Raw genomic sequence first — 111,931 nt, 5'->3', positions numbered from 1 at the left:
TCTGGTTCGTCTTCTGGGAGGCCGTGCTGGTGCCGATGTACTTCCTCATCGGCGTCTGGGGCGGCCCGCGCCGGAAGTACGCCGCGATCAAGTTCTTCGTGTACACGAACGCGGCGTCGCTGCTGATGTTCATCGGCTTCATGTCGCTGACGTTCGCGCTCGGCGACTCCGTGAGCTCGTTCGCGCTCCCGGAGATCACGGGGGCGATCGCCGACGGCGGTCTCGGGACGTGGTTCGGCATCTCCGCGGACCGGATTGCGATGGTCGCGTTCCTCGCGATGTTCGCCGGGTTCGCGGTGAAGGTCCCGATCGTTCCGGTCCACACGTGGCTCCCGGACGCCCACGTCGAGGCGCCGACCCCGGTGTCGGTGCTGCTGGCGGGCGTCCTCCTGAAGATGGGGACGTACGCGCTGCTCCGGTTCAACTTCACGATGCTTCCCGATCAGGCGTCCGCGCTCGCGGTCCCGATCGCGGCAATCGCCGTCATCAGCGTCATCTACGGCGCGATGTTGGCGCTGGCCCAGAAGGACCTCAAGCGCATCGTCGCGTACTCCTCCGTCTCGTCGATGGGGTACGTCATCCTCGGGCTGGTCGTGTTCACCGAGTACGGCGTCGGCGGCGCGACGTTCCAGATGGTCGCGCACGGCCTCATCTCGGGGCTGATGTTCATGGCCGTCGGGGTCATCTACAACGCGACGCACACGCGGATGGTCGGCGACATGTCCGGCATGGCGGACCGGATGCCCGTCGCGGTTGGCATCCTCGTCGCCGGCGCGTTCGGGTACATGGGGCTCCCGCTGATGGCCGGCTTCGCCGGCGAGTTCTTCATCTTCGTGGGCTCCTTTGCCGCCCCGTCGCTGCCGTACGCGCCGATCTTCACGGCGCTCGCGATGTTCGGTATCGTCATCGTCGCCGGCTACCTGCTGTCGGCGATGCAGAGCACGCTGTTCGGGCCCTTCGAGCTCGAGACCGACTACGACGTGGGGCCCGCGCCGTTCCACGACGTCGCCCCGCTCGCGGTGCTTCTGGTGGCGATCATCGTGCTCGGCGTGGCGCCCGACATCTTCTTCGAGATGATCCGTGACGCTGCCGTTCCCGTGGTCGAGGGGGTGACCATCAATGGTTAACACGCTTCCGCAGGTGGCCGCGCTGTTGCCCGTCTTCCTGCTGGCGTTCACCGGGCTCGCACTGCTGCTCGTCGACACGATCAGTCCCGACGCGCGTTCGAACACCTCGATGGCGGTCGTCGGCGCGGTCGGCTCGCTCGCCGCGCTCGCGGCGAGCGTCTGGCTGGTCGTCTCCGGGACGGGTAGCCCGGACACCGGCGGCGCGATAACCCTGTTCGCCGAGGCGATCAAGGTGGACACGATGGCGCTGTTCTTCAGCGCCATCTTCGCGTCCGTGACGGCGCTCGTCGTCGTCGCGGCCCACGACTACTTCCACGATCACGCGAGCCCGGCGGCGTTCTACTCGCTGACCCTGTTCGCGGCGACCGGGATGGCGCTGCTCGCGGCCGCGAACTCGTTCGCGGTCGTCTTCGTCGCCCTGGAGATGGTGTCGCTGCCGTCGTACGTCCTGGTGGCGTACCTCAAGCGGAACCGCGGGAGCGTCGAGGCGGGGCTGAAGTACTTCCTCGTCGGCGCGCTCTCCTCCGCGATCTTCCTGTTCGGGATCTCGCTCGTGTACGCGGCGACCGGGTCGCTGCTGTTCGGCGGCGTCGCCGAGGGGATCGGCTCGCTCGACGGCCTCGCCGGAATCGCCGGCCTCGGGATCGTGATGATCGTCGGCGGCGTCGCGTACAAGACCGCCTCCGTCCCGTTCCACTTCTGGGCGCCGGAGGCCTACGAGGGCGCGCCCGCACCGGTGAGCGCGTTCCTCTCGTCCGCCTCGAAGGCGGCCGGCTTCGTGGTCGCGTTCCGCCTGTTCACCGAGGCGTTCCCGGTGGGGGCGTCGCTTGCCGCCGGCATCGACTGGGTGCTCGCGTTCGGCGTCCTCGCGGCCGTGACGATGACGCTCGGTAACTTCGCGGCGGCCGTCCAGGAGGAGGTCAAGCGCATGCTCGCGTACTCCTCCATCGGGCACGCGGGCTACGTGCTCATCGGCGTCGCGGCCCTGTCGGCCGGCGGTTCGGCCAACGGGAGCGTGATGGGCGCGGCGATGGCGCACCTGCTCGTCTACGGGTTCATGAACACCGGCGCGTTCCTCTTCGTCGCGATGGCGGAGCGGTGGGGCGTCGGTCGGACCTTCGAGGACTACGCCGGGCTCGCGAAGCGCGCGCCCGTCGCCTCGACGGCGATGGCCGTGTTCATGTTCTCGCTCGCCGGGCTCCCGCCCTTCGCCGGGTTCTTCTCGAAGTACTTCCTGTTCATGGGGGCCATCGACAACGGCTTCCTGTGGCTGGCGGCGTTCGGCGCCGTCAACAGCGTCGTCTCGCTGTACTACTACAGCCGGGTCGTGAAGGCGCTGTTCATCGACGACCCCGCGTCGTCGAGCTCGCTGGACGCGATCGACGTGCGGCCGACCGGGCTGTACGCCGCGGTCGTCTTCGCCGCGGTGGCGACGGTGCTGCTCCTGCCCGGCTTCGGGCCGGTCATCGAGACCGCCGAGGCCGCGGCGTCGGCGCTGTTCTAGCGGTCCGACGCGCCCTCGGGCGCGTTCGATCGTTTCGTTCTCCACCGGTACCCGCAGGTATTAGCGCGTCCGTCGCCTCCTGAGACCGTGAGCAGAACCCGGACCTACCGCTGTCTGAACTGCCTCGAACACACGGTGAGCCGCGAGTTCGACACCTCTCATCTGTCGGTGACGTGTCCGAACTGCGAGTCGTTCGAGCGGTTCGTCAACGAGGCCGTGTACCGGCAGTTCCGGGCGTTCGAGGAGTCGCCGCCGCCGGAACTCGACTGGGAGCGGCTCGATCGGACGGAGAAGCTCGTCGTCGCGGAGCGGATCGCTCGCTCGACGAAGACGATCGAGGACTTCGCTATTGTGGAGCGTGACGGAGAGGACGACGAGGCGGCAGACGAAGAGACGGGGGAGGTCGAAGCGGAGGACGACGAGGCGGCAGACGAAGAGACGGAGGAGGGCGAAGCGGAGGACGGACGTTCAGCCGACGACGCCGAGTCACCGACTCCCGAGTGAAGCTGTACGGAAGCGTGTGAGCCGGACGGACGGTCAGCGCGCGTACAGCTTCCCGCCGACCAGCGCCGCGAGGTCGTCGTCGTTCGGCGTCACCGCCACGTAGGGTCGGTCGACGGGACCGAAGACGTCGACGACGCGGCCGACGGTCGCGAGCGACTCGTCGACCACTGACGAGCCGATCCGCGGCGGCTCCGCGCCCGCCTCGGCCCGGGCGATGGCGAGCCCGCCGGCGGTGCGGACGACGGTGCCGACGCGACGCATCGTCACTCTCGGATGACCCCGAGGTAGGCGGCGATCGCCTGCACGAGGTCGTTTTTCGCGGTGTCCTCGGTGCCTCGGACGACCACTGCGCCTCGCGGTTCGAACTCCCGGGAGTAGGTTTTCTCGCGTTCGATCACCGCGTCGTAGCCGACCTGTTGGACCGCCTTCGCGATCTCGTCGACGGTGGGCTCCTCGATCGCGAGATCCATCGGGACGCGGCGCCCCTCCGACCGCGATCGATCGGCGTCGAAGTACGCGGGATAAACGACGTTCTCGACCATATACCGGAGAGGCGAGCGCGCGGCGTAAGGTCGTTTCGGACCCGTTCGACCCGGACGCTACGTGGTCTTGAACTCGAACCGGGCGCCGCCGGCGTCGCCGGCGAGCGCGCGCACCTCCCAGCCGTGCGCGTCGGCGATCCGCTTCGTGATCGCGAGCCCGAGGCCGGTCCCGTTCTCCTCGGTCGTGAAGCCGCTGTCGAACACCCGGTCGTGTTCGCTCTCGGGGAGTCCGCAGCCGTCGTCCTCGACGAAGAAGCCGTGTCTCGATTCCCCGTCGTCGCCGCGGAACGCCGCCGCCCCGACGCGGACGGTGAGGGGGCCATCGCACTCCTCGCCGGGTCTCTGGCCGTGCTCGACGCTGTCGTCGGGCTCCGCCCGACTGCCCGTGGAACCGTGTTCCACGCTGTTCCGGAACACGTTCTCCAGCAGCTCCCGCGTGCGGGTCGCGTTCGCGTCGATCGTCACGTCGGTCTCGAGGACGAGCTCGGCGTCGCCCGTGTCGACGCTCTCCCACGCGTCCCTCGCGAGCGCCTCGAGCGAGACCGGCTCCGTCTCCCCGACCGACTCCCCCTGTCGCGCCAGCGAGAGCAGGTCGCCGACGAGCTCGTCCATGCGGTCCAGCGCCTCCGCGGTCTTCTCTAAGTGGGCCGTCTCGTCCGTCTCCGTCGCGAGGTCCACGTACCCCTGCGCGACGCCGAGGGGGTTCCGGAGGTCGTGCGAGACGATGCTGGCGAACTCGTCGAGTCGCTCGTTCTGCCGTTCCAGCGCCGCCTCGTGCTCGCGCCGCTCCGTCACGTCGGTGTAGATGGCGTAGCCGGCGACGTTCTCGGCGTCGAGCCGGATGGGAACGACGTGGAGGATGAAGTGTTTGAGGCCCTCCGCGGTCTCGCGAGTCACCTCTCGCCTGACGTTCTCACCGCGTTGGAGCCGCTCGTTGAGCTCCGCCGCCTCGGACTCGGCCTCCTCCGTCGGCGGGACGATGTAGTCGTCGACGGACTCGCCGACCACTCGGTCGGCGTCGTAGCCGAACGTCTCCTCGAACGCGTCGTTGACCCGGTGAACGATCGGCTCGCCGTCGACGTAGTCGTAGGCGATCGCCGGGTCGGGGACGTTCGAGAACAGCGCCAGCAGGTGATCGCGTTCGGTCCGCAGCGCCTCGTCGGCGCGGATGCGGTCGAGCGTCTCCTCGACGTGGGACGCGAACAGCTCCGCGAGCCGCCGGTCGTCCGCGTCGAACCCGTCCTCGTCCGTCGCGAGCTGGAGGACCGTGTCGCCGCCCACCGGGAGCGCCAGCAGCGTCCGGTAGGGGACCGCCTCCGCGGTTCGGGGCTCGACCGCCGGCTCGCCGGTGTCGACGGCGGTCCCGACGGACCCGTCCCCGACCCGGACGCGGTCGCAGTCTCCGATCGACACCTCGGACGACGCCGCGATCGGTTCGACCCACTCTCCCTCGCGGACGCCCACGACGCAGTGGTACCGCGGGAACACCTCGTCGGCGACGGCGATCGCGGTCCGGTAAGCCTCCTCGACGGTCCTGACAGACGCGAGCCGTGTCACCTCGGCGTTGAGCTGCTCGATCCGCGACGGCGTGCGCGCCGGCTCGTCGCGGCCGAGTCCCGACTCCGATCTTGCCTCGAGCCAGCGGAGCGTCGCGTCGAGGTCCGCCGCCCCGGTCGCGATCGCGTCGACGACGGGAGCGGTCGCCGGCTCCGCGGCGGGGTCGTCGACGAGCGCGACCACGCGGAACGACCCCTCGCGACCGGAGAGCGCGGCGACCGCCTCGCGATCGAGGACGACGACCGCGTCCGCCGCCGCGAGGTCGTCGCCGAGCGCCTGCGGGGCGGCGTCGCCGACCGGCGTCGAGGAGGCGTCGACGCCGCTCAACGCGTCGGCCACGCCGGCCGCCTCGTCCGCGTCTCCGGCGAGGACGAGAACGGACTGCCGTTCCTTCGGCTCGATATCCACGCTGGCAATCAACACTACTGGAGCGCGGATAAATTTTCCTCTCGTCGTCGGTTTTTTCTGCGGATCGAGACCGATCGGTCGGACTACCGGCGGTGCGGTCCCGCCGAACGCGCCCGAAGCGGCGCGGGAGACACCCCGGAACCCTTTTGGATGAACACGGGCCACGTTTCGGTAATGAGCGATCTCGAAGCGGAGTACCGCCTCGACTACTTCGAGGAGGAGGGGTTCGAGCGGAAGGTGTGCCCTTCCTGCGGCGCGCACTTCTGGACCCGCGATCACGACCGCGAACTGTGCGGCGAGCCGCCCTGCGAGGACTACAGCTTCATCGACGACCCGGGCTTCCCCGAGGCCCGCTCCCTCTCGGAGATGCGGGAGGCGTTCCTCTCGTTCTTCGAGGAGCACGGCCACGAGCGGATCGACCCGTACCCGGTCGCGGCGAACCGCTGGCGCGACGACGTACTCTTAACCCAGGCGTCGATCTACGACTTCCAGCCGCTCGTCACCTCGGGTCAGACTCCCCCGCCGGCGAACCCGCTGACCATCTCGCAGCCCTGCATCCGGATGCAGGACATCGACAACGTCGGCAAGACGGGCCGGCACACGATGGCCTTCGAGATGATGGCCCACCACGCGTTCAACACGCGCGAGGAGGTCGACGAAGACGAGTACGCCTACCACGGCGAGGTGTACTGGAAAGACGAGACCGTCCAGTACTGCGACGAGCTGTTCGAGAGCCTCGGCGCCGACTTAGAAGAGATCACCTACATCGAGGACCCGTGGGTCGGCGGCGGCAACGCCGGTCCCGCCATCGAAGTTATTTATAAAGGAGCCGAGCTGGCGACGCTCGTCTTCATGTGCATGGAGCGGGACCCCGACGGCGACTACGAGATGAAGGACGGGCACACGTACTCGTTCATGGACACGTACATCGTCGACACCGGCTACGGGCTCGAGCGGTGGACGTGGATGAGCCAGGGGACGGCGACGGTGTACGAGGCCGTCTACCCCGACGCGATCGACTTCCTCAAGGAGAACGCCGGGATCGAACGCACGGAGGAGGAGCGGGAGCTCGTCCACCGCGCCGCGAAGCTCTCCGGGCGGCTCGACATCGACGACGTCGACGACGTGGAGGCCGCGCGCGGCGAGATCGCCGACCGGCTCGATGTCGACGTCGACCTCCTGCGCGAGCTGGTCGAGCCGCTCGAATCGATCTACGCGATCGCCGACCACTCCCGGACGCTCGCGTACATGTTCGGCGACGGGATCGTCCCCTCGAACGTCGGGACGGGCTACCTCGCGCGGATGGTCCTGCGGCGCACGAAGCGGCTCGTCGACGAGGTCGGGGTCGACGCCCCGATCGACGAGCTGGTCGACATGCAGGCCGAGCGGCTCGGCTACGAGAACCGCGACACGATCCGCGAGATCGTCCGCACCGAGGAGCGGAAGTACCGCAAGACGCTCGAACGCGGCTCCCGCAAGGTGGAGTCGCTCGCGGACGAGTACGCCGGCACGGGCGAGCCGATCCCGACGGAGGCGCTCTTGGAGCTGTACGACTCCCACGGGATCCAGCCCGACATGGTCGCCGACATCGCCGAGGAGCGCGGCGCGACCGTCGACGTGCCGGACGACTTCTACGCGCTCGTCGCCGACCGCCACGAGGAGGAGGACGGCGACGAGGCCGGCGAGGACCGCGACGACCGGTTCGGCGACCTCCCCGAGACGGAGAAGCTGTTCTACGACGACCAGGGCCGCACCGAGTTCGAGGCGGTCGTCCTCGACGTGTTCGAACGCGAGGAGGGGTACGACGTCGTCTTGGACCAGACGATGTTCTACCCCGAGGGCGGCGGCCAGCCGGCCGACAGGGGCCAGCTCACGGCCGGCGAGACGACCGTCGACGTGGTCGACGTCCAGGAGCGCGACGGCGTCGTGCTCCACCGCACCGATGCCGACCCCGGGAAGGGGGAGTTCGTCACGGGCCAGGTCGACGGCGACCGCCGCGACCGGCTCCGCGCGCACCACACCGCGACCCACCTGATCGGCCACGCGGCCCGTGAGGTGCTCGGCGACCACGTCCGACAGGCGGGCGCCCAGAAGGGGATCGACTCCTCCCGGCTCGACGTCCGTCACTTCGAGCGGATCACCCGCGAACAGGTCAAAGCGATCGAGCGCGTCGCCAACGAGCTCGTCCGCGACGACGTGGCGGTCCGCCAGGAGTGGCCCGACCGCAACGAGGCGGAGGCCGAACACGGGTTTGACCTCTATCAGGGCGGGGTCCCGCCGGGAACGAACATCCGGCTGATCCACGTCGGCGACGAGGACGTGCAGGCCTGCGCGGGCACCCACGTCGAGCGGACCGGCGAGATCGGCGCGGTGAAGGTGCTGAAGACGGAGCCCGTCCAGGACGGCGTCGAGCGGATCGTGTTCGCCGCGGGCGGCGCGGCGGTCGAGGCGACCCAGCGCACGGAGGACGCGCTGTACGACGCCGCCGACGCGCTCGACGTCGACCCGCTCGACGTGCCCGAGACGGCCGAGCGGTTCTTCGACGAGTGGAAGGCGCGGGGCAAGGAGATCGAGTCGCTCAAAGAGGAGCTCGCGGCGGCGCGCGCCTCCGGCGGCGCCGACGCCGAGGAGGTCGATATCGGCGGCGTCACCGCGGTGATCCAGCGGCTCGACGGCGACGCCGACGAGCTGCGCGCGACGGCGAACGCCCACGTCGACGACGGGAAGGTCGCGGTCGTCGGCAGCGGGGCGGGCGGCTCCGCGAGCTTCGTCGTCGGCGTTCCCGACGACGTCGACGTGAACGCCGGACAGGTGGTCTCGGAGCTCGCCGGGCGCGTCGGCGGCGGCGGCGGCGGCCCGCCGGACTTCGCGCAGGGCGGCGGTCCGGACGCCGACGCGCTCGACGACGCCCTAGAGGCGGCGCCGGACGTGCTTCGCACCCTCCAGGAGGCCTGACGACTCCCCCGCCCCATGCCCCGCGCCAACAACGCCGGCGTCGAGATCCGGTACGAGGTGGACGCTCCGGACGCCGGCGACCCCGACGAGGCGGTCGTGTTCTGCGGCGACGTGGGGCTGGGCGCGTGGCAGTTCGGCTGGCAGCACGCCGCGCTCGCCGGCCCGCACACGGTGATAACGCCCGAGACGCGGGGCGTGGGGCGGTCCGACGCGCCGCCCGGCCCGTACGCCGTCGCGGAGCTCGCGAGCGACGTGGACGCTGTGTGCGCCGCGGCGGGGGTCCGGAACGCCCACCTCGTCGGCTACGGGCTCGGCGGGATGGTCGCGCTCGCGTACGCCCTCGCCTCGTCGCGCCCGGTGAGCCTCGCGGTCGTCGGGACGCCGCCCGCGGGAGACGCCTACAACCCTGACGGCGTGTGGGCCGATCCCGCCGATCCGGCCGCGGTGAGGGGATCGCTGAACGGGTTGCTCTCCGAGTCGTTCCGGGAGGCGCATCCCGACGTGCTATCGCGGATCGTCGAGTGGCGGCTCGGCGAGGACGCCGGTCGCGAGACGTTCGAGGCCCACCGCGCCGCGGTCGAGGGGTTCGACCTCTCGGACCGGCTGTACGAGCTCACGACGCCCACCCTCGTCGTCCACGGCGCGGCGGACGCCGCGTGTCCGAAGGCGGCGGCGGAGGGGCTCGCCGAGGGGCTCCCCCGCGGAGAGCTCCACTCGGTCGCGGGCGCGCGCCACCTCGTCGGCGTGGAGGCGTCCGCCGCGGTCAACGACGCGCTCGTCGGCTGGCTCGCGGAACACGCCGCGGACCCGCTCTCGGAGTGAGGCGGTCGACGGTCGTCCGAGCACCGCCTCGTCGACGCCGGTAGGGCTTCCCGCGGTCGTGTTAACTTAAGCATCGGTTCCAGCAGACGGCGAAGGCTCGGAGCCATGATTCTGCCGCCGTCGGCTCCGCATTTCTAAACGTATTTGAAAACGAAGAGGTTCGTCGTTTTACTTCTCGAAAGACACGTTCGACGGCGTTTCGATTTCCATGACGAGTGATTTGAAATCGAAGTGAGGTTCGTGAGAGTGCAGCTGTGAGATGTCCGCCAGCATCAACGAGAAATAGCGCATCGTCAACGTGGTGTTTCTCTCTGAGATCGCGGAGAAACACCAGCGTGAATTGTTGATTTTGAACGGGGAATACATCAACGTGGAGGAATTCGTTTGTGCGAGGATCTACAGCAGCATACAGCCAGTATCTGTCCGAATCGATCTGAATCGCAGTCTCATCAACCGCAACGCGATTCGGGCTTGCACCGTCAACTGGCTGTAGATCGGCCTTTTGAATCCAGTTGTGAATTGCTGTTCGACTCCGCTCGACACCCAACCTTTCAAGATACTGTTTGGTATTCGAAAGTGATAGTCCGGCAAGGTGGAGTTGAATACCGGTTTCAATGATCTCGTGGGGTGTCCGCTCACGCTCCACAAAGTCCAAGTCGATCCATCCTGTACAGCCGTCGAGGCGGTTGGATTCGGACATAGAGCATTCGAAACACCGACCGCCTCGTTCTTAACTTAACATCGCCCACTAACACCGTTCGAGCACTTATAAACGACCGAACCGAAGTCTCGATATCCCCATTCCCGTTATCGATCAGCGGTCCGATCTGCCGTTTCGGACGAACGACGGGACCGAGGACAGCCCATACTGAACCGATCGGATCGAAGCGCGGAGCCGACACGACGACGGAAAAGGGGCAGAGGGTGGAAACCGAAGCCGAAACGGTCGCAGTCAGTTCGCCGCTTCGGCGTCCTCGCCGAGCACGTCGCGGAGCTGGCGACTCACCGGAATTAGCACCCAGAAGGTGAGCGCGCCGAGGATCATCAGCCAGAAGGACGCGTCGCCGACGACCAGGCCGATCTCGCCGTAGGCCGTGTTGACTCCTTCAGCCGGGTTGACGAGCTGGACGACGTCGTAGTACGAGGGCGTGCGGTACCAGCCGCCGAAGGTGAGCCATCCGAGACCGCCGAGCGTGAAGAGGGTGAACCCCTTGATGAACTCGTCTGCCATTATCTCAGGTTTCGCTGGAATCGCCTTGAGGCTTTCCCATCCCCTGTCCGCGGAACCGCGTGCCGAGAACGTACACCGCCGTTCCGGCGACGAGGAACCCGATTCCGGTGATCGCGAGGGCCGCGACCAACAGGTCGTCGGACGGGTAGAGCCCGGCGCTGTTGAGCAGGTAGACGATCGCCGTCCGGACGAAGCTGATCTGTAAGGTCGCCGCGTCGATCAGCGTGAAGCCGATCAGGTACGCGATCACGGCGGCGAGCGTGGAGAAGACGGTGACGGCCTTGTACAGCCGAAACGGAACGACGATCTCCCGGCCGTCGGGGCCGACGCGCGGCCCGGTGGGTTCGGTCCGCGGGTTCCGGTCGCCGTCTCCGGCGTCCCCGGCGTCCTTCGCGACGGGGTCACCCGTCTCGTCGTACGCCTGCGTGTCGTCGGCGTCGGTGTTGGATGGTGATGACATCGGTGACGGAGACCGCAAAATCGGGAACAGTTCGGCCCGTTACTTCGGGGGGCGCAGCATGTAGTACCGCCGGTTCAGGTCGTACATGTACCCTTCACGCATCGTCTTCAACACCGCGTAGGTGAGGATCCCGCCGAGCACGGGCAACACGAACGTGAGGGTGATGAGCAGGTCGAGCGAGATCGGGAAGAAGTTCTGGATCGCGAGCGCCGCAAGCGTGAACGCCAGGATGACGCCCGTCACGCCGACGGCGGCCCAGAACGGCTGCTCGACGGGTCGGCGCGCGCTGCCCTTGTTGAGGAAGGGCACGAGTCCGATGACGCCGAACACGACCCCGTGGGCCACGATGCCGAGCAGCTCGTTCGACATCACGATGTCGCCGCCGAGCACCGCCAGCTCGGGGTTGAGCGGGTTGAGCTTCAACAGCCCGAACGACCAGTAGAGGTACCAGTCGGGCAGGATGATCGCCGGCGTCGCACCGGGGTTGGCGGGCTCGCCGAAGTGCGCCGGCATCAGCGCCGCGACGAGGAGCATGATGCCGACGAAGAAGCTCGTGATCGCCAGGTTCCGGAGCGTCTCGTGGGGCCACGTCGGGAAGCCGAGCACGTCGCGCTCGACGTACGTCGACTCGGCGCGGAGGTCCTCGTCCTCGCGGCGCGAGCGCTCGAAGTACTGGTAGGTGAGCTGTGCGAGTCCCTGCGAGCGCTCCTTGCGGTCGGACCAGGTCGGCGTCTCGTCGTCCGGCGGCACGGTCGCCGGCGGACCGCCGTCCGTGCGCGCTTCCGCGTCGGTGCCTCCGTCCGTCATGGGGGTGTCGTCGTCGGTCATTGGATTAGTGCGGCTCCGCGATGCCCTGCACCCAGACGATGCCGACGTGGAGGGCGATGAGCCCCGTCACCACGAACGGCAGCACGAAGACGTGCAGGATGTACATTCTCACGAGCGTCGCCTGTCCGAGCGTGAACCCGCCGAACAGGAGCTGTGCCGCCCACTCGCCCACGAGGGGCGTCGCGAGCGCCATCTCGACGCCGATCTGTGCGGCCCAGAAGGACAGCTGCTTCCACGGGAGCACGTACCCGGAGAAGCCGAACAGCAGCGTCAGGCCAATGAGGACGATCCCGAGGATCCAGTTGACCTCGCGGGGCTCCTTGTAGGAGCCGGTGAAGTACACGCGAAGCATGTGGAGGAACACCGCGGCCACCATGAACTGGGCGGCCCAGCGGTGGATCGAACGGAGCATGTACCCGAACTGCACGTCCGTCATGATCATCACGAGCGAGTCGTACGCGGCCGTCGGGTCGCCCTGCGCCGCGGCGCCGGCGGTCGACGGCGCGTAGTAGAACCCGAGCAGCGCGCCGGAGACCGCGGCGACCAGGTACGCGACGATCGACAGGGAGCCGAGCGAGTACAGGGGGTACCAGTACCAGAACTTGTTGTCGAGGTCGTACTGTTCGGTGTGGCTCTTCGGCATCTGGAGGTTCGCGCGGTAGTACATCGTCTCCAGCAGCTCGAGGTAGTCGACGATGCGGAGCCGCTTGTCGAGCCAGATGAGCGTGGTCAGGAAGGCGGTCTCGATGACCGTCAGGTCCTGATTTTTGAGCCACGCGTTGTGGTCCATCTCGTCTTGTTTTTTGAGGCTCATTGTGTGGTCACTTCTTGTAGTACGGGTAGACCGCCCGCTTGAGCGTCTCGGTCAGGTTTCCGGTGTCGACGCCGACGCCGTCTTTGTCCTCCTCGCGGACGTAGAGGTCCTCCCACTTGCGGCGGCGCTTCTTCACGATCATCACGTCGGGCAGGAACTCCTTGCGGTACAACAGGAGGATGAAGGCGAGGTCGATGAAGATCATCGCCAGCAGGGCGCCGGCGAACATGTTCCCGAACTCCGTCGAGGCCCAGGCGGACATGAGCCCGAAGACGAACAGGGAGACGAACACGACCTCGATGACGGTGAGGAGCACGATCGCGATCGCGGCGGCGGTGCTCTCGCGGGCGGGCTCGTACCGGTGGATGTCGCCGTACGAGGAGCCGCCGGAGCTCATTGCGCACCTCCGTGCCCGGTGTGAGCCGACTCACCGTACTTCAGGAGGTAGAAGGTGAACACGAAGGTCAGCGCGATACCGAGTATCGCGGCGATGCCGACCCAGTGGGCGTGCAGCGGGACGCCGACGTGGGCGATGTTCTCCGGCCACCCGGTGTTCCCGCCGGTCTCGACGGTGGGAACGTCCTCGCCGACGGCGATGCCGGCGTGCATCCCGACAGCGTCGTGGGGAGAGCAGTGGTAGTGGGTGATACCGGCGTCCTCCTCGGTCACCTCGTACTCGTAGGTGTACCCCTCCTCGCCGACCGGGTCGCCGCTGTCGAGGGAGGCCTCACCCTCGACCGTGACGACGTTGTGGTCGCCGCCGTTCCCGGTCCACTCGAACGTGATCGTCGTGCCGGTGTCGACCCACAGCTGGGTCGGGGCGAACGCGAGCCCGTCGCTGCCGGCGCCGACCTCAACGGTGACCTCGCTCTCGCCGCGGGCGTCTTGGTACTCTCCGAGGTTTCCGCCGGTGACACCGCTCGGCCAGTCGGGCTGAACCTCCTGTGCAGCCGCCGTGCCGGTCGCCCCAGCGGAGGCGGCGACCGCCGCGCTGGCGCCCCCGGCCGTCCGCACAAATTCCCGCCTTTTCATACAGGTTCACTCGGGACGGGGTGCGCTTAAACCCACCGACTGAATCCGTCGACGCGGTGGGGTTTACAAGGCCTGTGTCCCGCGATATCGGCGGTTCACTCGTCTCGGTCCTCCTCGTTCACGACCCCGCCTTCGACCGGGACGAAGTCGGGTCGCTCCTTGGCCTGGCGGAGTGCCCGCAGCCGCTCTCGGTACTCCTCCGAACGGAACCGATCGGAGAGCCGCGCGTTCGCGACCATGACGAAGAGAAACAGGCCGATCAGCAGGAACACGATCCCCATCGCCGGCGCGACGATCGTGTTCAAGTCGGTGACGAACGAGGCGACGAGCAGCGCGCCCCCGGCGAGCACCTGCACGACCGCGATCACCTGGACCATCAGGTTGCCGAACTCGCCCGAGCCCTCCGGGACGGTGTCGGGGTGCGGCAGCGACCAGTCGTCCGGGGGCTCGGGCACGTCGTACGACTCCATCGCGGCCAGCGCGACGATCGGCTCGATGTCGCGGAGGACGGTCCCCTGCCCGGTCACCTCGCCCGTCGGCCGGACGATCGCGTACCCCTCGTCGGAGTAGACGAGGATCCGGTCTTCGCCGTCCTCGCGGACGCGCTCCAACACGCCGAACACGTCCCGGCGCGCGATCCGGGTCTTCAGCTCCGCCTCGGCGCGGTCGAGCAGGCGGTCCCCGGTGATCCACGAGTCCGGGTCGAACGCCGCGTCCCACTCCTCGGCGCTCATCCGGGCCATGTCGGCGGGGCCGAAGTCGTCGAAGTCGTACTCTTCTTCGACCCGTTCGCGGAGCGCGGCGAGATCCTCGTCGCCGTCTGACTCGTCCGGTCCTCGGTCCGGATCGTCGCCGTCGGGCCCGGCCGGCTCCCGATCCGGCCGCGACTCCGGGTCCGGTCCCGTCGAGGTGTCCTCCATTGTCCGCCGATACGTCCTCCGGACGCTAACTGTTTTCGTCTGCGGCGCCGACGGTTCGAGCCCGGGATACCGCGACACCGAGCCGCGGATCGCGGGGCTTTACGCGCCGGAGACCGAACCCCGGGTAATGGTCGACGAGTCGGTTATCGCGGCGGCGGCCGGGCTGTCGGTGACGGCGAGCCTCCCGTTCCTGCTGTACGGGGCGTGGATCATGATCGACACCGAGACCGTGACGTGGACCGTCCTCATGCGCCACCTGCGGTACATCGGCGCCGGGCTGGTGCTCACGACCGTCCCGATCGTCGGGTGGATGATCCCCCGGCTCTTCGTGAACCTGTCCGGGATCGCCGTGATCCACGCGTTCCTCGGGGTGCAGGCGTACGCGCTGCTGGCGTTCGCGCTCACCGGGATCGCCCGAATCCTGCAGGCGAAGCGCAACGCCGACGCCTACGAGGACCCCGACGTCGACATCGACGAGATCCACGAGGACATGGGCCACTGGCGGGCGCGGCTCCGAGCCGGGGTGGCCGGGTTCATGCTCCTCTGGCTGTGCGCGTGGGTGACCGGGCTCTACCGGCTCTACACCCTTCACATCGCATCGATGTTCTGACAGGGGCCCGCGGAGCGCGGAACCCGGCATCGACCGCGCCGACCGACAGGTTCAATCCCGTTTTCGCCGTAGTCCCGATATCGTGGCAGTCACCTTCGACCTGTTCGGGACCCTCGTCGACGTGGAGTACCCCTCCGACCCCGCGGAGATCGTCGCGCGCGAGCTGGAGTCGCGCGGCGTCGCGGTACCGGACGACTGGCACGTCGCGTACGGCGAGCGACACGTGGACGCCCCGGCGGGCGCCGAGGTCCCCCTCCCGGCCCACGTGGCGCACGCGCTCGACTCCCGCGGCGTCGAGGCCGCCGACAACGTCGTCCGGCACGCGGTCGTCGCGGCGTTCGACCCGGACGTGACCCGGCGCGACGGCGCCAAGGCGGCCGTCCGCGACGTGAGCGAGCGCGGGCCGGTCGGCCTCCTCTCGAACTGCGCGGTGCCGGAGTTGGTCCCCAAGACGCTGATCCGCGCCGGCCTCCGCGGCGAGTTCGACGCGGTCACGACGAGCATCGGCTGCGGCTGGCGGAAGCCCCACCCGAAGGCGTTCGAGGCGGCGGCCGAGGCGCTCGGCGTCGCGCCCGCGTCGCTGGTCCACGTGGGCGACGACCCGACCGCCGACGGCGGCGTCGAGGACGTGGGGGGCCGGTTCGTCGACGTGACGGAGACCCCGCTCGACGAGCTGGCGGCCCACCTCGAAGCGGAGCTCTGACGCGCCGGAAACAGCTATTCTTTAGGAGTTCCGTCCGCGCGCTCGCCGCCGATCCGGTCCCCCCACTCCCGGCCGATCCGTCCCTCCGCGAGCAGCGCTTCGAGGTGCGCGACGACGGTCGCCCGCGCGAGGTCCGCGACGCCGGTCAGGTCCCTCTCGTACGCGGCGTCGACCACGCTCTCCACGTCGCTCGCGCCGTCCTCGACCGCCGCGAGGACCGTCCGCTCGCGCTCCAGCCGGTGGTCGATCAGCCGGTCGCAGACACCTTCCGGATCGTCGATCACGGGGCCGTGACCGGGGTAGAGACGGTCGTACCCGGCCGCGCGGACGCGGTCGAGGCTGTCGAGGTACTCGCGGAGGTCGCCCTCGGGAGCGCCCACCACGACGCTCCCCTCGGCGACGGCGAGGTCGCCGCAGAGGAGTTCGCGGGCCGCGTCCGCCGCGACGCCTCTGTCGCCTTCGTCACTCCCTCCCGCCGACTCGACCGCGAACGCGACGTGATCGGGCGCGTGGCCCGGCGTCTCGACCGCGCGGACGCCGGTGTCGCCGACGCGGTCGCCGCCGCGGAACGTCCCGTCAGGCTCGACGCCGGTCGCCGCTGCGAACCGGTCGACGTGGTCCGCGTGCGCGAACACCGGCGCGCCCGTCAGGTCGGCGTACTCGGCGACTGCGCCGACGTGGTCGGGGTGGGCGTGGGTCACGGCGATCGCGTCGATCTCGGGGGTCCCCCCGTCTCTGTCGGAGTCCGCGTCGGCGACGCCGACTGCCGCGTCGAGCGCGTCGGTCCGGGCGGCCGGGTCGACGAGGAGGCCGCCGGCGGCGTGGGCGTTCGTCGTCCCGCCCGGCGCGCGGGTGTCGACCGGGACCTCGACGCGGGCGATCGACGGGCTCGGACCCGGGAACGGGCCCGGGTCGAAGGCTCCCATCCCTCAGTCCCCGCGGCCCACCGAGGAGCCGTCGCGCCGGTCGAGCAGCGAGCGCGCGTCCGCGCCGGGGCCCGACCCGGCGCGCTCGCGCCCCGGGATCGGCACGTCCGTGTCGCCGGCGACGGCGAACCGCGAGAGGTCGGCGACGCCGGCGTCGACCGCCTCGATCGACCCGTACGGGCGCCCGACCACGATGTCGCCCGCCTTGCTCCGGTTGATCCCGGGGATCGCCGTCAGCTCGCTCATCGACGCCGAATTGACGTCGAGTGGGTACGGGACGCCGGTCACGGAGCGGTAGCCGTGGTCCGTGATCGCCACGTCGATGGCGGTGCCGAGCTCGCGCTCGCCGGGGACGGCGACGAGGAGCGCGTAGGTGCCGAGCTGGCGCCCGAACGTCTTGCCGTCCTGGTGGTACTCCAGGTGCACGTCGGGGAGGACCGTCCCCGGCGGGACGACCCGGTCGAGCATGGGGTTGTCGACCGTCTCGCGCACCTCCTTCTTGTACGCCTGGAACTGGTCTTTGTGCTCCTGTGCGATGTCGGCGCCCGTCTCGGCCATCTCCGTGCCCGCGAACGCCATCACCTGCCGGATGTTGATCCGGCGGAGCATGAGCCCCTCGTCGTAGACGGTCTGGAGGAACTCCTTGTTGTGCTCGTACGTCTCCGGGCGCTCGCCCGCGAGCCCGTGGACGAGGTTGATCCCGGGGAGGAGCTTCGGCAGCCGGGGGCTCGCGTCGGGGCCGGTCGAGGGACCGATCACTCGGTCGTCGCCGCCGGGCGTCGACGCCGGGGCGTCGCCCGGCCGCCACCCGCCCTCCTCGTTGACGACGCGGACCGCCTCAAGACACTCCTCGGCGGTGACGAGCAGGTTGTTCTCCTCCTGAACCACGGGGTCGGCGGATTCGAGCCCGAACGCCGCGGTGTCGCCGGGCGTGTTGTGCTCGGCGATCACGCGGATCGCCTCGCGGGAGGCCTCGGGGTAGTCGGTGATCGTCACCGGGTTCATGTTGTCGAGGTGGAGCGTCCGCAGGTCGGGCGCGACCTCGCGGATCCCGCCGTACAGCTCGCGGAGCGCGTCGGGGTTCGGCGCCTCGCCGTCGCCGCCGAACGCGAGGATGTCGGCCTGCCGGCCGAGCCGGAAGTGCTTGACTCCCCGGTCCGAGAGCGCGTCGACCTCGTCGACGACCGAGCGCGCCTCCCGGAACGCCGGGCTCCCGTACAGCGGCTCCGTGCAGAACGAACACCGGTAGGCGCAGCCGCGGGAGGTCTCCATCTCGCAGATGAGGTAGTCGGGGTGGTTCGGGTGCTGCTCGACGACGAACGCCCCCTTCTCGGCCCACCGGTCGATCTCCGCGTTGTCGCGCATCCGGTTGCCGAACCCCTCTAACCCCTCGCTGACGAGGTCGTACGCGGCCGCCTCCACGTCGCCCATGGCCACGAAGTCGTAGTCGAGGTCGTCGCGCTCGGTCTCCTGTGCGCCCGCGTTCTCCTCGCCGACGCCGAACCGCACGGGCCCGCCCAGCAGGGTGACGCCGTCCGCGGTCCACCCCAGCTCGCGCACCTCGTCGGGCTCGGCGGGGGTGCCGCCGACGTACTTCCCGGGGACCGTCATCCCGCCGACGTACACCATGAGGTCCGCGTCCGCGACGTCGGCGTGCTTGCTCCGGTCGTCGCGGAGCTCGTCGATGGTGTGGTAGGTGATCTGCGACTCGGGGACGCCCGCGTCGACGAGCGCGCCGGCGGTGTACCGCGGGTACGTCGAGATGTACGGCGGCACGCCGAAGTGCGCCGGCTCGTCGACGTAGCCGTCGACGATGGTGACGGAGAGGTCGTTCGGGTCGGGCGGGAGCGAGCCCCGGCCCGACGCGGGCGAATCGGTCATGTTACCTCCCGTAGTCGGCCGAGACGGGAAAAGCGTGCGGAAGGTCCGCCGGGGACGACCGATCGCTTATGGCGGGTCGCGCGGTAACGGGACCCGTGCCCTCCCCCACGCCCACCCGACGCCAACGGGTCACACAGTACGTCGCTCTCGCCGCGGTCTGCGTCCTCGCCGCCGTGCAGTTCCTCGGCACCGACCCGCGTCCGTGGGAGATCGCGGCTGCGTGGGCGGCCGCGACCGCGCTCCTCTTCGGCCCCGTCGCGTGGGTCGCCCGAGACCGGATCCCCGAGGAACGCCGGAAGACGCTGGCGTACGTCGTCGCCAGCGGAGCGATTCTGATCGCGATCGTCTGGCTCGGCGCTGCGCTCGCGTTCGCGCCGAGACTCTACCCGTTCGGTCCGGGATCCCTCGCCGGCGTCGCGTTCGGGACGCTCGTCGTGTTGCTCGCCGAGCGCACCGTCGTTCCCGAACGGCTCCGCGGAGCCGGGATCTGACGGGACCCGCGCGATCGGTCACACGTGCCGACCGGACCGCCGCCGCCACGCCGTTTAAGCCCTCGCCGACACAACGGTTCCGTATATGCCATCGACGATGGAGGTCAAGTGCGAGAGCGACGACTGCGAGCTCGACATGTTCGAGAACCACTACACCTACGACGTGCCCGACGACCACGCGGTCGAGGACCTCTCGTGCCCGTACTGCGGCGGGAGCGAGCTCTCCGAGATCGAGGTGTAGCCCGTGAGCGACCTCGTCGAGACGGGGCGGTCGATCGTCCGCCGCACCCTCGAACGCCTCGGCCGCGGGTGGAGCAAGATGCAGGAGCGCCGGCCGCTCTCGTACGACCTCCTCGAGAGCGACGACGCCTACCTCGTCGTCTTCGACGCCCCCGGCGTCCGCGGCGAGGACCTGAACGTGACGTTCCTCGATCACACCGTCGAGGTCGAGCTCGACCGGTTCCGCGACTTCTACGACGGCTACGAGATGCTGTTCCCCGGCCGCGGCGTCTCGCTGTCCGGCAGCGCCGACCTCCCGGCGGACGCGAGCGTGACGCCGCAGGGCGCGAACGCGACGCTCACACGGAACGGGACGCTTCAGGTGGAGATCCCGAAGAAAGACGACGGGCGCGACGTGGCCGTGGTGGAGGAGGACGGTGACGAAGCGGGCGACGACGGCGACACCAGCGACGGCGACGAAGACGGCAAAGACGACAACGCCTGACCGCGGCGCTTCTCACTCCCCCGCCCGGCTCTCTACCGACATCCCCTCCGCGATCTCGAACGCCTCGTCCCCGTCGAAGCGGGCGGGATCGAACGCGTCGATCCACGGCGACTCCGGGGCTCCCGCGTCGATCCCGTCGAGCGACGCGAGCACCCCCTCGGCGACCAGCTCCCCGATCGCCGGCGCGCGCATGAACCCGTGGCCCTGCCAGCCGGCGGCGACGAACACGCGGTCGGCGGGGTCGCCGACCGGCCCGACCAGCGGGTCGCCGTCGGGGGTCGCCGTACAGAGCCCGGCCCACGCGCGCTCGACGTCCGGGCCGTCCGACCCGACTGCGTCGAGCCGCTCGCGGAGCGTCTCGGAGACAGACTCGACGAACCAGTCGTCGCCCGTCCGGTCGTAGCCGTCCGGGTCCGCGGGGACCGGCTCCGTGCCGTCGCCGGCGAGCAGCCCGGTCGGGTGGGGTCGGACGTAGGCGCCCGCGGTCGCGTCGTACACCATCGGCCCGTCGTACGCCGTCCGCCCGTCGGCGCTTTCCGGTCCGCCCCCGCCGACCCCGGCCGTCAGCGCCTGCACGCGGTACGGGACCACGGGGACCTCGATCCCCGCGTCGCCGAGGAGGGCGGCGGTGTGCGCGCCGGCGGCGACGACGACCGCGTCGAACGCTCGGGGGTCGCCGGATCGCCCCGCCACGACGGGCTCCGGTTCGGTACCGTCGCCCGCGAGCGAGACGGGAGTGTCGGTCTCGACGGCGACCCCCTCACGGCGCGCGCGTTCGCCCATCGCGGCGACGTAGCTCGCGGGGTCACACCAGCCGGCGCCCTCGGCGACCGCGGCGACCGCGAGGTCGTCGGTCACGAGGGGGAACCGCTCGGCGAGGGCCGCGGGGTCGACGACCGCCACGTCCCGATCGTGCTCGCGCATCCGGTCGACCATCGCGGGCACGGCCTCGGCGTCGGAATCGCCCTCCCGGACGGCGATGACGTAGGGACAGGGCGTGAACGAGAACCCGGGGAGCGAGCGGTCGAACGCCCGGAACCGGTCCATCGCGCGGGCGGCCAGCGCGGCGTCCACGTCCTCGGCGTACGCGTCGTACAGCACGCCCGCCGCGCGCCCGGAGCTCCCGGATCCGAGGTCGCCGCGGTCGTACAGCGTCACGTCGGCGCCGCGCGCCGCGAGGTCCGCGGCCGCGGTGACGCCGACCGCCCCGCCGCCGACGACCGCGACCGCGGGAGTCGCGCCTGCGGAGCGCTCGGCGCTGTCCGGCGATTCGTCTCGGCTCATGGGGATGCGTCGCGGTGCGTCTTGTTAAAAACCGTGGCCGACGCGGCGAGGGGGAACCGGCGCTACGCCAGAAACTCGTCGATCCCGCGTGCGGGGTAGCCGACCACGTGGTCGACGCCGGCCTCGCGGAGGTCGTCGACGCGCTCGCGGACCGTCTCGGGCGACCCGACGAGCGCGAAGTCGCGCGCGGCCGCCGAGAGCACCTCGCGGGCGCGCCCCGTCGCCGACGAGTCGGTCGGGGGCCCGTCGCCGTCGGCTCCGTCGGCTCCGTCGGCCCCGTCTCCGTCCCCGTCCGGCAGCGCGCGAGCGACGGGGCGGCGCCGGGAGACGTACGCGCCCACGGCGTCGAGGACGGCGTCCTCGTCGTCGGTCAGGACGGTCGGCGCGTAGACGGCGACCTCGCCCTCGAACCCGGCGGCGCGGAGCGCGCGCACGTCCCGGTCGGTCGACCGGGTGAGCAGCTCGAACTGGGTCCCGCCCGCCGCGAGCGCGACGCGTTCGACGCCCTCCGTGCCGACCCACGCGTCGGGGGCGTCGCGCCGCGCGGCCCCGAGCCGCGGGGCGACCGCGCGCGACGACTCCTCCTCCGAAAGGTAGGCGCCGTGGCCCGCGACGAGCACCCGGCGGGCGGCGTCCGGGATCTCGCCGACGAGCGAGTCGTCCCCGAGCGGGTCGAACCCGTCGGCCCGCACCGGGGTGGTGACGTACAGCTCCGTCGCCGCGGCCAGCCGGTCGAGCGTCGCCGCGTCCGGGAGGTGCTCGCGGCCCTCGTAGTCGATCGTCACCCGATCGACCGGGAGGTCGACCGCGCGGGAGACGTCGCACTCGGCGGGCTTCAGCGCCGCGGCGTCGATGCCGGTCCGGGCGACCGCCTCGCGGCCGGTCAGCATCGGGCGATCACCTCGGTCGACGGCGCGGTCGGCGGAGCGACGGCTCTCGGGGGCGAGTCGTCGGCTCGGCGCGTACTGTCGATACTCACGGAAGAGACCTCATCACGATCGCGGAACGCGATCCATCGCCTGTGCGGCCATGACTGGCAGTCGGTAGTCGCGTGCGTCGCATAAACCCGTCGCGACGCGGCAATATTGCCGGCGGTGCGGTCGTCTGGCGCGAGGGGCCAGCGATGAGGGCCCGGTGACGCGCGCGTCCCCGCCCACGTTATGGGGCTCGCGCCCGTACGATCGGGTATGAATCAGCTCGTCGACGGCGAGTGGCGGACCGACGCGTACGAGGCGACCGACGATGAGGGGTCGTTCCAGCGCGGCGAGACGACCTTCCGGAACTGGATCGCCGGCAGCGACGTGCCCGACCACGTCGACGCCGAGCCGGACGAGCGGTTCCAGCCCGAGGCGGGGCGGTACCACCTGTACGTCTCGTACGCCTGCCCGTGGGCGCACCGCACCTTGCTCGCGCGGTCGCTGCTCGGGTTGGAGGACGCGATCGGCGTCTCGGTCGTCGACCCGTACCGCGCCGAGGATGGCTGGCAGTTCACCCCCGAGAAGGAGGGGTGTACGCCCGACAAGCTTCACGGCAGCGACTACCTCCGCGAGCTGTACGTCGCGGCCGACCCCGACGCCACCTGTCGGGTGACCGTCCCCGTGCTGTGGGACACCGAGGAGGAGACGATCGTCAACAACGAGTCGCGCGAGGTGCTCCGCATGCTCTCGACCGCCTTCGACGAGTTCGGCAACGACGCGTCGCTGCTGCCCGGTCCCGACGACGAGGCGACCGTCGCGGCGGTCGACCAGGTGATCACCGACATCTACGAGCCCGTCAACAACGGCGTCTACCGCGCCGGGTTCGCGAAGTCGCAGGGGGCCTACGACGAGGCGATCGACGAGCTGTTCGGCGCGCTCGACCGCTGGAACGAGCACCTCGCGGACCAGCGCTACCTCGTCGGCGACTCGCTGACCGAGGCGGACATCTGCATGTTCACGACGCTGGTCCGGTTCGATCAGGTGTACCACACCCACTTCATGTGTAACAAGCAGTTCGTTCACCAGTACGAGCACCTCTGGCCGTACCTGCGCGACCTCTACCAGACCGCGGGCGTCGCCGAGACGGTGAACATGAGCCACATCAAGGAGCACTACTACACGACCCACCCGGACGTGACGCCGTCCGGGATCATCGCGCGCGGCCCGGACCTCGACTTCGAGGCCGACCACGACCGCGACCGGCTCGGCGGCGAGGCGCCGACGCCCGACGCGGCGGACTGAGGGACTGAGGCAGCAGACGGAGCGGTTTATAAGTCGACTTTTGAATCCTGTTAGTGCGGTGGCGCGTGCCTTTGAGGCCGCCCCCGCGGCCGAGAAGCACGCGCGAGGGAGTCGGCGGCGACCAACGAGAGCCGCCGACGAGGCTGGGGAGGCGTGAGGTGCGGTGCTGTGGGGGGCGGGACTCAAAGGGGCAGCCACGAGGCCGGCGCAGGCGACGCAAGCACCGGAACGAGGGAGCGAACAACGTGAGCGACCGAGTGAGGAGCGCAGCGAGCGTGCGCCGGCCTCGTGGCTGGGGCTTTGAGAGTCTTCACCGCCGATCCGACAGTAACCGTTTATAAGGCATCGTCGACCGTGACGACCGGCGCATTCCGAGATTCCGCGCGAACCCACCGATCCGGAACCGCTCCGTATCAGGCCACTGCGGCCGCGATCTCCTCGTCGGTCAGGAACACGTCCTCGCCGGTCTCGGCGTCGAACAGGTGGATGCTCTCCTCCTCGAACACCACGCCCACCTCGTCGCCGGCCTCGGGCTTGACGTCCGGGGGCGACCGCGCGAGGAAGTCGTCGTTGACCGCGAGGTGGACGTAGTTGTCGGAACCGATCGGTTCGACGACCTCGACGGTCGAGGCGAGCGTCTCGTCGCCGGTCGGCTCCTCCACGATCCGAATGTTCTCGGGGCGGATCCCGAGCGTGTACGGGGCGTTCTCCAGCGCGTGGCCCGCGACGTACTCGTCGCTGAGCTCGAAGGCGAGCCCGACATCGTCGTTGCGGATCGTCGCCGACGAGCCGTCGGTCTCGACCGTCACGTCGACGAAGTTCATCGAGGGCGAACCGATGAAGCCGGCGACGAACTCGTTGACCGGGTTCTCGTACACCTCCGTCGGCTTCCCGACCTGCTGGAGCTTCCCGTCGTTCAAGATCGCGAGGCGATCGCCCATCGTCATCGCCTCCTCCTGGTCGTGAGTGACGTACATCGCGGTGACGCCGAACTCCTTCTGGAGCTTCTGTATCTCCGCGCGCATCTCGGTGCGGAGCTTGGCGTCGAGGTTGCTGAGCGGCTCGTCGAACAGGAACACCTCGGGCTCGCGGGCGATGGCGCGGCCGAGCGCGACGCGCTGCTTCTGCCCGCCGGAGAGCTCGTCCGGCTTGTCGTCGAGCAGGTCCTCGATCCCCATCATCTCGGCCATCTCGGTCACGCGCTCGCGCCGTTCGTCCTCCGTCATGTCGGTGCTCATCTTGAGCCCGAACGCCATGTTTTCCATGACCGTCTTGTGAGGGTACAGCGCGTAGTTCTGGAACACCATCGCGACCGGGCGCTCCTTCGCGTGGACCTCCGTGACGTCCTCGTCGTCGAACCGGACGGCGCCCGAGGTGGGCTCCTCTAGCCCCGCGACCATCCGGAGCGTGGTCGTCTTCCCGCAGCCCGACGGGCCGACGACGGTCACGAACTCCCCGTCCTCGATCTCCAGGTCGAGGTCGTCGACGGCGACGATGGTCCCCCGGTCGAACTCCTTCCGGAGCGTGTCGAGCGTGACTCGTGCCATTTCCATGAGAACGGACCTACTGGCATATTAGTTCTTTGCTGTTTTTCAGATATGTGAGGAACGATCTCATCTCGAATATCGAGTGCGCGCTGATCGCGGTGCGATCGGCGTCGAACCGCGTTTATCCGGAGCCCCTGCGAATCCGACCCAAAGTACTAAATGTATGAATATGTAATTCATCGTTTGTTGTAGTCACATGAACGAGAAACGCAGAACGCTCCTGAAGGCGATGGGGGGATCGACCGCGCTCGCGGCGCTCGCGGGCTGTATCAGCACCGGCGGCGACGGCGGCGACGGCTCTGACGGTAGCGATGGTTCCGACGGTAGCGACGGCTCCGACGGTTCCGACGGCGGCAGCGGCGGATCCGCGCGGCTGTGGGTCGACCTCGCCGACGCCGAGGACGAGGCGCTCTCGGAGTACATCGGCCAGTACGAGTCCGAGACCGGCGACACGATCAACAAGGAGGCGCCCGGCGGCGAGCTCGACGAACAGCTCGAAACGGCGATCCCGGCGGGCGACGGCCCGGACTCGTGGATCTGGGCGCACGACTGGGTCGGCCGGTTCGCGGTCCGCGAGGACCCGCCGTTCCTCTACGACGCGAGCGACGACATCGACGTTTCGCTCGACGACTACACCGAGACGGCACAGGAGGCGGCGCAGTTCGACGGCGGGCTCTACGGGCTCCCGTTCGCGTCTGAGACGGTCGCGCTGTTCTACAACGAGGACCTGGTCGACGAGCCGCCGGAGACCATGGCGGAGATGGTCTCGATCATGGACGAGCACCACGACCCGGAGAACGGTCAGTACGGCCTCTCGTACCCCGCCACGGACCCCTACTTCGCCAGCGGGTTCATCCAGGCGTACGGCGGCGACCTGTTCGACGAGTCGAACCTCGAGGTCGGCGTCGACAGCGACGCGTGTAAACAGGGGATCGACGCGCTCCAGACCCTGTTCGAGTACATCCCGTCCGACCCGGGCTACGAGTCGCAGATCGTCGCGTTCGCCGACGGGCTCGCGCCGTTCGCGATCAACGGCCCGTGGGAGCTCGGTAACCTCCAGGGCGAGATCGACAACCTCGGGGTCACGACGCTGCCGACCGTCGAGGGCAACAACCCGCGGACGTACTCCGGGATTCAGCTGTTCTACTTCTCGTCGATGCTCGCGGACGCCGACGCCTCGACCGTCGACGCCGCGACGGGGCTCGCCGAGTGGTACACCACCAACGAGGACATCGTCCTGACCAACGCCGACGAGCAGGGGTACATTCCCGTCCTCGCCGACGCCGTGGACAACGACGACCTCTCCGCCGAGGTGCAGGCGTTCGCGCGGCAGGTCGACCACGGCGTCCCGATCCCGTCGCACCCGGACATGGACAGCGTCTGGACGCCGGTGACGGAGGCGCTGGAACGCGTCTTCAACGGCGAGCAGGACGGCGACGCCGCCCTCGACCAGGCCGCCTCCGAGATCCGGGAGGCGCTGTAGCTCCCCTCCGGAGCCATGGCCTCTTCGCAAATCGGCACCGGCGGCGGGCTGTCGCGCCTCCGATCAGCGCTGCCCTTCTCCAACCGCGACTGGGGGCTCCTCCTCGTCGCTCCCGGCGTGCTCCTCTTCTCGAGTTTCATGCTGTACCCGATCTTCTATCTCTTCTACATCTCGCTCACCGACGCGACGTTCGCCGGGTCGGTGATCGGCGGGGGCGCCGAGCTGATCGGCCTCGCGAACTACGTCCAGCTCATCGGCGACTCGCAGTTCTGGACGTCGATGACGACGACGTGGCTGTTCGTCGCCGTCTCGCTCGTGATCAAGGTGCTTCTGGCGGTGGGGATCGCCCTCCTGTTGAACCACGTGCGCGTCGCCGGCAAGCGGTACATGCGCGCGGCGGTGATCGTCCCGCTGGGGTTCCCCGGCATCTTCACGATCACCGTCTGGCGCGGCATGTTCAGCGACGCGCGCTTCGGCGTGTTCAACACGATCCTGGGCCGGTACAACGACGTCATGTCGTCGCTGTCGGCGCCCGAACTCCTCCTGTTCGACGTGCCGATCGGCTTCCTCAGCGGTCGGTGGGAGGCCTTCTTTGCGTACGTCACCACGGAGGTGTGGCTGGCGTACCCGTTCATGGTGATCATCATCGTGAGCGCGCTGCAGGACGTGCCCCGGTCGCTCCACGAGGCCGCGATGGTCGATGGGGCGGGCGCGTTAGAGCGGTTCCGCACCGTCACGCTGCCCGCGATCAAGGGGCCGGTGCTGTTCGCGTCGATCCTCACGGCCGCGACCTCGTTCCAGCAGTTCCTGATCCCGTGGGTGTTCAACCAGGGCGGCCCGTCGCGACAGAACGAGCTGATCATCGTGTACGGCTACCGCGAGGCGATCACGTTCAACCAGTTCGGCCTCTCGGCCGCGATCTTGATCGTCGGCATCGCGTTCGTCGGGCTGTTCATGTACGTCGCCGTGCGCTACGGCGGCCTCGCCGAGGGGGTGGGTGACGAATGAGCGCGCTCGCCGCCCTCCTGGCGCTGGTCCGCGCGAAGCTCGTCGCGCTCGCCACCGCCCCGAAGCGCTTCGTCGTCATGGTCCAGCGGGCCGTCTACGACGTGCGCACGGGGAACCGCACCGCGTGGGACGTGACCAAGAGCGTCCTGATGACGCTGTTCGGGCTCACGATGGTGCTCGTGCTGCTGTTCCCGCTGTTCTGGATCACGACCGCGTCGCTCGCGGAGGGGACGCGGCTGTTCAACACCGGCGGCATCTTCCCCGACCCGTCGACGTACAACCTCGACGCCTACCGGTGGGTGATCTTCGAGTCCGACTTCTTCTTCGTCGACGGCGACTGGGGGTACCCCCAGCTCGTCCTCGGCGGCGGAAGCGGGCTCGTGAGTGTCCGGTGGGTCGGCACCGACACCGGGCCCGGCGCGCTGTTCAACAGCCTCTACATCGTCAGCGTGACGCTCGCCGCCGGGTTCGGGATGATCGTCCCGGCCGCGTACGCGTTCTCGCGCCGGCAGTTCATCGGTCGCAAGCGGATCCTCTACGGGTACGTCCTGTTCACGCAGATCGGCGCCGGGCTGTCGATCGCGACGCTCGTCGCCCTCTACTCGCTGTTCAGCACGTACGGGCTCACGAACAACCTCTTCATCTTGGGGCTGTTCTACGCCGCGTCGGCGATCCCGTTCAACACGTGGCTGTTGAAGACGTACATGGACAACATCCCCGTCTCCTACGAGGAGGCGGCGATGGTCGACGGCGCGAGCTTCCTCGACACGATCCGGGAGGTGATCCTCCCGCTGACGAAGCCGGGGCTCGCCGTCGTGCTCATCTTCGTCTGGCTCGCGGGCTGGAACGAGTTCATCATCGCGCAGACGCTGCTGCGCCCCGAGAACTACCCGCTGTCGGTGGAGCTGTACAACATCGCGACGCAGGGGCGGTTCTCCACGCCGTGGACGCAGTTCGCGGCGTTCGCGAACCTGTTCGCGCTCCCCGTCGCGATCGTCTACTTCGCGGCGCAGCGCTCCGTCGAAGACGGCCTGTCGTTCGGCGGGATGGAGGGATAGGCGGGGTTCGGTCCCGCTTCCCTGCGTTCTGCGTTCTCTCGTTCTTACGGTTTTTGGGACTCCGAAGGCGTAGACCACGGCTCGGCGGTTATCAGCGTCAAAGCCCCAGTCGCTCGGTTGTACGTGAACGATGACTCCGCCGTCAACACCGTCAAAGCCCCAGCCGTGAGGGCGGCGTACGCTCGTTGCGCTCCTCGCTCAGTCGCACACGCTCCTTCGCTGCGGTGCTTACATCGCCTACGCCGCCCTCACGGCCGCCCCTTTGAGTCCCGCCCAACCGCCCCGCAACCGCACCTCATGCCTCCCCAGCCTCGTCGCTGGCACCCTCCGCGTTGCTCCGGGAGCCAGCGACTCCCTCGCGCGTGCTGCTCCCGGTCGCCGTGGGCGACCGCTCGCAGGCACGCGCCACCGCGATTCACTTATAAGTAACACCGTGTCCAGACGAGCAGACCACTTCCCGTCGCCGCCGGCGACAACGGGTTCAAGTGCGCGCTCGCCCGACCGGAGTAACAATGGAGCCGCCGAACATCGAGCGGTTGGACGAGCGGACCGTCCAGCGCATCGCGGCCGGCGAGGTCGTCGAGCGCCCGGCCAGCGTCGTCAAGGAGCTGATCGAGAACAGCCTCGACGCGGGCGCGACGCGCGTGGCCGTGTCGGTCGAGGCCGGCGGCACCGAGGGGATCCGCGTCCGCGACGACGGCGTCGGCATCCCCCCCGACCAACTGGAGGCGGCGGTGGCGGAGCACGCCACCTCGAAGATCGGCGACATCGAGGACCTCGACCATGGCGTCGGTACCCTCGGCTTCCGCGGCGAGGCGCTGTACACCGTCGGCGCGGTCTCGCGCCTCACCGTCCGGTCCCGCCCGCCCGGCGCCGACGCGGGCGCGGAGATAACGGTCGAGGGGGGCGACGTGGGCGACGTGCGCCCCGCCGGCTGCCCGGAGGGGACGACCGTCGAGGTCGACGACCTCTTCTATAACACCCCCGCCCGCAAGAAGTTCCTCAAGCGGACCGCGACCGAGTTCGACCGGATCAACACGGTCGTCACCGGCTACGCGCTGGCGAACCCCGACGTCGCCGTCTCGCTGGAACACGATGGGCGGGAGACGTTCGCGACCGAGGGGAACGGCGACCTCCGGTCGGCCGTCCTCGCCGTCTACGGCCGCGAGGTCGCGGAGGCGATGGTGGACGTGGAGTGGGAGCCGGACAGTTCAACTACCGACCCGCCGGTCCGCGGCGTCTCCGGGCTCGTCTCGCACCCCGAGACGACCCGGTCGACCCGCGAGTACCTCGCGACCTACGTCAACGGTCGGTACGTCACCGCGAGCGCCCTGCGCGAGGCGGTCCTCGACGCGTACGGCGGCCAGCTCGCGCCCGACCGGTACCCCTTCGCGGTGCTCTTCGTCGAGGTCCCGCCCGGCGACGTCGACGTGAACGTCCACCCCCGGAAGCTGGAGGTCCGGTTCGACGAGGAGCCGGCGGTGCGCGACGCCGTGGAGGAGGCGGTCGAGGAGGCCCTGCTGGACCACGGGCTGATCCGGTCGACCGCGCCGCGGGGGGAGTCGGCCCCGGATCAGACCGAGATCAGCCCCGAAGGGCCCGAGACCGAGGCCGTCGGCGGCGCCGGGACCGACCACGAGCGCGCCGCGATCGGAAACCGGGAGAACGGGGACGGCGGAAACGACGAGGGGCGGGGAAGCGGTGACCCGGACTCCGGAGCCGCCGCTTCCGCGTCCGAACTGGACCCCACCGACGAGGAGGCGTGGGCGGTCGGCGACGTGGGCTCGGACGACGCCACCGATCCGGTTGGCTCGCCCGGCGACCGCGACGCCGACTCGCCCGGCTCCCTCGGGTCCGCTGAGTCAACTGGTTCCGCGTCCGACCGGCCCTCGCCGCGGAGCTGGCAGTCTGACGCGGACGAGACCGAGGGAACCGAGAGGGACGACGGTGATACCGTCGCCGGCGCCACGATCGAGACGGACCCCGAGAGCGACGCGGGAGAGCCCGAGGGGCTCAAGCGGTTCGGTGACTCGGCGTCGGACGACACCGAGGGACCTGCGTCGACCGACGCCGTGCCGAGCCCGAGCGCCGACGCGCCGGACGAGCGACGAGACCCGACCACCGACTCGCGTCCGGCCGCGACCGCCCAGCGGACCCTCGCCGGCGAGTCGACGAGCGCGGAGCGAACCTACGACTCGCTCCCGCCGCTGCGGGTGCTCGGACAGCTTCATGAGACGTACGTCGTCGCGGAGGCGCCGGACGGGCTCGTGCTGATCGACCAGCACGCCGCCGACGAGCGGGTGAACTACGAGCGGCTGCAGGCCGCCTTCGCCGACGGCGCGGCCGCGCAGGCGCTCGCCGAGCCCGTCCGGATCGAGCTCACCGCGCGGGAGGCGGCGCTGTTCGAGGAGTTCGTCGACGACCTCGCCGGAATCGGGTTCCGCGCCGAGCGCGCGGGCGAGCGCGAGGCGGTCGTCCGGTCGGTCCCGGCTGTCTTCGACGCCGCGCTCGACCCGGCGCTCGTCCGGGACGTGCTCTCCGCGCTCGTCGACGACGCGGGTGCGGGCGACAATCCGGTGACCGACGTGGTCGACGAGCTGCTCGCGGATCTCGCGTGTTACCCCTCCGTGACCGGGAACACCTCGCTGACGGAGGGGTCGGTCGTCGACCTGCTCGACCGGCTCGACGCCTGCGAGAACCCGTACGCCTGCCCGCACGGGCGGCCGGTCGTGATCCGGCTCGACCGCGACGAGATCGGCTCACGGTTCGAGCGCGACTACCCGGGTCACGCCGGGCGCCGCGCGGAGTAGCGGCGGGGAGACGAGAAGGAGACGAGGTGGAGAAGTCGGTCGCTCGGCGACCGCAGAGAGATACGCTTTAGGCGGGCGCCGTGGACCCACGGGTATGGAACGCGTAGCGATCATCGGCGCGTCGATGACCCCGTTCGGGCAACGTGACGCGTGGGTGCGAGAGCTGCTGGCGGAGGCGGGCGCGGCCGCGCTCGACGACGCCGGGATCGACGGCGACGACCTCGATCACCTGTACGTCTCGAACATGGCCAGCGGCGAGTTCGAGGGCCAGACCGGCGTCCCGAACGCGCTCGCCCACGACCTGGCGGCCCAGCCGGCCTACACCGCCCGGATCGACCAGACCTCCTCCTCGGGGGGCGCCGGGGTGTACGCCGCGTGGCAGTCGGTCGCCTCCGGCGCGTCGGACCTCACCATGCTCGTCGGCGGCGAGAAGATGACGCACCGCACGACCTCGGAGGCGACCGACGTGATCGCGTCGCTCACCCATCCGGTCGAATACAAGCAGGGCGTCACGCTCCCCTCCTTCGCGGGGCTCACGGCGCGGCTCTACCTCGACGAGTACGACGCCCCCCGCGAGAGCCTCGGGAAGGTCGCGGTGAAGAACCACCGGAACGGCGTGGACAACCCCCACGCGCAGTTCCAGAAGGAGGTCGGCCTCGACACGGTGCTCGAGTCGCCGATCGTCGCCGACCCCCTCCGGCTGTACGACTTCTGTCCGATCACGGACGGCTCGGCCGCGCTCGTGTTCTGTCCGGAGTCGGTCGCCGCGGAGTACGTCCCCGAGGACGAGTACGCGGTCGTCTCGGGGATCGGCGGCGCCACCGACACCCACGTCGTCCACGAGCGCGCGGACCCGACGACGATGGGGGGAGTCGTCGACTCCTCCGACATCGCCTACGAGATGGCGGATATCGGCCCGGACGACGTCGACGTGGCGGAGCTCCACGACATGTTCACCATCCTCGAGTTCCTCCAGAGCGAGGACCTCGGCTTCTTCGAGAAGGGCGAGGGCTGGAAGGCGGTCGAGGAGGGCGTCACCGACCGCGACGGCGAACTCCCGATCAACACCTCCGGCGGGCTCAAGTCGAAGGGACACCCCCTCGGCGCCAGCGGCGTCGCACAGGTGTACGAGATATACGAACAGGTCACCGGGAACGCCGGCCCGCGGCAGGTCGAGGCCGACACCGGGCTCGCCTGCAACGTCGGCGGGTTTGGGAACTGCGTGACCACGACGATTCTGGAGGGCACCCAATGAGCGAACACACCCAGGCGGACGAACAGACCTTCGAAGCGGCGGAGTACGCGGACGGCACCGTCACGTACCCGCCCCACACAGTGAGCCCGAACGGCGCCGAGCGCGTCGGCACGGTCGACCTCCGCGAGTACGAGGGGCGGGTCCTCACGTGGACGACCTCGACGGCGACGCCCCCCGGCGTCCGCGAGCCCAACACCCTCGCCATCGTCGAGTTCGACATGGGCGAGGCGTACGACGGCCCGGCGGTCCGCGCGCTCGGGCAGATAGCCGAGCGGGAGGACGGTTCCGGCGAGACGTTCGACGTCGACATCGGCGACCGCGTCGAGCCCGTCTACGCCGACGAGCTCCGCGAGCCGGGCGCCGGCATCCGCGAGCCGGAGAGCCAGAGGTGGGACGGGTTCAGGTTCCGGCCGCTCTGAGGGGCCGGCGGGGCCGGGTGCTCAGGCTGTTGCCGGCTGCTCTTCCAGCGGTACCTCGGAGCACTCGATCTCGAACCTCGCGCCGCCCTCGTCGCTTTCCGAGACCGTGATCTGCCACCCGTGCGCCCTGACGATGTCCCTGACGATCGCGAGCCCGAACCCGGTCCCCTCCCGGTTGGTCGTGTACCCCTGTTCGAGCACCTGATCGCGTTTGTCCTCGGGGATCCCCGTGCCGGTGTCCTCGACGTAGAAACCGAACGTCTCGGGAAGCGACCCGACCCGAACGGTCAGACCCGTCGTCTCGTTGTGTTCGGCGCTGTTCCGATACAGGTTCTCGAAGACGTTGAGCAGCCGGTCCCTGTCAGCGTCGAGGGCGAGCGACGTGTCGACGACCAGGTCGGCCTCGGCGGTGTCGACGTTCTGCCACGCGGTGTGGGCGATGTCCTCGAGCCGCACCTCAGTGGCTTCGGAGATCACCTCACCCGACCGAGCCAGCGTGAGGGCGTCGCTGATGATCGCCTCCATCCGCTCGAGCTGACGCTGAACCGTCTCGATGGAGTCTCCCTGCTCGCTTCCGGCGTCAGATTCGAGCATATCGACGTGGCCGGTCGCGACGTTCAGCGGGTTTCGGAGGTCGTGCGAGACGATGCTGGCGAACTGGTCGAGCCGCTCGTTCTGCCGTTCCAGCCGCCGCTTCTGCCGCTCCTTTTCGGTGACGTCGCGGGAGTTCAGCACGATACCCTCCACGAACTGGTCATCGAGGAGGTTCCGCGCCCGCACTTCGAGGACCCGCCATTCTCCGTCGGCGTGGCGGAACCTGACCCTGTAGGAGCTTGTGTATCCGTATTCGGTGCCGTGAGCGGAGAGTTCGGCGCGAAGTTCGTCTCGGTCGTTGGGGTGAACATTCTTGATGACGTTCGCACCGATCAACGCCGTCGGCACGTAGCCGAGAATCTCTTCGACCGACTGGCTAACGTACGTGACATCTCCATCCTCGTCGATCACCGCGATGACATCCGAAGACTGTTCGATGAGCCGTTTGAACCGCTCTTCGGCGATGTGTCGATCGGTGACGTCGCGGTAGATCAACAGCGACCCGATCGTCGCTCCGCTCCGGTCGGTCAACGTCGTTCGGTTGATGTCGAAGAATCGAAGCGACCCGTCGCGTTCGACGGTCACGTCCGAGTCGGCGTCGTCGGTGTTCCCGTGGAACGAGTCGTACAGCGGAACGACCTCGGCGGCCGGTCGTCCGACCGGCTTATCCACACCCTCGTCGAGAAGTTCCATACCGGCCACGTTCACGTCGACGACGCGATCGTCGATGTCGACGACGTACACCGGGTCGACCATCTCGTCGACGAGGGTATGCCTCGCGACGGGAGCCAGGTCGAGGAAGCCGAACCCGAAGAGCGCGACGGCGAACACGACGCCGGTGGCCGTGTTGGCGAACGCGGTCGGGTCGAAGGCCGTCGACAGGTTACCGCTGTACAGGAGGAGGAAACTGCCGATGACCGGGATGATTCCGCCGGAGAGCATCAACAGGACCTGCGTGCGGTATTGTCCGCCGCGCCTGACCCCGAAGACGAGCAGCAACGAGTACGTGGTGAGTATCAGGGTGTAGGTGTACGCCAGCGCCAGCCAAAACAGCGGCCCGTTCGCTCGGTCGACCGCAGCCAGCGGAGCGGCGCTGCTGAACCCGTGAACAGTCCAGAGCAGGTCGTGTGCCGGTGCGGTCGCGACGAGCGCGAGGACGGCGGCTGGCCACGCGAGCAGGAGCGCCCAGCGGCGACGAGTGAGGAGGGACTCCCGGCCGGTGTATATGAGTCCGAAGCGGAGTTGGGTCGGCCCGAGTCCGAGGATCCCGGCGAATTTGACCACCGTCCCGACCTGATACAGCGAGAGCGTCGTGCTCCCGGCGCGGATTCCGGTGCCCAGCGAGTAGAGAGACACGCAGATCATCACCAGCGAGAACGCGACCGCGCCGCGCACCTCTCTGCGCCGGACCGCGACGGCGGCGATGCCGAGGTTCAGCCCGGAGATACCGAACAGGACCCAAGAGACGATACCGGGTGAAAACCCCATATGAGGTCGAATTCACCCTCGGCAGATAAATATATGGACATGTTCTCAGTCGTGGTAATATGGCCCTATCTGATTCGCGTTCGACGCCGCCATTGGACAGAAAAACTGACCCACACATCCTATAACAGAGTTTCACCGCCCGCCCTCACGACTATCGAGATCCGATACGCCGTTCTTGTCTCGTGAGAATTACCAGAACATCCTGTGAAAGCGCCCCCTATTCGACCACCGGCGACGAGCGAGAGAGCGGGCCGAGGCAGCGTGTGCGAGCGCCGAACACACACGTTATCGATCCGTCGCGGGCTAAAATCGGGCCGCGGCCAACGGCGACGCCTCACACCCGTCGGTAGTCTCCGAGCCGCGTCCCGTCAAGCAGGTACGCGTCGCCGGCCGGTAGCGCGTCCGGGAGGAACGGCGCGAGGAACGACTGGCCGTCGACGTTCACCCATGTGCCGCCCGATCGCTCGTTGAACGCGGGGAAGACGACGAGCTCCGGCGGATCGGCGACGGATCCCGGATCGGCGTCGCCGCCCTCCACGAACGCCGCCGGATCGAGCGTCCCGCGCAGCCACGCGCGCTCCACGCGCGACCCGCCGACGGCGTCCTCCAACCTGACCTGCGGGTGCTCGTGGCCCATGCAGATCACGTCGGCGTCGAGCAGGTCCGGCTCGGGCCACGTGTGGCCGTGGAGGACGCCGACGCCGGCGTCCGCAGTCGAGCTATCACCGCCGTTGGCTCCGAGTATGCCCCCGCCGGCGCCGATCACGTCGAGGTTCTCGGCGAACGCCTCGGCGACCCCGGCGTCGTGGTTCCCCTCGACGAGCGTCATCGGGACGCGGTCCGTGACCGCCCGGATCAGCTCGACCAGCTCCTCGCGCTCGTCGCCCTCCGGCGCCGCGATCCGGTGCGCGAGGTCGCCGAGGACCACGAGTCGGTCGGCGTCGGTCTCGGCGATCAGGGCGCAGAGGCGCTCTCGGCGCTCGTCGGCCCGGCTGTCGAGCTCGACTCCCCGCTCGTATCGGAGCCCGACCTCGATGCCGGCGTGCACGTCGGCGACCAGCAGCGCGCGCTCGTCCTCGAGGTCGGCCACGGCCGCGGGTTCGCCGACCACCGGTTCGACGGCGGGCGACGCGGCGGGGGCCATCAGATCGGCTTCAGCGTGCCGTCACCGGGCTCGTAGCACTTCCCGCTCATCAGCGCGTCCTGGATCGCGTCCTCGACCGACTCGGCGGCGACGCCGAGGTCGTCGACGACCGCCTCGACGACGGCCTCGCGGTCGGCCCCGTCGCCGTCGTCGAGCGCGCCCATCGCGTCGATGACCGCGGCTTCGAGGTCGACGTCGTCGCTCTCCACGGAGTCGTCGGTCGTCTCGGCGTCGTCGGTCGTCTCGGCGTCATCGGTCGCCGGTTCCCGGCTCTCCGGTTCCGAGTCGGCGGCGGGCTCCGCGGCGTCTTCGGCCGGGGGCTCGTCCATCTCCTCGGGCTCCGGCACGTCGATATCGGCCTCGCCGGGCTCGTCGACCTCGCTCCCGGTCGAGAAGTCGGTCCCGAACTCCGACTCGATCTCCTCGCGCTCCGCCTCGTCGAGCTCGTACATCTCGTCGGAGGCGGGGTCGGCCGACGGCTCGTCGAAGTCGGCCTCGGCGTCGTCGCCGGATTCGCCGGAGTCGGCGTCGTCAGTCCCGGCGTCGAAGTCGCCGAGTCCGTCGCTCTCGTCACCCGGATCGGCCGACGGTTCGTCCACGGCGCGGTCGGCGGACTCGGACGCGGCGTCGTCGGATTCGGCCTCGATCCCGGAGGACCCGGAGTCGGCGGGCGCGGCGTCGGCGGCGCCGGTGACGTCGGCGGCGTCCGCGGCGTCCGCAGCGTCCGCGGTGTCAGTGGATTCGGCGGCGGCGTCGGTGGTGTCTGCGTCGGCGGCGGCGTCGGTGGTGTCTGCGTCGGCTGCGGTGTCGGCGGGTTCGGAACCGATCGAGTCGGAATCGGTCGATTCCGGCTCTCCGGCCGGTTCGTCTGATTCGGAAACGTCCGGTTCGGAGTCCGACTCCGCCGTTTCCCCGCCACCGACCGACCCCGCCGGCGCCTCGATCGTCACGTCCGTCGCCGGGAGCGTACCGATCGCCGCTTCGCCGCCCTCATCGGGAGCGATCTCGGGCGAGCGGACCTCGTCGCGGTCGCCGGCGATCAGCTCTAAGGCGTCGACGGCGAGCCGACGGAGCGCCTCGACGTAGGCGGTCGAGGTGTCGTAGTGGGCGATCGCCTTCGGAATTCCCGCCGCCAGCGACGCCGGCGCGCCGCCCGATTCGAGGGCCGCGCGGAGTTCCTCGCCCCGGAGGTCGGAGTCGAGGGCCTTCGCGAAGACGGCGAGCCGGTCGAGCGTGGCCTCCGCCGCGGAGACCACCCAGCGGTCGCGGGTGTCGGCGTCGACCGCGTTGAGGCTCTCCGGGCGGACAGAAGTGAACACGCGGTCGGAGTCCTCCGGCTCGAAGGTTCGCGCCTTCCCGGTGAGGGCGACGAACGCCGGCGGTTCGGCGCGCTCCAAGAAGGTCTGTGCCTCCGGCTGGTACTGGCCGGCGTAGGTGACGAACGCGCCGGAGGGGTCGACGACCCGCCCGCGGCGCGTCTCGTCGTTCACGCGCTCGACCTCGGTGAGCACGCCGGCGACGAACAGTCGGTTCACGCGGGCCCCCGTGGGGGAGACCACGTAGTTCGGGGCGCGCTCCTCGTCGCTCTCGGAGTACGAGAGGGAGGCGTCGTCGAACTCGGCGGCGAACAGGCGGTGCGCGACCTCCCGGGCGCCCGGTCCGTCGTCGCTCATTCGCCCACCTCCGCGAGCGCGGCGCGGGCGCGGTCGGCCGGGTCGTCGTCCGCGAGCTCGAACTCGGCCGCGTCGAGGTTGGCGCCGTAGTCGTCGACCGAGAGGTTCCCGCGGACGCGGTACGCGCGCCCGACGAGGGAGTCGGCGATCGCCTCGGCGACGACCTCCTTGTCCATCGCGTCCTTCGCGGCCTCGAGGGCGTCCTCGAGCCCGCCGCCGTACACCTCGGCGGTGAGCTCGTCGTCGAGGACGACGGTGACGGTGTCGGTGCCGTCGTCGACGATCGCCTTCACGCGGAGGTCGTCCTCGCCGTCCACGTCGCCGTGGCTCCGGCACTGCCCGTTCTGGACCACGCGGCCGCACTCCGGACAGCGCTCGATGAGCCCGGAGCCGTCACGGATTTCGAGGACGTTGCCGACGATCTCCACGTCGAACATCCCGCCGGAGCCGACCGCCTCGGCGACCGACAGGCGGGGCGCGTCCTCGGCGACCTCGACCGGGTCGGGGAGCGGCGTCACCGTCGAGAACTCGGTGAGGTTGATCGACGGGACCCCCCGGAACTCCCGGACGTACACGTCCTCGATCCGGAGGTCGGCGCCCGGCGTCAGTTCCGACCGGGGCTGCCAGTCGGTGAAGGGGAGCTTCGCGGTGGCGTCGCCGACGACGCCCTCTAAGATCTCCGTCTCGCCGTCGCGGCCGGAGATCGTCTTCTCGTCGACCTCCAGCACGCGGACTTCCACGTTCCGGCCGCGGTCGCCCGCATTGATGTCGACGAGGCTCCGGTCGCCGCCGACCTCCTGGTCGACTTCGACCGGCTCGTCGGCGATGGCGACGGTGGTGGAGTCGTTGAGGTTGAGCTCCGGTGCCCCCTCCCACTCGCGGACGCCGGCGTTGCCGATCGTCAGCGAGTCGCCCGGTTCGAACCCGAAGTCCTGCCACGCGGTGTAGGAGATGACGCCGGTCTCGTCGGCGACCTCCCCCTCGCGGATCGTGAGGTCGTCGCCTTGATACCGGATCGTGCGGGTCCCCTGGGTGAGCACGCGGACGGTGACCGTCACCCCGTCGTGGTCGGTGGTGATCTCGCCCACGTCGACGGCGTCCGGCGTCGGCGACGAGCCGCCGCCTCCGCCGCCGTGCTTCCGGCGGACGCTCTGTTTGGCCTCGTCGATCGGGACGCTGTACTCCAGTAGGTTCTGCAGGTCCTCTTTGACCTCCTCTTTGTCGACGCCGAGGTCGGAGGCGAGCTCCTCGGCATGGCTGTTGACGTCCATCGGGTCGGGCTTCGACGCGACCGCACAAAAGGGTTCACCACCCCTCGCGCGGCTCCCCGTAGAGGGGTGGCCCGCCGCGACGGCCGGTAGGGCTAAACCGCCCCCGTCCGCACCGTGGTGTATGGACGAGATCGACATCGACGCGCGCGTCACGGGGGAGCGGACCGTCATCGACGTGACCGGGACCCGCGACGTCGCGGTCGTCGTTCGCTCCGCGAGCGGCGAGCGGATCTACCTCCCGCCGGCGGGCTTCGACGAGCCCGTTTCGGAGTCGCCGTACACCTCGCCGTATCAGGGCGGGAGCGGCGTCGACGGCGAGGAAAGCCCGTACGGCGGCGGATCCGGGAGCACGCGCGGCGTGATCGAGACCGCGGAGGGGTTCCGGATCACTCACCCGGAGACGGCCACCGAGTTCGACGTGTACCGCGGCGACGGCGACGCGGACGACGACGCAGACGACGGCGAATAGCATCGGCGCGCCTGACGGCGAAAGCGACGGTGCGGCCGAAAACGAATAGCGCCGACGGAAAGGGGATCGAAAAGCGGCGGACGGAGGGCGTCTACGCCACGTCTTCGTACACGGCCAGCGTGTCCTCGACGACCGCCGACCACTCGCGGCGCTCGTACTCCGGCGGGGACTCGCGGTCGAGCGCGGTCGCGATCCCGTCGACGATCGACTCCGAATCGACCTCGACCTCGACGAGGCAGTCGTCGGGAAGCACCTCTGCGACGCCCGACCGAGTGGCGACGACCTGCGTCCCGGCTTCGAGGGCCTCCGTGATCGTGATCCCGAACGGTTCCGCGTACGAGGGGGAGACGAACGCGTCGGCGGCGGCGTAGTAGTCGCCGAGCTCCGCCTCCGGGACGTAGCCGACGAACTCGACGCGGTCCTCGATCCCGAGCAGCTCGGCGAACCGCTTCAGCTGGTCGGTCTGGTGGCCCGATCCCCCGACGACGAGGGTCACGCCGGGCCGGTGGAGCTTCCGCACCGCGTACAGCAGATGCGAGATCCCCTTCTGGTCGGTGTGTCGGCCGACGAAAAACAGCATCTCGCCGTCGATCCCGAGGTCCGCGCGGACGTCTTTCCCGGAGAACTTCGGGGTCGAGAAGCCGTTGTACACGACGCGCGAGTCGGCGTCGTACAGTTCCGTGATGTCCTCGCGGACGATCTCGCTGACCGCGATGTTGGTGTCCGCCGCGTTCGCGAGGCGGCGCTCGGTCTCGACCTCGCGGGTCGGCGGGTCGATGTTGCGGTCGCTCGCCAGCGAGTGGAACGAGGACACCCACGTCGCGTCCGACGCGCGGGCGGCCTGCCGACCGGGGCCGTAGCCGAACCAGTCGTGCGTGTGGATCACGTCGTGGTCGGGGGCGAGCTCGGCGAACCGGTCGCTGAGCCGGTCGACGCGGGCCGCCACGTCGCCCTCTCCCGTCTCGACGGGCTCGATCCCCGGCTCGTCGTCCGGCGCGAACTCCGCGGGCAACACGAGGGTGGCGTCCACCCCGAGGTCGTCGCGGAGCCCGGAGAACAGTTCGCCGACGTGGACGTCGAGCCCGCCGGTGATGTTCGGCGGATACCCCCATCCCAGCATGAGTACGCTCGGCGGCATACCTCCCCGTTTCGGGAGTCGGCACTTAGGTATGCCCCTCGTTCGTCCGGGCGAACGGCTCGAGGGAGCGGAGGTGTGCGAAAAGACGCTCGGGAACTCCCGTCGGTCCCGGCTCGGGGTCGATCCCGACTCGGGTTCAGTTTCGATCCCGGTTCAGGCCGCCTTCACGGCGTCGCGCAGCGCGTCCGTGCGGTCGGTGATCGACTCGGCGGCGTCGGCGAGCACGTCGAGCGGGTCGCCGGACTCGGATTTCACCGTCAGCACCGGCTCGGTCTGGCCGCCGGACTGCTCGGGGTTCATGTCGTAGGTCGCGGCCGCGACGTCGTCGGTCTCAAGCAGGACGCCCTTCAGCACGTTCATGAACGTGTGGTCCTCGCCGGCGATCTCGATGCGGAGTTCCGTGTCGGTCTTCTCGATGACCCGCAGTTCCATGTTCGTGAGGTCGGGCGAGCGGCGTTTCAAGCTTTCGTCTCCCGGATATCCGGGGATGGGGAGGGACCGCACGCGACCCGAAAGCGTATGCCGTCGGCCCCGGTGGCCCGCCGTATGGAGATCCGACGCCTGCCGGCCACCGAGGCCGCCGCGGAGCGCTACGCGGCGGCCCTGTGGCTGCCGTATCACCGCGACCTCGAAGCGAGCGTGGACGCACACGCGCTGGCAGATCGGCCCGACGAGGAGCTGATCGCCGCCGAGACGGAGTTCCGGCTCGATCTGCTCCGGGAGAACGACGACTATCGGACGTGGGTCGTCGCGGTCGGTCCGGACGCCGACCCGAGCGAAGCCGCCGTCGACGACCTCGACCCCGAGGACCCCGCGCCGGTCGGCGTTCCCGGCCCGGACAGGGATCTCGTCGCGTTCGTCTCGACGAGCGTCGACGAGTGCCCCGCGGTGTTCGACCGCCCCGACCGGCTCGTGGTCGGCGACATCTACGTCGCCGAGTCGTATCGGGGAACCGGGATCGCGCGCCGACTGATGGGGCGGGCCGCGGCGGACGCTCGGGAGCAGGAGTGCGGCCAGCTCCGGCTCGACGTCGACGTCGACAACGAGCGGGCGATCGCGTTCTACGAGAACGCGGGGTTCGAGTCGTACCGCAAGCAGCTGACGCGGGAGGTGGTGTAAGTGGGTTTATAAACATCTAACGGCGGTTTGGGAGAAAGCACCTCCAAATCCGCAGCCGTTAACTTATAAGTCACTACTGTCGAATCGACGGTGAACACTTCCGAAGCCCCAGCCGTGAGGCGGGCGCACGCTCGCTGCGCTCCTCAGTCGCTCGCAGTGCTCGCTCCTTGCGGTGCTTACGTCACCTGCGCCCGCCTCACGGCTGCCCTTTTGAATCCCACCCGTCCCGCACAGCACCGCAGCCTCACGCCTCCCCAGCCTCGCGGTTCGCGCTCTTCGAGCGCTCACCGCGTCCCTCGCGCGTGCTGGCTCGCGGCGCTTCCGCGCCGCTCGCAGGCACGCGCCACCGCATCCGACCCCATTACAACCATCCTCAGTCAGCGCCGCCGCTATGCGGTTTATAAACGGGAAAACTGCGGGTTCGCTCGGAGCGGCGTTACTCGTCGGCGTCGACGGCCACTTCGTCGGCGTCGACGTCGACGGCGGTCTCCTCCTCGGCGGCGACCTCGGACGGGCGCGCCTCGAGCGTCAGCTTCTGGACCTCGACGCGGCGGAGCGGGTAGATGAGCTTCGCGTCGCCGTAGATCGCCGACGAGAGGTTCCCCTCGACGATGGCGTCGACGAACGACTCGAAGGTGCGGTCCTCGGCGGCCGCGTGGACCTTGTCGATCATGACGCGGCGGATGGCCTTCTCCTGCGAGCGGTCGGCCTTCTTCGTCGTCAGCGCGACGGGCTGGACGCGGATGCGGTAGTCGTCCGTCGTCAGCACCGTGATCGACGCCTCGACCTTCGAGGCGCCGCGGCGGACGAGCGAGCGCAGGTAGTCCCGCGTGAGCTCGTACTTGATGAACTCGGTGTAGGCCGTGTCGCTGCCCACGTCGGTGATCTTGAACGTGAGCTTCGTGTTGTTCGCGCCGGAGTCGCCGGTCAACTCGCCCAGCGTCGTCGTGATCGTACGGCCGACGACCTGGTCGGGCTCCTCGGCGAGGGTCTCGCCGAGCTCCTGCCGGTCGAACTGTTCGGGCGCCAGCACGGAGTACCAGCGCTTCTGTTCTCTGCTCTTGGATACGGATCGTTCGCTCATGTGTTGGTGTCTGTGTCGCCGTTGGTGTCGGAGTGGCGCGCTCCGTCGTCGGCCGCGAGGTGAGCCCTCGCGCGCTCGACGAGTCGGTCCGCGACGCGCAGGTTTACGACGTGGTCATCCACGGTCGACCGCAGTCCGCCGGTGGCGGGCCGCTCGACGACGCACTCGATCGCGTCGCCGTCGACGCGAGTCGCCATCGAGTCGGTCTCGTCCGGGGCGAGCGCAGCGGCGACGAGGGCGGCGTCGGCGTGGGTCGTCCGGACGGTGGCCGTCCGGGTCGCCCCGTCGCCGCGGGCGGACTCTCCGCCTCGAGCGGGTTCCCCGCTCATAGCGCCTCCCTGAGCGCGGCGAGCGCGCCCGTGATGTCGCCGTCGGTTGCCTCGGGGCCGTTCCGGTTCGCTTCGTCCGCCTCGTCGGCGGCCTCGACCCCCGGCCCGACCGCGATCCCGCCGCGGTCGGCGGTCCCCCAGCCGTCGCCGCCGACCTCGCCCGCCGCCGAGCGGCAGGCGTCGCCGAGCCCGATCGACTCGGTGGCGGACGCGGCCAGCAGCCCCGCGGCCTCGTCGACCGCGACCGCGACCGGCTCCGGCGACCGGAAGTCCCGGGCGATCCGGGCGATCGTCGGGAGGACTGCGGCCGCGTCGGGCGCGGCGTCGGCGTCCGCCGCGGCGTCGCCCTCCCCCGGGTGGTCGCTCCCCGCGAGGTCGACGCGCGCGACGAAGCAGCCGTCGTACCGGCCGGTCGTCGCGGCGTCGAGCGCGCGGTGCGCGGCGAGGCCGTGAGTCCGCCACGCGTCGAGCGCGGCGGTCCGGAGCCCGTCGCTCGGGTCGGCGTCGAGCGCCAGCGCGATCCCCGTTCCGGGGGCCGCGCGGGAGAGCGCGTCGAGGGCGTCGGCGTAGCCGCCGACCGTCTCGAACGGCGCCGCGTCCCCGACCGTCGCGTACGGGCGGAGCGCGCGCTCGACCGCCGAGGCCGCCCGCTCGCTCGCGCCGTCCGCGTCCGCGACGTCGACGGCGACCAGCGACGCGAGTCGCCGGTGCGCGTCGTCGTCGAGGTCGGCCGGAAGTCCGAGCTCGGCGAGCGCGGCCCGCGCGGCCTCGGTGTCGCCGGAGTACGGCGTCCGGACGAGCGTCGAGGACGCGAGCCCGTCCGCCAGGTCGGCGGTCGGGAGCGCGACGCCGGGGCGTCGCCGGACGAGCTCCGCGCGCTCGGCCGCCTCCAGCGCGTCGCCGGAGCCGTCCGTGCCGGGCACGGAGCCGGCTGCGACGACGCCCGCGAGGGCGACGACCGGGTCGGGATCGTCGCCGAGCGCACGCGCGATCTCGAACGCGGTCGTGCTCGCCGGGCGTCCCGAACCGGGGATCGCGTGCGGACCGCGATTCGCCCCGACGGTCACGGCGACGGCGTCGTCGCCGGCGTCGGGGACGGGATCGCGAGACACGCGGGCCTGGAACGGCGTGCCGACCGTCCGCAGCGCTCGCGCGAGCAGCCCGGTGGCCGCGACCGCGTCGCCGTCGTCGGTCGCGACGAGCCGGACGAACGGCGCGTCCGCGAGGACGTCGGCGAGGGCGTCGGGGGCGGGCGTGGCGGCTGTGGCCTCGGTCATTGGGTGGGTGTGGTGTGGGTGCGGTCGTGTGTCGGTGCGTCCGTGGTGTCGCGATCAGTGCGTCGGTCGCGTCGTGATCGCCACGTCGTGCGTCGTTGCGTCGCGTCGCTCACTCCTCGGAGCCGGTCTCCGTCGGAGCCGCGTTCGTTCGTGTCGCGTTCGTTTGCGTCGTTACTCGTCGCCGAGGAGCTCGGCGGCGTACTCGTAGGTGTACGTGAACTCCTCGTCGATCTCGTCGCCGCGGTAGTAGTCCGCGAGGCGGCGGATCTTCGACTCCGTGTTCTGGAGCGCGCGCTTGTTCTGGTGGTCCTGTCCGTTCTCCGCCATGTGCTCGCGCAGGCGGACGGCCTGAGACATCAGGTTGCGGAGGTCCTCGGGGAACTCGGAATCCGCGTCGTGCTCCTCGAGAATCTCGGTGACCTTCTTGCCGGTGGCCAGCTTCACGTCGGGCACCGGAACGCCCTTGACGCCCTCGTCACGGAGCTTGAGTCCGATGACGCTGGGGTCGTGGCCCTGCTCTGCCAGTTCGACGACGCGGGACTCGATGTCCTCGGCGTCGACGTCGCTCCACTCCGGGTTCTCGTCCGTCGCCGGCTTGTCCGAACCGGACGAACCGCGACGGCGCGTGTGCATTCGTGCCATTGTGTATCTGGTTGGAACGGCACAACCGCAACGTGACCGCGGCTCCGCGCGACGCGGCTGACGGACGGCTCGCGGACCGAGCGGTCCGACCGGACGGCCCGCAAACGCGGGCGTCCGACCGCGACGCCGGAGGCGTCGGCGCACTGCTACATTCCCAAGCCGTGGGCGAAAAGACCCCGGCGCGTCGGATCTGCAGCTGTGCTGTTCCCGTGTGAGGCCTCGTCGGCGCCCCTCTTAAGGGTGTTCTTGTGGGCCCGCGTCGGCCGTCGCGCCACGGGTTCGTGGAGAACGGCGGACGATCGCGGTCGCCGGCGGACGAACGCGGACCGCGAGCCCCGCGAGCCGATCAGTCGGACGGATCTTTTCGATCGAGGGGGAGACACGAGGATTTACGTGGGTGGTTGGCGACCGAGGGCGTGTGAGAGACTGATGACCGAAACAGTAGACGGCGACCTGTCGGCGACTGACGGCGGGGAGCCACCGGACGGCAGCGAGTTCGGCGTTGGTGACGGCACGGACGACGGGGACGACTCCCCGCGAATCGACTTCTACGGGGGGAAGTGGGCGAGCACGATCCCGCTCGCCTTCTTCATCCTCTGGGCCATCTTCCAGAGCGGCGTCCTCGGCATCGGCGACACGAACGGGCTGGTGATCGGGGCGTTGATCGGGACAATCTTGGGGATGTTCTTCGTACGCGGGGACTGGAAGGCGTACGCCGACACCATCTTCGAGGGGATGACCCAGCGCGTCGCCGCGACCGCGATCGTCGCGTGGCTGTGGGCGGGCATGTTCGCCGACACGCTGCAGGTCGGCGGGTTCGTCGAGGGGCTCATCTTCGCCGCCGACGCGCTGAACGTCGGCGCGGCGACGTTCCCGGCCGCCGCGTTCGTCCTTTGCGGCCTGCTCGCGACCGGGATCGGGACGGGCTACGGCGCCACCGTCGCGTTCGTGACGCTCTTCTTCCCGGCCGGCGTGCTCATCGGCGCGAACCCCGTGCTGCTGTTCGCGGCGATCCTCTCGGGCGCCGTCTTCGGCGACAACCTCGCGCCCGTGAGCGACACGACGATCGTGAGCGCGGTGACGCAGGACGCCGACATCGGCGGCGTCGTCGCCTCGCGGTTCAAGTACGCGATCGCGGCGGCGATCCCGGCGTTCGTCGCGTACCTGATCGCGGGCTCCGCCATGGCCGGCGTGAGCTTAGAGGGGTCCGCCGCCCTCCGCGACACGGCGACCGCGGCCGGACTCGTCCACCTGATCTCGATGGGCGTCGTCATCGTGACGGCGGTCGCGGGACGCCACATCGTTGAGGCGATCTCGTGGGGGATCGTCGTCGCCGTCGCGTTCAACCTCGCGTTCGGGCTCTCGTCGGTGAGCGACATCCTCGCCTTTACCGTGACCGAGTCCGGGACCTTCACCGCGCTGCCGTTCGTCGTGGTCGGTGAGAGCGCTGGCGTCGGCGGGAGCCTCTACTCCGGCGCGATCGGCTTCTTCCCGCTCATCGTCCTCACCCTGCTTATCGTCTCGATGGCGCAGATCATGATCCGCGGCGGCGGGTTCGCGGCCATCCAGGAGTTCCTCCTCAACACCGTCGCGACCAACGTCCGCCGGGCCGAGCTGACGATGGTCATGGGCACGGCGACGATCAACGGGATGATCACGATCAACACCGCGGCGGAGATCGCGATCGCGCCGTACATCGCCCGGATCGGCGAGAAGTTCAACATCAACGGCTACCGTCGGGCGAACATCCTCGACGCCAACACGTCGGCGCTCGGGTACATCTTCCCGTGGGCCGGCGGGGTCCTCGTCGGCTACCAGGTGATGGTCGGGCCCGGCGGGCTCGGCGCGGAGTACGGCCCCGAGATGGTGGTCAACCCCATCGACGTGGTGCCGTACGTGTTCCACGGCTGGTTCCTGGTGATCGTCTTCCTGCTGGCCGCGATCACCGGCTTCGGGCGGGAGTACATTCCCGACCGCACCTCCGAGGAGGTGTCGCGCGCATGAGCCGCTTCGACAAGTTCTTCGCCGGGTTCTCGTTCCGGGGGTCGACCCCCGACTACGAGCCCGGGGACACGCTCGAAGTGATGGTGACCGGGGCAGAGGACGGCGGAACCGCAGTCGCCCGCATCGGCGACTCGACGCTCCGGATCGAGGGCGCGCCGGCCGACGCCGTGAACACCCGCGTGCTCGTCGACGTCGACTCCTGGGACGAGAGCGCCCACCGCGGAGTCGGAACGTACCGGAAGACGGTCGGCGAGAGCGCGTTCTAGATCGACTCTCGCGGAGTCGTTTTTATACCGATAAGTCGAGTGGTGGCGTTGCCGTCTGCTGTTTATAGGTGATCGACGATACTGCGGTGAAGGCCTGCAAAGTCCCAGCCGGCGGCTTGCCGCCGGCGACTGATCCTTCGGTCCCGCTCCGCACCGCTCCGCACCTCACACCTCCCCAACCTCGGCCGGCGGCGGCCGCGGAACCGCACCGCAGCGCGGCCGCCGCCGACCTCCCTCGCGGGCACCTCGCGGCCGCCGGGGGCGGCCGCTCGGCGGCGCGCCACCGCTCGTGTTCTCTTAAATATCTCGTCGCTGGTGACAGCGTGGCAGGCGCCTGCGCAGATGGTGGAGCCGCCACAGACCGGGGCGCTTTTTATTCCGACCGCCGAACGTAGAGGCGTGTTATCGGTCGAGCTGCACGCGCACTCCGCGCTGTCCTACGACGGGCGCGATCCGGTCGACCTCCTCTTGGAGCAGGCGGCGGGGGTCGGGCTGGACGCGCTCGCCGTCACGGACCACGACGAGATCGACGCCAGCATCGAGGCGGCCGAGAAGGCCCCCGACTACGGGCTCGTCGGCATCGTCGGCATGGAGGTGACGAGCGCGGTCGGCCACGTCCTCGCGTTCGGCATCGAGGAGCGCGTCGAGAGCGGGCTCCCCTTCGACGAGACCCTCGACCGGATCCGCGATCAGGGCGGGATCGCGGTCGTTCCCCACCCCTTCCAGAAGTCCCGCCACGGCGTCGCCGCGCACATCAGCGACGAGCAGCTGGCGAGCGCGGACGCCCTCGAAGTGTACAACTCCCGGCTGTTCACCGGGCGCTCGAACCGGCAGGCCGAGAAGTTCGCGATCCGGAACCGGATGCCGATGACCGCCGGCAGCGACGCTCACATCTCGGAGATGGTCGGACAGGCCGTGACCGAGGTCGGCGCCGACGAGCGCTCGGCCGAGGCGATCCTCGACGGGATCGCCGAGGGCCGGACCAGCGTCGTCGGGAAGCGGACCCCGTGGCGCGTCTCGCTCCGCCAGTTCGGCGGCGGCGCCAAGCGCCGCGCGCTCCGGGCGCTGGACGCGCTCCGCTGACCGCGATGGCGGACGCTTTCCCCTCCGATCCCGATCCCGATCTGCGCGGCGCGTCGCCCGACCGCGTCCGCGACGCCCTCCGCGACGGCGACCCCCTTCCCGGCGGACGCGGCTTCGCCGGACTCCTGCGCGACCCGCCGGACCGCGAGGGACCGGTGCTCGTCAGGGACGTGCTCGGTCGCCAGCCGCTGTTCGTCGAGCGGGAGGCCGGGGATCCCGCGACCGGACTCGATCCAACCGACCCCGGCGCGTGGAGCTTCGACCGGACCGACCTCGACGATCCGGAATCCGTTCCGGCCGGCTCCCTCACGTCGAGCACGGGGACCGAGCGCGCCTGGTCGCTTCCGGACGACGGGCCAGTCGATCCGGGTCCGGGGCAGGCCGCGGTCGACGAGGCGCTCGACGCCGCGCTCGGGGACCTCGACGCGGAAGGCGGTGAAAACGCCCTCGCAGTCGCCTTCTCCGGCGGCGTCGACTCCGGCGTCGTCGCCGCCGCGGTCCCGGACGCGCCGTGTTACGTCGCCGGCTTCGATGGGTGTCACGACGTCGCGGCCGCCCGCGAGGCCGCCGCGGCGATGGAGCTGGACCTCCGCGTCGTCGAGATCACCCACGACGACCTCGTGCGCGCGGTCCGCGAGGTCGCCGCGGCGACCGGGCGGCGGAACCCGATGGACGTCGCGATCGCGGTCCCGCTGTACCTCGCGGCGGAGGCGGCCGCGGCCGACGGGATCGACCGCCTCGCGGTGGGGCAGGGGGCCGACGAGCTGTTCGGCGGCTACAGCAAGGTCGCCGACCCGGTCGGCGACGACCGCGTCGCGGCGGAGACGGTTCGCGGCGCGCGGACCGAGACGGTCCGATCCCTCCCGGACCAGCTCGAACGCGACGTGCTTGCGCTCCGGGCCGCCGGGGTCGAGCCGGTCGCGCCCCTGCTCGACGACCGGATCGTCGCCGCCGCGCTCGCGCTGCCGGGCGAACTGCTCGCGAGCGACGGGGACCGCAAGATCGCGCTGCGGCGGGCGGCGGCCGAGCGCGTCCCCGAGTCGGTCCGGACGGCCGACAAGAAGGCGGTCCAGTACGGGACGTACGTCTCTCGGGAGCTCGACCGGCTCGCGCGGCGGGCGGGGTTCAAGCGGCGCATGGACGACCACGTCGGGCAGTACCTCGACGCGCTGCTGTCCGAGTGAGAGGCGGGGACCGAGCCGCACGAAAAACGGCCCGTGAGGGCCGATGCTGACCAAGCCGCCGTATGGAGTACCAGTCCTACGGCCGACGCCCGATCGGTCGGGCGCCTACTGACGGATAACGGGGAGCGATATAAAATTCAGGTAGTAGTGACAAATATGACATCGTCATCCCGCGAATGAATGACGATCGAACAGTAATTTCACGGATTCGACCCGAACGATCCGATCGGGGCCGCCAAGAGTCGCCGGAACCGCACATCCATCCGACGGGGGAATCGAGACGGGAGGGCGGGCGTCGCGTCACCTGACGAAGTACGGATCGCTGCCGGCGATGAAGCGCCCGAGGTCGCTCTCGCGGCGGAAGTCCGTCGATCGGAGCTCGCGGAGCGCGTCGGCGAGCCGGTCGCCGTCGCCCGCGACCCACTCGGCGGGGTCCTTGATCGGGAGGACGAGCCACCCGGACCCGAGCAGCTCCTCGGCGTGGAGCGCGTCCATGTCGAGCTCCGTCTTGTGCGCCCGCGAGGTGTACTCCCGGAGGACGTGGTCGGTGGCGCGGGCGCCGACGGGGAGGAGGACGTGAGCGGCGATCGCCCGGAGCTCCGCGTCGAAGAACCGCTCCATGTCGTCGTACGCCGCCTCGTCCGGGACGCCGTCGGCGACGCACATGTGGAGGTACGAGAAGAACGTCCGGTCGGCGGCGATCGGGTCCGCCGCCCGGGCGTCGTCTATCAGGTCGTCGTCGGCCGCCGGCCCCTCGTCGAACCCGGCGATCAGCCCGCCATCGACCAGCGCCGAGAGGAACGCGTCCGACCACGGCTCGCCGGTGAACGGGACGCCGGCGTCGGCGCCGCCGTGGGCCCCGGGGTGATCGCCGATCACGTGGAAGTCGGCGTTGGCGTCGCCGTAGCCGGGGACGAACGACTCGCAGTCCGGGCGCATCCCGAACGGGTTCCGCGTCCTGTCCGTGACGTTCTGCACGCCGCGAGGTAGGCGACGGACCGGTTAAATCCCGTTCGGTCCGCGGCGGGACCCGGTCGGGTTTCACCCCGAACTCCGGACGCGGTTCCGGGGAACCCCGAGATACCGATCGGAACGCCGCCGAGGCCCGCGGGGACCGCACGGATGCGAGGCGCACGAGGCGCGATGGATACGCATAACTTATGGAAAAGAGTCGGATTCGCACCGCCGTGGATATCCCGAACGCGACGGCCGCTCGGTTATATTTCATAATCGTTAATCTACGACCCGAAACCGCATTACTGCGTCGGGGTCGGCGAGCCGGTAGCCCCGGAAAGTATTTATACACACCTCCGCTCGGGTCGTTCGAAGACCCATGTTCGACCGCATCCGTACGGCGGCCCTCTTCGGGCTGCACCAGGCGACCGTCGCCGTCGGGATCTCGCTGTTCCCGGTGGCCGTCTTCGCCCGCCAGCGACTCGGTATCAACGTCCCCATCGGCCGGCTCGTCGAGACCACCGGCGAGGCGTACGAGGCCACCGAGGAGTGAGCGCGCCGGCACCGTCGTGACGGTCTCGTTTTCGACCGCGTCCCTTTTCGAGAGCGCCCGCTTCGAGCGCGTCGACGCCGAGGGCGATCGGCGGCGGCAGCCGAGCTCCCGACAGAGCGAGGGCTTCCAACGGCCCGACTGCGATGGCTTTCAGCGGCCCGACCGCGACGACGAATAGACCCGTCGGAACCGGCGGTCGGTCCCCGAAGGGTTGCCTTTATCAGCGCGCCGAGCCAACGGAGGCGTAATGCGAACACCGACTGGCGACCTCTCCGACGGACCGGCCCAGGAGCTCGGCCGCGACCAGCCCGTCTTCGGACCCGAGATCGGCGAGTTCGAACACAGCGAACGCCGCGCGGCGCAGGCCGACGGCGAGGGCGAGATGAAGACCGGCACCACGACCGTCGGCATCAAGACCGCCGACGGCGTCGTGATGGCGACCGACATGCGCGCCTCTCTCGGCGGCATGGTCTCCTCGAAGGACGTCCAGAAGGTCGAGGAAGTCCACCCGCGCGGCGCCCTGACCATCGCCGGCTCCGTCTCCGCCGCTCAGAACCTCATCTCGACGCTGAAAGCCGAGACGAGCCTCTATGAGACCCGCCGCGGCAAGGACATGTCCATGGAGGCGCTGTCGACGCTCACCGGGAACCTCCTCCGTTCCGGCGCGTTCTACATCGTCCAGCCGATCCTCGGCGGCGTCGACGACGAGGGCGCCCACATCTACTCCATCGACGCTCTCGGCGGCACCACCGAGGAGGAGTACACCGTCACCGGCTCCGGCTCGCAGTACGCACTCGGTGTCTTAGAGCAGGAGTACCACGACGACGTGACCGTCGACGAGGCGACCGAGATCGCCGCGAAGGCGATCCAGTCCGCGGTCGAGCGCGACCTCGCGTCCGGCAACGGGATCAACGTCGCCGTCGTCACTGACGAGGGCGTCGACATCACCCGATACAAGGACTTCGACGACCTGCTGTAGAGGCGGCCGCTCCGGCCGAGACGACGATTCTGCTTCTGTCGGCCTTTTCCCGTTTCGTTCGTCCTCGTTAGAACCGACCACGCCGATCGAACCGACCGAAGAGTAAGCCGAACCCGACGACTCAGGCGCCGCGGTCCTCGGCGGTATCGGCGTCTTTCGCGTCGGTCCCCTCCTTCGCGTCCCTCACGTCCGTCGGCGACCGGATCCCGTCGCCCCAGTAGAACCGCGGGCCGAGGACGAGGTAGCCGACGGAGAGGAACAGCAGCGCGAACGCGAACCCCTCGCCGATCCACGCCGGGAGGATCGAGGTGGCCATGTGGCCGACCGGCGTCAGGATGACGGCGGCCTGGACGACGCCCATCACGAGCGCGTCCTGCGCGTGGAGGTCGGGGTACGTGACCGTCGATCCCATCAGCAGGGCGAACGCGGCGGTCCCCGCGACGAGCAGCGCGGGAGCGGTGTAGCCGGCGATGACCGCTGCCGCGAGCACCGTGGCCGCCAGCGTCGTCGGCACGCCCACCGTCACCCGCTCGTCGGTGTCGTAGGCTGTGTACATCCCGAGCCGGGCGACCGCCATGGAGACGAACAGGGCCGCGACGCCGACGGCCGCCGCGACGAAGACCGGATCGGCCGCGAACGACCGCGCGTCGAGGACGACGAACGCCACGAGCGCGGCGGGCGCGACGCCGAACGACGCCACGTCGGCCAGCGAGTCGAGGTACGGCCCGGCGTCGGTGGAGCCGCGGTGGCGCGCCACGACGCCGTCGAGCCCGTCCGCGACCGCGGCGAGCAGGATGAGGCGAGCCGCAAGCCGGACGTCGACGGCGGCGGCGACGACCGCGAGGAAGCCGACCGCGGCGTTCGCCACGGTCACCGCGTCGGCGAGCCCGAGCCGACCGACGAACCGCAAATGCATACGGGATCGGTCGCCGAGCCGGGTTTTAGGGTTTGTTATCTGGGGAGCGTCGCGGAGCGTCCCGGACCGACGGCGGACGGCCGAGGACGTGCGGTCCGCGAGGGACCTGCCCCACGTCGGGCGAAGTATTAACAACCGGATGGCCTAAGGGTGGGACATGGATCCGATTACCCTCCAACTCGGTTTCGGCCTGGTGAGCGTCGGGCTGCTCTTCCTGCTGCTCGTGGTCGTCACGCTCTGGCAGTCGTTCGAGATCGTCGACGCCTACGAGAAGAAGACGCTCACGGTGTTCGGCGAGTACCGGAAGCTGCTCGAACCCGGGATCAACCTCATCCCGCCGTTCGTCTCCCGCACCTACCCGTTCGACATGCGGACCCAGACGCTGGACGTTCCCCGCCAGGAGGCGATCACGCGGGACAACTCGCCGGTGACGGCGGACGCGGTCGTCTACATCAAGGTGATGGACGCCAAGAAGGCCTTCCTCGAAGTGGACGACTACAAGAAGGCCGTCTCGAACCTCGCGCAGACGACCCTCCGCGCCGTCCTCGGCGACATGGAGCTCGACGACACGCTGAACAAGCGACAGGAGATCAACGCGAAGATCCGCAAAGAGCTCGACGAGCCGACCGACGAGTGGGGGATCCGCGTCGAGAGCGTCGAGGTCCGCGAGGTCAACCCCTCGAAGGACGTCCAGCAGGCGATGGAACAGCAGACCTCCGCCGAGCGCCGGCGCCGCGCGATGATCCTCGAAGCGCAGGGGGAACGCCGCTCCGCGGTCGAGCAGGCGGAGGGTGACAAGCAGTCGAACATCATCCGCGCGCAGGGGGAAAAGCAGTCGCAGATCCTCGAAGCGCAGGGGGACGCCATCTCGACCGTCCTCCGCGCCCGCTCGGCCGAGTCGATGGGCGAACGCGCCATCATCGAGCGCGGCATGGAGACCTTAGAAGAGATCGGCAAGGGCGAATCGACCACGTTCGTCCTCCCGCAGGAACTGACGAGTCTGGTCGGCCGCTACGGCAAGGCGCTGTCCGGCTCCGACGTGCAACAGATGGAGGGGCTCGACGGCAAAGAGTTCGACGACGACACTCGGAAGATGCTCGGACTCGACGACATCGACGAGATCCTCGGCCAGATCGAGGAGTCGGCGGAGATGGACGTCGAGGAGTTAGAGAAGGAGGCCGAAGCAGTCAAGGCCGGCGGCGCCGGCGCCGACATCAAGTCGGCCGACGAAGTCATCCAGGAGATGGACGAGGAAGCGGTCGACGGCGACGTGGAGACCGAGCGCGAGGGGTGATCGGCGGACCGGGACGGCAGGGTTCCATACCCCGGCGCGGCGCCGGCGGCCGCTCCGGTCCCGCGCGAGTGCCCGAGTAGTCGCTGTCCGCGGCCTCGCGGTCGGTACGCGTCCCCGAAACGGTCCGATACCGCCCCGAACGAAGTGCTTTTGTCGGGGCGACAACTACTTCGGTTCGTGACCGACGAGATCGACGGACGGAAACGCGAGACGCTCCGACGGTTCGCCGCCATCGGGGCCGCCGCGCCGTTCGTCGGGACCGCGAGCGCCGACTCCGGGGACGCCGGGGGCGACGCGAACGAGACCCGCGAGGCGATCCGCGGGTACGTGCCGACGACGCCCGGCGCCCACTTCTCCAAGCTCCGCGACGACCTCCGGCTCGGAACCGGCGAGGCGCAGCACCACCTCCGGAAGCTGGAGGAGGCCGGCGAGATCGAGTCGGCGAAGGACGCCGACTACCGGCGGTACTTCCCGGCCGGCCGGTTCGACGATCTCGACAAGCGCGCGCTCGGGTACCTCCGGCGCGACACGCCCCGGGGGATGATCCTCGCGCTGTTGCGCGACCCGACGGCGACGGGCGCGGAGCTGGCCGCCGAGCTCGACGTCTCTCGGCCGACCGTGAGCACCGCCGCCGCCGACCTCGAAGCGGCCGGACTCCTCGACCGGTCCGACGGGTACGCGCTGACCGAGCCGGAGCGCCTGCTCACGCTCGCGATCCGGTACGCCGACTCCTTCGACGCCGACGCCGTGGCCCTCGCCGACGACGCGGCGTCGCTGGTGGCGTACGACCCGTAACCGCTCGCCTATTGTGGGGTAAGAGAGTCAGTACGCTCCGGTCAGGCCGTGACCATCCACGTCGTCCCCGACGAGTACCCCCACTTCTCGACGTCGATGTCGGCCGCCGCGTCGGCGACCGCGCTCATGTTCGCGCCGACCTCCTTCGCCGAGAGGTCGAGCTCGTCGGCGATCAGTCGCGACTTGAAGTAGGTCTGATCGGCGGCGTTCTCGCGGAGGTACCGCAGGATACGCGCCTGTTTCGCGGAGAGGCCGGCTGACTCGACGGCGACCGCGTCGGGTTGGACCGTGCTCATACGGGACACAAGTCGTATCACCACATAAGGCGGTTGGTAGGTCGGGTTAACACGCCGCAGTCGTGCGGTTTTCTCGGTGAGAGGGAGCGTGGAGACGGAGCGATCCCCGCGTTTCGGTACGATCCTCGAACGCCCCAGTCGGGACCGGACGGATCCGTTCCCCGAACAGATCCGTTCCGGGCCGTCCCGATCAGTACAGGTCGGAGACGAACGGGCCCAGCGCGCCGGCGACCGCCGTCGCGAGGGCGTCGGCGCGGTCGACGCGGCCGTTCGTGAGCGCGCCCGCGGCGCCGCCGCGTTTCGCGACCCCGTTCGTGTCGAGGACGTGGTCCATCACCGGGCCGAGCTCCTCGCCGTCGTCGATCCGGTCGGCGACGGCGGCGGGGAGTTCGAGGCTCGGGCCCGCGCTGCGACCGACCCGCGAGCCGTCGGAGACGGCGGCCCACATGACGAGGAAGAGTCCGTCTGCACCATCGAATCGGGCGACGCCGCCCTCGATGCCGATTCCGAGGTCGTACTCGTCTCCCGCCGCGTCGAGAACGGCCGCGGCCCGATTCTCTGCGCCGGCGACCGTCTCGGCGTGGCCGGTCGGCTGTTCGCTCACCCCCGAGGGGACGGGGACCGCCTCGACCGCGACCGCCTCCGGGTCGCCGGGGAGCCCGTCGACGAGCGAGGGCTCGGAGTCATGTTCCGCGGCGACGCCGAGCGCCTGTTCGACCGCGCGCCGCTTCACCGGGTTGCCGCTGCCGACGCCGACTCGCATACCGACCATCGAGCGACGGGCTACGAATAGCTCTCGATATCGGGATAGAACAGTCCGGCCAGCCGCTCGACGCCGTCGATCAGGGCGGGGCTCGGCTGGTTGAGGAGGGAGTCGTCGATCACGTGGACGGGGGCGTCGACGGCCCAGTCGCGTCCCTCGACGGTCGCCGGATCGATCCGGTCCCCGTGCCCGCAGACGTGGACGATCACGTGGTCGGGATCGGCTCGCTCGACGCTCGCGAGGTCGACCTCGCGGGAGCGCTCGCCCGGGTCGACGAAGGGATACCGGCCGCCGGCGGCGCGCACGGCGTCGGGGACCCAATTGCCGGCGGCCATCGGGGGGTCCGACCACTCCTCGCAGTAGACGGTCGGGCGGGGCGGTCCGCGACCGCGTCGGCGACCGCGTCGAGGCGGGCTCGCGCGTCGGCCGCGAGGCGCTCGCCGGCGTCGGGGCGCCCCACGTCGGCGCCGCGGGCGGCGAAGGCCGAAATCGCCTCGTCGAGGGTCGACGGCTCGCGGTGGGCCACGTCGAACCCGCGGTCGCGGCAGTCGGCCGCGAGCTCCGACTGCAGCCCGTCGCTCGTGAGGACGATGTCGGGCGCGAGGTCGGCGACGCGGTCGAGGTCCGGGTTCAGCCAGCCGCCGACAGCGACGGGGACGTCGGCCTCGTGGGGCGCGCCCGCGTCCGCCGGGAGATCGCAGTGGTGCGTGACGCCGACGAGGGTCTCGGCGGCGCCGAGGGCCGTCACGGTCGCCGTCGCGCTCGGCGCGAGCGAGACGACGCGAGGGGCGTTCATCGCGAACCGATCGGAGCGCCACCGTGCCAAGCGTTTCGGTCGGCGGGCGGGCGATCGGGCCGGTCGCCGAAAACACGTGATAGATCGTGTTCTTTCGTCGGGATTCGAGCGACACGTTCCGGTCGTTTTAAGTTCGGTTCCGCCGTCTATCGGACAAGATCGCTCTCGGGCCGTGTTCAGTTACCGAGAGGGGGTTTAGCCATGAGTGAACGATTACACACGCGGGGGAGTCGCTCCCGAACGGAGACGGACGAGACGGAATCGGAACAGACCGACGAGACGCTGAACTGTCCGGAATGCGGCGGGAACGTCATCAACGACGAGGAGCACGGGGAGAGCGTCTGTGCTGACTGCGGGCTCGTCGTCGAGGCGGACTCGGTCGACCGCGGGCCGGAGTGGCGCGCGTTCGACTCCCGCGAGAAGGACGAGAAGAGCCGCGTCGGCGCCCCGACGACCAACACGATGCACGACAAGGGGCTCTCGACGAACATCGACTGGCGCGACAAGGACGCGTACGGCCGGTCGCTCGGCGCGCGCCAGCGCCAGAAGATGCAGCGGCTCCGCAAGTGGAACGAGCGCTTCCGCACCCGCGACTCCAAGGAGCGGAACCTCAAGCAGGCGCTCGGCGAGATCGACAGGATGGCGTCGGCACAGGGGCTCCCGGACAACGTCCGCGAGACCGCCTCCGTCATCTACCGCCGCGCGCTCGACGAGGACCTCCTCCCCGGGCGCTCCATCGAGGGCGTCTCCACCTCCTGCGTGTACGCCGCCGCCCGGATGGCCGGCGTCCCGCGCAGCCTCGACGAGATCGCCGACGTGTCGCGCGTCGAGAAGGCCGAGATCGCGCGGACGTACCGCTACGTCGTCCGCGAGCTCAAGCTCGAAGTGAAGCCGGCCGACCCCGAGCAGTACGTCCCCCGGTTCGCCTCCGACCTCGAGCTCTCCGAGGAGTCCGAGATGCGCGCGAAGAGCCTCCTGCGCAACGCGAAGGAGAAGGGCGTCCACTCCGGCAAGTCGCCCGTGGGCCTCGCGGCCGCCGCCGTCTACGCCGCCGCGCTCCTCACCAACGAGAAGACGACGCAGGCCGCGGTCTCCGAGGTCGCCGACATCTCCGAGGTCACCATCCGGAACCGCTACCACGAGCTGCTCGAAGCCGAGGACGGCCTCGTCGCGTAAGCGCCTCGTTTTTCGCAGGTCCGTTCCCTCCGGACGCACACACATAAGTTCCCGCCCGCGGAAGCCCCGCGTATGTTCGAGGAGTTCGTCCTGACTGCGAGCACGGCCGACCTCTCGGAGGAGCCGGCCGCCCGCGAGCACGCCGACGCGGTGGAGTTCCGGATGGACCTGGCGAGCGACCCGCTCGACCAGATCGACGACTACGGGGGCGAGCTCCCGCTGCTCGTCACGAACCGCGCGTCCTGGGAGGGCGGCGAGGCCGAGGGGATCGGGCGGTACGACGCGCTCTCGGCCGCGGTCGGCCACGAGGCGGTCGCCGCCGTCGACGTCGAGCTCGCGGCGCTGCGCGGGACGCACCCGGACGGCGCGGAGGAGTCGCACGCGACCGCGCTGCGAGAGACCGCCCGCGAGGCGGGCGTGTCGGTGGTCGCGTCCGTCCACGACTTCGAGTCGACGCCGGAGCCGGGGACCCTCGTCGACCTGCTCGCGGACGCGGCGAGCGAGGGCGACGTGGGGAAGCTGGCGACGACGGCGACCGCCCCGGCCGACGCGCTCGCGATGCTGGAGGCCACCCACGAGGCGACCGCGGCCGGCCACCGCGTCGCGACGATGTGCATGGGCGAGCCCGGGCGCCACACCCGCGCGGTCGCGCCCGTCTACGGCTCGAAGATCGGCTACGCCCCCGTCGATCCCGCGAACGCGACCGCGCCCGGCCAGTACCCGCTCGCGACGCTCCGACGGCTCGTGGACGGGCTGCGCGGCGACGGCGAAGCGGACGAGTGATCCATTTATAAGTCGTTTCCCTCGGATGCGGTGACTGTTTATAAGTGAATACGGTGCGGTGGCGCGTGCCGACGAGCGCCCGCAGGGCGCGAGTCGCACGCGCGAGGGAGTCGCTGGCGGCTATCGCCGCCAGCGACGAGGCTGGGGAGGCGTGAGGTGCGGTCGCTGTGCGGTACGGGGCGGGACTCGAAGGGGCAGTCGCGAGGCAGGCGCAGGCGAAGCAAGGACCGCAGACGCGAGCGAAGCGAGCGAAGAGGACCGCAGCGAGCGTGCGCCCGCCTCGCGACTGGGGCTTCGGTGGTGTCCGTACCGATCGACTGCTTATAAGCGGCAACGTATCGCCGAGCGACTGGGGCTTCGGTGGTGTCCGTACCGATCGACTGCTTATAAGCGGCAACGTATCGCCGAGCGACTGGGGCTTCGGTGGTGTTCTGGTCAAAGCCGATGTCACGGTCAGCGATCGGGCCCCGTCCGACTCCGAGGTCGTCGAGGGCCACCGCAAGGAACCCGATCGCGTAAAGAGCCAAACCGCTTTACGACCGCCGCCGTAAGAGCCGCCAATGGCGACGTGCGACGTGTGTGGGGAGTACGAGAACCTCCCGTACCAGTGTAAACGGTGCGGCAAGACGTTCTGCGCCGAGCACCGCCTGCCCGAGAACCACGACTGTCCGGGGCTCGCCGAGTGGAACGACCCCGGCGGCGTCTTCGACAGCGGGTTCGACGAGAGCGTCGAGGGCGGCGGCGCGGGTGGCTCGGGAAGCGGGAACGCCGGCGCGTCCGCCGGCGTCGCGGGCCGCGTCAAGCGTCGGATCGACCGCGAGACGAGCACCGGCGGGCTGGTGAGCTATTTCCGCAACAACGCGACGTACGCGATCCTGCTCGCGATGTGGGTCACCTTCCTCGCGCAGTGGGCCGTGACCATCCTCTTCGGCGAGGCCGTCCACAGCCAGATCTTCGTCCTCCGGTCTGACGCGATCGGTCGGGTCTGGACGTGGGGCACGTCGGTGCTCTCGCACTCCCGGATCCAGCTGTTCCACATCATCGGGAACAGCATCGTCATCCTGTTCTTCGGCCCGCTCGTCGAGCGCGCGGTCGGCTCGAAGCGCTTCGTCGGGTTCTTCTTCGGGGCGGGGATCCTCGCCGGGCTCGGCCACGTCCTCTTCGCGATCGGGACCGGCGCGCCGACGACCGGCGTGCTCGGGGCCAGCGGCGCCGGGTTCGCGATCCTCGGCGTGCTCACCGTCTGGCGGCCGAACATGCAGGTGCTCCTCTTCTTCGTCATCCCGATGAAGATCAAGTACCTGACGTGGGGGATCGCGCTCGTCTCGGCGGTGCTCGTGATCCAGAGCGGCACCGGCGGCGTCGGCGGGATCGCGCACCTCGCGCACCTGATCGGCTTCGCGATCGGACTCGCGTTCGGCAAGCGCAACGAGGGCCTCGCGCGGTCCGCCGGCGGGGCGGGCGGCGTCTCGATGGGGGGCGCGCGCGGGCCCCGCGGACCCGGCGGGCCGGGCGGTCCCGGCGGGCGGTTTTAAATGTCGTCGTCGGTCGATCCGGACGCAGTCGCTCGCCCGGAGTTCCTCCCGGACCCCGCGCTCTCGCGCACGGAGATGGAATCGCTCCAGCGCGAGCTGGCGGCGACGGCGACGTTCGCGGACGACCACGACCTCGACCCGAGAGCGGTCGCGATCGACGAGCCCGCGGACCTGACCGACGGGGTTCCGGACCCGCGTCAGGAGACGCTTCCGGGAACGCGCCCAGATACCAGCGAGTCGGCCGCCGGCAACTCCGACGCGCCGGTCGTCGTCGGGATCGATCAGGCGTTCCTGACGCCCGACGACGGCGAGGACCGCGCCGTCTCCGCCGCGGTCGCGATCCGCGGCGGCGACGTGATCGAGTACGCGAGCGCCGTCACGCCCCTCTCGATCCCGTACGTCCCGGGCCTGCTCGCGTTCCGAGAGGGGGAGCCGATGCTCGCGGCGCTCGAGGCCCTCGACGCCGAGCCCGACCTGCTGGTCTGTGACGGCTCCGGCCGGATCCACTTTCGGGAGGCCGGCGTCGCGACCCACGTCGGCGTCCTGCTCGACGTGCCGAGCGTCGGCGTCGCAAAGAGCCTGCTGTGCGGGACGCCCGACGAGTCCACCGACGGGCGGCCAGAGGGCTGGCGGACCCCGATCCGCGCGGACGAGTCGGTGGAGACGGCGAGTGCGGGCGGCGGGGCCGGCGACGCCGCCGACGCCGCCGACGGCGACACCCCCGCCGCCGTCATCGGCCACGCCTATCAGTCCCGCCAGTACCCGAACAGCCGGCGCGTGAACCCCCTGTACGTGAGCCCCGGCCACCGCGTGTCGGCCGCGACGACCGTCGAGTTCGTCGCGGCGCTGTGTGCGGGCTACAAGCTCCCGGAGCCGACCCGGATCGCGGACGCCTACGCGGGCGTCGCGAAGCGGGACGCCGAGTGAAGCGAGCCGTCCCGACCCGATCCCGTGCGTGCCATCAGTTGCCACAGACACGCGGTTTTTATACGATCCGCCGCGAATCCGAACGCATGGGAGACGAGGAGACCGAGGGCCCGATGACTGCCGAGGAGTTCCGCTCGCTGACGGACGGACTGGTTCGACAGAGCTCCGGCGGCGGGACCACCGTGTACAAGAACGCCGCGGGAGTCGGCTGTCCGAACCCGGACTGCGACCGCGGCGTCTTTCAGACGCTGTTCGTCAGCGACCACGGCTGGCAGCAGATCGGTGCGACCCGCGACGGGATCGATCTCTGCCTCTGTAACACCGAGTCGAAGCGGCTCGTCTTCATCCACGACGAGTAGCCGCCCGTCCCGTCGACGAGCGATCCAACGGCTCCGGAGGGAGGCCTAGGCCGACCGGGAGTCCGCTCAGTCGTCGTCGGCCGTCGATTCGGTCCCGGCGTCGGCGGCGCACCGGTTCGGTCCGAGCTCTAACTCGATCGCCGCCGTCTCGTCCGGCGGCGACTCGACGCCGCGGTTCGCCGCGATGACCGACTCGTAGTTCGGCGGCTTCTCCGGCAGCGTCGCCGTAATCTTCTCCACGAACGACTCGCGGTCGAGTCCGAGCACGTCGAGCCCCCGGCGCGCCGCGCCCACCGTCGTCGTCACCGGCTCCCCGGGAACGACCTCCCCGGTCGTCCCGTCGTTCGCGACCGCGAAGTGACCGGGGCAGACGACGAGGTCGTCGGGCTCCGCGAGCAGCGTCCCGTGGAGCGACTCGTAGAGCCGCTCGGCGCCCGCCGCGGCGCCGGCGGGTTCGGCCTCTGGGTCGGTCGCGTCGCCGTCGGTAGCGTCACCGCCGCTCGCGTCGCCGCCCGCCTCGAACTGCAGCTCCGTTCGACCGACGCTGTCGGTGAACAGCGTGTCGCCGGTGAGCAGCGCCGACCGCCCGACGAGGTAGCTTGCGCCGTCGTCGGTGTGGCCGGGCGTCGCGAGCGCCTTCACACTGATCCCGCCGACGTCAAGCGCCTCGTTGCGGGCGAGCGGCTCGAACGCGTACGCCACGTCTCGCTCGGCGGCCGCCGCCGGGAGGAAGTAGGGAACCCCGAGCTCGTCGGCGAGGTCCCTCCCGCCGGAGAGGTGGTCGGCGTGGACGTGGGTGTCGAGGACCGCCGCGATCGACGCGTCATGCGCGGCGGCCGCCTCCCGCCACTCGTCGCCGTGACGGGAGACGTCGACGGCGATGGCGACGCGGTCGGAGCCGTCGGAATTGGCGACGGCGACGCGGTCGGAGCCGTCGGAATCGGTTCGCTCCTCGGACGCCCGCCCGCCGACCACGAGGTACCCGAGACACCCCTTCGCGCGCCGCTGGATCTGGACGATATCGAGCGGTTCGTCGACCGCGTCGGGGAGCGAGACCGCGGTCCGATCGTACACGCCCGACCAGCCGCGCATTCCGTCGGCGACGACCGCGACGTCGTCGTAGCCCGCCGCTTCGAGCGCCTCGGCGAAGGCGAGCGAGGCCTTCCCCTTCGCGCACGTCGTGACGATCGCGTCGTCCGCGGAGAGCCCGGTCGCGGCCTCGAAGTCGTCGACATCGAACTCGTGAACCGGCTTGTAGAAGTAGTGGATCGAGTCCGCGATCCGCCAGCTCTCGTAGCTCTCGCGAGGGCGCGTGTCGACGAGGGCGAACGACCGGTCGCCGCGGCGGCGCTCGTCGATCCTGTCGCGGAGCGCGTCCGCGTCGATGACGGTCGGCATGGCCGATAGTTGGAACCGAGGGGCAAAACGCTGTTCGGTGGGATCGGGTCCGGGTCGCGCGGCCCGTTCCGGGGTGGCGTCCCCCGGCCCGCCCGCGATGGACAGCTTTTAGCCCGGCGACCGGACACGTCGGCGCATGGTCGAGGCGTTCGCGGTCGCCAGCGGGAAGGGCGGCACGGGGAAGACGACGAGCACGCTCGCGCTGGGGATGGCGCTCGCCGAGGAGCACGACGTCACCGTCGTCGACGCCGACACGGGGATGGCGAACCTCCTCTTTCACGCCGGGCTCGACGACGCCGCGGTCACCCTCCACGACCTCCTCGTCGGGGGGACCGCGACGGCCGTCTCCGAGGCGACGTACGACCGGTTCGGGCTCTCCGTCGTCCCCTGCGGCACGTCGCTCGCGGGGTTCGAGGCGGCCGAACCGGGTCGCCTCCGCGAGGTCGTCGCCGAGCTCGCGAGCGACACGGACGTGCTGCTGCTGGACTCGCCGGCCGCGCTCGGCTCGAAGTCGGCGGTGCTCCCGGTCGTCCTCGCCGACCGCGTCGTGGTCGTCGTCGAGCCGACGATCCCCGCGCTCTCCGACGGGCTGAAAGTCCAGGAGTACGCGCGCTCGTACGGCACGGAGACCGCCGGCGTGCTGTTCAACAAGGTCCGCGACGACGCCGCCGACGTGGCCGAGCAGGCGGAGCGTCGCTTCGGCGGTCCCGTCCTCGCCAACGTCCCCGACAGCGACGCCGTCAGGGGCGCGAGGCGCGCCGGGAAGCCCCTGCTCGCGCACGCCCCGGAGAGCGAGCCGGCCGCCAGCTACAGGCGGGCCGCGGCCCGGCTCGACGTGCGCGACGGCGACGAGGGGGCCGTCGCCGACCGCTTCCGGAGCGCGGTCGTCCCCGACACGCCATGACCGGGACCGCGGAGCCCCCGGAGCTGCGGATCCCCCGCGGGGACCTGCTGCGCTCGCGCGTCGTCTCGGACGTGGGCACGACGCTCGCCCGGGCGCTCGACCGGGAGCTGACCGGCTACGCGACGCTCGTCCCCCAGGAGACGCTCCTGCTGGAGGGCGACGCCCGCGGCGTCGTCACCTTCGCGGACGGCGTCCCCGTGCTCGCGTACAACACGGTGAGCGACAGCGGCGGTCCGGACGCACTCGCCGAGCTCGCGGTCCCCGGCCCCTACCGGGTCGAGCTGTACGCAGTCGCGGACGGTGCGCTCGAGACCGCCCACGAGGAGGCGGCGCTCCGCGTCGCGCCCGGCGCCGCGGCGACCGAGCTCGCGGACGACCAGGCGCTCGCCGACCGCACCCGCGAGGCGGCGCCCGAGGAGCGGCTGGACGCGGGCGACGACGACGGCGACGCGGTCGCCGCGTTCCTCGAGGACGACGAGCGGATCGAGGCGATCCGCGAACAGGCGCGCTCCGAGGCGGCCGAGCGCGCGTCGAAGTGGGGACTCGACGACGCGCTGGCGGACGGGAGCGAGGCGGGGAAAAGCCGGCTCGACAACTTCGACAGCTGAACCGCCACAGCAGTTAGGTCGCTCCGCCCCGTACCGCTGTCATCACCGTCCTCCGCCTCCTCCGCCTGACGGCGCCGAACGACTTCGCCGACTGGTACGCCGCGAGCCGCGCGTACACCCGCCACGTCGCCGAGGGCATGGGGTTCGCGGGGACCGACGCCCTCGACGGGACGCGGGTCGTCGCCGACCTCCGCGAGGGCCCGTCGGCGCTGTCGCCGGCGGCGGCCCGCTCCGTGGCAGCGACGCTGCTCGCCGACGGCCGGTTCTCCGAGCCGTACTGCGAGTGGCTTCCGACGTGGTACGAGCTCGCCCTGATCGCGCCGGTCCGGTACGGGGAGTGGCGGCTCCGGCGCGTCGCCGGCGCGGTCGCGGAGGCCGCGAGCGTGACCGTGACCGCGCCGCGCTTCTCCCGGCCGCGGGACGTGACCGTCGACGGCGAGCCGGCGCTCGCACGCGTCTCCGGCTTCGGGGAGCGGTTCCTGCTCGCCGACGCGCTGTTGCACCTGGAGTGGTTCGAGCACGTCGCGGCCGCGGACGGCATCGAGGTCCCGACGGCGCTCGTCGAGCGGACCCGAGCGGAGTCGCTGTCGTATTACGGCGGCGACCGCGAGCGGCTCTCCGAGCCGGTGCGGCGGTTCCAGCGGCTGCTGTTCGCCGACGACGACTGGGTCCGACGAGTGGACGAGGACTACGGACTGGACAGCAGCCTGTTCGGCCTCTGGGAGCGGATCCTCCGCGCGGAGCGAGAGCGGCTCGCGCCGGCGTGACAGCGGTCGAGACCCGGAGATCGGCGCCCGTAGACGAGATCCCCTGGTTTGTGCCGGGCGAACGCGACGGCCTCGCGGTCGAGAGGTGGTGTTACAGGCCCTGTAACACGTTGTCGGTGGTGTTGTTCGATCGGGAGGTAAGTATTCCAGTGAGTGACCCGTGAAGAGATGTACGAGCCGTCGACCGGTTCGTCGTTCCCCGAGACGCTTCGGCCCTCTACCACGTTTCGGACCGCCGCGTCGGAAACGGAGACGGACGCCGCTCAGCGGCGCCCGAGCGCGACCCCTGCGACCGCGAGCACGACGAGAGCGAAGAGCCCGGCGAGCGCGACGAGGCTCCCGCCGAACTGCTCGACGACGGCCTCGCCGCTGGTGCTCCCGACGGTCTGATCGGACGCCGCAGAGCCGTCCTCTCCTCCGTCAGTACCGTCCGCGTCGGCGTTCGCTCCGTCGTCCCCATCGGTCCCGTCGTCGCCGGACGCGGCGCCGTCCTGGTTCGTCGCGCCGTCGGACCCCGACCCGACCGCGAACACGGAGAACCCGGGCGTCGCGGCGGTGTACGTCCCGTCATCCTCCGCGGTCGTCTCCAGCTCGTTCCACTCGCCGTCGGCGAACCGGAACAGCGTCACGTCCTCCGGGGCGGCGCCGATCGCCTCCGCGTCGGCGGTGAACGCGACGGTCGCCGAGGAAACGTCTTCGCTGTCGAAGCCGGCTGTCTCGAACTCGACGTACGAGACGGAGCCGGCGCCGTCGAGCGCCGGCGTTCCGTCCGGGAGGTCGGCCGCGTCGAGCGCGCGGGCGTCGACAGTCACCGAGTCGAGGTCGCTCGCCGTCTCTATCGAGAGGCCGTCGACGGTGACGGCGTCGTCGCCGACCGCGTCGCCGAAGTCCGCCTCGACGGTCGCGCCCGCGGCGACGTCGGTCGCCGAGAGGCTGGCGCCGGCGGCCGTCGCGGTCACGTCGGCCTCGACCGACGGCGCCGCGTCGTCGCCGGACGGCGCGCCGCCGGTCCCGCCGTCGCCGCCGTCAGCGCCCCGCCACCGGGACCTCCGGCGTCGCCGCCGTCGCCGCCGTCTCCCCCGCCGTCGAGCGTGACGCCGTCCCGTCGGAGATCGGTGACGGCCTCGGCCTCGCTGGTCGCGACGAGCGAGTCCGCCGCGACGAACGTCACGTCGGTCGGGGCGTCGGCCGCCTCGAAGGTGATCGTCGCCATCGTCGGCGCGTCCGTGCCGACGGAACTGTCGTCGGCGACCTGATTGAGGTGCACGGAGCCGTTCTCGTTGTCGACGGTGGCGACCGGATCGGCCGAGAAGGGGGGTTCGCCGCCGGAGACGCTCTGGACGGCGGTCGCCTCGGGGTCGAACTGGAGGTGCGCCTGATACCCCGCGACGTTCTCGGCCGTCGTCGAGAGCGTCAGGGTCACCGTGTCGTCGGTCTCGTTCGTTACGTCCAAGGTCAGTTCGCCCGCCGGATCCGCCTGTTCGACCGTCGTCGAGCCCGTCGCGGCCGCGGCGGGACCGGCAGTGAGCGCGGCCATCGCGACCGCCGCGACAACGAGACAGGCGACCGGGCGTTCGAGTGGCGTGTGTGGCGTCATTCGTTGGTGTGTGTCGGCGTCCGGGGCGGAACCCGGACCGGGTCCGCGGCGTCGAAAAGCCGTTTCGGCTACCGCCGTACGAAAATCGCCGCGCGAGCGGCGACGGGTGCGCGGTAGCGTGCGGTACCGAAGTCGCGGAGCGTGCGACCGCGCTACGAGGCGGTCACGCGGATCGCGAGCCCCGTTACGCCGGCGAGGCGGCCAGCGAGGCCGCGTCGGTACCGTTCACCCCCGTTCCGGCCGCTCCCGGCGAGGTCGAGTCGTTGCCGGCGGTGACTTCGTCGAGGATGGCGATCACGTCGGCGATGTCGACCGAGCCGTCGCCGTTGACGTCGGCCAGCGCCGCGTTGAAGTCGCCGGCCGGCTCCTGGTCGGCGAGGTACTGCTGCGTCAGGATGGCGTCGGCGACGGTGATCTCCCCGTCGAGGTTGACATCGCCGAGTTCGCCGCTCGTGACCGTGCCGTCGCTGTAATCGACGTCCAGCGTCTCGGTGTCGGCGTTCAGCACCTCGGAGTCCTCGCCGTCGAACGCGAGCTCGGCCGATTCGCCCTCGTCGCCCACGTAGGTGACGTCGAGTTCGAAGAGGACCGGCTCGGAGACGCCGTTCGCCGCCGCTTCCGCGACGGTGACGGTGCCGTTCTCGTTGTCGATGTTCCGCGAGATCGATCCGGAGAGGTTCGCGCTCTCGGCGCTCTCGACCTCGATCTTCGCCGGATCGAACTCGAGTTGGAGCTCGTAGCCGGCCACGTCTTCCGCGTCCGCCTCGACGGTCAGCGTGGTCGTCTCCTCGGGACCGACCACGTACTCGTCCTCTCCGAACCGGACCGTTCCGTCGCCCTCGGGGGCGGCGTGCCGGACCGAGTTCGCGAGGATCGCGTCGGCGGCGCCCGTGTACTCCGCGTCGCCGGCGAACGTCGAGTAGCCGAGCGAGGAGGCGAGCACCGTGTTGTTCGCCTCGTCGACGGCGAATGCGTCGCCGGCGACCGTCGCGCCGCCGTCGGCGGCGACCGACGCGAGCACGTCGGCGTCGGTGCCGTTGAACCACGTGTGGTCGCCGAACGACCCGGTGTGGATCGGAACCGACTCGCCCGGCTCGGCGACGCCGTCGAAGATCGGGTGGTCAGCCTGGACGGAGTAGGCGATCGGCGTCGGCACGCCGTCGCCCTCGAACGTCTCGGCCGGGTCGCCCGTGACGGACGACCGCGCGGGGACGCCGTTGCTTTCGCCGCCCCACTGGTCGAGCCAGACGGCGCCGACGCCGCTCCCCTCGACCGCGTCGACGAGGGCGGGCGCGGACGTCGGCGCGACGTTCTGGACCACGACCACGTCGGCGTCGGCGTCGCCGTTCGCGACCGCGTCCGCCGTCGTCGTCGAGACGTCGTAGTTCGCCGGAAGCCGGTCGTCGAGCGTGCCGGCGACGCCGTCGCCGAACTCGCCCGCGTCGTCGACGACGGCGACGGTCCGCGTCGGCACGTCGCCGACGACGATCGGTGCGGTCTGCCCGTCGTCCGCGGTGAACACGCCGTGTTCGAACGTCCCGTCGGTGTCCGGCAGCCCCACGTCTTCGAAGGTGACCGTCCGGGTCTCCTGCGAGTCGAGCGAGACGTTCCGGCTCGCGGCGACGGCGCCGTCGAACACGAAGTCGACGGACTGCTCGCCGCTCGCCTCACCGACGTTCGTCACGTCGGCGCTCACGTCGATCGAGGCGCCGGCGTCGGCGCTCTCGGGCGCCGTGAGGTTACTGACCCGGAAGGACGTTCCCTCCGCAACGACCGCGAACGGAGCGGTCGCCTCGTCCTCGACGACCGGGTCCGGAGGCGCCGTCGGGTCGAGGCTCTCGCCGACCTGCTGGACCGCCTCCAGCTCGTCGCCCGGACCGAACTCCGTACCGAGCGCGGCGTTGATGGCCGCGATCGAGCCGAAGTTGGTCTCGAACGTCTGCGTCTCGCCCGGCGCGAGGTCCGAGACGTCGCTCGGCGGGAAGAAGACGAAGTTCTCGACGGTCGCCGTGATGAGCATCGACTCCTCGGGCGTGACCGCGTCCTGAACGTCGATCGACGTGACCTCGAACTCCGGCCCCTGCAGTTCGTCGACCGTCTCCGTGGGACCGGTCTGAACCGTCACCTCGTCGCCGAGGCCGGCGAAGGTGTGTTCGAGCGCGAACGTCTCGCCGGTCGGCGCGTCGTCCGCGATCTCGACCGTGACCGGAACGGCGTCGGCGGAGAGCCCGCCGAGTTCCGTCTCGTTGCCCAGATCGACCTCGTCGCCAGCGACCGAGACCGTCAGGTCGGACTCGTTGAGCCCGGAGTCGTCGGAGAGATCGATCGTCAGCGAGTCGAGGTTGCGCACGTCGACGACGAGTTCGACCGATCCGCCGGTCTCCGCGAACGCCGGTTGTCCCTCGATCAGGTCGACGGCGAGTTCGGGCTCGAGCGCGACGTCGGTCGTCGCGCCCCCGCTCGCCTCGGTCGTCTGCGCGGCGTAGCCGAACTGGTCGACCGTGACCGTCGCCGGCTCTTCGGTGGTTTCGAGGACGTACGAGCCGTTCTCGTCCGTCGTCGTCAGGGCGCCGGCGTCGGTGCCGACGGTCGCGCCGACGATCGGCTCGCCGGTCGCGTTGTCGGTGACGGTCCCCGCGACCGTCTGCGTCTCGTTCAGCGCCTGCGCGGCCGCGTGCACGTCCACGACGCCGGTTCCGTACCGGATGTCGCGTCCGTCGGCGCTCGGGAACTCGTTGTCGGGCTTCTCTGCGGTCTCCGCGAGCGCCGCCTGTATCACCCCGGGCGAGAGGTCCTCGTCCGTGGCCGACTGCAGCAGCGCGACGGCGCCCGCGTAGTGGGGGGCCGCCATCGACGTGCCGCTGGCGGTGGAGTACGTCGCGTTCGGGTCGCCGATGTCGCCGCCGAGCGGCCCGGAGCTCAACACGTCCTGTCCAGGGGCCGAAACGTCCGGCTTGACGTACTCGTGCGGGAAGGTGTCAGGGAGCTCCCCCTCGCCGACGACCTCGACGCGGTCGTCGGTGACGACGGCGCCGCTTGAGAACGCCGCGATGTCGCCCGCGGCGGTCGAGGCGCCGACCGTGGCCGACCGGAAGTTCGTGGCCGGCGAGGTGACCGGCCCGCCGGCGTCGCCGCTGCCGGAGTTGCCCGCCGAGACGACCGCGACCGTTCCGGCCGCGTTCACGTCCTCGATCGTCTCGACGTAGGCGGGCTGGAACGTCGACTGCCCGGTCGAGGAGGGGAGGCCGAGGCTGAAGCTCGCGGCGTCGGCGTCGTTTTCGGCCGCCCACTCCATCGACGCGATGATGTCCTCGGTGTACGCGCCGCCGCCCGCGAACACGTCGGCCATCAGCAGGTCGGCCTCGGGCGCGACGCCGTACCGCGGCACGTCGCCGGCCGGATGCGCCGCGCCGGTCGCGGTGCCCGCGGTGTGTTCGCCGTGCGCGCCCTCGGTGCCGCCGACGAGGGTCCCCTCGTCGACGGTCCCGTTCGCGACGATCGCCTCCTCGGCGAACTCGAGATCGGGATGCCCCTCCTCGGGGTTGCTGATCCCGTCGTCGCCGATCATGACGGTGGCGCCCTCGCCCTGGACGCCGAACTCGTCTTCGAACTCGGGGACCTCGATCTGATCGAGGCCGTAGGTGACCTCGCCGTCGTGGCTCGCGGCGTCGACGCCGCCCTCCGCGCCGGCCGGCGGATCGGGCCGCACGTATCTGACGTTCGGCGACACAGCTTTGACGCCCTCGATGGCCGTTAATCGCTTGGCGTCGGTCGCGTCGAAGTCGACCTCGGCGGTGACGACGTTCCCCGCCCAGAACTGGTTCCGGACGTCGGCGCCGAGGGTGTTCAGCGCGTCCACGACCGGTCGTTGGGTCGCCCGTGAATCGGCCTTGATCCGGTCGAGCGCCGCCGACTCGTCGGCCGACAGCGTCCGCGGATCGAGACCCCGCTCGACGGTGATCACGACCACCGTCTCGCCGCTGGCCGACCGGAGGGCCGGATGGATTCCCGACCGGTCCGACCCGGGTGCGAGCCGCGTCCCGCGGTCGAACGCCTCGGCCTTCCGCTCGGCTCGCTCGCTCTGGTTCGTCGCCGGTGTGGTTTCTGTCTGTGGCTGTACGTCTGCGTCGATAGCGGACGGTCCGGCGTCGAGCGCGTCGCCGCCGTCCTGGTCCATGACCGCCGCCGCACCCGCTGTCGGCGCGAACATGGACGCGACCATCACGGCCGCGAAGAGGGTGGCAAAGACTCGTTTCGTGGTGTGTGTCATCGATGGGCCGCCTCCGCTGTCGGAGGTAGCGAACAAATAGCACGATTGGAATATGATTATTGAGTGAATACGGCGTTTTCACTCGGATGGAACGGGAGTATAGACGGATTTCGCGGCATGGCTTTGAACATCTCGGTGACGGACAACCGGTCGGCCGGCGGAACGGCGCGGCTTCCCGGCCGGGGAGCGCGTCGGCTCGGAGCGATCGTATCGGAGACGCGTCCGGGTGGCGGCGATCACTCGACCGCGAGTAATCTTTTATTCACAGTTGCGCAGTCCGGAAGCTTCATACGTCGGCTCGCGGATCCTCCGAGCACACGAATGGCAGTACTCTGGCTCGAGGATGTCGACGCCGACGACGTGGGAACCGTCGGCGGGAAGGCGGCTTCGCTCGGCGAACTCATCGGCGCGGGACTCCCGGTTCCCCCGGGGTTCACCGTCACGGCGGGCACGTACCGCACCTTCATCGAGGAGGCGGAAATCGACGAGGAGCTGTTCGCCGCGGTCGACGTCGACCCAGAGGACTCCGCCGCGCTCCGGGAGGCCGAGGAGACCGCGGCGGAGCTGATCTTGGAGACGCCGCTCCCAGACGACGTCCGCGAGGAGATCGTCGAGCGGTACCGGGCGATGGGCGACGACGGCGAGGAGGCGTTCGTCGCCGTTCGTTCCTCCGCGACCGCCGAGGACCTCCCCGACTCCTCGTTCGCCGGCCAGCAGGAGACCTTTCTCAACGTCCGAGAGCAGGACCTGATCCGGCGGGTGAAGGAGTGTTGGGCCTCGCTTTTCACCCAGCGCGCGATCTACTACCGCCAGCAGCGGGGGTTCCCGCACGCGGAGGTCGACATCGCGGTCGTCGTTCAGCGGATGGTCGACGCCGAGAAGTCCGGCGTGATGTTCACTAGCCACCCCTCGACCGGCGATCCGCAGATCACGATCGAGGCGGCGTGGGGGCTCGGCGAGGCGGTCGTCTCCGGAACGGTCTCGCCCGACAACTACGTGTACGACCGCGAACGGGGCGTCGTCGACGAGGTGACGGTCGCGGACAAGAAGGTGGAGATGGTCAAAGACGACGAGACGGGCGAGACCGTCACGCTGGACGTCGACGACGACCGCCGGAACAGTCGGGTGCTCTCGGACGCGGAGATCGGGGAACTCGTCGAACTCGGCAAGCGCGTCGAGGACCACTACGGGACGCCACAGGACGTGGAGTGGGCGATCTACGACGGCGAGGTGTACATGCTGCAGTCGCGTCCGATCACGACGATCCGGGCGGACGACGAGGGCGACGACGAGAGCAACGCGGCCGGGAGGAAGACGGGTGCTTCCGACGACCGGGGCGCGGGTGACGCGGACGGCGACGACGCCGACGTGCTCGTCGACGGCCTCGGTGCCAGTCCGGGCGTCGTCTCCGGGACCGTCCGGATCGTGCACAAGCTCGACCACCTCGACCAGGTGCAGGAGGGAGACGTGATGGTGACCGAGATGACGATGCCGGACATGGTCCCCGCGATGAAACGGGCCGCCGGGATCGTCACGGACGAGGGCGGGATGACGAGCCACGCCGCGATCATCTCGCGGGAGCTCGGCGTCCCGGCCGTCGTCGGCACCGGAAACGGTACCCGACTCCTGAGCGACGGGCAGAACGTCACGATCGACGGCGACAAGGGCACCGTCCGCGCCGGCGCCGACGAGGACGCCGAGTCCGGCGAGGAGTTCGAGCCGGTCGAGGCCGCGCGGCCGGAGACCCCCGTCAAGCCGATGACGGCGACGGAAGTGAAGGTGAACGTCTCGATCCCGGAGGCCGCCGAGCGCGCCGCGGCGACGGGCGCCGACGGCGTCGGGCTGCTCCGGATCGAACACATGGTGCTGTCGCTCGGCAAGACCCCCGAGAAGTACATCGCCGACCACGGCGCCCGCGCGTATCAGGACGAGCTCATCGAGGGCGTTCGGCGGGTCGCCGACGAATTCTATCCCCGACCGGTCAGGGTCCGGACCATCGACGCCCCGACCGACGAGTTCCGAGAGCTGGAGGGGGGCGAAGGCGAGCCCGCCGAACACAACCCGATGCTCGGGTGGCGCGGGATCCGCCGGAGTCTCGACAAGCCCGAGCCGTTCCGCCAGGAGCTGGCCGCGTTCGCCCGGCTCTACGAGATGGGATACGACAACCTGGAGGTGATGTTCCCCCTCGTCAACGACGCGAAGGACATCGAGGGGATCAAACGCCACATGCGCGAGGCCGGGATCGACCCCGAGACGCACCGGTGGGGCGTGATGATCGAGACGCCCGCGAGTGCGCTGCAGATCGATGAGCTGGCGGCCGCCGGGATCGACTTCGCCTCCTTCGGGACGAACGACCTCACGCAGTACACGCTGGCGGTCGACCGCAACAACGAGCACGTCGCCGACCGGTTCGACGAGCTGCACCCCGCGGTGTTACAGCTCATCGGCGACACGATCGAGACGTGCCGGGAACTCGGCGTCGACACCAGCATCTGCGGACAGGCCGGGTCGAAGCCGGAGATGGTCGACTTCCTCGTCGAGGAGGGCGTCTCCTCCATCTCGGCGAACATCGACGCGGTGCGAGACGTGCAACACGAGGTGAAGCGGACCGAACAGCGGCTCCTCCTCGACTCGGTCCGCTGACGCCGTCGCGGGGGCGAGCCGTCCGAGCGGGGGCGCCCGGAGCGGAACGGGTAAGACCCTCCGCGGCAACGTTCGGTCGAATGCAGCAGCCCGAGCCGCAGTCGTTCGACCGGGTGCTCTCCTCGATGTGCACCGAGCCGCATCCCGCGGCCCGGGAGGCGGCCGAGCGCTTTCTCGCGACGAACCCGGGAGATCCGGCCACGTACGAGGCAGTGGCGTCGCTGGAGGAGCGCGCGGTCGAACTGCTCGCGACGCTCGCGGACCACCCGACCCCCACCGACGCCGCGGGCTACGTCACCTCCGGCGGCACCGAGGCGAACGTACAGGCGGTCCGGTCGGCGCGGAACCGCCACGACGCGGGTGACGTTAACGTCGTCGTCCCCGAGAGCGGCCACTTCTCGTTTCACAAGGCCGCGGAGCTGCTCGACGTCGAGCTGCGAACGGTCCCCGTCGACGACGACTTCCGGGCCCGAACCGACGCCGTCGAGGCGGCCGTCGACGACGCGACGGCGCTGGTCGTCGGCGTCGCCGGGAGCACCGAGTACGGCCGAGTGGACCCGATTCCGGAGCTCGCCAGAATCGCACACGAGGCGGGCGCGCGGATGCACGTCGACGCGGCGTGGGGCGGGTTCGTGCTCCCCTTCGCAGACGCCGAGTGGTCGTTCGGCGACGCCGCCGTCGACACGCTGACGATCGACCCCCACAAGTTCGGGCAGGCGGCGGTGCCGGCCGGCGGGCTCCTCGCCCGCGACGACGCCGCGCTGGACGCGCTCGCGGTCGACACGCCCTACCTCGAGACGCGATCGCAGGCGACCCTGACCGGGACCCGGAGCGGCGCTGGCGTCGCCGGAGCGGTCGCCGCGATGGAGGCGCTGTGGCCGGACGGCTACCGCGACGCGGTCGAGCGCGCGACCGCCAACGCCGAGTGGCTCGCGGCAGCGCTCGGCGATCGCGGGTACGACGTGGTCGACCCGGAGCTGCCGCTCGTCGCCGCGGCGCTCCCCGAGTCGGAGTTCGACGCGCTGCGGGAGGCGGGCTGGAAGGTCTCGCGGACGGGCCGCGGCGAACTCCGCGTCGTCTGTATGCCCCACGTGACGCGGGAGGCGCTCCGGGCGTTCGTGGCGGACCTCGATCGGATCCGGGAGTGATCGGCGGGGGCGGTGCGGTGGCCGACGGGGAACCGCGCAGCGGCGCGGTCGATATGGCGAACAGGCGGCGCTCGTCGGTCCCGGGCGGCTCGCCGCGCGACCGCCTCGACCGCGCCGGGACGGGGGTCAGATCACGAGGGGGTTGGTTCCGGTATCCCGGATAAGGGATCGGAGTCACCGTCGTCCCGACCCTTTTCACCCGAACCGCGGCCATCCCCGCCGTGATCCCCTTCAGCGACCTCGCCCGCGCGGCCTACTGCCCGCGACAGCTCTACTACGCGCGCCGCGACGACGGCCGGGAGGTTCCGGACGACGCACGCGCCCGCATCGATCTCGCCTTTCGGTATCCGGCGCTCGTCGGCGCGCCGGACGCGACGCTCCGGCGGCTTCCGATCCGCCGGTCGCCCGCCGCGTACCGCCGGAACCTCTCGCGGCTCCGCGAGCGCGACGACTACGAACAGCTCGCGGAGCCGGAGCGCGAACGCCCCTTTCGGTCCGGAAAGGACTGCCACGGGATGGTCCACAAGATTCTCTCCGGAGAATCGGGCTCCGATCCGCCGGTCCCCACCGTGGTCTCACCGGGCGAGCCGCCGGAGAACGGCGTCTGGGAGCCGCAGGCGGTCAGGGCCGTCGCCGTCGCCAAGGCGGTGGCGTGGGAGCGCGGGCGCGAGGTGCCGCGCGCGCTCGTCGAGTACCCGAGCGTCGGGACCGTCCGCGAGGTCCGGCTCACGACCCGGAAGAAGGCCGCCTACCGGCGGGCGCTGCGGGCCGCCCGGGCGATCGACGGCCCGCCGTCGCGCGTCGACGACGACCGGTGTTCGGCCTGCGACTACCGGGACCGATGCGGCACCGGTCGGCGGTCGTTCCGGTCGCTGTTGGGCTGAGCGCTCCTACGGCGAGAAGGAGGTGCCGCACTCGTTGCACGTGAACCGGAACCGTCCGTCGTCGGTCAGTTCGGTGGCGTGTGTGCGCTCCTCCCCGCACTCGCGGCACTCGATCACCGACTCGATCTGGTCCCAGTCGTGGCGCGCGCCGGGCGCCCCGAACGCCCACGCGACGACCTCCTCGTCCGCGTCCTCGCGCACGAAGCCAGACTGGAACTCACCCGGCGCGAACCGGATCAGCTCGCCGGCCTCCACGTCGACCTGCTCGCGCTCGCGGCCCACCTCGAACGTGGCGGTCCCAGAGAGCACGTAGAAGATCTCCTCCTGATCGCCGTGCGTGTGGAGCCCGCCCGAGAAGGCGTCGCCGGGGGCGAGCTCGAAGTAGTTCATCGCGACGTGGTCGGCCCCGAGCGCTCGGGAAACCGGCTTCCGCACGTCGTGGACGCCCATCGGATTCGTGACGACGTCGACGTCGTCGATCGCGGTTTTCCGCATACCGATCCGTCCGAGGGCGGCCGTATAACCGTGTCCCCGGCGGGAGAGCGAGCGCGTCGTGACCTCTGCCCGGCCAAAGCTGTCGCGACCCGACGACTTATCCGTGTGAGACTCGTCGGCACGGACACGAATGACACGAGACGATCGTGATCGTTCGGGGGATAGAGGAAGTCGCCTCGCGGCGGCTGGCCGCGAAATTCTCCGACGATAACGACTCCGGGGCGCGACCGCCCCGCGGCGGTACCGGCCCCGAACCCACCGACGAGCCGACGGACACCCTTTTGACCCGAACACAACTCACCGCACTTGACGAGGTACAGCTGTTAGACACCACCCTGCGCGACGGCGAGCAGATGCCCGGCGTCTCGCTGACGCCGGCCGAGAAGGTCGACATCGCCCGCGAGCTCGACGCGGCCGGGATGCACCTGATCGAGGCCGGCTCGGCGTGCACCTCGGAGGGCGAACGCGAGGCGATCCGGCGGGTCGCCGACGAGGGGCTCGACGCGACCGTGACGAGCTTCGCCCGTGGCGTGAAGCGGGACGTCGACCACGCGCTCGACTGCGGCGTCGACGGGATCAACCTCGTCGTCCCCGCCTCGGACAAACACGTCGAGACGAAGGTCGGCTCGACCCGCGACGACGTGGTCGAAACGACGGTCGAGCTCGTCGAGTACGCCAAAGACCACGGGCTGTGGGTCGAGGTGCTCGGCGAGGACGGCTCCCGCGCCGACCTCGACTACCTCGAACGCCTGCTCGGCGCGGGGCTCGACGCCGGCGCCGACCGGATCTGCTACTGCGACACCGTCGGCGCGGCCGACCCGGAGCGCACCGCGGAGGTCGTCTCCCGGCTCGCCGACCGCGGCCCGACGAGCCTCCACACGCACGACGACCTCGGCTTCGGCGTGGCGAACGTCCACGCCGGCCTGAAGGCGGGCGCCGACACCGTCCACGGAACCGTCATGGGCGTCGGCGAGCGCGCCGGCAACGTCGCCCTAGAGGAAGTCGCCATCGCGCTCGACCAGTCGTACGACGTCGACACGGTCGAACTGGAGCGGCTCTACCGGCTCTGTCGGACCGTGAGCGAGGCGACCGGCGTCGCGCTCCCGCCGAACAAGGCGGTCTGCGGCGCCAACGCCTTCGCCCACGAGTCGGGGATCCACACCGACGGAACCCTGAAGGACGGGACGATGTACGAGCCGTACCCGCCCGAGACGGTGGGGCGCGAGCGGCGGCTCGTCCTCGGCAAACACGCCGGGCGCGCGGGGGTCAAGGCGGCCCTCGCGGAGCACGACGTGGCGGTCGACGACGACGAGCTGAGCGAGGTCGTGAGCCGCGTGAAGGAGCTCGGCGACCGCGGGAAGCGCGTCACCGACGCCGACCTGCTCGCGATCACCGAGGACGTGCAGGGCCGCGAGCGCGACCGACACGTCGAGCTCGTCGACCTGTCGGCCACCTCCGGCGGGAACCTCCCGACGGCCTCGGTCCGGCTCCGCGTCGGCGACGAGGAACGCGTCGCCTCCGGCACCGGGTCCGGCCCCGTCGACGCCGGACTGGAGGCGGTTCGGACCGCGCTGGCCGGCGACGGCGCCGGTGAGGGCGTCTCCTTCGAGCTCGACTCCTACCACGTCGACGCGATCACGGGCGGGACCGACGCCGTCGTCACCGTCGAGGTCGACCTCTCGCGGGGGGATCGCTCCGTCAGCGTCTCCTCGACCGACGCCGACATCACCCGCGCCAGCGTCGTCGCGATGGTCGACGGGCTCGACCGCCTGCTGGCGGCGGCCGCCGACGCCGCGGACGCGGATCCGGGCGCGGTCGCGGACGACTGACGGCGGCAACGCCGCAGGGACTGACCGGCCCGCCGGCCGCCGCCGTCTGACGAGGTTTTTAAGCGATGCCGCCCGAACGGCGTCCGTGAGCGTCGTCGTCGCGGTGAAACCCTCAGCCCGCAAGCGCAACGCGAAGGTGGGCCGACTCGTCTTCGAGGACGGCTCCCGCCACGCGTTCGAGAGCCGCGCGGCCGCCGAGCGCTGGGCCGACGACCTCTCGACGGGCGACGGCCACGTCTGGGTCGCGAGCGCGCACCCCCGCGACGGCGACGACGCCGACCTCTACCTCGTCTCGCGGGCGACCAACGCGAAGCTCGAAGCGGCCTACGACAAGCGCCGCCGGCGGCTCCGGGGCGACACCGCGCCCGAGCAGGAGTCGCTGGGCGGGGAGCCGTAGGCGGCCGTCGCGATCGGCAGAACGAGCGCCGTCGCTCGCGGGTCGAGCGTCCGGAGAGAAGCGCCGAGGCGGAGATTTGAACTCCGGTGTCCGAATGGACAGTAGATTTCGAATCTACCGCCTTGGCCAGGCTAGGCTACCTCGGCTCATTCATCGGTTGGCCGGTTCCGCTGTTATGCGTTTCGATCGCCGACGGCGGTGTCGGCGCCGTCCCGCGACCGGGGTACCCGCCGGCAACGGGGCGACCCGCCGGCAACGCTTTTCGGCGCGGATCGCGTGGTGGCGGTATGGACGTCCCCGAAGCCGCGGCGGCCTGCTCCCGCGTCGTCGACGAGGTCGGCGGCGCGGTCGTGGCCGACCGCGAGTTCCTCGACCGCGTCACCCTCGGCATCCTCGCTCGCGGCCACGTCCTCCTGGAAGACGTGCCCGGCACCGGAAAGACCCTCTCGGCGCGCTCGTTCGCGGCCGCGCTCGGACTGGAGTTCTCGCGGGTCCAGTTCACGCCCGACCTCCTCCCGAGCGACGTGACCGGGACCAACGTGTTCGACGAGCGCGACGGCTCCTTCTCGTTTTCCCCCGGGCCGATCTTCGCGAACGTCGTGCTCGCCGACGAGATCAACCGCGCGCCGCCGAAGACGCAGGCGGCCCTCCTGGAGGCGATGGAGGAGGGACAGGTGACCGTCGACGGCGAGACCCACGACCTTCCGGACCCGTTCTACGTCATCGCGACCCAGAACCCCGTCGAGAGCGAGGGCGCGTTCCCCCTCCCCGAGGCCCAGCTCGACCGCTTCGCGATCAAGACGTCGATCGGCTACCCCGACGACGAGGGGGAGGTCGAGCTGCTTCGGCGGCGGGCGGGCCGCGTCGCGCAGGCCCCGACGGTCGAGCGCGTGCTCGATCCGGACGCCGTGTCCGACCTCCGCGAGGTGCCCGAGACGGTCCGCGTCGACGACGACCTGCTGGAGTACGTGGCGTCGGTCGCCCGGGCGACCCGGACGGATCGTCGCGTCGACGTCGGCGTCTCCCCCCGCGGCACGCAGCGGCTCTTCGAGACGGCGCGGGCGGCCGCGGTGATCGCCGGTCGGGAGTTCGTCACGCCGGACGACGTGAAACGCGTCGCGGAGCCGACGCTCGCCCACCGGCTCGTGTTGACGCCGGACGCCGCCGTCAACGACGCCGACAAGCGCGACGTGATCGCCGACGTGCTCGACCGGGTCGCGGTGCCGACGGTGGACGCCGCCGAGGCGTGAACCAGAAAGAAGGCGCGGATTACTCCGCGTCCCGCTCCGCCAGCAGTTCCGTCGCCGTCAGCAGCGACTCCAGTTCGATGTCGTGCTCGGCCAGCAGTTCCTCGGCGCCCTCCTCGCGGTCGACGACCACGAGCACGCGGTTCACCGTCGCGCCCGCCTCGCGGAGCGCCTCGACGGCGTCGACCGCGGACTGCCCGGTCGTGGCGATGTCCTCTAACACGACGACCTCCTCGCCCTCGTCGAGCCGGCCCTCGATGCGGTTCCCCGTGCCGTACTCCTTCGCCTGCTTGCGCGCGATGACGTAGGGGCGGCCCATCTCGGCGGCCGTGACGGCCACGAGGGGGACTGCGCCGAGCGCGACGCCCGCGAGCTTCGCGTCCGTGTCGGCGAGCCGGGCCGCGAACGCCTCGCTCACGAGCCGGAGCGCGTCCGGATCGGTCTCGAAGAGGTACTTGTCGACGTAGTAGTCGCTCGTTCCGCCGTGCGAGAGCTCGAACTCGCCGAACCGGACGGCGTCGGCCGCCCGCAGCGCGGCGATGAGCTCGCTCCGTCGCTCGTCGTCGGTCATACCGAGACAGGGCGCGTCGGCGACCATAAACGGGTCGGAACGCAGGCGCGGGGGTGTCGCGGGGGCGGTGTCGGGGGGCGCCGACCGGAGGAACGACACCGACACCGTCGTCGAGCCCGCCACCGGAGCCGCGGAGCCCCCTCACAACCGTTCGCCGTCGTAGTGTCGCGCTTCCACGCGGCGGTCGAACAGCCGCGAGAACAGCGCGGTGAGAGGGCCCTCGACGCCCTCGCCGTCGCCGCCGACCGCGATGCCGTCGACCGTCTCGACGGGCCGGATCTCCCACGTCGAGTTGGTGAGAAAGACCTCGTCGGCCTCGCGCACCGCGTCCGGGGCGTACGTGCCCTCCTCGACCGGGATCTCCTCTTCCTCGGCGATCTCGATCACGGTGCGCCGCGTCACGCCCGGGAGGATCGGCCCGTCCAGCGAGGGGGTCTTGAGCGCGGTGCCGTCGACGAAAAAGAGGTTCGAGGTCGCCCCCTCGGCGACGTTGCCCGCCGGGTCGAGCATCAGCGCCTCGTCGGCCCCGGTCACGCGCAGCTCCAGCCGCGCGAGGATTCCGTTGAGGTAGTTGTGCGTCTTCGCGTCGGCCGGGAGCGCCCGCGAGTCGGGTTTGCGGGTCTTCGTCATCTGGAGCGCGGCGGGGCCGTCGTGGACCGGCTCCGAGTCGACGCCGCCGCGGGGGAGCGGCTTCGCGATCACGACGACGGTGGGGTCGACCTCGGGCCGCGGGTCGAGGGTGCCGGGCTGGACCCCGCGGGTGACGGAGAGCTTCACGTACGCGTCGGCGAGGTCGTTGGCCGCGAGCGTCTCGTCGATCCGGGCCTTCAACTCCGAGTCCGAGAGGCCGTGGTCGAGCCCGAGCGTCTCGCAGGTGTCCGCGAGCCGCGCGGCGTGGTCGTCCCACCGGAAGACCTCCCCACCGTACGCGCGCAGGGTCTCGAAGGCGGCGTCGCCGTAGGCGAACCCGCGGTCCTCGACGGAGACGGTCGCCTCCGAGGCGGGCACGATCTCTCCGTCGACGTGGTATCGAAGCTCCTCGCCCTCGCTCCCCGCACCGCCTCGTTCCTCACTCATTCCCGCACGCCTCCACGAAGTTCTCCACCATCGCCTTCCCGCGCGGCGTCAGGATGCTCTCGGGGTGGAACTGGACGCCGACGTGGGGCTTCTCGCGGTGGCGCACGCCCATCACGACCTCGCGTTCGTCCTCCGTGCGCGCGGTCTCCACCAGCTCGTCGGGGAGGTCCTCGCGCTCGACGCAAAGCGAGTGGTACCGCCCCACTCGGAGCCGGTCCGGGAGCCCGGCGAACACGCCCTCGCCGTCGTGGGCGATCGTCGACGGCTTCCCGTGGACGACTTCGGGCGCGTGACCCACCCGACTCCCGCGGCTGGCGCACAGCGCCTGGTGGCCGAGACAGACCCCGAACACGGGGCGGTCGAGCGCGAAGGCGTCGATCGAGACGCCGGCCTCCGCGGGGGTGCCCGGACCCGGAGAGACGACGACGCCGTCCGGATCGAGCGCCCGGATCCCGGCCAGGTCGACCGCGTCGTTGCGCCGCACCGCGACCGCGCCGGCGACCTCGCCGACGTACTGGACGAGGTTGTACGCGAACGAGTCGTAGTTGTCGACGACGAGGATCCGGGCCTCGGCGTCGCCCGCGCCGGAGCGCCAGCCGTCGCCGGCGCGGTCCTCGCCGACCTCGCGCGCCGCCTCGCCGCCCGTCATCGCTTGCCCTCCTCGACCGCCATCCCGCCCGCGGCGAGCGCCTCGTCGACCGCGGTCACGAGCGCCCGGGCCTTCGCGAGCGTCTCCTCGTACTCCGCGTCGGGCTCGGAGTCGTGGACGATCCCCGCGCCGACGCGGAGGTGGTACTCGGCCGCCCGCCGCACCAGCGTGCGGATGACAATGTTGAGCGTCGCCCGCCCGTCGAAGCCGGCCGCGAGCATCGAGCCGGTGTAGGGACCGCGCCGCGTCGCCTCCAGCTCGTCGATGATCTCCATCGTCCGCGGCTTGGGCGCGCCCGTGATCGTCCCGCCGGGGAAACACGCCGCGATCGCGTCGGCGAGGCCCACGTCCGGCCGCGCCTCCCCCTCGACCAGACTCACGAGGTGCATCACCTCGCTGTACCGGTCCACGCGGCGGTACTCCGCCACGTCGACGGTGCCGAACCGCGAGACCTTCCCGAGGTCGTTGCGCTCCAAGTCCACGAGCATGGCGTGTTCCGCGCGCTCCTTCGCGTCGCCGGTCAGCTCCGCCTCCAGGTCGGCGTCTGCCGCCGGCGTGTCGCCCCGCGCTCGGGTGCCCGCGATGGGCTCCGTGACGAGGCGGGCGCCCGAGTCGGGGTCCGGGCTCGGCTCGCGCTCCAAGAGCAGCTCCGGACTCGCGCTCACGAGGTCGACGCCGGACGGGGGATCGTCGCCGTCGGCGGCGTCGTTGCCGTCGCCCTCGCCGTCCTCGTTGTCGTTGTCTTCGCCGTCCTCGCCCGCCTCTCCCTCCCGCGAGAACTCGATCAGTCCGGAGTACGGCGCCGGGTTCACCCGCCGGAGCGCGTCGTACGCCTCGACCGGGTGGACCGCGGCCGGGGCGCGCAGCCGCTGGGAGACGTTCGCCTGAAAGGTGTCGCCGTCGCGGACGTACGCCTTCACCCGCCGGACCGCCTCGGCGTACCCCTCCCGTCCCGCGTCGCTCTCGAAGGTCGCCGTCGACGCGTCCGGGTCGGGAGCCGGACCGACCGCGGGGTCGCCCGACTCGATCCGGTCGATCAGGTCGGCCGCGCGGGACGCCCCCTCGTCGAAAACGCCGTCGAGCGCGTCGCGGTCCGCATCGGGGTCGTCGAGCCCCTCGGGGACCCGCGGGCAGGCGGTCACGCGGAGGGTGACGGCGTCGGCCGAGTCGTCGCCGTCCGCGGATACCGGACACTCCCACGCCGCCACCCGGTCGAAGAGGGCGACTTGGAGCCGCGGGAGCCCCCGGTCGTCGACCGCGCCGGGACCCGCCGGCGCCGGCTCCGGGAACGACTCCAGCTCGCGGGCGGCGTCGTACGAGAGCCACCCGAACGCGCCGCACGGATAGGGAACGTCGCAGTCGCCGCGCGCCAGAGTCTCGCCGTCGATCAGGCCCTCCAGCGCCGCGAGGGTGGGACTCGGACGCCGGTAGTCGCCGGCGGAGCCCTCCCCGTCCGCCCCGCCCGCCGCGACCGCCGCGTCCGCGGAGACGGTGAGCCGCTCCACCGGGTCGACGCCGAAGTACCCCCAGCCGGACTGGCCGCCGGTGGTCTCGTAGAAGACCCCGCCCGGCCCGTCGCGGGCGCGTCGGTAAGCCGCGAAGGGGTCGTCGACGGCGACCCGGCGCTCGACTGGGACGCGGGCGCCCGCGGGCGCCGCGGCGGCGACCTCGCGGAACCGGTCCCGGTCGGTGTGTACCGATCGCTGCATGCCTTCCGGTTCGGCGGCGCCGACGAAACAGTTGCGGTCGGCGGTGTCGGCGGCGACCGCGGAACCGGTCGCGGTCGCGGCGTCAGAACTCCTTGGCGCGGTCGATCCACGTCGCGGCCCGCTTCTCGCCGACGCTCGCTCCCTCGGCGACCGCCTCGGCGTCGGCTGCCGCCAGCTCCGCGACGGTCTCGATCCCGATCTCGGCGAGCCGCTCCGCGTAGGCCGGCCCGATCCCCTTCAGCTCCTCGACGTCGGCGCCCGCGTCGTCGCCGTCGACCGCGACCTCCTCCTCGCCGGTCTCCGCGGCCTCCGCCGGCTCGGCCGCCTCGTCCGGGTCCTCGGCGGCGGCCTCCTCGTCGACCATCGACTCGGTCGAGGCGGCCGCCTCCGTCTCGGTTGCGACCGGTTCGTCGACGCTCGGTTCGTCGTCCGACTCCTCGTCCGCCGCGTCGTCGGCGCCGTCCGTCGGTTCCGGTTCCGCCTCCGGCTCCGGCTCATCGTCCGATTCCGCCTCCGACTCCGGTTCGTGCTCGACGGTCACTTCCGGGTCCGTCTCCTCGCGTTCGGCGCGACCGCTCCCGAACCCGAGCTTCTCTTTGATCTTCTGCAGTAGGGCCATCGTCGGCAGGTACGAACGTCGGATATTTAAAAGCCGTCGCCGCCGGAGCGCTCGTCGCTCCCGTCAGCGCGACGGTCCCACCTATCGCCGCCCCTCTGCCGACCGCGTCCCGCCGGTTTATAAGGATCACCGGCGCGTACGGGTGGTATGAACGCTCTCAACCCGGTCATGTGGTCGGTCCACGTCGCCTTCGCGGTGCTGTGGACCGGCGGCGTGTTGTTCGTGGCGCTGGCGGTGCTTCCGCCCGCGCTCCGCGGCGAGATCGACGGCGGCGCCCTCGGATCGATCGTCGGCCGGCTCCGGTGGATCAGCCGGATCGCCGCGCTCGCCTTCATCGCCACCGGCGGCCACATGGCGGGCACGCTGTACACCTTCGAGTCGCTCACCGGGAGCGCCCGCGGCTACCTCGTGGTGACGATGATCGTCCTGTGGTTCCTGATCACCGGCCTCGTCGAGGTCGGCAGCGGGAAGCTCCTCGACGGGATCGACGCCGGGAAGCTCCGCGAGCCCGCCCGCGACGCGAAACCGTTCCTCTACGGCGCCGCCGGACTCTCGGTGGCGCTCATCGTCGCGGCCGGCCTGCTCGCGAGCCCGACGCTGTTCTGAGGCGGTCGCGGACCGCTCGTTTTCCGATCGATTACTCCAACTCCGCCCGCAGCGCCGCGTTCATCGTCTCGACCGGCGCGTCGGCGCCGGTCCAGATCTCGAACGCCTCGACGCCCTGGAACAGCAGCATCCACGCCCCGTCGATCGCCGTCGCGCCCGCGTCCGCCGCCTCCCGCAGGAGCCGGGTCTCGATCGGCGCGTACACCGCGTCGAGCACGGCGAGGTCGCCGTGGAGGTGGTCTGCGGGCACCGGCGTCGCCTCGGGCTCGTCCATCCCGACGCTGGTCGCGTTGACCAGCACGTCGGCGCCGGCGACGCGGTCGCCCAGGTCGTCGAGCCCGCCGCCGGTCGCGCCGGGGACCGCCTCGGCCAGCTCGACCGCGCGCTCCGCGGTGCGGTTCGCGACGTGGACCGTCGCGCCCGCGTCGGCCAGCGCGAACGCGCCCGCCCGGCGCCGCCCGCCCCGACGACGACCGCGTCGCGCCCGTCCAGCTCGACGCCGTGATGAGAGAACGCGCGTTTCACGCCCGCGGCGTCCGTGTTGTGGCCGCGCGGGCGGTCGGCGTCGCCGTCGCGGACCGGCGCGAAGTCGACCGTGTTGACCGCCCCGATCCGTTCGGCGAGCGGCGCGGGATCGACCGCCTCCAGCGCGTCCTCCTTGAACGGGACCGTGACGTTGAGCCCGGCGACCCCGAGCGCGCCGGCGCCCTCGATCGCCGCGGCGGCGTCGTCGGGATCCGGTTCGAACGTCACGTAGCGCGCGTCGATTCCGAGCGCCCCGTAGCCGGCCTCGTGCATCGGCGGCGACAGCGAGTGACCGACCGGGTTCCCGATCAGTCCGTACACGTCCATGCCCGCCCACGCGGCCGCGACCGACTAAAGAGGCGCGGTCGCCCAGAGCGACCCCGAGAAACTGGGGCACGGTCGGCTCATCCACGCCGTGCGCCTCACTCCCCGTCCGTCTCGCGGTCCGCGTCGATCACGTCCTCCAGCGTCTCCGTGCCCACGTCGCTCGCGACCTTGACGCCCGCGAGCGAGACCACGATACCGCCGACGATGAACGCCGCGAGCTGCTGGACCGGGGTGACGGCGACGCCGGCCAGCTCGAACGGGTCGAGGATCGCCTCCTGCGCGAGGAAGTAGCCGGCGAACCCTCGGACGACGAGGGCGACCGCGGCGATGACGAAGGGGAGGTTGAGGTACGGCGTCCGGATCCCCTCGTCGCGGATCAGCTCGTCGAGCAGCCGCCCGACCGCCGCGGTCACGCCCGCGACCGCGAACCACGGGACCGCCGCGTAGACGAACTCGACCGCCCCCACGAGCCCCGGGGCGTCGCCCAGGTCCGACGCGGAGAGCACGCCGAAGAAGCCGCCGACCAGCGCGAGCCCCCCGGCGACCACGTAGGTCACGATCGACACCTGGCCGGCGTACAGCGCCTCGCGGACACGCTCCGGCATCCCCGCGACGAACCGGTCGATCGCGAGCCCCTTGTATAAGAGCGCGGCCCCGAGCAGCCCGGCGACGCCCGCGACCGCCTCGGCCGCGGAGAACCGGTAGAACAGCGCCGGCAACAGCAGCAGCGCCACGCCGAACGGGACGAGGATCGTCGACCGGAGCTGCTCGTCGGCGAGGAACTGCTTGAGCAGGTAGTAGGTCGACTCGATGTCGCGGGCCTGTCGGACCACCACGCGGTCGACGGAGTCGACCGGGATCCGTGACTCGACGATCGGGAGCACCTGCTCGTCCTCGGCGGAGTCGACGACCGCGATCGCGGCCCGGGGGTCGTAGCGGTCCACGAGGTCGTCGAGCTGGGCCGCGATCGAGCGGTCAGCGCCGACCGCGCTGTCGCTCTCGGCCGACACGACCGCGACGACCGCCTCCTCGCGCTCGTCGCGGAGGTCGCGGGCGACCCGCAGCGATTCGAGCAGGCAGTTGACGCTGGCGTCCTCCGGGTCGCTCAGCCCGGCGTCCGTGACGAGCGAGCGGACCGCCTCCCAGCCGGCGACCGGCATCGGGACGTTGGTGGCCCGCCCGATCGCCCCGGACCGGTCGATACAGATGACCAGCGTCGTCACGTTTCGACCCTCTATCCGCCCGGATAAAAAGCTCCCCGTCGCGGGGATCGCGGGAACCGACTCGGGTTACCGCAGCTCGACGTCCACGTCGCCGCCCTCGCTCGCGAACACGCTCGCGACGCCGCTCCCGGCCGCGTACGCGACGCGCTCGGCGCCGATCCCGAGCCGCTCGGCGATCCCCCGCTCCGGCGTGAATTCGCGGACCTCCGGCTCCGCGCCGATCAGCGCTTCGAGCCGGTCCTCCACGTCGTCCTCGGTGCCGAGCTCGTCGACGAGGCCGATCTCGGCCGCGTCGCTGCCGAGGTAGACCCGCGCTTCCGTCTCCCGGATCGCCTCCGGGTCCATGTCCCGACCCTCGCTGACCGTCTCGACGAACTGCTCGTAGTAGCCGTCGATGATCCCCTGGAGGTACTCGCGCTCGTCCTCCTCGATCTCCCGGAGGGGAACGCCGGCGTCCTTGTACTCGCCGGCGGTGAACTGCTCGTAGGAGATGCCGAGCTTGTCGGCGAGCCCGGCCGCGTTCGGCCGGGAGCCGACGACGCCGATCGAGCCGACGAGGCTCGCGTCGCGCGCCCACAGCTCGTCGCAGCCGCTCGCGATCCAGTAGCCGCCGGACGCGCAGGTGTCGGTGGCGTACGCCAGCGTGGGGCCGTCGAAGTCGGCCGCCGCGCGCCGGATGTCGTCGCTCGGGAGCACCTCGCCGCCCGGGGTGTTGAGCTCGACGACGAGCGCCTCCACGTCCTCGTCCTCGTCGGCCGCCTCGATCTGTTCGACCACGTCGTCCGCGGTCGTCCCGCCCGGTCCCGAGAGGGGGGACGGGCGGCCGGCGTCGCGGGTGATCGGTCCCGAGACCCTCACCTTCGCCGCGTTGTACTCCTCCGCGTCGCCGAATCGACCGCGGGTGAGTCGAGCGATGAGCCGCTTGCCGGCCATCGTCGCGGTCGCGCCCACCACGGCGGCCGCGAAGAGACGCTTCCCGTTCGAGCGGGGGTTGCCTTCCATGCCTCCGATTACGCGCGTGGCCGTTTATAAGCTGTCGACGGCGCGCGCCTCGTCGCGGGCGGCGTCGCAGACCTGCCTCGTCGCGGCGGCGACCCAGCGCGACGCGGCCGGTGGCGCTCCGCGCTCCATAGCGGAGTTTTTGTAGCCCTGTACTGACCGACTCACAAGGATGGCAGAGAGCGAGGACGAGAACGCGTTCGTCGAGTACGGTATCAACGATAAACCCCCGCTCGGGAAGTCGCTCCTCCTGGGCGCCCAGCACTACCTCACGATGGTGGGCGCGAACATCGCCGTCCCCCTCATCCTCGCCGGCGCGATGGGGATGCCGGACGCGGTCATTCCCCGCTTCGTCGGCACGTTCTTCGTCGTGTCGGGAATCGCGACCCTCGCGCAGACGACGTTCGGCAATCGCTACCCGATCGTGCAGGGGGCGCCGTTCTCGATGCTCGCGCCCGCACTGGCGGTCATCGGCGTCGTGACGGCGAACCCGCCGGAGGGGATCGTCGCTTGGCGGGCGGCGCTCCTCCAGCTCCAAGGCGCGATCATCGTCGCCGCGCTCGCCGAGGTCGCGATCGGCTATCTGGGACTCGTCGGCCGGCTGCGAAGGTACCTCTCACCGGTCGTCATCGCGCCGGTCATCGCGCTCATCGGACTGTCGCTGTTCAACTCCCCCGACATCGCGACGGCGGATCAGAACTGGTGGCTCCTCGGGCTGACGCTGGTCGCCATCGTGTGGTTCTCGCAGTACCTCGGCGACGCGCACACGATCTTCCGACTGTTCCCGGTCCTGCTCGGTATCGTCGTCGCGTGGGCGATCGCCGCGGCCCTCTCGGCGCTCGGGGTCTTCGCACCCGACGCGCCCGGCTACATCGACCTGGCGAGCGTCGCCGCGGCCGACCCGGTCTACCCCATCTATCCGCTCCAGTGGGGCGTCCCGACCGTGACGCCGGCGTTCGTCATCGGGATGCTCGCCGGCGTCGCCGCCTCGATCGTCGAGTCCATCGGCGATTACCACGCCGTCGCCCGCCTCTCCGGGATGGGGGCGCCAAGCAGCGAGCGCATGAGTCACGGCATCGGCATGGAGGGACTCATGAACGTCTTCTCCGGGCTGATGGGCACCGGCGGGTCGACCTCCTACTCGGAGAACATCGGCGCCATCGGCCTCACCGGCGTGGCCTCGCGCTACGTCGTCCAGATCGGTGCCGCGCTCATGATACTCGTCGGCTTCGTCGGCTACTTCGGCCAGCTCGTCGCCACGATCCCCGGCCCGATCATCGGCGGCCTCTACGTCGCGATGTTCGGTCAGATCATCGGCGTCGGCGTCTCGAACCTCAAATACGTCGACCTCGACTCGTCGCGGAACATCTTCATCATCGGCATCTCGCTCTTCTCCGGACTGGCCGTTCCGGAGTACATGCGGAGCGTCGGGAGCGCGAACGCCTTACAACAGGGACTGGCCGAAAGCTTCCTCGTCGGCCCCCTCCTCGGGGCCGACGTCGTCGCGAACACCGTTTACGTCATCGGAACGACGGGGATGGCCGTCGGGGGACTCGTCGCGCTCGTCCTCGACAACACCATCGACGGGACGGCCACGGAGCGCGGCCTCGCCGCGTGGGAGGACGCGACCGAATCCGACGCCGACTTCGACTCCGCTTACGAGCGCTTCTTCGGGTGAGAAACCGGTCCGGGCGGGCTGAGGTCGTTCGAAGCGGGCCTCCTCGAACCCGACCGAGCGCGACGACCTCGCCGGAGTCCGGTTCGTCGAAGGGCACCCGCGGGCCCTGAGCCGACCGCTCTTCCGCGAGCCGGTCGCTGGGGGCCTCTCGAAAGAACCGCAGAAAATCGATTGGACCGAACTACAGCAGGCCGGTCTTCTGCAGCTTCATCAGGTCCTCGGTGTCGAGCGTCTCGCCCTCCTTGAACTTCTGGTAGATCTCCTCGGCCTCTTCCTTCTCCTCCTCGCGCTTCTCGGCGCGCTCGTCCTTGCGCTCCTCCTCCTCTTCCTTGTCGAGCTCGCGCAGGCGCTTCTGGACGCGCACGAAGTCCTCGTGGTGCTGGTCGGCGGCCTCCTGGGCCTCGACGAACAGCTCGTGCATCTCGTCGGCCTCGTCCCGGATGTCGTCGGCCTCGCGGTAGGCCTCGATCATCTGGTTGTGGTGCTCCTGGGCCTTGTCGGCGAGCTCCGTCACCTTCTGGTGGTGCTGGGACGCCTCGGAGCGGACCTCCTCGGCCTCCTCGACGAGCTCGTCGAGCTCGCTGGTGTCGTCGACCTTCTCCTTCTTCTCGGCGAGCTTCTCGCGCTTCTCGTCGATCTTCTCGATGAGCTCGCGCTCGTCCTCGGCGTCGAGGACCTCCGTCTGCTGACGGAACTCGAGGTCCTCGATCTCCTCTTTGAGCTCCTCGATGGACTTGCCGGAGCCGAGCTCCATGTCCGATTTGAGCTCCTCGACCTCGTCGAACAGCTCGTTGGCCTCGGCGTTGAGCTCGTTGCGCTTGTCCTTGTGCTCCTGGACCTGCTCGTTGAGCTCGTCGCGCTTCTCGCGGTGTTCCTGGGCCTCGTCGACCTTCTCGCGCGTCTTCGCGTTGAGGTCGTCGCGCTTGGAGGCGCGCTCGGAGGCCATCTGGTTCAGCTCGTTGCGTCGGTCTCGCAGCTGACCGGCGCGTTTGATGAGCTGACCCTTCGACCCGTTCTCAAGGTCGTCCTCAGAAAGGTCCACGTTGTCCGCCTCGTCCATCGCCTCGATATCGTACTGTTCGATGACTTCTTCTTTCGTTACCATTTTTTATCTCTCCATCACCGCTCCGGGGATGGCGAGCGCTCGCCGTCGTGCGTCGAGCCGTTCACAAGAGCTCCCGTTCATTTCAGCGTGCGATCCCACCAGCGCCGGAGGCGTTCTGGTACCAGATCCTACCACGGGCCGACATATAAAGACTTCGGTGAATCGAGTGTAAGACGGTAGCACGGACCGTCTACTCCCGGATCCGTGATTAACGATCACACACCTATCGCTCCGTATCAGCCGTCCCCGACCTCGTACGAGAGCACGATCCCGTCGTCGAGCCGCTCGGTGTCGACCAGATCGAGCCGCGGAAACGACTCGGTGAACCCCTCGCCGTCGGCGAGGGTCGGCGCGTCCCGGCCGCCGATCACCATCGACCCCACGTAGGCGTGGAGCTCGTCGACGACGCCGGCCTCGAAACACGAGTAGATCACCTCGCCGCCGCCCTCGACCATCAGCCGGTCGATCCCGCGCTCCGCCAGCGCGTCGATCCCCGCGGCGAGGTCGACGTGGTCCGCTTCACCGTCGGATTCGTCGGCTCCGCCCTCGACCACCACGACCTCGGCGCCGGCGGCATCGAGCGCCTCGCGTCGCTCCTCCGGGGCGGCCGCGGAGACGAGCAGGTAGGTCGTCGCCGCGTCGTCGAGGATCCGGGCGTCGGTCGGCGTCCGCCCGGTCGAGTCGACGACGACGCGGGCGGGGTTGCCGGGGCGGCCGTTCCGGAGGCGCTCGACGCGGCGGTCCTCCTCGTCGAGCGTGAGGTGCGGGTCGTCCGCGAGGACGGTCCCGACCCCGACCAATACCGCGTCCGCGGCCGCCCTGACGCGGTCGACCCGGTCGAAGTCCTCCGGGCCGGATATCCGGAGCTGCTCCCGGCGTCGGGTCGCGAGCTTCCCGTCGACGCTCTGGGCCGCGTTGACGACGACGTGCATACCCGAGGGTCACGCGGGCGGGGAATGGTCGTTTCGGTCGGCGTTTCGGCTGACTGCGAGTCGGTCGCTCCGCCCTACTCGGTGACCCACAGCCCCGCGGTCACGCCCGCCGCAAGCGCCAGGGCTCCGGCGAGCAGGCCGAACGCGGGCCGGAAGCCGGACGCGTCGGCGACGGCGCCCACGGTCGCGGGGGCGAGCGCGCCGGCCGCCATCAGCAGGGTGCGGACCACGCCGAGCCCGCCGCCGGCCAGCCGGTCGGGGAGCGCCTCGATCAGGTACGCGCCCCGGACCGGGCGGAACCCGTGCGAGCCGAGCCCGAACGCGACGACGAGTCCCCCGAGGGCGACCGGTCCCGCCGCCGCGAAGGCGACGACGCCGACGAGCGACGACGCCGCCAGCGCGAGCGCGGCGACCATCACGGGGAACCGGCCGAGGCGGTCGGAGAGGTCCCCGGAGACGAGCTGGACGAAGGTGACCGCGAACAGCGCGGAGTACAGCAGGTTCGCGGTCGCGCTCGACAGCCCGCCGGCCCGCGAGAGGTACAGCGGGAGGAAGGCGACGGCCCCGTTGTACGCGAACGAGCCGGCGACCGTCGCGAACACGAACGCCCCGAGCCGCCGGTCCTCGAACAGCGCGAGGTAGTCGCGCGCGTCCGGCGTCGGGCCGTCGCGCTCCGGGCCGCGGTCGGCGTCGGCCGGGAGTCGCTCCGGGACGCGGAGCGAGAACGCCGCCGCTAGCGCGAGCGCCGCGGCGCCCGTGACGACGAACAGGCCGCGCCCCGCGCCCGGGAGCCGCGCGAGGAGCGCGGCGAGGGCGGGCGGCGCGGCGACGAAGAGGGTGACCGCCGCCGGCGCGGCCACCCCGCCCAGCGCGCCGAGGGTGTCGTGGGCGCCGAGCGCGCGTCCGGTCCGGACCGGGTACACCCGCGAGAGCAGCCGCACCGCGACCGTCTTGTGCGCGCCCGTCCCCGCGCCGATCACGAGCATCACCGCCGCCAGCACCGCGAAGGGGGTGTCGACGACCAGCGAGAGGGCGCCGACGCCCGCCACGGCCGCCCCCGCCGCGATCACCCGAACCGCGCCGACCCGGTCGGCGATCGCCCCGCTCGGGAACTGGAGGAGGGCGTAGACGGCCATGAAGCCCGAAAAGGCCGCGCCGACCGCGGCGTTGCTCACCCCGTAGCTCGCCTGCAGGGGCTCGAACAGCGGCGGGAACGCGTACCGGACGAACTTCCCGAGGAACCAGATCAGGGCCGTTAGCACGAGCACGTCGTACTCCCGGGCCCGGCCGAGGTTCATCGACCATGGGTTCCGCGGTGACGCGTATAAACGGACGGAACCGCCCGAATGGTGCCGGTCGTCGATCGGCGAGGACCCGGTGAGGACGACAGCTTATAAACGGATGCGGTGGCGCGTGCCTGCGAGTGGCCGCCGAAGGCGGCCGCGAGTCAGCACGCGCGAGGGAGCGGCGACCGGAGGGAGCCGCGAGGCTGGGGAGGTGTGAGGTGCGGGGCGGTGCTGTGCGGGGTGGGACTCAAAGGGGCAGTCGCGAGGACGAAGCACGACGACGTAAGTACCGCAGGGAGCGAGCAGCGCGAGCGACCGAGGAACGCAACGAGTCGCGCGAGTCCTCGCGGCTGGGGCTTTGGAGATGTTCCCTGCCGAGTCATCGCTCATGTACAGCCGAGCGGCTAGGGCTTTGGCGGTGTTCACCGTCGGTCCGGAGTCGACCACGCGGGTACGCTTCACGTACGGGGTCGACACCGTTTTCTCGCCGACCGCCGATCCACCGAGCGTGTCCGACCCAACCGCGCACCACGTCGGGATCACCGTCGCCGACCTCGACCGCGCCGTCGACTTCTACACCGAGACGTTCGACCTCGACCCCCTCTCAGAGTTTGCCGTCGGCGGCGAGGCCTTCGCCGAAGCGGTCGCCGTCGAGGGCGCGTCGGCCGCGTTCGCGCACCTCGACGCCGACGGGGCCCGCGTCGAGCTCGTCGAATACGACCCCGCGGGCGACGGGGACGCCGACCCGGAACTGAACCGCGCCGGCGCGACGCACCTCGGGCTGTCGGTCGACGACGTCGAGGCGTTCTACGACGGCCTCGACGACGACGTTGAGACGCTGAGCCCGCCGCGGACCACCGAGAGCGGGACGACGATCCTGTTCGTCAGGGACCCGGAGGGGAACCTGATCGAAGTGCTCGACGCCTGAGAGGTGCGGAGTCGGCGACGACTACGGTCTCACTTCACCTTCGTGCCCGGCCCGGCGTCCTCGTAGGTCGTGAGGAGGTCGGCCTCCTCGCCGGCGGCCAGCACCATCCCGTTCGACTCGACGCCGAACAGCTCGGCCTTCTCCATGTTCGCGAGCACGACGACCTTCGTGCCGGGCAGCTCGTCGACATCGTGGAGCTGCTTGAGCCCCGCGACGATCGTCCGGGTCTCGGCGCCGAGGTCGACGCCGAGCTTCAGGAGGTCGTCGGCGCCCTCGATGCCCTCCGCCTCCTCGATCCGGCCGATCCGGATGTCCAGTTCCTGGAAGTCGTCGAAGCTGATTCGGTCGTCGCTGAGGGGTTCGATGTCGGTCATGTCGTCGGTGTCGTCTGTGGTGTCGGTCTCGTCGTCGCTCTCGTCGCCATTCTCACCGTCGTCGCCGTCGTCCTCCGCGTCGGCGACGCGCGCTTCGAGCTTCTCGTTGAGCGCCTCGACGCGCTCGTCTTCGATCTGCTCGAACAGCTCCGTCGGCTCCGCGAGGTCGCCGGCGGGGCCCTCGCGGGCCGCCTCGACGGTGGCCTCGTGGACCGAACCGTCCTCGCCGAGCTGGTCCCAGAGGCGCTCGGCCTTCTCGGGCGCGATCGGCTCGAACAGGACCGCGATCGCCTTCGCGATCGCGACGCAGTCGTGGATGACCTGTTCGGCCTCCTCGGGGTCGTCGTCCACCAGGTTCCACGGCTCGCTCCGCTGGATGTACTCGTTGCCGAACCGGGCGAGGTCGGTGACAGCGTCGCCGACCGCGCGCACGGAGTAGTCGTTGACGGCGGCCTCGAAGTCGGCGATCGCCTCCTCGATCCGCTCGTCGACCTCCTCGCTCGTCGCGTCCGAGATCGGCGCGTCGTCGTAGTTTCGGTGGGCGAAGAGGAGGGATCGGTAGAGGAAGTTCCCGACGGTCCCCACCAGTTCGGTGTTGACGCGGTCGCGGAACTTCTCCCACGAGAAGTCCACGTCCTGCTGGAACCCGCCGTTGGTCGCGAGGTAGTAGCGCAGCGGGTCCGGGTGGAACCCCTCGTCGAGGTACTCGTCGGCCCAGACCGCGCGGTCGCGGCTCGTCGAGAACCCCTTGCCGCCGAGGGTGACGAAGCCGCTCGCCATCACGGCGCGGGGCTCGGCGTGGCCGGTCGCCTCTAACATTGCGGGCCAGAAGATCGTGTGGTGCTGGATGATGTCGCGGCCGATCACGTGAACGATCTCGCCGCCCTCGGGGTGGGCGTCGCTCGCGCCCTCTTTCCAGGCCGCCTCCCAGTCGAAGGCGTCGGCGCCGACGCGCTCGGAGTACTGCTTCGTCGAGGCGATGTACTCGATCGGCGCGTCGACCCAGACGTATAAGACGAGGTCCTGCGGGTTCTCGCCGGGATACTCCACACCCCAGTCCATGTCCCGCGTGATACACCAGTCCTGGAGCCCCTGCTCGATCCACTCGCGGGGCTGGTTCCGGGCGTTCGAGGTCCCCTCCAGCCGGTCGAGGAAGTCGGAGAGGTACTCGGCGAACGCCGAGACCTCGAAGAACTTGTGGGTGCGCTCGCGGTACTCCGCGGGGTTGCCCGTGATCGTCGACTCGGGGTCCTCGACCTCGCCGGGTTCGAGGTGGCGCTGGCACCCCTCGTCGCACTCGTCGCCGCGGGCGTGCGCGCCGCAGTACGGGCAGGTCCCCTCGACGTACCGGTCCGGCAGGTACTGGTCGTCGACGGGGTCGTACGCGACCATGATCTCCTTCTCGTAGAGGTGGCCGGCCTCGTCGAGGTCGCGCACCAGCTCCTGAGTGAGCTCCGTGTTCGTCTCGTCGTGGGTGTGCCCGTAGTTGTCGAACTCGACGTTGAACTTCGGGAACGTCGCGGCGTACCGCTCGTGCCAGTCGAGCGCGAACTCTTCGGGGGAGACCCCCTCCTGCTCGGCGTTGACCGCGACGGGGGTGCCGTGCATGTCGGAGCCGGAGACGAACGCGGTCTCCTGACCGAGTCGTTCGAGCGCGCGCCGGTACACGTCGCCGCCGACGTAGGTGCGGAGGTGACCGATGTGGAGGTCGCCGTTGGCGTACGGCAGTCCACAGGTCACCACCGCCGGATCGTCGGTGGGGAAGTCGTCGTGGCTCATGTGTGTGTATGTCGTGTGTCGGTCGATCGGGTCTAAAGCCCCCTGATTTCCGGGTGAGATCGAGACGGGCCGGATCGAGATGGGCCGGATCGAGACGGGTCGGCCGGGCCCGCGGGAAACCGCCGCCGATCAGCGACGCGGTCTTCTACGCGACTCCTCGGCGACGGTGCCGAGGCGCCCCTCAGGGGTCCATCGGTCGTTCGACGCGACCGGTGATCCGGTCCGGATCGAGCCGGTAGAGCTCGAACTCCACCTGGCTCGTCGGCTCGCCGAAGACGTCGACTATCGGTATCCGTCCCGTCCGTTCGAGCCCCGCGAGCGACTCCGCGGAGATGGACTCGTCCGTCGTCGACACCAGCCGACCGCTCCCCACAACGCTCATCCACCGGCCGTCGCGTTCCCCGTAGGTGACGAACGTGACGCCGCGATCCGTGGGGTCCGCCTTCTCGCTGCCGGCTCCGACGGCGAGTCGGAAGTAAAACACCGCCTCGACCGGGTCGTACCCGTACGAAACCGGGACCGAGTGCGGTGAGTCGTCGGCGCCCGTCGACAGGGAGAGCACTCCCGTTCCCGACCGCCCGAGGAACTCGTCGCGCTCGTCGTCTCCCATCCGAACCGCGTCGGGACCAGTCATACGCGCGATTGGACGGGCACGATAATGAAGGTCCGCCACGGACCGCGGGCGGAAGGGAAGCGCGTCGCTCCGGCGCGTCTCTCACACGATCGCTCGGACGACCCGCGCCGCGTCGGCCGCGGTGGGCGCGAGCACGTAGACGATCGGCTCGACGCCGACCGCGCCCGTCTGGTAGAGCACGAGGGTCCCGTCGGCGTCGTCGCCCGAGCGCTCCGCGTCCCGGAGGTCGGCCGCGCCCGCCTCGGAGACCGCGTCGGCGACCGCCTCGCGGGTCGGGGCCTCGGGGTCGAACTCCACGGTCGGATGCGACTCCGCGAGCGCCGCGACGGTGTCGGGATCGTACCGGATGTTCACGGCGCCGCGAGCGGTCGCGCCGGCCTCGCGCGCGGCGAGCAGGACCGTCGCGACGTGCTCGCTCACGCCGAACTCGGGCTCGCCAGGGACCATCGCCTGCCCCTTCACGTCGACGAGGCGCCCGGGCACGGCCGCCACGTCGTCGATCGTCCGCGCGCCGTCGAGGCACTCGGCGACGTTGGCGCCGACGTTCGGGATGAGCCCGGCGAAGCCGGAGGCGTTCGTCAGGGTGCGGAGCCCGCGCCGGACCGAGGAGAGGACGCGCTCGCGCTCGCGGAGCCCGCTGTCGGGGTCGTGGACCGAGAACTCCACCTCCGCGTCGGCGAGCGCGGGCATCGCCTCCTCGTGGAGGTCCGCGAGGAGGTCTCCCTCCTCCAGCCGCCGGATCAGCACCTCGATCTCGACGAGCGCCGCAACCGGGGTCATCTCCCTCGCCGCGAGCCCCTCGCCCACGCGCTCGACGAGCTCGCGGACGCGCTCGTCGGCGACGATCCGGTCGTGGCGGGCCACGTCGCCGTGGGCGTACTTCGAGACGGCCGACTGGGAGATGCCGAGCGCGTCGGCGACCTCGCGCTGGGTGAACCCGCGGTCGCGGAGGTCCTCCGCCAGCATCGAGCGCACCGTCGGGAGGAACTCGTCGACGACGACCTCCTCGATGAACTTCATGCGTCGTCCCCCTTCGCGTCGGCCGCGTCTCCCTTCGTCTCGTCCCCCTTCGCGCCGGCCGCGTCGAACTCCGGATCGGAGCCGATCCGGGAGGCCTGCGGGCCGTCCTGGTCCTGGTACTTCGAGCCGCGCTCGACCCCGTAGGGCCGGTTCGCGGGCGACTTGAGCTCCGTGAAGATGAGCTGCGAGACGCGCATCCCGGGCGTGAGCGCGACGGGCGCGGTGCCGAGGTTCGACAGCTCGAGCGTGATCTGCCCTTTGTACCCCGGATCGACGATCCCCGCGGTGGCGTGGATGACGATCGCGAGCCGTCCGAGCGACGACCGGCCCTGCACCGTCGCGAGCAGGTCCGGCGGGATCTCGACGCGCTCCGTGGTCGTCCCGAGCACGAAGTCGCCCGGGTGCAGGATGAACTCCTCGCCCTCGGGAACGGTCGTCTCCGTGACGTACTCGCCGACCTCGTCGGCTTCCGTGGGATGGATACAGGGGATGTTCGTGCGCTGGAACTCTAAGAATCGCTCGCCGAGCCGCAGGTCGACGCTCGCGGGCTGGACCTGCTGGTCGACGTCGTCGAGCGGCTCGACCACCAGGTCCCCGTCCGCGAGCCGGTCGAGGATGTCCGCGTCCGAGAGGATCATGTCGGGAGAGGGGCCCCGACCGGCTTAAAAACTCCCGAATCCGCGGACGGTCAAACGCGAGCCGGAGCGTCACCGACCGTCACACTGCCGCGATCAGGAACCCGAGCACCGCGAAGCCGCCCGCGACCGCACCGGCGACCCCCCGATCGAGGTCGTGGTACGCCTCCAGCCCGCCGACGACCACGACCCACTGGACCGCGATCACGACCGCGGAGGCAGCCAGGAGCGGCCCCTGCATCGCCGAGATCGCCGCGACGAGCTCGTTCGCGATCGCCTCCATCGTTGTCCCCTGAACCGTCGTCGTCGCGAGCCCGTACCAGATCGCGGCGAGGCCGGCGACCAGCCGGGGCAGTTCCGCGGCGATCGCCCACGCAGCGATGGCGAACGAGTCGCCGACCGACCCCGATCCCCCCGCGAGGCGCGCCCCGCCGTGGAGCGCGAGCGCGAAGACCGCCCACCAGATCGGCACGCCGATCAGCGCGTAGCCGACGTAGCCGTCCGCCGCACTCCGAAGCTCCTCGCCGACGTCGACATCGACCCGCTCCGGCTCGTCGCACCGCTCGGCGACGAGCGAGCCGTCGTCCTCGCCGAACGCCTCGCAGGTCGCCTCCGGCGGGCGGTCGGGGTTGTCGACCGTCACCTCGCGGTCGATCGTCGCGTCGAAGGCGGCGCCGAGCGCGACGACGCCGACGGCCGTCGCGACCGTGACGAGGACGACGACGCCGACGGTGAGCGCGTGCCCGCCCGTGTCGAGCTGACGGAAGCCGGCGCGGGAGCGATCGAGGAGGCCACCGACGAGTCTGGCGGGGAGGGCGAGCGGGGAGGGCATACGCGGGGGATCAGTGAGCTCCGACAAGTGTCTTGTCCGTCGATCGCTTCAGACGGGTGACTGCGACTCGTTATAAACGAACACTGCGGTGGCGCGTGCCTCCGAGCGTCCCGCCGAAGGCGGCCGCGAGGAGCACGCGCGAGGGAGTCGGTCGCCGGAGCGAAGCGGAGGCGACCGACGAGGCTGGGGAGGTGTGAGGTGCTGTGCGGTTGCGGTCGGGCGGGACTCAAAGGGGCAGCCGCGAGGCGGGCGCAGGCGTTCACGAGAGCAGAGCTCTCGTGAGCCAATCAGAACGCTTCGCGTTCTGATGACGACGCAAGCACCGCAGGAACGAGCAACGCGAGTGACGAGGAGCGTGGTTCGAAACGGCGGAGCCGTTTCGTCATCACGAGACGCCTTCGGCGTCTCGAACGACAGCGAGCGTGCGCCCGACCCGCGGCTGGGGCTTTGGAGGTGTTTGTGTTCGATCTGACCTTATAAACAGCGTACGGCCGAGCGGCTGGGGCTTTGGAGGTCTCACCCGCGTCAATCAGCGATTTATAAGCAACCACGTCGTCGTACGGCCGAGCGGCTGGGGCTTTGGAAATGTTCGTCGTCGATCGGCAGTCAAGCACTTATAAACGGCCAACCGATTCGTCGCGATCGCTCTCAGTTATTAGTACCGTCCGCCCGAACCCCTACCAAATGAGCCGCAACGACGAGGTCGCCGGTCTCTTAGAGGAGTTCGCCGACCGGCTCGAAGCGACGGGCGTCGAGTACAAGCCGACCGCCTACCGCCGCGCCGCGGAGAACGTCCGCGAGCACACCGCGCCGATCGAGAACCTCGCCGGCGAGGGCGAGGACGCGGTCGCCGAGATCGACCGCGTCGGCGACGCGATCGCCGCGAAGATCGTCGAGTACTTCGAGACCGGCGCGATCGAGGAGCTGGAAGCGCTCCGCTCGGAGCTGCCGGCCGACATCGAGGCGCTGACCGCGGTCGAGGGCGTCGGCCCGAAGACGGTCGGGAGCCTCTACGAGGCGCTGGGGGTTACCACACTCGACGAACTGGAGGAAGCAGCCGAGGCGGGCGAGATCCGCGAGGTCTCCGGCTTCGGCGCGAAGACCGAGGAGAACATCCTCGACAACATCCCGTTCGCGCGCGAGGCCCGGAAGCGCACCCGCCTCGGCGACGCCCGCCCCGTCGCGGACGCCGCGCTGTCGTACCTCGGCGACCTCGACGCCGTCGCGTCGGCCGAGGTGTGCGGCTCCATCCGGCGCTGGAAGGACACCATCGGCGACGTCGATCTTCTCGTCGCCAGCGACACCCGCGAGCCGGTGATCGAGGCGTTCACCGACTGGCCCGAGGCGGACGCGACGATCGAGGCCGGCACCGGGAAGGCGAGCGTCCGCGCGAGCGGCACCCGGGTGGACCTCCGGGTCGTCGACGGCGACGAGTTCGGGGCCGCGCTCCAGTACTTCACCGGCTCGCGCGCCCACAACGTCGCGGTGCGCAACCGCGCGATCGACCGCAGCCTGAAGCTCAACGAGTACGGCCTGTTTGACATCTCCGACGTCGACGACCCCGACGCCGGCCAGCGCGTCGGCGAGCGCGTCGCAGGCGCGACCGAGGACGGCGTCTACGAGGCGCTCGACATGGAGCCCGTCCCGCCCGAGCTCCGCGAGGACAACGGCGAGGTCGCGGCGGCCGCGGACGGCGACCTCCCCGACCTCGTCGAGACAGACGAGATCCGCGGCGACCTCCACACCCACACCGACTGGTCGGACGGCGGGTTCTCGATCGCGGAGATGATCGAGGCGGCCGCGGAGCGCGGCTACGACGTGCACGCGGTCACCGACCACGCCGCCGGACCGGGAATCTTCGGGAACACCGGGCTCGACGAGGCCGAGATCGCGGAGCAGGCCGAGGCGGTCGCGGAGGCGGCGGAGGAGGCGGCGGCGGACGTCGAGGTCCTCCACGGGGTCGAGGCCAACATCGACGCCGAGGGGGCGATCACCACCGACGACGAGACGCTCGCCGACCTCGATATCGTCGTCGCCTCGCCGCACTCCGCGCTGGGACAGGACTCCGACGCCGCCACGGAGCGGCTGATCCGGGCGGTCGAACACCCGCACGTCGACGTCCTGGGTCACCCGACCGGCCGGATCATCAACAGCCGGCCGGGGATCGCGCCGGACATCGAAGCCGTCGTCGAGGCCGCCGCGGCCGCCGGCACCGCGATCGAGGTGAACGCGAACCCGGCCCGGCTCGACGCCGACGGCGACATGGTCCGGGCCGCGATCGACGCGGGCGCCGCGATCGCGGTCGACACCGACGCGCACGCGCCCCGCGAGCTCGACAACGCCCGGTACGGGGTCCACACCGCGCGGCGCGGCTGGGCCGAGACGGCGGACGTGCTCAACGCGCGTTCGGCCGGGGAGATCCGGGCGTTCCTCGACGGCTGATGCCGACCGACGGGTCGGCCGGCGACGACGAATCGCCCCCGCGCGTCCTCCTCGACGTGATGTGCGGCACGCTCGCGACCTACCTCCGGATGTGCGGCTACGACGCCGCCTACGCGCTCGATCGTGAGATCGAGGACGACGACCGGCTCCTGTCGGTCGCGGCCGCCGAGGACCGGACCCTGATCACCCGTGACCGCGAGCTCGCGGCGCGCGCCGAGCGCGGCGACGGGACCGACGCCGTCCTCCTCGCGGAGCGCGACGTGCTCGACCAGCTGCGCGAGGTCGCCGACGCCGGGTACCCCGTCGAACTCGCCGACGAGCCGACGCGCTGCGGCGCCTGCAACGGGCCCGTCGAGCGCGTCCCGGATTCGGACCCGGACACGGGCGACCCGGACCCCCCGGAGTACGTCCCCGACGACGTGGGGGCGGCGGCGGCCGGCGCCTCCGAGCGCGACGCCGACGTCCGCCCCGCGTGGCGCTGTCGCGACTGCGGGCGCTGGTTCTGGAAGGGGAGCCACTGGGAGTCGGTCGCCGCGCGGCTCGACGCGGTCTGATCTCTCGGCTACCGCCGGCCACCCCCGACCGCGCCGCCGAGCGAAACCGGTTTGCCCGCGACCCGCCTACGGGCTCGCAATGGACCGCGAGCAGGCCGTCGCCCGGCTGGAGACCCTCGTCGACCGCGTCGAACGCGAGACCATGCCGGTCCCCGTCCGCGAGGTGTGGGCCTTCGGCGACGTGGCGCTCGGGCTCGATCCGGTCGAGCGGCTCGACGTGTACATCACCAAGGACGTGATCATGGGCGGCGACACGGAGGCCGCCGCGGACTTCGCGGCCGAGTACGGCGTCAAAGGGGTCGGCACCTCCGTGCGCGCCGAGTGGGCCGAGGCGCACCCCGACCGCGTCCGGACGAGCGACAACGGGTACGCCGCGCCCGAGAAGTGCCTCGCGGCCGAGCTCGTCGCCGCGGACGAGCCGATCCACCTCGAAGTGTGTAACGCGAGCTTCGAGGACAACGTGCGACAGCGCCTGAAGGGGGCGCTCGCCCGCGACGCCTACGAGGAGGTGCTCGACCCGCGCGGCGTCTGCCTGTGGGTCGACGGCACCCGCGACGCGGAGGCGTTCGACCGGCTCCGCGAGGCCTCGCTCGCGATGCCGACGCTCCCGGCCGCGCTCGGGATGCTCGGCGCCGACGAGGACGTGGCCAACGAGGCCGCCGACGTGCTCAAACGACAGCGCACCGAACAGGAGGGGTCGTCGGTGCGCGGCGACATGGTCTGATCCGGCTTTGTTGAAATCCTCAACAGCTGACAGTTTAGCATCCTCAATCGCTCAGTACATGCTCTCGATCACCCATTACATTGAATCTATTTTATCTTCGAAACGATAGATGATTATAACCGCACCTATTGAGAGTGTGACTGTACTAATCATTGCCCAAGCAAACATCTCATCAGGATTATTCCCCAACAAAGCGCCTACTGTAACCGAAACGAGTAGAATCGATATCGTCCCAATACCGCCGACCACACGAACAAATAAATCTTCATTCATATCTTGTCTGCCTGTTGAGCAAATTCTATCCTCTTGTGTATATCCCCTTCGCCGTTCAATTCGCAGATCTCACCGACCAGTCGTTTCAGGCGAATATATGTCTGAAGAATAGGATTTCAACAGAGCCTCTGATCCGGAGCGGGAGTGAGTGTTGCAGATTAGTGGATGCGAGAGAATATTTAAAAGAACCGTGAGCGACGGCGACGATCGCTTATAAAGAACAATGCGGTCGGCGCGCGCCTCCGAACGGCCGCCGAAGGCGGCCGTGAGGAGCGCGTGCGAGGGAGTCGCTGGCGGCGACAGCCGCCAGCGACAGGGCGAGAGCGAAGCTCTCGCTTGCAACCGGACGTAGTCCGGTGACGAGGCTGGGGAGGTGTGAGGCTGCGGTCCCGCGAGCGACCGAAGGGAGCGAGCGGGAGCACGGAAGTCGCAGCCCGCGCAGCGAACGCAGTGAGCGAGCAGGACCGTCTTCCGGCGGTGCTGTGCGGGGCGCGGTGGGATTCAAAGGGGCAGTCGCGAGGGCGCCGCAGGCGACGTAAGCACTGGAAGGAGGGAGCGGTAGCGACCGACTGAAGCGCGCAGCGAGCGTGCGGCGCCCTCGCGACTGGGGCTTTGCAAGTCTTCACCGCAACACCGTCGATCACTTATAAACAGCCGACAGCACCACCACAGCCACACTTATAAATAACCGATCAGCCAATTTGCTATACTCACTCCCGCTATCGATCAGGACGCCGCGCTCGGATCAACATATTCACTACAGGCCGTCACGAACCCGGGTGTATGAGCACGGACGACGTCTCGCGGCGCGGGTTCATCCGGACCGCCGGCGGCGCGGCCGGCGCCGCGGGAGCGGCGGCGGCGACGACCGGGACCGCGGCGGCACAGGAAGAGCAGCCGGTCTGGCCGAGCGGGGCCGAAGGGAACGTCGGGTCGTACGAGGACGCCCGCGGCGAGGACGAGGTCACCGTCGAGGTGGGCGGGGGCGACCAGGGGCTCGCCTTCGACCCGACCCTCCTGTGGGTCGACGAGGGGACGACGGTCACGTTCGAGTGGACCGGTGCCGGCGGCGACCACAACGTCCAGAACGTCGAGGGCCCGGCCAGCCTCGACAGCGGCGACCCGGTCGGCGAGGAGGGGTACACCTACGAGTACGAGACGAGCGAGGAGGACGTCGGTATCACCCACTACCACTGTGTCCCCCACACCAACGTGGGCATGCACGGCGGGCTCGCCGTCGGCGAGGACATCGAGACCGAGTCGACCGGCGGTGGCGGCGGCTCCGACGCCGTGTTCGTCCCGCAGGGCGCCCGCGCGCTCAGCGTCGCCACGTTCGTCGCGATGGTGAGCACGCTCGGGCTCGCGTTCGTCTTCATGAAGTACGGCGGCACGATCACCCGCGACGAGGAGTAGTCGGCCGGCGCGGTCCGCGGGTTTTCCGTTATTCTTCGTCCGAGAGCCCGCGGTACGCGTCGACGACCCGATCGAGCACCGCGTCGTGGTCGTAGTCGGCGAAGTCGCGCTCGACGGCCTTCCGGTCGAGGTCGCCGACGGCGACGAACTCGTCCGCGAGCTCGGCCGGGCTCGTGACGAGCCGCCCGCGCCGGCGGCCCTCCACGAGCTCGTGGGCGCTGGAGTCCGCCTGGTACTCGACGAGCGCGACGCAGCCGCACGCCAGCGCCCACAGCAGGTCGGTCGCGAACGTCTCCCACGTCGCCGTCGCCACCGCGACGTGGGTCCCCTTGAACAGCTCGACCCGCTCGCGGAGCGGGAGGTCGCCGAGGAACGACACCCGGTCGTCGATCCGGAGGTCGCTCGCCATGGACTCGATCCGTGAGCGTTCCGGCCCGTCGCCGACGACGGCGGCGGTCCAGTCGCGGTCGCGGAGCTCCGCGAGCCCGAGCAGGAACGTCTCGACGTTGGCGTGGCGGTCCAGCCGCCGGGCGTACACCGCGTCGAACCGGTCGTCGACCCCGGCCGACTCGACGAGGTCGAAGTCGATGCTCTCGGGGATCACCCGCACGTCTTCGCCGGCGGCGCCGTGCTCGCGGACCCGGGTCTTGGTCGTCCGCGAGGGCGTCGTGACGGCGTCGGCCCGCCGGGCAAGCAGCCGGTACCGCCGGCGGGAGTCGGCGGGGTGGTCGCGCCACCAGTCGACGATCACGGGCGTCCGCGAGAGGGTTCCTCCGATGGTCGCCGCGATCCCGGGCGTCGGCGGGGTGTTGACCGCGTGGACCACGTCGGGGTCGACCCGCCGGAGCGCGAGCGGGAGCCGGGCCGCGAACGCCGACGGCGACGGCTCCGCGGTCACCGACCGATACGCGATCCCCTCCTCGGAGAAGGCGTCGTGGTCGCCGCCCCACCAGCGGGCGCAGAGCCAGACCACGTCGTGGCCGCGCTCGGCGAGCCCGCGGGCGATCCGTCGCGTCCGCGACCGGGCCGGCGTGTCGCCGTGCCCGGGGGCGAAAAGCGAGACGAACGCGACGCGCATACGCCGACCGGACGGCTGGGGCGGATAAAAAGACACGGCATCCGGCGGGCGGGGGCGGGACGCAGCGGGCAGACCGCGCGTCGACGCCGAGTACTGCCCGTTCCGCCACCCGAAACGGTTTCACACCGCGCCCGGAATCGAACCCCATGCACCGGTACGACATCGAGCGGTACCTCAACGTCCGAAACGCCGGCGGGGCGGACCTCGGCCCCGACGGCCGGCTCTCCTTCCTGTTGAACACGACCGGCACCGGGCAGGTGTGGTCGCTCGACGAGCCGCTCGGGTGGCCCGAACAGCACACGTTCTTCGAGGAGGCGGTCTCGTTCGTCGACTCCTCCCCGGAACGCGCGGAGGCAGTCTTCGGCATGGACGAGGGCGGCAACGAGCGCGCCCAGCTGTACCTGCTCAACTACGAGTCGGGCGAGATAACCGACCTCACCGACCGTCCGGAGGCGAAGCACCGCTGGGGCGGCTGGGACGGCGAGGGCGACCGCTTCGCGTTCGCCTCGAACCGCCGCGACGAAGCCGTCTTCGACGTGTACGTACAGGACCGGGACGCGACCGGCGACGACGCCGAGCTCGTCCACGAGGGGGACGGCTGGCTCTCGGTGTCGGGGTGGTCGCCGAGCGACGACCGGCTGATCGTCCACGAGGCGCACTCCTCGTTCGACCACGACGTGTACACCCTCGAACTGGACACCGGGAATCTCACCCATCACACGCCCCACGAGGGCGACGTGCGCTACGGCAGCCCGGAGTGGGGTCCCGACGGCGAGTCGCTGTACCTCGTCACCGACCGCGACAGCGACACCCTGCGTCTGGAGCGGCTCGACCTCGCGACCGACGAGTTCTCGGTGGTCGCGTCCGGGGAGGGCCCCGCGAGCGGGGCCGGCGGCGAGGGCGACGACGGCCGCGAGGGGGGAGCGGACGATTCCCCCGCGAAGCCCGGCGGCGACGACGGCTGGAACGTCGACGGCGTCGCCGTCCACGAGGAGTCCCGGCGCGTCGTCTACTCGCGCAACGTCGACGGCTACACCGAGATCGCGGTCGGCGAACTGGTGGAGCCGGACCGGATCGACCCGTACCCGACGCCGGACCTCCCCGAGGGCGTCGCCGGCGGCGTGAGCTTCGGGCCGGACGGGGACCGCTTCGCGATCACCGCGACCGGGAGCACCCACAACGCGAACGTGTACGTCGTCGACGCGACGACGGGCGAGACGGAGCGCTGGACCGCGGCCTCGACCGCCGGCATCCCGCCGGACACGTTCGTCGAGCCGGAGCTGGTCCACTACCCCACGTTCGACGGCCGGCAGATCCCCGCGTTCTTCTCCGTCCCGGAGACGGAGCCGCCCGAGGACGGCTACCCCGTGGTCGTCGACATCCACGGCGGCCCCGAGTCGCAGCGCCGGCCCTCCTTCGCCTCGGTCAAGCAGTACCTGCTGAACAACGGCTACGCCGTGTTCGAGCCGAACGTGCGCGGCTCCTCCGGGTACGGGAAGGCGTACTCCGCGCTCGACGACGTGGAGAAGCGACTGGACTCGGTCGCGGACGTCCGGGCGGGCGTCGAGTGGCTCCACGACCACCCCGAGGTCGACCCCGACCGCGTCGTCGCGATGGGCGGCTCCTACGGCGGCTTCATGGTGCTCGCGGCGCTGACCGAGTACCCCGAGCTGTGGGCCGCCGGCGTCGACGTCGTCGGCATCGCGAACTTCGTGACGTTCTTGGAGAACACCGGCGACTGGCGCCGCGAACTCCGCGAGGCCGAGTACGGGTCGCTCGAGGAGGACCGGGAGTTCCTGGAGTCGATCTCGCCGATCAACAACATCGAGGCGATCGAGTCGCCGCTGTTCGTCCTCCACGGCGCGAACGACCCGCGGGTGCCCGTCGGCGAGGCCGAACAGATCGTCGAGGAGGCGCGCGAGCAGGGCGTCCCCGTGCGGAAGCTGATCTTCGACGACGAGGGACACGGCTTCTCGAAGCTGGAGAACCGCATCGAGGCGTATCGCGAGGTCGTCGACTTCCTCGCGGAACACGTCTGATCGGGCGGCACCGCCGGCGGCCGGACTTTTATACACGCTCACGCGAGACGTACAGAGAATGAACGAGTCCGAGGCTCTCGGACTGCTGCTCGACCACACCCAAGACAAGATCGTTCTCCTAGACGAGGACGGGACGTTCACGTACGCCAGCGGGGCGGTGGAACGGATCCTCGGGTTCACGCCGGACGAGATCGTGGGCGAGAACGCCTTCGAGTACGTTCACCCCGACGAGCGCGCCGCGGTCCGCCACGCGTTCGGGCGGGCGATCGAGAGCGACGAGTTCGCCGAGGTGACCGTGGAGTATCGCCACCGCACCGCCGACGGGTCGTGGGTGTGGCTGGAGAGCCGGATGTCGAACCTCACCGACTCCGCGCTCGACGGGTTCGTCGTCAGCTCCCGAGACGTCACCGACCGCGTCGAGGCCGAGCGCCAGCGCGCCGAGACCGCGTCGCACCTCCGGGAGATCGCGGCCGTCTCGAGCGACGTGCTCTGGATGTTCGACGCCGACTGGTCCGAGGTGCTCTTCGTGAACCCGGCCTACGAAGACGTCTACGGCGGGTCCGTCTCGGAGCTCCGCGGCGATCCGGGGACGTTCCTCGACGCGATCCATCCCGACGATATCCCCGCGGTGAAGGAGGCGATGGGGCTGCTCTCCGAGGGCACCGCCGTCGACATGGAGTACCGAGTGAACCCCGACGAGAACTACGCGCACTGGGTGTGGGTTCAGGGCGAACCGATCACGGAGGACGGGGAGGTCGTCCGCATCACCGGGTTCACCAGGGACGTCACGGACCGACGGCGTCGCGAACGGCAGCTCGTCGTGATGGACAACCTCCTCCGGCACAACCTCCGGAACGACCTCAACGTCATCCTCGGAACGGCGGAGACCCTCGCGGCCGAGGTGCCGGACGCGGCCGATCGCACTGCGGTGATTCGGCGGGTCGGCGATCAGCTCCTCGAAACGGCCGAGAAGGAGCGGGAGATCATCGATCTCATCACCAAGCGACAGGACACGGAGCGGATCGAGCTCCGCGAGCTGGTCGACGAGTGCGTCGAGGACGTCCGCGAGCGGTACCCGGACGCCGCGATCGAGGTCGCGGAGCGCGACGCGGTCGCGGTCGGCGGGCGCGCGGAGCTGCGGTCGGCGGTGATCGAGCTGCTAGAGAACGCGGTCCGCCACGCGGACGGGGAGCCGTCGACCGTGACCGCCGCGCTCCGTCGCACGCCCGAGGGCGCCGAGATCGTCGTACGGGACAGCCACTCCCCAATCCCGTCGGTCGAGGCGGACGTGCTCAGGGGCGACCACGACATGACCGACGTGTACCACAGCAGCGGGCTGGGGCTCTGGCTCGTCTACTGGAGCGTGGAGCTGTCGGGCGGGACCGTCACGGTCGAGTCCGGCGCCGAGCGCGGCAACGAGATCACGGTCAGGCTGCCCCGGAACGGCGACTGAGCCGGGGGCACTTAGCCGGGGCCTACTCCCAGTCCGGGCCGAAGTCCGGGTTCAGCTGGCGGTCGGTCCGACCGAGGTCGTCGATCGCCGCGACGTCCTCGTCGTCCAGTTCGAGTCCGAGGCTCGCCCAGTTGTCGCGGAGGTGGTCCTCGCCGGTCGCCTTCGGGATCGCGGTGACGCCCTTCTCGCGGAGCCACGCGAGGCTCACCTGCGCCGCGCTGACGCCGTGCTTCTCGGCGATCTCGCCGACGGTCGGGTCGTCGAAGACGTTTCCGCGGGCGAGCGGCGAGTAGCCGACGAGCTCGATGCCGTTGGCGTCGGCGTACTCGCGGAGCTCCTCCTGTCGGAGCAGCGGGTGACACTCCACCTGGTTCGCGAACGGCGCCTCGCCGAGCGCGTCGGTCGCGGCGTCGAGGTGCTCCGGCTCGAAGTTCGAGACGCCGATCCGGTCGATCAGGCCGTCGTCGCGGAGCTCGGCGAACGCGGGCAGGGTCTCCTCGGGGTCGTACGCCCCCGACGGCCAGTGGACGTACAGCAGGTCGACGTACTCGGTGTCGAGCTTCTGGAGGCTCTCGCGGGTCGAGGCGGCCACGTCCTCGGGCGCGAGTTCGTCGGTCCACACCTTCGTGGCGAGGAACACGTCGTCGCGGTCGACGTCGGCCGCCGCGATCCCTTCGCCGACGGCGGCCTCGTTGCCGTAGATCTGGGCCGTGTCGACGTGGCGGTACCCCAGTTCGAGGGCGGTCTTCACGGACTCGACGCACCGCTCCGGGTCGTCGTTCTGCCACGTCCCGAGGCCGAGCGCCGGCATTCCGTCGCTGCTCGGTACGTCGAACGACTGCGACTCCTGTGACATACGCCACGGTAGTCGCGTGAGCCGAAAGTCGCTTGCGGTCCCGGTGGTCTCGGGCGGGGGATCGGAGGGCGGTCAGGCCGGCCGACGGAGGGGTCAGGTCGCCGGCAGTCCGGTGCCCCGGTCAGTCGTCCAACAGCGCCCGCGAGGAGTTCGTCACGACGAGCAGGCTGGAGGCGCCCATCGCGACCGCGGCGAAGAGGGGGTTGAGGAGGCCCGTCACCGCGAGCGGGATCGCGACCGCGTTGTAGCAGAACGCCCAGCCGATGTTCCCCTTCACGCGCCGCCCCGCGGCCCGCGAGAGCTCGAAGACGGTGGCCACGGAGCCGAGGTCGTCGTCGACGATCGCCACGTCGGCCGCGTCGGCCGCCATAGCGGTCCCGCCGCCGAGCGCGACGCCGAGGTCGGCCGCGGCGAGCGCCGGCGCGTCGTTGGTCCCGTCGCCGACCATCACCGTCCGCCCGCGCGCCTTCAGCCGCTCGACCGTCTCGGCTTTCCCCTCCGGCGGCACGCCCGCGAACACCGACGAGACCGCGTCGTGCTCGGCGAAGACGGTCGCCGCGCGCTCGTCGTCGCCGGTCAGCACGACCACCTCGACGCCCGAGTCGGCCAGCTCCGTCACGGTCTCGTCCCACCCCTCGCGCAGCTCGTCGCCGACCACGACGACCCCCTCCGCGGCGCCGTCGCGGCCGACGGCGACCGGGACGCGCCCCACGTCGCGGGCGGCCGCGACCGCCTCGCGGACCGACTCGGGGACCGTCCACCCGCGCTCGTCGAACAGGTCCGGGTGGCCGACAACGACCGGAACGCCGTCGACGACGCCGGAGACGCCGCGGGCGTGGCTCTCGAAGTCGGAGACCGCGAGGGCGTCGCCGGAGGGGGAGGCGGCGTCCGACCCGTCGACCGCCTCCGTCGCCTCGACCGTCCCGCCGTCAGCGACCGCCCGCGCCGCGGCGATGGCCCGCCCGACGGGGTGCGCCGAGCGCTCCTCGACCGCCGCCGCGAGCCGGAGCAGGTCGTCGTCGACGTCGGCGGAGACGACCCGCATCTCGCCGGTGGTGAGCGTCCCGGTCTTGTCGAAGACGACGGTGTCGGCGCCCCGGAGGCGCTCGAAGACGGTGTCGTCGAAGATCACGATGGAGCGCTCCAGGGCGTCGCGGATTCCGGCGGCGACCGCCAGCGGGGTCGCGAGCCCGAGCGCGCACGGACACGAGACGATGAGCACCGTGAGCCCGACGAGCATCGCCTCGGTCACACCGTTGCCGAGCGCGAGGTTGGCCCCCGCGGCGAGGAGCGCGACCGCGAGCACGACCGGGACGAACACCGTCGCCAGCCGGTCGGCGAGCTTCTGGACGCCGTGGTTCCCGCTCTGGAGGTCCCAGACGAGCTCGGCG

Annotated in this window: 103 protein-coding genes, 1 tRNA gene and 3 pseudogenes (2 of these 107 only partly in view); 50 read left to right on the top strand and 57 right to left on the bottom strand. The window is 70.5% G+C overall.

The window, feature by feature from the left end; genetic code table 11:
- From JIN95_RS02690 to JIN95_RS16470, 3 genes and pseudogenes are all read left to right on the top strand, one after another.
- Positions 1–1,127, top strand: the 3' portion of a protein-coding gene (locus JIN95_RS02690) for a NuoM family protein (RefSeq protein ID WP_200530442.1). The gene continues 403 nt to the left of window position 1, outside the view; the window shows 1,127 of its 1,530 coding nt (coding positions 404–1,530); its start codon lies off the left edge, out of view; the stop codon is at positions 1,125–1,127.
- On the top strand, positions 1,120–2,631 hold the full coding sequence (locus JIN95_RS02685; RefSeq protein WP_200530441.1) for an NADH-quinone oxidoreductase subunit N: 1,512 nt from the start codon (positions 1,120–1,122) through the stop codon (positions 2,629–2,631). The genes JIN95_RS02690 and JIN95_RS02685 overlap by 8 nt, the downstream gene beginning before the upstream one ends.
- A gap of 87 nt (positions 2,632–2,718) precedes the next feature.
- Positions 2,719–2,985, top strand: a pseudogene (locus JIN95_RS16470) (hypothetical protein); the annotation flags it as partial.
- Positions 2,986–3,168: 183 nt separating this feature from the next.
- Here JIN95_RS16470 and JIN95_RS02675 read toward each other — a convergent pair.
- The 3 genes from JIN95_RS02675 to JIN95_RS02665 are packed head-to-tail and all read right to left on the bottom strand — an operon-like array spanning position 3,169 to position 5,642.
- On the bottom strand, positions 3,169–3,396 hold the full coding sequence (locus JIN95_RS02675) for a Gar1/Naf1 family protein (RefSeq protein WP_049911049.1): 228 nt from the start codon (positions 3,394–3,396) through the stop codon (positions 3,169–3,171).
- 2 nt (positions 3,397–3,398) lie between these two features.
- Positions 3,399–3,677: a signal recognition particle subunit SRP19 gene (srp19, locus tag JIN95_RS02670; protein ID WP_004049838.1), complete on the bottom strand. Its 279-nt coding sequence runs from the start codon at positions 3,675–3,677 to the stop codon at positions 3,399–3,401.
- Between the two features lie 57 nt (positions 3,678–3,734).
- Complete coding sequence (locus JIN95_RS02665) at positions 3,735–5,642, bottom strand: ATP-binding protein (protein WP_200530439.1); 1,908 nt, start codon at positions 5,640–5,642, stop codon at positions 3,735–3,737.
- Positions 5,643–5,816: 174 nt separating this feature from the next.
- Between JIN95_RS02665 and alaS the strand changes: the two genes are divergently transcribed.
- Both alaS and JIN95_RS02655 read left to right on the top strand, forming a co-directional pair.
- Entirely contained in the window at positions 5,817–8,597 is a 2,781-nt protein-coding gene (gene alaS / locus JIN95_RS02660) for an alanine--tRNA ligase (RefSeq protein WP_200530438.1), read from the top strand.
- 15 nt (positions 8,598–8,612) lie between these two features.
- The gene (locus JIN95_RS02655; protein WP_200530437.1) at positions 8,613–9,419 is read left to right on the top strand and encodes an alpha/beta hydrolase; all 807 of its coding nucleotides are present in this window, start codon (positions 8,613–8,615) and stop codon (positions 9,417–9,419) included.
- A gap of 61 nt (positions 9,420–9,480) precedes the next feature.
- Here the strand turns inward: JIN95_RS02655 and JIN95_RS02650 are convergent, their stop codons facing one another.
- From JIN95_RS02650 to JIN95_RS02615, 8 genes are all read right to left on the bottom strand, one after another.
- Positions 9,481–10,119, bottom strand: a complete 639-nt coding sequence (locus tag JIN95_RS02650) for an IS6 family transposase (protein WP_200530436.1) — start codon at positions 10,117–10,119, stop codon at positions 9,481–9,483.
- A 252-nt stretch (positions 10,120–10,371) separates the two neighbouring features.
- Positions 10,372–10,650 carry a hypothetical protein gene (locus JIN95_RS02645; RefSeq protein WP_200530435.1) on the bottom strand — a complete coding sequence of 93 codons (279 nt, stop codon included), beginning with the start codon at positions 10,648–10,650 and terminating at the stop codon, positions 10,372–10,374.
- A 4-nt stretch (positions 10,651–10,654) separates the two neighbouring features.
- Complete coding sequence (locus JIN95_RS02640; RefSeq protein WP_095636394.1) at positions 10,655–11,110, bottom strand: hypothetical protein; 456 nt, start codon at positions 11,108–11,110, stop codon at positions 10,655–10,657.
- Between the two features lie 39 nt (positions 11,111–11,149).
- Positions 11,150–11,938 carry a cytochrome B gene (locus JIN95_RS02635; protein ID WP_095636393.1) on the bottom strand — a complete coding sequence of 263 codons (789 nt, stop codon included), beginning with the start codon at positions 11,936–11,938 and terminating at the stop codon, positions 11,150–11,152.
- A gap of 4 nt (positions 11,939–11,942) precedes the next feature.
- Complete coding sequence (locus JIN95_RS02630; RefSeq protein ID WP_095636392.1) at positions 11,943–12,752, bottom strand: cytochrome bc complex cytochrome b subunit; 810 nt, start codon at positions 12,750–12,752, stop codon at positions 11,943–11,945.
- 7 nt (positions 12,753–12,759) lie between these two features.
- Positions 12,760–13,149, bottom strand: a complete 390-nt coding sequence (locus JIN95_RS02625; RefSeq protein WP_095636391.1) for a hypothetical protein — start codon at positions 13,147–13,149, stop codon at positions 12,760–12,762.
- Entirely contained in the window at positions 13,146–13,784 is a 639-nt protein-coding gene (locus JIN95_RS02620) for a halocyanin domain-containing protein (RefSeq protein WP_095636390.1), read from the bottom strand. Before JIN95_RS02620 ends, JIN95_RS02625 begins: the two co-directional genes overlap by 4 nt.
- A gap of 95 nt (positions 13,785–13,879) precedes the next feature.
- The gene (locus JIN95_RS02615; protein WP_095636389.1) at positions 13,880–14,704 is read right to left on the bottom strand and encodes a hypothetical protein; all 825 of its coding nucleotides are present in this window, start codon (positions 14,702–14,704) and stop codon (positions 13,880–13,882) included.
- 127 nt (positions 14,705–14,831) lie between these two features.
- On the opposite strand from JIN95_RS02615, the gene JIN95_RS02610 reads away from it, so the two are divergent.
- Entirely contained in the window at positions 14,832–15,314 is a 483-nt protein-coding gene (locus JIN95_RS02610; RefSeq protein WP_095636388.1) for a hypothetical protein, read from the top strand.
- A gap of 82 nt (positions 15,315–15,396) precedes the next feature.
- Entirely contained in the window at positions 15,397–16,017 is a 621-nt protein-coding gene (locus JIN95_RS02605; protein WP_200530434.1) for an HAD family hydrolase, read from the top strand.
- A 14-nt stretch (positions 16,018–16,031) separates the two neighbouring features.
- Here JIN95_RS02605 and JIN95_RS02600 read toward each other — a convergent pair whose 3' ends face one another.
- Together JIN95_RS02600 and JIN95_RS02595 are read right to left on the bottom strand one after the other, a co-directional pair.
- Entirely contained in the window at positions 16,032–16,943 is a 912-nt protein-coding gene (locus JIN95_RS02600; RefSeq protein WP_200530433.1) for an MBL fold metallo-hydrolase, read from the bottom strand.
- 3 nt (positions 16,944–16,946) lie between these two features.
- On the bottom strand, positions 16,947–18,824 hold the full coding sequence (locus tag JIN95_RS02595) for a radical SAM protein (RefSeq protein ID WP_200530432.1): 1,878 nt from the start codon (positions 18,822–18,824) through the stop codon (positions 16,947–16,949).
- A gap of 95 nt (positions 18,825–18,919) precedes the next feature.
- Here JIN95_RS02595 and JIN95_RS02590 point away from each other — a divergent pair, with 95 nt between their 5' ends.
- The 3 genes from JIN95_RS02590 (at position 18,920) to JIN95_RS02580 (ending at position 20,039) form a co-directional block, all read left to right on the top strand.
- Positions 18,920–19,315, top strand: coding sequence for a hypothetical protein (locus JIN95_RS02590; RefSeq protein WP_200530431.1), 396 nt, complete (start codon positions 18,920–18,922; stop codon positions 19,313–19,315).
- Between the two features lie 85 nt (positions 19,316–19,400).
- A complete protein-coding gene (locus JIN95_RS02585; protein ID WP_198951515.1) occupies positions 19,401–19,556 on the top strand; it encodes a hypothetical protein in 156 nt (51 codons plus the stop codon).
- 3 nt (positions 19,557–19,559) lie between these two features.
- Positions 19,560–20,039, top strand: a complete 480-nt coding sequence (locus tag JIN95_RS02580) for an Hsp20/alpha crystallin family protein (protein WP_095636383.1) — start codon at positions 19,560–19,562, stop codon at positions 20,037–20,039.
- A 12-nt stretch (positions 20,040–20,051) separates the two neighbouring features.
- Here the strand turns inward: JIN95_RS02580 and JIN95_RS02575 are convergent, their stop codons facing one another.
- Both JIN95_RS02575 and JIN95_RS02570 read right to left on the bottom strand, forming a co-directional pair.
- Positions 20,052–21,323, bottom strand: a complete 1,272-nt coding sequence (locus tag JIN95_RS02575) for an FAD-dependent oxidoreductase (RefSeq protein WP_200530430.1) — start codon at positions 21,321–21,323, stop codon at positions 20,052–20,054.
- 62 nt (positions 21,324–21,385) lie between these two features.
- Positions 21,386–22,213: an LLM class flavin-dependent oxidoreductase gene (locus JIN95_RS02570; protein ID WP_200530429.1), complete on the bottom strand. Its 828-nt coding sequence runs from the start codon at positions 22,211–22,213 to the stop codon at positions 21,386–21,388.
- 297 nt (positions 22,214–22,510) lie between these two features.
- Here JIN95_RS02570 and JIN95_RS02565 point away from each other — a divergent pair, with 297 nt between their 5' ends.
- Positions 22,511–23,542 carry a glutathione S-transferase family protein gene (locus tag JIN95_RS02565; RefSeq protein ID WP_200530428.1) on the top strand — a complete coding sequence of 344 codons (1,032 nt, stop codon included), beginning with the start codon at positions 22,511–22,513 and terminating at the stop codon, positions 23,540–23,542.
- A 413-nt stretch (positions 23,543–23,955) separates the two neighbouring features.
- Here JIN95_RS02565 and JIN95_RS02560 read toward each other — a convergent pair whose 3' ends face one another.
- The gene (locus JIN95_RS02560; RefSeq protein WP_095636379.1) at positions 23,956–25,089 is read right to left on the bottom strand and encodes an ABC transporter ATP-binding protein; all 1,134 of its coding nucleotides are present in this window, start codon (positions 25,087–25,089) and stop codon (positions 23,956–23,958) included.
- Positions 25,090–25,285: 196 nt separating this feature from the next.
- Here JIN95_RS02560 and JIN95_RS02555 point away from each other — a divergent pair, with 196 nt between their 5' ends.
- The 6 genes from JIN95_RS02555 (at position 25,286) to JIN95_RS02530 (ending at position 33,122) form a co-directional block, all read left to right on the top strand.
- A complete protein-coding gene (locus JIN95_RS02555; protein ID WP_234699150.1) occupies positions 25,286–26,572 on the top strand; it encodes an extracellular solute-binding protein in 1,287 nt (428 codons plus the stop codon).
- 15 nt (positions 26,573–26,587) lie between these two features.
- Positions 26,588–27,580 (top strand): sugar ABC transporter permease, encoded by a 993-nt coding sequence (locus tag JIN95_RS02550; RefSeq protein WP_095636378.1) that lies wholly within the window; start codon positions 26,588–26,590, stop codon positions 27,578–27,580.
- Positions 27,577–28,638, top strand: coding sequence for an ABC transporter permease subunit (locus tag JIN95_RS02545; RefSeq protein ID WP_200530427.1), 1,062 nt, complete (start codon positions 27,577–27,579; stop codon positions 28,636–28,638). Before JIN95_RS02550 ends, JIN95_RS02545 begins: the two co-directional genes overlap by 4 nt.
- Positions 28,639–29,150: 512 nt before the next feature.
- Positions 29,151–31,448 carry a DNA mismatch repair endonuclease MutL gene (gene mutL, locus JIN95_RS02540; protein WP_200530426.1) on the top strand — a complete coding sequence of 766 codons (2,298 nt, stop codon included), beginning with the start codon at positions 29,151–29,153 and terminating at the stop codon, positions 31,446–31,448.
- A 94-nt stretch (positions 31,449–31,542) separates the two neighbouring features.
- Complete coding sequence (locus JIN95_RS02535) at positions 31,543–32,703, top strand: thiolase family protein (protein WP_200530425.1); 1,161 nt, start codon at positions 31,543–31,545, stop codon at positions 32,701–32,703.
- Complete coding sequence (locus JIN95_RS02530) at positions 32,700–33,122, top strand: OB-fold domain-containing protein (RefSeq protein ID WP_200530424.1); 423 nt, start codon at positions 32,700–32,702, stop codon at positions 33,120–33,122. Before JIN95_RS02535 ends, JIN95_RS02530 begins: the two co-directional genes overlap by 4 nt.
- 21 nt (positions 33,123–33,143) lie before the next feature.
- Here JIN95_RS02530 and JIN95_RS02525 read toward each other — a convergent pair whose 3' ends face one another.
- The 4 genes from JIN95_RS02525 to JIN95_RS02510 all read right to left on the bottom strand — a co-directional run bounded on the left by JIN95_RS02525 (position 33,144) and on the right by JIN95_RS02510 (position 39,292).
- Complete coding sequence (locus JIN95_RS02525) at positions 33,144–35,204, bottom strand: histidine kinase N-terminal 7TM domain-containing protein (RefSeq protein ID WP_200530423.1); 2,061 nt, start codon at positions 35,202–35,204, stop codon at positions 33,144–33,146.
- Between the two features lie 334 nt (positions 35,205–35,538).
- On the bottom strand, positions 35,539–36,348 hold the full coding sequence (locus JIN95_RS02520; protein WP_200530422.1) for a metallophosphoesterase: 810 nt from the start codon (positions 36,346–36,348) through the stop codon (positions 35,539–35,541).
- On the bottom strand, positions 36,348–38,021 hold the full coding sequence (locus tag JIN95_RS02515; RefSeq protein WP_200530421.1) for a hypothetical protein: 1,674 nt from the start codon (positions 38,019–38,021) through the stop codon (positions 36,348–36,350). The genes JIN95_RS02520 and JIN95_RS02515 overlap by 1 nt, the downstream gene beginning before the upstream one ends.
- Positions 38,018–39,292 carry a Single-stranded DNA binding protein gene (locus JIN95_RS02510; RefSeq protein ID WP_200530420.1) on the bottom strand — a complete coding sequence of 425 codons (1,275 nt, stop codon included), beginning with the start codon at positions 39,290–39,292 and terminating at the stop codon, positions 38,018–38,020. The genes JIN95_RS02515 and JIN95_RS02510 overlap by 4 nt, the downstream gene beginning before the upstream one ends.
- 121 nt (positions 39,293–39,413) lie before the next feature.
- Between JIN95_RS02510 and JIN95_RS02505 the strand changes: the two genes are divergently transcribed.
- Entirely contained in the window at positions 39,414–39,761 is a 348-nt protein-coding gene (locus JIN95_RS02505; protein WP_095636369.1) for a hypothetical protein, read from the top strand.
- Between the two features lie 91 nt (positions 39,762–39,852).
- Here the strand turns inward: JIN95_RS02505 and JIN95_RS02500 are convergent, their stop codons facing one another.
- Together JIN95_RS02500 and JIN95_RS02495 are read right to left on the bottom strand one after the other, a co-directional pair.
- A complete protein-coding gene (locus tag JIN95_RS02500; RefSeq protein ID WP_200532097.1) occupies positions 39,853–40,881 on the bottom strand; it encodes a glycosyltransferase family 4 protein in 1,029 nt (342 codons plus the stop codon).
- A gap of 171 nt (positions 40,882–41,052) precedes the next feature.
- A complete protein-coding gene (locus JIN95_RS02495; protein WP_095636367.1) occupies positions 41,053–41,331 on the bottom strand; it encodes a DNA-directed RNA polymerase subunit L in 279 nt (92 codons plus the stop codon).
- A gap of 114 nt (positions 41,332–41,445) precedes the next feature.
- Here JIN95_RS02495 and JIN95_RS02490 point away from each other — a divergent pair, with 114 nt between their 5' ends.
- Positions 41,446–42,018 carry a GNAT family N-acetyltransferase gene (locus JIN95_RS02490; RefSeq protein WP_200530419.1) on the top strand — a complete coding sequence of 191 codons (573 nt, stop codon included), beginning with the start codon at positions 41,446–41,448 and terminating at the stop codon, positions 42,016–42,018.
- Positions 42,019–42,454: 436 nt separating this feature from the next.
- On the opposite strand, the gene JIN95_RS02485 is transcribed toward JIN95_RS02490, so the two are convergent.
- The 4 genes from JIN95_RS02485 to JIN95_RS02470 form a co-directional block, all read right to left on the bottom strand.
- Positions 42,455–43,102, bottom strand: coding sequence for a 30S ribosomal protein S3ae (locus tag JIN95_RS02485; protein WP_095636365.1), 648 nt, complete (start codon positions 43,100–43,102; stop codon positions 42,455–42,457).
- Entirely contained in the window at positions 43,099–43,431 is a 333-nt protein-coding gene (locus JIN95_RS02480; RefSeq protein ID WP_200530418.1) for a KEOPS complex subunit Pcc1, read from the bottom strand. Before JIN95_RS02480 ends, JIN95_RS02485 begins: the two co-directional genes overlap by 4 nt.
- Positions 43,428–44,708: an exonuclease RecJ gene (locus tag JIN95_RS02475; RefSeq protein ID WP_200530417.1), complete on the bottom strand. Its 1,281-nt coding sequence runs from the start codon at positions 44,706–44,708 to the stop codon at positions 43,428–43,430. The genes JIN95_RS02480 and JIN95_RS02475 overlap by 4 nt, the downstream gene beginning before the upstream one ends.
- Before the next feature lie 171 nt (positions 44,709–44,879).
- Positions 44,880–45,350 (bottom strand): 30S ribosomal protein S15, encoded by a 471-nt coding sequence (locus JIN95_RS02470; RefSeq protein WP_095636362.1) that lies wholly within the window; start codon positions 45,348–45,350, stop codon positions 44,880–44,882.
- A 429-nt stretch (positions 45,351–45,779) separates the two neighbouring features.
- On the opposite strand from JIN95_RS02470, the gene JIN95_RS02465 reads away from it, so the two are divergent.
- From JIN95_RS02465 to JIN95_RS02450, 4 genes are all read left to right on the top strand, one after another.
- Positions 45,780–47,354, top strand: coding sequence for a Na+/H+ antiporter NhaC family protein (locus JIN95_RS02465; RefSeq protein WP_095636361.1), 1,575 nt, complete (start codon positions 45,780–45,782; stop codon positions 47,352–47,354).
- Entirely contained in the window at positions 47,351–47,620 is a 270-nt protein-coding gene (locus JIN95_RS02460) for a hypothetical protein (protein ID WP_095636360.1), read from the top strand. The genes JIN95_RS02465 and JIN95_RS02460 overlap by 4 nt, the downstream gene beginning before the upstream one ends.
- Before the next feature lie 399 nt (positions 47,621–48,019).
- The gene (locus JIN95_RS02455) at positions 48,020–48,703 is read left to right on the top strand and encodes a PHP domain-containing protein (RefSeq protein ID WP_095636359.1); all 684 of its coding nucleotides are present in this window, start codon (positions 48,020–48,022) and stop codon (positions 48,701–48,703) included.
- A gap of 5 nt (positions 48,704–48,708) precedes the next feature.
- Positions 48,709–49,887: an asparagine synthase-related protein gene (locus JIN95_RS02450; RefSeq protein WP_200530416.1), complete on the top strand. Its 1,179-nt coding sequence runs from the start codon at positions 48,709–48,711 to the stop codon at positions 49,885–49,887.
- A gap of 300 nt (positions 49,888–50,187) precedes the next feature.
- Here JIN95_RS02450 and JIN95_RS02445 read toward each other — a convergent pair whose 3' ends face one another.
- Complete coding sequence (locus JIN95_RS02445) at positions 50,188–50,865, bottom strand: uracil-DNA glycosylase family protein (RefSeq protein WP_200530415.1); 678 nt, start codon at positions 50,863–50,865, stop codon at positions 50,188–50,190.
- A 355-nt stretch (positions 50,866–51,220) separates the two neighbouring features.
- Between JIN95_RS02445 and JIN95_RS02440 the strand changes: the two genes are divergently transcribed.
- A complete protein-coding gene (locus JIN95_RS02440; protein ID WP_198951513.1) occupies positions 51,221–51,394 on the top strand; it encodes a hypothetical protein in 174 nt (57 codons plus the stop codon).
- A 247-nt stretch (positions 51,395–51,641) separates the two neighbouring features.
- On the top strand, positions 51,642–52,373 hold the full coding sequence (gene psmB / locus JIN95_RS02435; protein WP_095636356.1) for an archaeal proteasome endopeptidase complex subunit beta: 732 nt from the start codon (positions 51,642–51,644) through the stop codon (positions 52,371–52,373).
- A 121-nt stretch (positions 52,374–52,494) separates the two neighbouring features.
- Here the strand turns inward: psmB and JIN95_RS02430 are convergent, their stop codons facing one another.
- A complete protein-coding gene (locus JIN95_RS02430) occupies positions 52,495–53,289 on the bottom strand; it encodes a protein sorting system archaetidylserine synthase (protein ID WP_200530414.1) in 795 nt (264 codons plus the stop codon).
- A gap of 157 nt (positions 53,290–53,446) precedes the next feature.
- Between JIN95_RS02430 and JIN95_RS02425 the strand changes: the two genes are divergently transcribed.
- Positions 53,447–54,583 (top strand): SPFH domain-containing protein, encoded by a 1,137-nt coding sequence (locus tag JIN95_RS02425; RefSeq protein WP_095636354.1) that lies wholly within the window; start codon positions 53,447–53,449, stop codon positions 54,581–54,583.
- Between the two features lie 177 nt (positions 54,584–54,760).
- Entirely contained in the window at positions 54,761–55,378 is a 618-nt protein-coding gene (locus JIN95_RS02420) for a MarR family transcriptional regulator (RefSeq protein ID WP_095636353.1), read from the top strand.
- Between the two features lie 41 nt (positions 55,379–55,419).
- On the opposite strand, the gene JIN95_RS02415 is transcribed toward JIN95_RS02420, so the two are convergent.
- The 3 genes and pseudogenes from JIN95_RS02415 to JIN95_RS02405 form a co-directional block, all read right to left on the bottom strand.
- Complete coding sequence (locus tag JIN95_RS02415; RefSeq protein WP_095636352.1) at positions 55,420–55,674, bottom strand: hypothetical protein; 255 nt, start codon at positions 55,672–55,674, stop codon at positions 55,420–55,422.
- Between the two features lie 190 nt (positions 55,675–55,864).
- The gene (locus JIN95_RS02410; protein ID WP_200530413.1) at positions 55,865–56,446 is read right to left on the bottom strand and encodes an inosine/xanthosine triphosphatase; all 582 of its coding nucleotides are present in this window, start codon (positions 56,444–56,446) and stop codon (positions 55,865–55,867) included.
- Between the two features lie 11 nt (positions 56,447–56,457).
- Positions 56,458–57,233, bottom strand: a pseudogene (locus JIN95_RS02405) (helical backbone metal receptor).
- A 201-nt stretch (positions 57,234–57,434) separates the two neighbouring features.
- Between JIN95_RS02405 and JIN95_RS02400 the strand changes: the two are divergent.
- The 5 genes from JIN95_RS02400 (at position 57,435) to JIN95_RS02380 (ending at position 62,013) form a co-directional block, all read left to right on the top strand.
- Positions 57,435–58,409 carry a transcription initiation factor IIB gene (locus JIN95_RS02400; RefSeq protein ID WP_095636349.1) on the top strand — a complete coding sequence of 325 codons (975 nt, stop codon included), beginning with the start codon at positions 57,435–57,437 and terminating at the stop codon, positions 58,407–58,409.
- A 72-nt stretch (positions 58,410–58,481) separates the two neighbouring features.
- Positions 58,482–59,192, top strand: coding sequence for a type I 3-dehydroquinate dehydratase (locus JIN95_RS02395; RefSeq protein WP_200530412.1), 711 nt, complete (start codon positions 58,482–58,484; stop codon positions 59,190–59,192).
- Positions 59,193–59,752: 560 nt separating this feature from the next.
- A complete protein-coding gene (locus JIN95_RS02390) occupies positions 59,753–60,727 on the top strand; it encodes a rhomboid family intramembrane serine protease (RefSeq protein WP_095636347.1) in 975 nt (324 codons plus the stop codon).
- Positions 60,728–61,654 carry an endonuclease V gene (locus tag JIN95_RS02385; protein ID WP_200530411.1) on the top strand — a complete coding sequence of 309 codons (927 nt, stop codon included), beginning with the start codon at positions 60,728–60,730 and terminating at the stop codon, positions 61,652–61,654.
- 86 nt (positions 61,655–61,740) lie between these two features.
- Positions 61,741–62,013, top strand: a complete 273-nt coding sequence (locus JIN95_RS02380; protein WP_095636345.1) for a hypothetical protein — start codon at positions 61,741–61,743, stop codon at positions 62,011–62,013.
- A gap of 66 nt (positions 62,014–62,079) precedes the next feature.
- On the opposite strand, the gene JIN95_RS02375 is transcribed toward JIN95_RS02380, so the two are convergent.
- Positions 62,080–63,411 (bottom strand): rhodanese-like domain-containing protein, encoded by a 1,332-nt coding sequence (locus tag JIN95_RS02375; protein ID WP_200530410.1) that lies wholly within the window; start codon positions 63,409–63,411, stop codon positions 62,080–62,082.
- A 136-nt stretch (positions 63,412–63,547) separates the two neighbouring features.
- Between JIN95_RS02375 and JIN95_RS02370 the strand changes: the two genes are divergently transcribed.
- From JIN95_RS02370 to JIN95_RS02360, 3 genes are all read left to right on the top strand, one after another.
- Positions 63,548–64,315, top strand: a complete 768-nt coding sequence (locus JIN95_RS02370; protein ID WP_095636343.1) for a P-loop NTPase — start codon at positions 63,548–63,550, stop codon at positions 64,313–64,315.
- A complete protein-coding gene (locus JIN95_RS02365) occupies positions 64,312–64,923 on the top strand; it encodes a hypothetical protein (RefSeq protein WP_095636342.1) in 612 nt (203 codons plus the stop codon). Before JIN95_RS02370 ends, JIN95_RS02365 begins: the two co-directional genes overlap by 4 nt.
- A gap of 137 nt (positions 64,924–65,060) precedes the next feature.
- Positions 65,061–65,690 carry a hypothetical protein gene (locus JIN95_RS02360; RefSeq protein ID WP_200530409.1) on the top strand — a complete coding sequence of 210 codons (630 nt, stop codon included), beginning with the start codon at positions 65,061–65,063 and terminating at the stop codon, positions 65,688–65,690.
- A 263-nt stretch (positions 65,691–65,953) separates the two neighbouring features.
- On the opposite strand, the gene JIN95_RS16295 is transcribed toward JIN95_RS02360, so the two are convergent.
- The 3 genes from JIN95_RS16295 to JIN95_RS02350 form a co-directional block, all read right to left on the bottom strand.
- Entirely contained in the window at positions 65,954–66,649 is a 696-nt protein-coding gene (locus JIN95_RS16295) for a PGF-pre-PGF domain-containing protein (RefSeq protein WP_321169249.1), read from the bottom strand.
- Positions 66,646–67,227, bottom strand: a complete 582-nt coding sequence (locus JIN95_RS16290; RefSeq protein WP_234699149.1) for a cohesin domain-containing protein — start codon at positions 67,225–67,227, stop codon at positions 66,646–66,648. Before JIN95_RS16290 ends, JIN95_RS16295 begins: the two co-directional genes overlap by 4 nt.
- A 244-nt stretch (positions 67,228–67,471) precedes the next feature.
- A complete protein-coding gene (locus JIN95_RS02350) occupies positions 67,472–71,557 on the bottom strand; it encodes a S8 family serine peptidase (RefSeq protein WP_200530408.1) in 4,086 nt (1,361 codons plus the stop codon).
- A 321-nt stretch (positions 71,558–71,878) separates the two neighbouring features.
- On the opposite strand from JIN95_RS02350, the gene ppsA reads away from it, so the two are divergent.
- The 3 genes from ppsA (at position 71,879) to JIN95_RS02335 (ending at position 76,232) form a co-directional block, all read left to right on the top strand.
- Positions 71,879–74,200 (top strand): phosphoenolpyruvate synthase, encoded by a 2,322-nt coding sequence (gene ppsA / locus JIN95_RS02345; protein ID WP_200530407.1) that lies wholly within the window; start codon positions 71,879–71,881, stop codon positions 74,198–74,200.
- Positions 74,201–74,280: 80 nt separating this feature from the next.
- Positions 74,281–75,348: a tyrosine decarboxylase MfnA gene (gene mfnA / locus JIN95_RS02340; RefSeq protein WP_200530406.1), complete on the top strand. Its 1,068-nt coding sequence runs from the start codon at positions 74,281–74,283 to the stop codon at positions 75,346–75,348.
- A 221-nt stretch (positions 75,349–75,569) separates the two neighbouring features.
- Complete coding sequence (locus tag JIN95_RS02335; RefSeq protein ID WP_200530405.1) at positions 75,570–76,232, top strand: Dna2/Cas4 domain-containing protein; 663 nt, start codon at positions 75,570–75,572, stop codon at positions 76,230–76,232.
- 6 nt (positions 76,233–76,238) lie between these two features.
- On the opposite strand, the gene JIN95_RS02330 is transcribed toward JIN95_RS02335, so the two are convergent.
- Positions 76,239–76,727: a cupin domain-containing protein gene (locus JIN95_RS02330; RefSeq protein WP_095636335.1), complete on the bottom strand. Its 489-nt coding sequence runs from the start codon at positions 76,725–76,727 to the stop codon at positions 76,239–76,241.
- A gap of 281 nt (positions 76,728–77,008) precedes the next feature.
- Between JIN95_RS02330 and JIN95_RS02325 the strand changes: the two genes are divergently transcribed.
- On the top strand, positions 77,009–78,556 hold the full coding sequence (locus JIN95_RS02325; protein ID WP_200530404.1) for a (R)-citramalate synthase: 1,548 nt from the start codon (positions 77,009–77,011) through the stop codon (positions 78,554–78,556).
- A gap of 85 nt (positions 78,557–78,641) precedes the next feature.
- Entirely contained in the window at positions 78,642–78,953 is a 312-nt protein-coding gene (locus JIN95_RS02320; protein WP_050026694.1) for a hypothetical protein, read from the top strand.
- Between the two features lie 61 nt (positions 78,954–79,014).
- Here JIN95_RS02320 and JIN95_RS02315 read toward each other — a convergent pair.
- A tRNA-Ser gene (locus JIN95_RS02315) sits at positions 79,015–79,099 on the bottom strand.
- A gap of 141 nt (positions 79,100–79,240) precedes the next feature.
- Between JIN95_RS02315 and JIN95_RS02310 the strand changes: the two genes are divergently transcribed.
- Complete coding sequence (locus tag JIN95_RS02310) at positions 79,241–80,203, top strand: MoxR family ATPase (RefSeq protein ID WP_200530403.1); 963 nt, start codon at positions 79,241–79,243, stop codon at positions 80,201–80,203.
- 19 nt (positions 80,204–80,222) lie between these two features.
- Here the strand turns inward: JIN95_RS02310 and pyrE are convergent, their stop codons facing one another.
- The 5 genes from pyrE to JIN95_RS02285 all read right to left on the bottom strand — a co-directional run bounded on the left by pyrE (position 80,223) and on the right by JIN95_RS02285 (position 84,825).
- Positions 80,223–80,771 (bottom strand): orotate phosphoribosyltransferase, encoded by a 549-nt coding sequence (gene pyrE / locus JIN95_RS02305; RefSeq protein WP_198951511.1) that lies wholly within the window; start codon positions 80,769–80,771, stop codon positions 80,223–80,225.
- 141 nt (positions 80,772–80,912) lie between these two features.
- Entirely contained in the window at positions 80,913–81,848 is a 936-nt protein-coding gene (locus JIN95_RS02300) for an aminotransferase class IV (protein WP_200530402.1), read from the bottom strand.
- Positions 81,841–82,497 (bottom strand): aminodeoxychorismate/anthranilate synthase component II, encoded by a 657-nt coding sequence (locus JIN95_RS02295; RefSeq protein WP_200530401.1) that lies wholly within the window; start codon positions 82,495–82,497, stop codon positions 81,841–81,843. Before JIN95_RS02295 ends, JIN95_RS02300 begins: the two co-directional genes overlap by 8 nt.
- Positions 82,494–84,206, bottom strand: coding sequence for an anthranilate synthase component I family protein (locus JIN95_RS02290; protein ID WP_095636329.1), 1,713 nt, complete (start codon positions 84,204–84,206; stop codon positions 82,494–82,496). The genes JIN95_RS02295 and JIN95_RS02290 overlap by 4 nt, the downstream gene beginning before the upstream one ends.
- A gap of 82 nt (positions 84,207–84,288) precedes the next feature.
- Complete coding sequence (locus tag JIN95_RS02285) at positions 84,289–84,825, bottom strand: helix-hairpin-helix domain-containing protein (RefSeq protein ID WP_200530400.1); 537 nt, start codon at positions 84,823–84,825, stop codon at positions 84,289–84,291.
- A 147-nt stretch (positions 84,826–84,972) separates the two neighbouring features.
- Between JIN95_RS02285 and JIN95_RS02280 the strand changes: the two genes are divergently transcribed.
- The gene (locus JIN95_RS02280) at positions 84,973–85,431 is read left to right on the top strand and encodes a transporter (RefSeq protein WP_095636327.1); all 459 of its coding nucleotides are present in this window, start codon (positions 84,973–84,975) and stop codon (positions 85,429–85,431) included.
- 31 nt (positions 85,432–85,462) lie between these two features.
- On the opposite strand, the pseudogene JIN95_RS02275 reads toward JIN95_RS02280, so the two are convergent.
- From JIN95_RS02275 to sppA, 3 genes and pseudogenes are all read right to left on the bottom strand, one after another.
- Positions 85,463–86,283 (bottom strand): annotated as a pseudogene (locus JIN95_RS02275) (shikimate dehydrogenase).
- Positions 86,284–86,378: 95 nt separating this feature from the next.
- Positions 86,379–87,506: a DUF373 family protein gene (locus JIN95_RS02270; RefSeq protein WP_095636325.1), complete on the bottom strand. Its 1,128-nt coding sequence runs from the start codon at positions 87,504–87,506 to the stop codon at positions 86,379–86,381.
- Between the two features lie 66 nt (positions 87,507–87,572).
- A complete protein-coding gene (gene sppA, locus JIN95_RS02265; RefSeq protein ID WP_095636324.1) occupies positions 87,573–88,508 on the bottom strand; it encodes a signal peptide peptidase SppA in 936 nt (311 codons plus the stop codon).
- Positions 88,509–88,677: 169 nt separating this feature from the next.
- Between sppA and JIN95_RS02260 the strand changes: the two genes are divergently transcribed.
- Complete coding sequence (locus JIN95_RS02260; RefSeq protein WP_095636323.1) at positions 88,678–90,183, top strand: solute carrier family 23 protein; 1,506 nt, start codon at positions 88,678–88,680, stop codon at positions 90,181–90,183.
- Between the two features lie 181 nt (positions 90,184–90,364).
- Here JIN95_RS02260 and JIN95_RS02255 read toward each other — a convergent pair whose 3' ends face one another.
- From JIN95_RS02255 to JIN95_RS02245, 3 genes are all read right to left on the bottom strand, one after another.
- On the bottom strand, positions 90,365–91,288 hold the full coding sequence (locus JIN95_RS02255) for a coiled-coil protein (RefSeq protein ID WP_095636322.1): 924 nt from the start codon (positions 91,286–91,288) through the stop codon (positions 90,365–90,367).
- 236 nt (positions 91,289–91,524) lie between these two features.
- Positions 91,525–92,220: a 2,5-diamino-6-(ribosylamino)-4(3H)-pyrimidinone 5'-phosphate reductase gene (locus JIN95_RS02250; RefSeq protein ID WP_200530399.1), complete on the bottom strand. Its 696-nt coding sequence runs from the start codon at positions 92,218–92,220 to the stop codon at positions 91,525–91,527.
- Positions 92,221–92,294: 74 nt separating this feature from the next.
- Positions 92,295–93,518, bottom strand: a complete 1,224-nt coding sequence (locus tag JIN95_RS02245) for an MFS transporter (RefSeq protein ID WP_200530398.1) — start codon at positions 93,516–93,518, stop codon at positions 92,295–92,297.
- Positions 93,519–94,014: 496 nt separating this feature from the next.
- Between JIN95_RS02245 and JIN95_RS02240 the strand changes: the two genes are divergently transcribed.
- On the top strand, positions 94,015–94,434 hold the full coding sequence (locus tag JIN95_RS02240) for a VOC family protein (protein ID WP_200530397.1): 420 nt from the start codon (positions 94,015–94,017) through the stop codon (positions 94,432–94,434).
- A 29-nt stretch (positions 94,435–94,463) separates the two neighbouring features.
- Here the strand turns inward: JIN95_RS02240 and metG are convergent, their stop codons facing one another.
- The 5 genes from metG to JIN95_RS02215 form a co-directional block, all read right to left on the bottom strand.
- Positions 94,464–96,587 (bottom strand): methionine--tRNA ligase, encoded by a 2,124-nt coding sequence (metG, locus tag JIN95_RS02235; RefSeq protein WP_200530396.1) that lies wholly within the window; start codon positions 96,585–96,587, stop codon positions 94,464–94,466.
- Positions 96,588–96,768: 181 nt separating this feature from the next.
- Positions 96,769–97,221: a pyridoxamine 5'-phosphate oxidase family protein gene (locus JIN95_RS02230; protein WP_095636317.1), complete on the bottom strand. Its 453-nt coding sequence runs from the start codon at positions 97,219–97,221 to the stop codon at positions 96,769–96,771.
- Between the two features lie 81 nt (positions 97,222–97,302).
- The gene (locus JIN95_RS02225; RefSeq protein WP_200530395.1) at positions 97,303–98,241 is read right to left on the bottom strand and encodes a thiamine-phosphate synthase family protein; all 939 of its coding nucleotides are present in this window, start codon (positions 98,239–98,241) and stop codon (positions 97,303–97,305) included.
- On the bottom strand, positions 98,238–98,879 hold the full coding sequence (gene dcd / locus JIN95_RS02220) for a dCTP deaminase (protein ID WP_200530394.1): 642 nt from the start codon (positions 98,877–98,879) through the stop codon (positions 98,238–98,240). Before dcd ends, JIN95_RS02225 begins: the two co-directional genes overlap by 4 nt.
- Before the next feature lie 79 nt (positions 98,880–98,958).
- Entirely contained in the window at positions 98,959–99,708 is a 750-nt protein-coding gene (locus JIN95_RS02215; protein ID WP_200530393.1) for a YIP1 family protein, read from the bottom strand.
- Between the two features lie 684 nt (positions 99,709–100,392).
- Between JIN95_RS02215 and polX the strand changes: the two genes are divergently transcribed.
- From polX to JIN95_RS02200, 3 genes are all read left to right on the top strand, one after another.
- Positions 100,393–102,150: a DNA polymerase/3'-5' exonuclease PolX gene (gene polX, locus JIN95_RS02210; RefSeq protein WP_200530392.1), complete on the top strand. Its 1,758-nt coding sequence runs from the start codon at positions 100,393–100,395 to the stop codon at positions 102,148–102,150.
- Positions 102,150–102,704, top strand: a complete 555-nt coding sequence (locus JIN95_RS02205; protein ID WP_200530391.1) for a Mut7-C RNAse domain-containing protein — start codon at positions 102,150–102,152, stop codon at positions 102,702–102,704. Before polX ends, JIN95_RS02205 begins: the two co-directional genes overlap by 1 nt.
- Positions 102,705–102,783: 79 nt before the next feature.
- Entirely contained in the window at positions 102,784–103,428 is a 645-nt protein-coding gene (locus JIN95_RS02200) for a hypothetical protein (protein ID WP_200530390.1), read from the top strand.
- A 75-nt stretch (positions 103,429–103,503) separates the two neighbouring features.
- Here JIN95_RS02200 and JIN95_RS02195 read toward each other — a convergent pair whose 3' ends face one another.
- Entirely contained in the window at positions 103,504–103,701 is a 198-nt protein-coding gene (locus tag JIN95_RS02195; RefSeq protein WP_200530389.1) for a hypothetical protein, read from the bottom strand.
- Between the two features lie 783 nt (positions 103,702–104,484).
- Between JIN95_RS02195 and JIN95_RS02190 the strand changes: the two genes are divergently transcribed.
- Entirely contained in the window at positions 104,485–105,114 is a 630-nt protein-coding gene (locus JIN95_RS02190) for a halocyanin domain-containing protein (RefSeq protein WP_095636307.1), read from the top strand.
- 28 nt (positions 105,115–105,142) lie between these two features.
- On the opposite strand, the gene JIN95_RS02185 is transcribed toward JIN95_RS02190, so the two are convergent.
- The gene (locus tag JIN95_RS02185; RefSeq protein ID WP_200530388.1) at positions 105,143–106,192 is read right to left on the bottom strand and encodes a glycosyltransferase family 4 protein; all 1,050 of its coding nucleotides are present in this window, start codon (positions 106,190–106,192) and stop codon (positions 105,143–105,145) included.
- A 146-nt stretch (positions 106,193–106,338) separates the two neighbouring features.
- Between JIN95_RS02185 and JIN95_RS02180 the strand changes: the two genes are divergently transcribed.
- Positions 106,339–108,231, top strand: coding sequence for a S9 family peptidase (locus tag JIN95_RS02180; RefSeq protein WP_200530387.1), 1,893 nt, complete (start codon positions 106,339–106,341; stop codon positions 108,229–108,231).
- Positions 108,232–108,289: 58 nt separating this feature from the next.
- Entirely contained in the window at positions 108,290–109,684 is a 1,395-nt protein-coding gene (locus tag JIN95_RS02175; RefSeq protein WP_200530386.1) for a PAS domain S-box protein, read from the top strand.
- Positions 109,685–109,706: 22 nt separating this feature from the next.
- Here JIN95_RS02175 and JIN95_RS02170 read toward each other — a convergent pair whose 3' ends face one another.
- Positions 109,707–110,495, bottom strand: a complete 789-nt coding sequence (locus tag JIN95_RS02170) for an aldo/keto reductase (RefSeq protein WP_095636722.1) — start codon at positions 110,493–110,495, stop codon at positions 109,707–109,709.
- 166 nt (positions 110,496–110,661) lie between these two features.
- Positions 110,662–111,931, bottom strand: the 3' portion of a protein-coding gene (locus tag JIN95_RS02165; RefSeq protein WP_200530385.1) for a cation-translocating P-type ATPase. It continues 1,229 nt past the right edge of the window; only the last 1,270 of its 2,499 coding nucleotides appear in the window; its start codon lies beyond the right edge, outside the window; it ends in the stop codon at positions 110,662–110,664.

The organism is Halorubrum sp. LN27, from assembly GCF_016635065.1.
Lineage (GTDB): Archaea > Halobacteriota > Halobacteria > Halobacteriales > Haloferacaceae > Halorubrum > Halorubrum salipaludis.
Note: the sequence above shows the minus strand (reverse complement) of the source record. Positions and strands in the feature narration are given on the sequence as shown.

Excerpts from the sequence above, each read along its gene's own strand:
- JIN95_RS02525 (WP_200530423.1), bottom strand. The coding sequence starts at position 35,204 with ATGGGGTTTTCACCCGGTATCGTCTCTTGGGTCCTGTTCGGTATCTCC.
- dcd (WP_200530394.1), bottom strand. The coding sequence starts at position 98,879 with ATGATCCTCTCGGACGCGGACATCCTCGACCGGCTCGCGGACGGGGAC.
- JIN95_RS02365 (WP_095636342.1), top strand. The coding sequence starts at position 64,312 with ATGACCGGGACCGCGGAGCCCCCGGAGCTGCGGATCCCCCGCGGGGAC.
- JIN95_RS02475 (WP_200530417.1), bottom strand. The coding sequence starts at position 44,708 with ATGACCGAGGCCACAGCCGCCACGCCCGCCCCCGACGCCCTCGCCGAC.
- JIN95_RS02460 (WP_095636360.1), top strand. The coding sequence starts at position 47,351 with ATGAGCCGCTTCGACAAGTTCTTCGCCGGGTTCTCGTTCCGGGGGTCG.
- JIN95_RS02545 (WP_200530427.1), top strand. The coding sequence starts at position 27,577 with ATGAGCGCGCTCGCCGCCCTCCTGGCGCTGGTCCGCGCGAAGCTCGTC.
- mfnA (WP_200530406.1), top strand. The coding sequence starts at position 74,281 with ATGCAGCAGCCCGAGCCGCAGTCGTTCGACCGGGTGCTCTCCTCGATG.
- JIN95_RS02535 (WP_200530425.1), top strand. The coding sequence starts at position 31,543 with ATGGAACGCGTAGCGATCATCGGCGCGTCGATGACCCCGTTCGGGCAA.
- JIN95_RS02415 (WP_095636352.1), bottom strand. The coding sequence starts at position 55,674 with ATGAGCACGGTCCAACCCGACGCGGTCGCCGTCGAGTCAGCCGGCCTC.
- JIN95_RS02480 (WP_200530418.1), bottom strand. The coding sequence starts at position 43,431 with ATGAGCGGGGAACCCGCTCGAGGCGGAGAGTCCGCCCGCGGCGACGGG.
- JIN95_RS02565 (WP_200530428.1), top strand. The coding sequence starts at position 22,511 with ATGAATCAGCTCGTCGACGGCGAGTGGCGGACCGACGCGTACGAGGCG.
- JIN95_RS02385 (WP_200530411.1), top strand. The coding sequence starts at position 60,728 with ATGTCGTCGTCGGTCGATCCGGACGCAGTCGCTCGCCCGGAGTTCCTC.
- JIN95_RS02485 (WP_095636365.1), bottom strand. The coding sequence starts at position 43,102 with ATGAGCGAACGATCCGTATCCAAGAGCAGAGAACAGAAGCGCTGGTAC.
- JIN95_RS02300 (WP_200530402.1), bottom strand. The coding sequence starts at position 81,848 with ATGAGTGAGGAACGAGGCGGTGCGGGGAGCGAGGGCGAGGAGCTTCGA.
- JIN95_RS02555 (WP_234699150.1), top strand. The coding sequence starts at position 25,286 with ATGAACGAGAAACGCAGAACGCTCCTGAAGGCGATGGGGGGATCGACC.
- JIN95_RS02570 (WP_200530429.1), bottom strand. The coding sequence starts at position 22,213 with ATGCTGACCGGCCGCGAGGCGGTCGCCCGGACCGGCATCGACGCCGCG.
- JIN95_RS16290 (WP_234699149.1), bottom strand. The coding sequence starts at position 67,227 with ATGGCCGCGCTCACTGCCGGTCCCGCCGCGGCCGCGACGGGCTCGACG.
- JIN95_RS02425 (WP_095636354.1), top strand. The coding sequence starts at position 53,447 with ATGGATCCGATTACCCTCCAACTCGGTTTCGGCCTGGTGAGCGTCGGG.
- JIN95_RS02600 (WP_200530433.1), bottom strand. The coding sequence starts at position 16,943 with ATGGGAGCCTTCGACCCGGGCCCGTTCCCGGGTCCGAGCCCGTCGATC.
- JIN95_RS02520 (WP_200530422.1), bottom strand. The coding sequence starts at position 36,348 with ATGGCCCCCGCCGCGTCGCCCGCCGTCGAACCGGTGGTCGGCGAACCC.
- JIN95_RS02175 (WP_200530386.1), top strand. The coding sequence starts at position 108,290 with ATGAACGAGTCCGAGGCTCTCGGACTGCTGCTCGACCACACCCAAGAC.
- JIN95_RS02635 (WP_095636393.1), bottom strand. The coding sequence starts at position 11,938 with ATGACCGACGACGACACCCCCATGACGGACGGAGGCACCGACGCGGAA.
- polX (WP_200530392.1), top strand. The coding sequence starts at position 100,393 with ATGAGCCGCAACGACGAGGTCGCCGGTCTCTTAGAGGAGTTCGCCGAC.
- JIN95_RS02185 (WP_200530388.1), bottom strand. The coding sequence starts at position 106,192 with ATGCGCGTCGCGTTCGTCTCGCTTTTCGCCCCCGGGCACGGCGACACG.
- JIN95_RS02585 (WP_198951515.1), top strand. The coding sequence starts at position 19,401 with ATGCCATCGACGATGGAGGTCAAGTGCGAGAGCGACGACTGCGAGCTC.
- JIN95_RS02550 (WP_095636378.1), top strand. The coding sequence starts at position 26,588 with ATGGCCTCTTCGCAAATCGGCACCGGCGGCGGGCTGTCGCGCCTCCGA.
- JIN95_RS02500 (WP_200532097.1), bottom strand. The coding sequence starts at position 40,881 with ATGCTGGGATGGGGGTATCCGCCGAACATCACCGGCGGGCTCGACGTC.
- JIN95_RS02310 (WP_200530403.1), top strand. The coding sequence starts at position 79,241 with ATGGACGTCCCCGAAGCCGCGGCGGCCTGCTCCCGCGTCGTCGACGAG.
- JIN95_RS02655 (WP_200530437.1), top strand. The coding sequence starts at position 8,613 with ATGCCCCGCGCCAACAACGCCGGCGTCGAGATCCGGTACGAGGTGGAC.
- JIN95_RS02575 (WP_200530430.1), bottom strand. The coding sequence starts at position 21,323 with ATGAGCCGAGACGAATCGCCGGACAGCGCCGAGCGCTCCGCAGGCGCG.
- JIN95_RS02255 (WP_095636322.1), bottom strand. The coding sequence starts at position 91,288 with ATGGTAACGAAAGAAGAAGTCATCGAACAGTACGATATCGAGGCGATG.
- JIN95_RS02625 (WP_095636391.1), bottom strand. The coding sequence starts at position 13,149 with ATGAGCTCCGGCGGCTCCTCGTACGGCGACATCCACCGGTACGAGCCC.
- JIN95_RS02290 (WP_095636329.1), bottom strand. The coding sequence starts at position 84,206 with ATGCAGCGATCGGTACACACCGACCGGGACCGGTTCCGCGAGGTCGCC.
- JIN95_RS02330 (WP_095636335.1), bottom strand. The coding sequence starts at position 76,727 with ATGCGGAAAACCGCGATCGACGACGTCGACGTCGTCACGAATCCGATG.
- JIN95_RS02245 (WP_200530398.1), bottom strand. The coding sequence starts at position 93,518 with ATGAACCTCGGCCGGGCCCGGGAGTACGACGTGCTCGTGCTAACGGCC.
- JIN95_RS02515 (WP_200530421.1), bottom strand. The coding sequence starts at position 38,021 with ATGAGCGACGACGGACCGGGCGCCCGGGAGGTCGCGCACCGCCTGTTC.
- JIN95_RS02595 (WP_200530432.1), bottom strand. The coding sequence starts at position 18,824 with ATGACCGATTCGCCCGCGTCGGGCCGGGGCTCGCTCCCGCCCGACCCG.
- JIN95_RS02685 (WP_200530441.1), top strand. The coding sequence starts at position 1,120 with ATGGTTAACACGCTTCCGCAGGTGGCCGCGCTGTTGCCCGTCTTCCTG.
- JIN95_RS02450 (WP_200530416.1), top strand. The coding sequence starts at position 48,709 with ATGGCGGACGCTTTCCCCTCCGATCCCGATCCCGATCTGCGCGGCGCG.
- JIN95_RS02230 (WP_095636317.1), bottom strand. The coding sequence starts at position 97,221 with ATGACTGGTCCCGACGCGGTTCGGATGGGAGACGACGAGCGCGACGAG.
- JIN95_RS02205 (WP_200530391.1), top strand. The coding sequence starts at position 102,150 with ATGCCGACCGACGGGTCGGCCGGCGACGACGAATCGCCCCCGCGCGTC.
- mutL (WP_200530426.1), top strand. The coding sequence starts at position 29,151 with ATGGAGCCGCCGAACATCGAGCGGTTGGACGAGCGGACCGTCCAGCGC.
- JIN95_RS02195 (WP_200530389.1), bottom strand. The coding sequence starts at position 103,701 with ATGAATGAAGATTTATTTGTTCGTGTGGTCGGCGGTATTGGGACGATA.
- psmB (WP_095636356.1), top strand. The coding sequence starts at position 51,642 with ATGCGAACACCGACTGGCGACCTCTCCGACGGACCGGCCCAGGAGCTC.
- JIN95_RS02645 (WP_200530435.1), bottom strand. The coding sequence starts at position 10,650 with ATGGCAGACGAGTTCATCAAGGGGTTCACCCTCTTCACGCTCGGCGGT.
- JIN95_RS02360 (WP_200530409.1), top strand. The coding sequence starts at position 65,061 with ATGGGGTTCGCGGGGACCGACGCCCTCGACGGGACGCGGGTCGTCGCC.
- JIN95_RS02490 (WP_200530419.1), top strand. The coding sequence starts at position 41,446 with ATGGAGATCCGACGCCTGCCGGCCACCGAGGCCGCCGCGGAGCGCTAC.
- JIN95_RS02260 (WP_095636323.1), top strand. The coding sequence starts at position 88,678 with ATGGCAGAGAGCGAGGACGAGAACGCGTTCGTCGAGTACGGTATCAAC.
- JIN95_RS02225 (WP_200530395.1), bottom strand. The coding sequence starts at position 98,241 with ATGAAGTTCATCGAGGAGGTCGTCGTCGACGAGTTCCTCCCGACGGTG.
- JIN95_RS02190 (WP_095636307.1), top strand. The coding sequence starts at position 104,485 with ATGAGCACGGACGACGTCTCGCGGCGCGGGTTCATCCGGACCGCCGGC.
- JIN95_RS02395 (WP_200530412.1), top strand. The coding sequence starts at position 58,482 with ATGTTCGAGGAGTTCGTCCTGACTGCGAGCACGGCCGACCTCTCGGAG.
- JIN95_RS02350 (WP_200530408.1), bottom strand. The coding sequence starts at position 71,557 with ATGACACACACCACGAAACGAGTCTTTGCCACCCTCTTCGCGGCCGTG.
- JIN95_RS02250 (WP_200530399.1), bottom strand. The coding sequence starts at position 92,220 with ATGCACGTCGTCGTCAACGCGGCCCAGAGCGTCGACGGGAAGCTCGCG.
- JIN95_RS02440 (WP_198951513.1), top strand. The coding sequence starts at position 51,221 with ATGTTCGACCGCATCCGTACGGCGGCCCTCTTCGGGCTGCACCAGGCG.
- metG (WP_200530396.1), bottom strand. The coding sequence starts at position 96,587 with ATGAGCCACGACGACTTCCCCACCGACGATCCGGCGGTGGTGACCTGT.
- JIN95_RS02465 (WP_095636361.1), top strand. The coding sequence starts at position 45,780 with ATGACCGAAACAGTAGACGGCGACCTGTCGGCGACTGACGGCGGGGAG.
- sppA (WP_095636324.1), bottom strand. The coding sequence starts at position 88,508 with ATGGAAGGCAACCCCCGCTCGAACGGGAAGCGTCTCTTCGCGGCCGCC.
- JIN95_RS02180 (WP_200530387.1), top strand. The coding sequence starts at position 106,339 with ATGCACCGGTACGACATCGAGCGGTACCTCAACGTCCGAAACGCCGGC.
- JIN95_RS02280 (WP_095636327.1), top strand. The coding sequence starts at position 84,973 with ATGAACGCTCTCAACCCGGTCATGTGGTCGGTCCACGTCGCCTTCGCG.
- JIN95_RS02470 (WP_095636362.1), bottom strand. The coding sequence starts at position 45,350 with ATGGCACGAATGCACACGCGCCGTCGCGGTTCGTCCGGTTCGGACAAG.
- JIN95_RS02215 (WP_200530393.1), bottom strand. The coding sequence starts at position 99,708 with ATGCCCTCCCCGCTCGCCCTCCCCGCCAGACTCGTCGGTGGCCTCCTC.
- JIN95_RS02200 (WP_200530390.1), top strand. The coding sequence starts at position 102,784 with ATGGACCGCGAGCAGGCCGTCGCCCGGCTGGAGACCCTCGTCGACCGC.
- JIN95_RS02675 (WP_049911049.1), bottom strand. The coding sequence starts at position 3,396 with ATGCGTCGCGTCGGCACCGTCGTCCGCACCGCCGGCGGGCTCGCCATC.
- JIN95_RS02615 (WP_095636389.1), bottom strand. The coding sequence starts at position 14,704 with ATGGAGGACACCTCGACGGGACCGGACCCGGAGTCGCGGCCGGATCGG.
- JIN95_RS02390 (WP_095636347.1), top strand. The coding sequence starts at position 59,753 with ATGGCGACGTGCGACGTGTGTGGGGAGTACGAGAACCTCCCGTACCAG.
- JIN95_RS02400 (WP_095636349.1), top strand. The coding sequence starts at position 57,435 with ATGAGTGAACGATTACACACGCGGGGGAGTCGCTCCCGAACGGAGACG.
- JIN95_RS02630 (WP_095636392.1), bottom strand. The coding sequence starts at position 12,752 with ATGAGCCTCAAAAAACAAGACGAGATGGACCACAACGCGTGGCTCAAA.
- JIN95_RS02530 (WP_200530424.1), top strand. The coding sequence starts at position 32,700 with ATGAGCGAACACACCCAGGCGGACGAACAGACCTTCGAAGCGGCGGAG.
- JIN95_RS02495 (WP_095636367.1), bottom strand. The coding sequence starts at position 41,331 with ATGGAACTGCGGGTCATCGAGAAGACCGACACGGAACTCCGCATCGAG.
- JIN95_RS02430 (WP_200530414.1), bottom strand. The coding sequence starts at position 53,289 with ATGCATTTGCGGTTCGTCGGTCGGCTCGGGCTCGCCGACGCGGTGACC.
- JIN95_RS02285 (WP_200530400.1), bottom strand. The coding sequence starts at position 84,825 with ATGGCCCTACTGCAGAAGATCAAAGAGAAGCTCGGGTTCGGGAGCGGT.
- JIN95_RS02510 (WP_200530420.1), bottom strand. The coding sequence starts at position 39,292 with ATGGACGTCAACAGCCATGCCGAGGAGCTCGCCTCCGACCTCGGCGTC.
- JIN95_RS02650 (WP_200530436.1), bottom strand. The coding sequence starts at position 10,119 with ATGTCCGAATCCAACCGCCTCGACGGCTGTACAGGATGGATCGACTTG.
- srp19 (WP_004049838.1), bottom strand. The coding sequence starts at position 3,677 with ATGGTCGAGAACGTCGTTTATCCCGCGTACTTCGACGCCGATCGATCG.
- JIN95_RS02380 (WP_095636345.1), top strand. The coding sequence starts at position 61,741 with ATGGGAGACGAGGAGACCGAGGGCCCGATGACTGCCGAGGAGTTCCGC.
- JIN95_RS02170 (WP_095636722.1), bottom strand. The coding sequence starts at position 110,495 with ATGCCGGCGCTCGGCCTCGGGACGTGGCAGAACGACGACCCGGAGCGG.
- pyrE (WP_198951511.1), bottom strand. The coding sequence starts at position 80,771 with ATGACCGACGACGAGCGACGGAGCGAGCTCATCGCCGCGCTGCGGGCG.
- JIN95_RS02375 (WP_200530410.1), bottom strand. The coding sequence starts at position 63,411 with ATGCCGACCGTCATCGACGCGGACGCGCTCCGCGACAGGATCGACGAG.
- JIN95_RS02295 (WP_200530401.1), bottom strand. The coding sequence starts at position 82,497 with ATGACGGGCGGCGAGGCGGCGCGCGAGGTCGGCGAGGACCGCGCCGGC.
- JIN95_RS02560 (WP_095636379.1), bottom strand. The coding sequence starts at position 25,089 with ATGGCACGAGTCACGCTCGACACGCTCCGGAAGGAGTTCGACCGGGGG.
- ppsA (WP_200530407.1), top strand. The coding sequence starts at position 71,879 with ATGGCAGTACTCTGGCTCGAGGATGTCGACGCCGACGACGTGGGAACC.
- JIN95_RS02610 (WP_095636388.1), top strand. The coding sequence starts at position 14,832 with ATGGTCGACGAGTCGGTTATCGCGGCGGCGGCCGGGCTGTCGGTGACG.
- JIN95_RS02410 (WP_200530413.1), bottom strand. The coding sequence starts at position 56,446 with ATGGTCGGTATGCGAGTCGGCGTCGGCAGCGGCAACCCGGTGAAGCGG.
- JIN95_RS02370 (WP_095636343.1), top strand. The coding sequence starts at position 63,548 with ATGGTCGAGGCGTTCGCGGTCGCCAGCGGGAAGGGCGGCACGGGGAAG.
- JIN95_RS02620 (WP_095636390.1), bottom strand. The coding sequence starts at position 13,784 with ATGAAAAGGCGGGAATTTGTGCGGACGGCCGGGGGCGCCAGCGCGGCG.
- JIN95_RS02640 (WP_095636394.1), bottom strand. The coding sequence starts at position 11,110 with ATGTCATCACCATCCAACACCGACGCCGACGACACGCAGGCGTACGAC.
- JIN95_RS02505 (WP_095636369.1), top strand. The coding sequence starts at position 39,414 with ATGGACGAGATCGACATCGACGCGCGCGTCACGGGGGAGCGGACCGTC.
- alaS (WP_200530438.1), top strand. The coding sequence starts at position 5,817 with ATGAGCGATCTCGAAGCGGAGTACCGCCTCGACTACTTCGAGGAGGAG.